This window comes from Mesorhizobium sp. M0195 (assembly GCF_040322115.1).
Classification (GTDB): Bacteria; Pseudomonadota; Alphaproteobacteria; order Rhizobiales; family Rhizobiaceae; genus Mesorhizobium.
The window spans coordinates 1-90,209 of the sequence record NZ_JAMYSV010000018.1; the positions used below are offsets into that span (position 1 = coordinate 1).

A 90,209-nucleotide genomic window follows, 5' to 3' on the forward strand; every position below is an offset into this window, starting at 1 on the left:
AATCGTCATATGTCGAAGCCCTCAAAGGCTCCGAACATCGTCCTTCACGCCGATCCCCGAAAGGTGCCGTCGGAACATCGCTTACCAATCGAATTCGAGCGAGCCATCTCTAGGTCGCAGGCATATATCCGCGCTCCACACTGCGTTGGTTGAGATCGGCAGCCAGACTGGCCAGCCACTCTGTGCGCAGGCGGATAGAGGTGAGTGTCGATCGCAAATTGCAGAAACGTTGCCAGCGGATAATTGCGCAGTCCGCGCGTCACGCGTACGGATCCATAAGCGCCAGCGCGCTTACATCCAGAAGCACACCAAACCCGACGATCTGCTCCAGCGCAACGTTGCGAGACAACGTGCGCAAGCTTTTGGCCGGTTCGGACTTTATGCGGCTGACCAGGGCATATCGATTGTAGACCGCCAAACCGACCATCGCGACGAATAGGCTGATCTTGAACAGGAGAACTCGACCGTAGCTATTGCGCGGATCGGGGAACGAGCCAAGCACTAGCCAAGTGTTCATGGCGCCCGTCAACAAAATGAGCGCAACCGCCACCATACCAAAGCGGGAGAAGCGCCACAGGACAGTTTCCACGCCTGCGACTTCGGATGGATGCCGCTGTGCTGCCGCGGTAAGCAGGCCGAGGGGCAGGAGGCCACCTATCCACGCCCCGGCGCTTGCAACATGGAGAGCTTGAGTCAGTGAGCCTAGAAGGCCCAACGCCGCCGCGTGGCCCTGCCAACCCTCGCAGGTCAGTAGCAAGAAAGCCGGCCCGACGATCAATTCGGGCCGCCCCGAGAAACTGATCACCAGGAGCAGGAGAACGAGCGAAAGGCGAACAAACCAAACAGTTCCGAAGTCGCTTTCCATGAGAACGCCGCGCAAGGTGTCAACCATACTCTCGCGTCCGGAGAGCCCGGCCGTAAAACACAGCAGCCAAATTGCCGCGAAGATTGCGGCCGCAAGTGCGAGGGCAGAATTGAGGTTACGGGGTAGAGGCGCAAGCGCGGGAGCCGCGGTTCTGTCTAGCGCATAGAAAGGGAAGAGTGCCGACCCGAATAGAATCATCACTGAGAGGAAGTAGACCCACCGGGCGAAGGCCAGAGTGCCATCAACGTCCATTTCTACGGTCTGACTTCAAATTTGAAATTGCCCTTCACCTTGTGCCCGTCTGCTGACAGCACGTGCCAATCAACTTGATAAACACCCGGCGCAAGGGACCTTGATACAGGTGCCACCATGTCCTTATCCTGCACCGCGATCTCCGTGGTGATCTTCGCACCATCCGGCCCCGACAGATCGACGCCCGAGAATCGAGCCTCAATGGGTTCGCTAAAGCGCAGTCGAATCTCAGTGGGCGGAGCGGCAATGGTGCTATTGATCTCTGGAGTAGCCTGGACCAATCGAGCATGCGCAAGCGCCTGGCCGGATAATGGCACGCTCCACAGCGCAAGTGTGGCGATCAGTCGGATAGTCCGGTTCAACGCGAACTCCTCCCGCGACGGACGGTCATCAAAGACAATGCACTTTCTGACGAGTATACGAATTTGTTGGTGTTGCAGGGCCGCCACTGTTCGAGCTGTCACGAAACTTTCCATTTGCCGGAAAAGTGATGGGAGATCAGGCCAACACGCTACCGACCGCCGAGACTCTCCATTGAAGGTCACGGACGCCGCAAGCGTCTGTAATTATCAGGACAAGCGCGGGCGAAACAAGCGTTGGCGCCCGCGTGACTCCATTTCAGCTATTTAACCGGGATCATGAGATGTGCGTAGGGAGTGCCCGCCCACATCACATAGGGCTTGGATGTGTCAGGCTTGGGGTCCGTCGGATAGCCCTGCATCATGTCCATGGCGTTGACGATCATCACATGCGGGCCGGTTTCTATCCAATTGTTGCCTTCCTCGGGCTTCGTCGCATAGGGATCGGTGTTGCTGCCATCGGTACCGCCGGACAGCATGTACATGAAGCCGACCTTGCCCTTGGGCGGTTCCTTCTTTTCCATCCATGCCATCGCCCATTCCATCGAGTTGGCATCGCCGCACATTGGGTCCGGGCCGGGCGTGGACGGGCTGTCCGGCATGCACCAGAAGCCGTTTTTGCCCTCGCGCAGGGTGCGCATGGCACCCTTCTCATCCGCGGCGTAGACCGCAGCGCCGCTTGCCACGGCAGGGGGTGCAGCAGATTCGGCGCTCTTGATCATCGCAGCGTCGTCGGCGGCTGCGCCTTGCATCGCAACCAAACTGCCTGCCGCCAAAAGGGCAGCGACCGTCAGAAGCCGTTTCATGGCCGTTCTCCGGTTTGAGTTGATCTTGTGCATGATGTCGGACGCACGGCTTTCCAGAGCCGTTTGTCGATGATCAAACACTAGCAGATTACATGCCTCCGGACAATTTATGTTTTAGCGGTGCCTAATGTCTTTGAGGGGCGTTATGGTCGGTCCCGTCCGTCCAGGCTCAGGGTGACGTCTCGCTTAGGCGCATTCAGAAAGCGATGGCTTGCATCTTTTGATCATGCAGCCGAGACGCGTTTCGCGAAGAGGTCTCCGGCGAACCTGCACGCCGCCTTGTGCATTGAGCTTACTTCTTGCGACACGGGCTCAGCCTCCGCACAAGCTTCCACTGAAAGGGGACACCGCGTCCTGAAGAAACAGCCGGAGGGCGGATTCGTCGGACTTGGGATTTCGCCCGTGGTCAACGGAGGGTTGCGCCGACGTTCGGTGGCAGGATCAGCCTCGGGGACAGACGCGAGAAGGAGTTGGGTATAAGGATGGCTCGGATTCCGGTAGACCTCTTCCGAGCTACCGCTTTCCCCCACCTTGCCGAGGTACATCACGTAGACGCGGCTCGCTGCCTGCCGGACAAGCGCGATGAAGAGGCAGGACACGCCGAGCTTCCCTCTAAGGTCGAGGAATAGGTTCATGACCTGCGCCCGTATCGACAAGTCTAGCGCGCTGACCGGTTCGTCGCAGATCAAAACCCGCGGCTCTACAGCCAGCGAGCGCGCTATCGCGATGCGTTGCCTCTGGCCGCCTGAGAGCTCACGGGTGAATCTGCCCCGGACCGTTGTCGCCAGACCGACCTGGTTGAGGAGTTCAGTGATCCTCGCCTCGCGTTCCGTCTGCGAACGCAAGCCTGCAATGATGAGGGCTTCGTTAATGGCTTCGCCCACAGTCTGGCGATCATTCAGGGACGCATAGGGGTCCTGGAACACGTACTGAACTGCCCGACGCGCTTCCCGCAGACGGCGACCACTCAAGGAGCCGAGGTCGACGCCATCAAAAACGACAGGTCCGGATTGGGGTTTTTCCAAGCCGACGATCGAACGACCGAGCGTGGACTTGCCGCAGCCAGACTCCCCCACCAAGCCGACGATCTCGCCTTGATTGAGGTGGATTGAGACGTCGTTTACCGCTTTGATCGTCTGGCCACGCTTGGCGGTTGGAAAGCTGGTGAAGCACACTGGTCAAGTGGACGTGTGCGTGCTCCGGAGATCTGCCATCGCGCGAAGTACTTTACCTCGATAAATTCGTCAGGTGCCCGGCCTTAAGCCCAACGTTGCAGCCCGTTCACCGAGCCGTGGCGCTGCCCTAACAAACTCGAACCCGGATGACTGCCGGCCTTGCCTGCTCAGGAGGTATGTTGCGGGAAAACTTTCCGCCTAGTGAAGCTTGCATGCGAACCGCTGTCCTGCATATGCTGTGTCAGACTGGAGGTGGGATATGCGCGCACCAGTTATTGTCGCTTTGGGATTGTCGGCATTGGTTGCCGCGAGTCCGGCCAAGGCTCACACGGACGGTCTAATCTATGGCGCGGATGTAGTGGCCTCGAAGTGCAATGACCCATCCGCTGAGTTTTGCGTCGGATTCCTGGCAGCGGTTTGGTCCCAACTCTACGCCACGGCGACCCATTGCGCACTGCCAGCGGTTAGCATGCGCGATTTGTCGGACATTTACCGCGTCTTTTTGTTGAAAAATCCCGACTTAAACGACGTTCCGGCTTCAATCGCGGTAACAAAAGCGTTTGAGGCCCATACTGGGTGTCCAGGCTGGCGTCCGCGTTCAGATGGAGAATAGCTGGAGGCCAAAAAGGGCTCGAACTGGCCGAACGTGTGGCAGATCCAGCAGAGCTAGCCCGCGATCGGCTCGTCATGTTGCTACGCCTGAAACCGCCATCGCTGCCGTTTGTACCAAGCCGGCAGTCGCTATTAATATTGAGATTGGACCTTTTGGACCCTTCATGGCTCGATAGGTCAGCTTCTCGAAAACGCATTGGGGCGCAGAAATACCCATCTTTCAAATGACCGGGCGGCGGCCGCTATCGGCCAGGTGACAAGAGGCAACGCCGCCATGCGGCACGGATCGCAGCATCGGTTCCTCGACCCCGCAGACATCGATCGCCACCGGACAGCGCGTGTTGAATCGACACCCCGGAGGCGGCGCGCTTGGGCTCGGCGGATCGCCGGCGAGGATGATCCGGCGGCGCCCGGCTTCGATGCGGGGATCGGGCGAAGGAACCGCCGACAGCAGCGCCTGGCTGTAGGGATGGGCCGGCTCGCGAAACAGCGGGCGGGTCACGCCGGCCTCCGCGATGCGGCCGAGATACATCACCGTCACGTCCGAGCAGACCTCGCGCACGATAGCCAGATCGTGCGCGACAATGACAATGGTCAGACCAAGCTGCTTCTGCAGCGACGTGAACAGGTTGACGATCTGCGCCCGGATCGAGACGTCGAGCGCACTGAGCGGTTCGTCGCAGACCAGTATGGACGGTTTCAGCGCAAGCGCGCGCGCAATCGAAACGCGCTGCCGCTGGCCGCCGGAGAGCGACCTTGGCAAACGGTCGAGCACCGTCTCAGGCAGAGCAACCAGATCCAGAAGCTCGGCAATGCGGCGCCGGCGCTCGACTGATGAACCGAAGCGATGGATCTGCAGCGGCTCCTCCAGTGTCTGGTAGACGGACTGGCGGCGGCTCATCGACCCCAACGGGTCCTGGAAGACGAACTGGACTTCGCGGCTGAACGACTTCCTGTCCGATTTCAGCCATTCGGCGCGATCCCTTCCCCCAATCAGGACGGTGCCTTCGCTCTCCTTCTGCAAACCGACGATGGTGCGCGCCAGCGTGGTCTTGCCGCAGCCGGACTCGCCGACGATGCCGTGGAACGCGCCCCGCGCGACCGTCAGGTCTATGCCGTCGACCGCCCGCACCGCGCCAGTGCCCGAACGGTTGGCGAAATGCACCTTCAATCCCTTGACCTCGATTGCCGCGGCATCAGACATGGACGGCGATCCCCTCTCGTTTCAGCACGACCGGGCAAGCCACGCGGTGCGGGCTTGTCGACGCGGATATCGTCTGCAGCGGCGGCCGGTGCTGCCGGCAACCGGCTTCGACCAGTTCGCAGCGCTCGGCAAACCGACAACCCGGTTCCAGCCGGATCTGGTTTGGTGGCAGGCCAGGTATCTCGCGGGTCGCCGCGCGCTCGTCGGCGCGAAAATCCGGCACCGATGCGAGCAGTCCGCGCGTATAGGGATGGACCGGCCGGGTCAGCACATCCATCGCCGTCCCCTCCTCTGCCACCTGGCCGGCGTAAAGCACGATGACGCGATCGGCGACGGAAGCGACCACGCCGATATCGTGCGTGATCAACACGACCGCGATGCCATCCTCGCGCTGGATCTGACGGATGAGCTCCAGGATTTGCGCCTGGACGGTGGCGTCCAGCGCCGTCGTAGGCTCGTCTGCGATCAGCACGCGCGGCCGGGCCGCCAGCGCCAGCGCGATCATCGCCCGCTGCAGCATGCCGCCCGACATTTCGTGAGGATAGCGGTTGTAGCGATCCTCGGGGTCCGGAATGCCTGAGCGCGCCAGAAGCGAAACCGCTTCCTTGCGCGCGGCCTCACGCGACAGGCCGGCGAAGCGGCGCGCCTGGCGCGCCAGTTGCGGGCCGATCTTCAGCATCGGGTTGAGCGCGCTCATCGGGTCCTGGAAAATCACGCCGAAATAGCGTCCGCGAAGATCCGACAATTGCCGGGAACCGATGCTGAGCAGTTCGCTTCCGTCGGCTCGCGCTGACCCTTTCATGTCCACGGTCACGCCCTCGGGCAGCAGGCCGAGCGGACCGAGCGTCATGACGGTCTTTCCCGAACCGCTTTCGCCGACGACCGCGACCGTTTCTCCGGGACGGACGTTGAACGACACCCCGTCCACCGCCCGCACCGAAACGGTGGTAGCGTAGAGGTCGATGACCAAATCTTCGATCGAATAGATCGGCTGAGCGTCGCTCATGCTGAAGTCGTTCCCGTTTCGACGGCGTTACGCTCGGCTTCTTCGCGAGCGCGCGCCCTTCGCCGTTTGCGCAACGTCGCGCCGCGAACAGGCCGCGGAACCTTTTGCAATGCGAAAGCTTCGCCCAGAAGATTGAAGCTGACCACGACCAGCGTCAGCGCCAGGCCGGGCAGCACGACGAGGCGCGGAACCTCCTCGATATAGCTCATGCCGTCGACCAGCATCTGGCCCCATTCCGGTGTCGGCGGCGCGACGCCAAGTCCGAGAAAGCTGAGCGTCGCGATGGCCAACACAAGCGCGCCGGCGTCGGCGCTTGCGTAGACCACGACGAGAGCAAGCACATGCGGCAGGATATGGCGGACAAAAATCCAGAGATGGCCGGCGCCCATCACGCGGGCCGCCTCGATATAGGGCTGTTGCAGCTCGGCGGTGACGACGGCGCGGCTCATGCGGGCATAGTTCGCCCACCACGCCAAGGTGAGCGCCGTGATCATCGACCAGTAGCCGGTGCCCAGAGTGCCGATCAGCGCCAGCGCGATCACCAAGCTCGGAAGCGCCAGCGCAATGTCGATGATGCTGATCAGGACAAGCTCGACACGGCCGCCGACATAGCCAGCGAAGGAGCCAATCGTCACGCCGATCGCCAGAGCGGCGACGAGCACGATGACCATCGCCACCAGGGAAATGCGCGCGCCACCGACGATGCGGCTCAAGACGTCACGGCCGAGATAGTCGGTGCCCAGCCAGTGGCTCCCGCTCACGCCCTCCAATGTCGCCGAATAGTCCTGCGTGCTGGGGTCATATGGCATGATTACCGGCGCGAAGATGCCGACCAGCACAAAGCCGATGACGGGAAGCAGCACCAGCCACGGCCAGTCCTTGATGTCCCTGATCGCGGAAATGTTCATCGCCTCATGCTCCCCGCGCCCGGCGCATTCGCGGATCCGCAACGATGCAAATCATGTCGACGATGAAATTGACCACGACGAAGAAGACGACAAACAGCAGCAGCACCGACTGCATGCCGATGAAGTCGCGGAAGCGTATCGCCTCGATGAAGAAGGCGCCGACGCCACGCAATGCAAACACCGTCTCGACGACGATCGATCCGATGATCATCAGCGTGAATTGGGCGCCGAATGTCGTCAGGAACGGAATGGCGATGTTGGGCAGCGCCTCGCGCAGCAGCACCTGCGTCCTGGTGTAGCCCTTGGCGAAGCCCGTCGTGGCAAACGGCCGCGACATCGCTTCCTGGAGGTTGACCCGAACGACGCGGCTCAGCACGGACGCCGGGAACAACGCGACTGTCACCCACGGCAGAAGCCACGAGGTGAGGCCGCCGGTGCCGAAGGTGGGTACCCAGCCCAGCGTGACCGAAAACACGATGACCAGCAGCGCCGCCACGAAGAAGTTCGGGGTCGATGCGCCGATCAGCGAAAATACGTGCAGGAACCTGTCTATCACGCCGCCATTGCTGACAGCGCCGGCGATGCCAAGCGTGATCGACAGGATGAAGGCGAGAACGCCGCCGCCGGCAAGCAGAGCTGCCGTCATCGGAATGCGGGCGGCAAACTCCGACGAGATCGGCTTTCCCGTTCGCAGCGATATGCCGAAATCGCCGGCCAGCGCGCTGGCCAGCCAGCGTCCATAGCGGATCGGCAGCGGGTCGTAGAGACCGAGCTCCTTGCCGATCTTGGTGATCATTTCGGCGTCCGCGCCGGGGCCTGCCGCACGCTCGGCAATCAGAGCCGCAACATTGCCCGGAGCCGCCGCAACCAGGGCGAATGTCAGCGCGGATGCCGCCAGAATCAAAAGGCAGGCAAGCAGCATCCGTCGCAGGATCGTGCTTTTCATCGTCAGGCCTCGCTTGGGCTCGAACTCTTCAGGCCTTCAGCGTTATCGCCTTGAACGGCAGATCATAGTCGGTCGCCGGAAGCGAGAAATTCTCCGCGCGCGGATTGTGGGCCCACAGTCGCTGGCTGACGACCAGCGGACAGATGGCGGTGTTGTCGTAGAGCCAGTCGTAGAGGGCCTGCATCTTCAGGTCGCGTTCGGCGCCGCTCGCCTCGAGCGCCGTCTTGACCACGCCGTCGAGCGCTTCGGAGACGTAGATCTTGCCGTCGGGACCGCTGTCGGCGGTCGAGACGAAAGCATTGCCCAGCGTGCCGTGCGGATCGTAGGGCGCTCCATAGGTGGTGAAGAAGGCCAGGTCATAGTCGAAGGCCGGACGCCGTTCATGCATGGTGGCATTGTCCACAGAGGAGACCTGGACCTGGAAACCGACCTCGGACAATTGACCCTGGATCATTTCGGCGATGCGCCGCGATCCCGGCAGAGACTCTTCGGAAACCAGAAAGTCGATGGTCAGAGGAGAGCCAGCCTTGGTCCAGGCACCGCCGCTGTCGACCCAGCCGCCATCCGCGAGGATTTTCTTGGCCGCCGCCACGTCGCGCACCGGCACGTCATGCCGTTTGCCCGACGAAGGCACGTTCGCCGGGAACAGATCGGCGGCCGGGTCGGCAAAGCCTTCGAACAGGACCTTGGCGATCGCCGCCCGGTCGACCGACGCATAAACGGCGTCACGGACGGCCTTGTCGGCGATGATCTTCGATTTCGGCGAATAGCCGAGCAGCATCGTCGCGGTGCCCGGCTCGGCTACGACCTTCATGCCGTCGCTTTCCAGCGCACGGGCGCGGCGCGGCGACAGCGTCGCCACCCAGTCGCCACCGATGACATCGAGGTCGCCTGAGCGCAGACCATTGGCGCGAGCGAGCTCATCTGGAACCACTTTCAATTCCATGCGGCTGAAGAGCGGCTTCTCGCCCCAGTATTTGTCGTTGCGAACGAGGCTGGTGCCACTCGAACCATACTTTTCGACGATCCACGGACCGGTGCCGATCGGCGCTGTCTGCTTGCCATCCTTGTCGACTGCCTTGGGCGACAGGAAACGAACTGGGCGGACGATGGTGAGTTCAAGCAATGCGGCCGGCACCGGCCGCTTCAGCTTGACCGTCAGTTTGTTCGGCCCGTCGGTGACGATGCTGTCGTAGGCATCGGAGACGCCAATCCAGGAGAAGTCACTCACCCCCATCCAGCGCTTGAGGTTCCATTCGGCTGCGGTGGAATCGAACGGCGTGCCGTCGCTGAAGGTCACGCCCTCACGCAGATCGAAGGCGATTGAAAGCTGATCGTCGGCGACGGCCCATTTGGTGGCAAGTCCCGGTTCAAGCGCGCCGTTCTGGCCGTAGTGGATCAGCGCATCGAAGACGATGGTGTAGGTGCTCAGCGTTGAAACATTCTGCAGTAGGTCGAGATCGCCGGTTTCCGCGGCGATGGCAATCTTCAGCGTTTCATGCGTTTCGGAAAAGGCGCTGCGTGGAAAGGCGGCGACGAAGGCGAGGCCAGCGGTGGAGGCGAGAAAATTGCGGCGGTCGAGAGTGATCATGTCAGTTCCCCATTTTTTGATTGATTTTGAATCATCCTAATTCGGATATGCGATATGTCTATACTTATTCGGTCTGCGTCGGCTCGAAAACAAGGTCAGAAGCGATGGTACAGATATGTTGCCACAAGCCGCTACATCCAACTCAGTGTCACCGCCGCGAGCGCTAGGTAGCGGCCAACCTTCGCAATCGTGACGATTGCGAGGAAGCTCCAGAATGGCTCCCGCAGCGCGCCCGCGACAATCGTCAGCGGATCGCCGACGAGTGGCAGCCAGCTCAACAGCAGCGACCATCGTCCATAGCGCCCGTACCATCGCGTCGCGCGCATCAGCGCGGAGGGCTTTACTGGGAACCATTTGCGGTCGCGAAAGCGCTCGATCCCCCGGCCGAGCCACCAGTTGACGATCGAGCCGAGCACATTGCCTGCGCTTGCGGAGGCGATGAGCAGAGCCGGAGCATAGCTTTCTGTCAGAAGCAGTCCCGCAACGGCTGCTTCCGATTGCATCGGCAGGATGGTCGCCGCCGCGAACGCGGTCAGAAATAGACCGCCATAGATGGCGAGCTCGCCAGGCATTTTGAGCGCTCAACTTGCTTTTGGCCATTTCGGATGCCGATCATCGACGACGTAGCCATGCGAATGCTCATAGCCCGCTTCCGACCATACCGCGTCGCCGATGTGCCGGTCGTCCTCAGGCAGATCGACATGCGTATGCACAAGCACGTCGGGATCGTGTTTCGGCCAGAGCCAGACCGCGGCAAGCAGGGCAGCGGCGCCAATGATGCCGAGCAGAATGAAGGTGAAAGGCAATCCCATTGCCGCACCGACGCGACCGGCAATGGGATAGGTAATCAACCAGCAGGCATGCGAAAGTGCGAATTGAGCGGCAAACAGAGCGGGCCGATCGACGGCATCGGCGGAACGCCTGATCAATCTGCCCGAAGGCGTCTGCGCCAGCGAATAGCCGAGCCCGAGCACGAACCAGAGCGCCAGTAGCAGATAGTAACTGCCGGCGAGAGGTCCCACCAGCACGCCCACGACCAGAATCGCAGCGCCCGAAAGCATCGCAACCCTGTCCGGGACGTTCTCGAGCAGCCGCGGCAGGGCAAGGGCTGCAATCATCGATCCACCGCCGAAGGCGGCGAGCGCCAACGCCGTGTCGCTTTGCGAAAGGCCGAACTGCGCCTGGACCAGGACGACCGTGTTGACGATAACCATGGCGCTTGCCGCAGCGACGGCAAGGTTAAGGGCCAGCAGGCCGCGCAATCGCGGCGTCGCCAGATAGATGCGGATTCCACGCGTCGTGCGTTCATAGATGCCACGCGGCTCCGAGGGTTGCGGGCTGGGCAGCACCACGGAGACGACCAGCGCCGCTGACGCCAGGAAGCCGACAACCGTACCGGCGAACAGGCTGTGAAAGCTGATCACGGAAAGCAGCGCCGCCGCCAGCATGGGACTGACGACGCTTTCCAGGTCGTAGGCCAATCGCGACAGCGACAAGGCCCGCGTATAGTCCTTTTCCTCGGGCAGCACGTCAGGGATTGAGGCCTGGAAGGTCGGGGTGAAGCCTGCTGACGCCGACTGCAGGATGAAGATGAGAAGATATATCTGCCAGACTTCGGTAACGAATGGCAGGAACACGGCGACCCCTGCCCTGATGAGGTCGAGCGAAACCAACATCGTACGGCGTGGCAGGCGCTCGGCGAACGCGGCGGCGACAGGCGCCACACCGACATAGGCGATCATCTTGATGGCGAGCGCCGTGCCGAGCACCGCGCCGGCATCGGCGCCGGCGAGATCAAACGCCAACAGCCCGAGCGCCACCGTGGCAAGGCCAGTGCCAATCAGGGCGATGACCTGGGCCAGGAAGAGATGACGGTAGGTGCGATTGGCCAGGACCTGAAGCATATTTTTGTCTTCTTGCAGCGGATGGCGGCTCGTCGAGCCAGGAATGTAACGCGAGCAGCCCGCCTGTCTCAGTGGTGGTGGCCTTCCGGCTCGACCATCTTGAACGGCAGCACCTGCTCGCGATCCTTCGCGGCCAGGATCAACCTTGCCTGGAACTCATGCGGCTCAGCAGGGGCGACGACGCTCTCAAGCCGATGATGGTTGTCAGCGACAGGCTCGAGGCGGAGCGTCTCCGGCCCGTTGGGGCGGTCGATGAACACCGTCGCCGTCAGATCATCGGCATGCCGATCGATAGTCAGCCGCATCCGCTCGCCGGCCGGCGTGTCGACGATTTCCAATGTCCCTTCAGCCAGATCGCAGGCGACCTTGAAGGGCTCCGGCGCATGATGGTGAGCATGAGAGGTTTCCGCGCCCTTGGCGGCCGGCCCGGTCGGGCTCACCAGGCGGACATTGGCTTCCGCCAACGCCGGCAAGTGGGCGAACAGCTCCTCTTTGAGGGCTTCGGTTACACCCAGCACGTCCTTGGCCGTCACCATGTCCGGAACGCTGATGGCGACATCGGCATGCAGACGATGGCCGATCCATCGCGCCTGCACGCTCTGGACGCGCTCGATGCCGGATACATGCTCGGCGGCATGATGGATTTCATCGACGATGCCGGGCTCGACGCCGTCGAGCATGCGGGTCAACACGGCTTTCGACGACTGCCAGACGATGGCAAAGATCGCCAGCGTGATCAACAGTCCGACGATCGGGTCCGCAAGCGGAAAGCCCAGCCATACGCCAATGGCGCCCAGGACAACCGCCAGACTGGTAAAGCCGTCGGTGCGCGCATGATAACCGTCGGCGACCAGTGCCGCGCTGTTGATCTCGCGGCCGACGCGGATACGGAACACGGCGACCGCCTCGTTGCCGATGAAACCGATCAGGCCGGCGATGGCGACCCAGCCAAGAAATGTGATGGGCTTCGGATTGATCAACCGGTCGATCGCCTCGTAGCCGGCAACGATGGCACTGAAGAGGATGATGAGAACGATGACGATCCCAGCCAGATCCTCGACCCGGCCCAGCCCGTAGGTGAACGTCTTGCTCGGTTTGCGGCGGGCCAGCACGAACGCGATCCACAGCGGAATGGCGGTGGCCGCGTCGCCGACATTGTGGATCGTATCAGCCAGCAGCGCCACGCTGCCGGAGAGGAACACGACCACGAGCTGGAGCACTGCCGTGATGGCCAGAACGACGAATGACCATTTGATCGCCCAGATGCCGCGCGTCGTCGTGGCGATCGTCGGATCGATGACGCCATGGGTGTGGCCATGGCCGCCATCACCGTGATCATGTCCGTGGCCGCCCATGCCATGCGTCATCGGGCCAAACCCAAACCAGTCGCGAACTTTGTCCATAATGTCGCTTCTCACAGGTACTTGGTGATATCTTTGAACTCGTCGATCGAACGGCGCTGCTCGCGCGCCAGCGGCCCGACGACGTCTTCAAGGCAATGGTTGAGATGATCCTGGATCAGGGTCTTCTTGGCTTGCGAGATGGCCTTCTCGACAGCATGAAGCTGCTGGGCGAGGTCGAGGCAGGGCCGGCCCGATTCGATCATTTCGATGACGCCCTTGAGGTGTCCGCCAGCCCGTTTCAGGCGCTTGACGATATCGGGATGGGTTTCATGGATGTGAGGTTGCTCGCTCATGTCTCAATACTATCCTCCTGGAGGGGATATGCAAGTCTCAAAGAGGCCTCGATTCTGGTGCATGCAACAACCATTCCTTAGGATTTTAGAGAATAATCGCCGTTCATGCCGAATCGGATCCACAGCACAGCCTTTTGTCTCGTCATCGCCTTGGCGGTGATGTTCGGCATGCTGCGTCCTTTCGGCTATTCGGCCTCGCACGATCCGATCGCGCTTGCGGCCGCCGCGCAGATCAAAGATCATGGCCACGCACACGATGATGGCGTTTCGGGCGAGCAGAGCTCTGACCATTTTCACGGGCACAATGCGGCAGACCACTCGCACGAGACGGCGAGTACGCCCGCCGACTTCGCACCGACCATTCCACAGCTCGAGCGGGGCTGGCTGAATTATCCGCCGACTTTCGTCGATCCGGACACGACATTCCGGCTGGAGCGACCGCCGAGACCATTCCTCGCCGCATGATCGCGGCCGCTAACGCGGCCACCCTCAACGACGAAGATTGGAAATCTTATGCAAGGACCCTTCGACCGGGGCCGGTCACGCTCGCGTCGCGCGCGTTGGCGACCCGCCCTGCCCCTGCTTATCGCTCTGCTGACCCTTCCGCTGCTGACCGGAGCAGGGTTTGCCCATGCCGTCGCCGCCGGCGACAAGGGCTATATCCAGGAAATTTCGGGCATCAACGTGCTGCCCTTCATCTATCTCGGCGCCAAGCACATGGTGACCGGATACGACCACATCCTGTTCCTTTTCGGCGTGATCTTCTTCCTCTACCGGATGAAGCATATAGGCATCTATGTCAGCCTGTTTGCGCTCGGTCACTCGACGACCATGCTGCTCGGCGTCTATTTCAACGTCGGCATCAACAGCTACATCATCGACGCGATCATCGGCCTGTCTGTGGTCTACAAGGCGCTCGACAATATGGGCGCTTTCCAGAGATGGCTCGGCTTCCAGCCGAACACCAAGGTCGCGACGCTGGTCTTCGGCTTCTTCCATGGTTTTGGCCTGTCGACGAAGATCATCGAATACAACATCTCACCTGACGGCTTGGTACCGAACCTGCTCGCCTTCAATGTCGGTGTCGAGATCGGCCAGTTGATGGCCCTCGGCGCCATCCTGATCGTGATGGGCTACTGGCGCCGGACACGAAGCTTCTGGCACCACGCCTATACCGCAAACGTCATCATGATGACGGCCGGGTTCCTGCTGATCGGATATCAGCTCACCGGCCTGTTCGTCGCAGCGTAAGGAACCGAAATCATGTATAACACAGACCTTCCCAGCCGCGCCGATTTGCCGACGTCAGCGCAGCTGAAGCGCTCCACCATGATTGCCGCGCTGACGGCGCTCGCCTTGCTCGTCACGGTCATCATGCCGTCCGAGTATGCGATCGATCCGACTGGAGCAGGCAGATTGCTCGGCCTCACCAGAATGGGCGAAATCAAGACACAGTTGGCAGCCGAGGCGGCAGCGGACGAAATGGCCAGCGCGAAGGCTTCGGCCGAGCGGATGACGCAAATGGTCCCTCCAGCCGAGTTGATGGCGCGCATGGACAGGATCGAGAATCTACTTGTTGCCATGACCGCCCAGCAACCGGCGTTGCCAGCATCGCAACCTGCCGCGCCGGACGATGTGACTGTCGGAGAAATCGCTCCTGCCATGCCGATCGAAGCAACTGCGCCGCAGGTCGCCGAAGCCCCCGCGCCGGCCCAAACCACCGGAAGACGAGATGAAATGTCCTTCACACTGACACCGGGCCAGGGCATCGAGGTCAAGCTTGTGATGCGGCAAGGCGCCAAGGCAAATTTCGCCTGGACCGTGGACGGTGGCGTCGTCAACTTCGACGCCCATGGCGATGGAGGCGGACAATCTGTCAGCTACGAAAAGGGCCGAAGCGTTCCTTCCGGCGAAGGCGTGATGGAAGCTGCCTTCGACGGGAACCACGGCTGGTTCTGGCGCAACCGCGGTGACAGCGATGTGACGCTGACCATCCAGACCGAAGGCGACTACATCGACATCAAGCGTCTGATCTAGCGCGATACAGGGTCGCCCGGCTCCACTCGAGAGTCGGGCGTCACACTTATCGGTCTGTTCCCACCGAAGAGCGCAGATGCGCGTCCAAGCTTTGCGCCCAGTCAGACGACACCGCTCGATAGCGGGGAAATGGCGTTGAATAGGCGTGGCCGGCTATCGAAAAAATTCACCAGACGTTCCCGAAACAGGATGACGGATCCACCAGGCAAGACAGTGTCACCGCCACGAAAACCATCATGATTGGTGCAAACTCAATGCCGCGACCGGAATGCTCTGGAGATCGCGAAGGTCATCACGAAAAGTGCAAGTGGGCATGAGGTCGGCACTTCTCTGACGCGGTTTCTACAAGCCGCCTCGTTCGTTTTGCCGGCCGGAGCCATGGCTGGTCGCCCCCTCCAGGATCGGCATCATGAGCGCGAACAGCTCTGCTTGCGAGGAAAGGCTGCATTTGCGGTAAAGCTGCTTGCGGAAGACCTTCACTGTTTGCGGGCTGACGCCGAGGTTTAAACCGATCGATGGCGAGGAGTGCCCCTGCAGAATGAGGAGCGCCACTTCGGCCTGACGTTTGCTTAACAGGACATCGTGGTGCTTCCGCATTGCCGCAATCAGGCTGTCGGTGATTGACATCGAACGCGGAGCGACCGTAGGCGGGGCTTCGGACGCAACCCAATGGGCACGCAGCAGCGACATGATTGCTGGCTCATGCGAGCGCAGGCAGTCCTCGGCCTTTTGCGTGAAGGCCTGGCCGGAAGAACCATCCTTGCCCATGGATATCGTGACGGTCGCGTTCTCCCCGATCGACAGCACGGCCGAGATTTCGTCGGTGATGCCGATCCGCCCGTAATACCACTTAAAGTAGCGGCTGCGGCGAAACTGGTCCGGTGCCACGTCGAGAAGACGATAAAGCCCCGGCGCGCCGCGTCGCAGATGAAAATGATAGATCGGGTCCAGCAGATAGGCCGCCGGCAGATATTGCTCGGCAAGATAGCGAAACACATCCGGGCCGTAGATCTTCTTGTAAAGCACGTTGGGGACAGCGGTGCCCGAGAAAACGATGACGATCACATTGTCGTAGCTGAGGCAGCGCCGCAGATACTCGGTAACAGCCGGATAGAACTCGCGCTTGCCGATCGCGTCGACGGCCAGCGCGAGACCTTCAAAAACAGACTTTGTCACCAATCATACCCCGATGGGGGTATATACCCCCAAGAAACGATGCCCGTAGTGTAAATCAAAAAAGAAAGGGGTACGAGAGAATTGTCCAGTTTGCCATTCAAGAGCGCACACAGGCCGGGATCGCGGCGCGGACTTTCGCCGCGATGAAACGTCCCGTCGATCATGGCGCCATGGCCGTTTCAGGCTACACGGTGCCCTGGCACACAGCGACTGGTACGCCTGTCGCGCTTCATGTCTCGTCGTCGCAGCCGGTGCGGGATGTGCGGATCGTGCGGCTCGACACGCCCTCGGCCGAGGTCGTCGAGTGGCCAGTCGAACCGACCGGAAATGCCGCGTCGCATCGCGACTTCGATCATGGGTCCTTCCCTAGGATCGCGGCGTCTGAACTGGCCAAGGCCACCGACATCAGCGGCGTTGCCTTCGAAGTGCATTTGACCCGCAATGACGGCGCCCGCGTGCTCTTCGAGTGCGGAAATTTGCGACTTGGGCTGCAGGACGGACGGCTGACATCGGGCCATGACGGCAAGCCGCAGGAAATCGGCGAGGCCTTGCCGGCAAACACCTGGCTGGCGGTTGAGATTTCGTCCGATGGCAGCGGGACAGTCCTGAAGATCGGCTCCGACGACCTGTTGTCGCCGTTTCGCCTGCATCGCCGATTCGATCTGCGCTGGTCTCTGTCCGGCGAGATGGTCTTCGGCGCCAGCGCGGCAAACGATGTCAGGTCGCTCAACGCCAAGTTCTCGGCAATCGCCCTGCAGACCGCGACCGGACGCATCGCCTGGACCTTCCCCACGTTGCTGCCGGGCGGTCCGATCGCCTCGACAGGCGGAGATGGCGTCCTCTTGCTGGAAACGGTCAACCAGCCGGCGTTCTGCATGACCTCACGCCGTTGGGATGGGTCGAGCTTCGACCCCCGGCTGGTGCCGTCGCATTACGATGCGGTGCATTGCCATGATGACGATATGGGCGCTTTGCAGTGGCCGGCCTCATACCGTTTGCAGGTCCCGGCCGAGGCGTCTGCCGGCGTCTATGCCTTCGAAATCGGCCATGACGGTGGATCGGAGCGCATCGTCTTCTTCGTCACGTCGGCTACACGCCGGGCACCGCTGCTGTTCCTGGTGCCGACGGCCACCTATCTCGCTTACGCCGATGAATTCCTGCCGGCGCATCTCTACGAATGGATGTGCGAGGATCGCGGCCATCGCTTCGCCATCGATAACAATCTGAAGTCGCTCTACGACTATCACAGCGACCTCAGCGGCGTGTCGATCTCTTCCTATAGGAAGCCGAAGGCGACGCTGCGCGACGACTACAATTATCCGCTGTGCGGCTGCCCGCACAATCTGCCGGTCGACCTGCATTTTCTGCGCTTCTGCCATAACAACGGCATCGCCTTCGATCTCATCACCGACCGCGACCTGCATGAGCGGTGCGTCGTGGGTTTGCAGGGCTACCAGGCGGTCATCACCGGAAGCCATCCCGAATACATGTCGGTCGAGATGGAGCATGCGCTGCGCCAGTTCGCGGCGGCGGGCGGCAGCATCGCCTATCTCGGCGGCAATGGTTTTGCCGGCAAGGTGGCGTTCCAGGACGATCTGATGGAACTGCGTCGATCGCCGCTCGAAGCGGGCCGCACCTGGGATGGGCCGATCGCCGAACAATCGCTGTCGATCACCAACCAGCCGGGCGGCCATCTCCGCGCCAGCGGACGCGGCGAATTCTCGCTGACCGGCGTCGCCATCTCGCTGATGGGTTTTGACAGCGCGCGGCCTTTCACCCGCACATCGCAAAGCTATGAAGCTTCGGCCGCATGGTTGTTCGACGGCGTCGCCAACGAGACGTTCGGCGATGAGGGCATCGTGCTGGGAGGCGCGGCCGGCTACGAAGTCGACGCCACCGACCCGCATCTCGGCACGTCGCCGGATACGATCGTCATTGCGCGTGCAACCGGCTTTCCGGACAGCTTCGTCCATGACGCGACGCGCTGGTACGAGGGCGGCGCGGAGGAACGCGCATCGCGGCGCTGCGCGGAGATGACACTGCGCCATCTGCCTTCAGGCGGTTTGATCTTTTGCGCGAGTTCGGTCGCCTGGTGCGGAGCCTTGCCGACCGGCGACGCCATGAACGACGTCGGCAGGATCACCAAGAATTTGCTGACGCATCTGGCGTCGGCAAAGAGCCGGGCGAACCCGGATCGACAGCAACAGAGCGGGAACCAACCCGCCGCCCAATCGGCTTTGACGGCATAGCGACAGTTCAACATCACACTTTGGGAACAAGGACCAAGACCATGGGATTGAGAAAACATTTCGTCGGGGCGGTCGCCCTGTTGGCGCTCGCCACCGCAATACCGTTCGCCGCACAGCCGGCAAGAGCACAAGACCTGCCGGTTGAACCGGGCGTGTTCAAGCTCGCGATATCGCCCTGGCTCGGCTACGGCATGTGGTACATCGCCCAAGAAAAAGGCTTCTTCAAAGCCAACGGCCTGGAAGGCGTCGAACTGACCAATTTCGTCGAAGACAAGGACATGGGCGCGGCGGTTGCCGCCGGCCAGGTCGACGGCGACAATGAATCCATCCAGCAGTTGCTGGCCAAGGTGCAGGCCGGCATTCCGATCAAGGGCGTGCTGTTGCTCGATGCCAGCACCAAGGCCGATGCCATCCTCGTCAACAGCGACATCAAGACGGTAGCCGATTTGAAAGGCAAACAGGTTGCCTTCGAGCGCGGCTCGACCAGCGATCTGCTGCTGAACTATGTGCTGCAGAAAAACGGCATGACCATCGACGACGTCAATGTCCTGCCGATGCCGGCTGCAAGCGCCGGCACCGCGATCATCTCAGGCACCGTTCCGGCGGCCGTGACCTATGAACCGTATATTTCGGCCGCGGTTGCCGCCGACAAGAACATCAAGGTGCTGGCCGAGGCCGGCGAGGCGCCGGGGTTGATTCAGCGACGTGCTCGCCGTTCCGGAAGAGACACTCAAGAAGAAGCCGGGCCAGGTACAGGCCATGCTGAAGAGCTGGGACCAGGCGCTGGAATATTATCGCGCCCACACCGAGGAAGGTCGGGCGATCATCGCCAAGGGCGTCGGCGCCGAGCCCGCCGACCTCGCGACTGCTTTTGATGGCGTGTCGTATTATTCGGTCAGCGAAAGCCAGGCGGCGCTCAACGGCGTGTTCAAGTCCGACACCTATCCCGGCATCGTCAAGGCGGCGATGGCGGCCAAGCTGATCGACAGGGACATTGCCTACGACGCGGCCATCGACTCGACCGTAGCACATTCCAAGTAGTCGCCCGCGAACCGGGAGGCAGGCTATCGCGGCTCTGCCTCCCCCATCGCAACGGCGGGAAGAAACCCAGACATGACCAGCACCGACGTTCAAGTCGCCTTGACGTTCGACTTCGATGGCTATTCGACATGGATCGGCAGCCATCGGGCGACGTCACCGAGCATGCTCTCGCGCGGCGAGTTCGATCCGATCGGCGCGCGCCGCATCCTGAAGGTGCTGGAGCAGGCCGGCATTCCGGCAACCTTCTTCGTGCCCGGCCATTCGGCGCTGGCCTTCCCGCCGGTCGTGCGCGCCTTTCGCGATGGCGGCCACGAGATCGGCCATCATGGCTGGGTTCATGAGAACCCGGTGCTGCTGACACGCGAGGAAGAGCGCACCGTCCTGCTGAGAGGCCTGGAGGCGCTGGATAAGGTCGCCGGTATCAGGCCATCCGGGTACCGCTCGCCGGCCTGGGACAACAGCCCGTCCACCGTCGAACTGCTGCTCGAACTCGGTTTCGAGTATGAAAGCTCGATGATGGGCAACGACCACGAGCCCTATTGGTGCCGGATCGGCGATGCGTGGTCGACATCGGAAGAATTCCGCTTCGGCCTGCCGGTCGACCTCGTCGAAATGCCTGTCGCCTGGCATCTCGATGACTTTCCGCAATTCGAGTTCCTGGCCACCGACAAGGGTTACCTTCCCGGCGGCCGCGCGCCGTCGGCGGTGCTGGAGATATGGAAGGGGGAGTTCGACTTCCTCTACCAGCGCATCGGCAGCGGCGTGATGGTGGTGACCATGCATCCGCAGATCATGGGTCGCGGCCACAGGCTGCTCATGCTCGAGGAGTTCATCCGCCATGTCGCCTCGCATGAGCGCGCCGGCTTCACGACATGCCAGGACTATGTGCGGCAGTGGCGAAAAGGGCGTTCGCCGTCCCTGCCAGCGGATGCCGGCGACAACAGGCTGGCCAGATGAAGACGGCAATCGTCACCGGCGCCGCCGGCGGGATCGGCACGGCGATCGCGACGCTGTTCGCGTCGACAGGTGCGACCGTGATAGCGCTCGACCGGTCGTTCACCGGCATGAGCGAACAGGCCACCGGTGCCGGCCAGATCCTGTCGGCCGCCTTCGATGTGGCAAGCGAGGCCGATTGGGTGAGGATTTCGGATATGGTTGCCAAGCGGTTCGACTCTATCGATGCGCTGGTCAACAACGCCGCCATTTTCAATCCGGTGCCGTTCCTGGAAGAAAGCGTCGCCGGTTTCCAGGCCGTCACCGACGTCAACCAGCTTGGCACGTTCCTCGGCATGCGCGCCGCCGCGGCGCTGATGCCGGCGCGAGGCGGCTCGATCGTCAACGTCTGCTCGACGGGTGGGTTGAGAGGCTTCAGCGGCGCCTTCGCCTATTCGACCTCGAAATGGGCGATCCGCGGCATGACCAAGGTCGCGGCACGCGAACTTGCCGGCCGCAATATCCGGGTCAACGCGATGCATCCGGGCCTGGTCGACACGCCGATGCTTGGCGAGAACACCGCCGAGAACCTGGCTGCGATGACCGCCACGGTGCCGCTCAACCGGTTGGCCAGTCCGCAGGAGATCGCGCATCTCGTGGCGTTCCTGGTGTCGCCCGGCAGCGAATACATCACCGGGTCGGAGTTCACGATCGACGGCGGGCAAACGATCTAGAGACTCAGGAAAAGAGCTAGCGATGGAAAAGCGATTTCAGGGAAAGACCGCCATGGTGACCGGCGCCGGCAACGGCATTGGTCTCGCTACAGCCAGGCGCCTGCAGGCCGAAGGCGCAGCGGTGCTTTCGGTCGACTGGAACGCGGATTATCTGGCGGACTGCGTGGAACCGAAACTGACGATCGATCTCGCCGATGACGATGCGCCGGCGCGGATCATAGCTGTCGCCAAGGCACAGTTCGGGACCGTCGACATTCTCATCAACAATGCCGGTGTCGCCGGTCCGAAGTCGCTTGCCGACAGCAGCGACGAACTGATCGACCATGTCATGGGGATCAACGTGCGCGCGGCGATGCGCCTGACCCGCGACATGCTTCCGCATCTGGCGCGGCCGGGCGGCTCTATCGTCAATGTCTGTTCGGTGTTCGGCGAGGTCGGCTTTCCCAACACGGCACCCTATGCCGCGTCCAAGGGCGCGCTGTCGCAACTGACGCGCCAGCTATCCGCCGACCTGTCGGCCGACGGAATCCGCGTCAACGGCGTGGCGCCCGGCGTCATCAACACGCCGATCGTCGCCGAACGCATCGCGTCGGACGCCTGGTACCGGCGCGCCATGATCGAAACCACACCGATCCGGCGTGTCGGCACGGCAGAGGATGTCGCCGGCGGCATCCTGTTCCTGTACGACCCGGACGCCCAGTTCATCACCGGCCACATCCTCAATATCGACGGCGGCTGGCTTGCCGCACGCGTCGCCCCTTGAGGGGCGTTTCGACAGCACGAAGGAAAGACAATGCCACCTGTTGCAATTCATGACCTGGCGCAAATGTCGTCCGAGGCGCGCACGCGCCTGCTCGAGCGGACCGAGGCCGACCTCACCGACACGATCCGCAAGGTCGAGCCGATCATTGCCGCCGTGCGGACCAGGGGCGACAATGCCCTGATCGAGCTTGCCGCCCGGTTTGACGGCGTGACGCTGGACCGTGCGGCTTTGAAGGTGTCCGCGAGCCAGATCGCCGTCGCCGAAAAGGAACTCGATCCCGAGATCGTCGCGGCGATCCGGCTCTCGGTGGCGCAGGTGAGGCGTTTCCACGAAGCGCAAATGCCCGACAATCTCTGGCTGAGCGAGGCAACCGAAGGCGCGCTGATCGGCGACCGCTGGACGTCGATCGATTCCGTCGCCTGCTACGTGCCGCGCGGCAAGGGTTTCTTCCCATCGAGCGCGATCATGACCGCGGTGCCAGCCAAGGTGGCCGGCGTGGCGCGGGTGGTGATCGTGACACCGCCCGGGCCGGACGGCACCGCCGACGCCGCCACGCGTTTCATCGCCTCGCTGATCGGCGTCGAGGACATCTATCTCTGCGGCGGCGCCCAGGCGGTGGCGGCGGTCGCTTATGGCACCGAGACCGTGCCGAAATGCGCAAAGATTGTCGGCCCCGGCAGTCCATGGGTCAGCGCGGCGCGCCAGCTTCTGTCGAACCGGATCGATCCGGGCAGCCCGGCCGGCCCGAGCGAATTGCTGGTCTATGCCGACAATTCGGTCCCCGCAGCACTCGCCGCATTGGAACTGACGGTTGAATCGGAACATGGCCCAGACTCCTCAGCCTTCGTCGTCACCACCGACCGGGCGCTGGCGGAAGCCATCGCCGCCGCGGTGCCCCAGTTCTGGGAGGCGATGGGAGACTATCGGGCGGGTTTTTCCCGCACCGTGCTGAACGGCAGGAACGGCGGCATCGTGCTGGCGCCTTCGATCGAAGCGGCGTTCGACTTCATCAACGACTATGCGGCAGAGCATCTGGCCGTGCTGTCGACATCGGCCTTCGAGCTGCTGCCAAGGATCAGGAACGCCGGTGAAATCCTGCTCGGCCCGCATTCGGCAATTCCGATTGCAAACTTCGTGCTTGGGCCGAGCCACGTCCTGCCGACCGGTGGCCGGGCCAACACGGCCTCACCGCTGTCTGTCTTCGATTTCATGAAACGCTCGTCGATAGCCTATCTTTCGCAAGCGGCCTATCAAAGGCTGGCGCCCGCTGCCCGCACCTTCGCTCGCTATGAGGGGTTTGTGGCGCACGCCAATTCGGTCTCGGAAATCCGTGACCTTATCCTGTCGAACAGCAGCTCTTCCTCCGGCTTGTGAGCGAGATGACGATGACCACGCAAACCGACCAAGCGGTCCCGAAACAGACCACGCAATATCGCAGCCAACGCAAATCGGTGCTGAGCATGGCCGCGGAAATTTCAGGTCCGACATACCTGCTCATCGCCATCTGCGCATTTCTCCTCTTCATCGCTGCGTGGTTTCTGGCAACCGGGCTTGGCATGGCAAAGCCAATCTTCCTGCCTTCGCCTTTGGCCGTGGTCGCCAAGCTCGCAAAACTGGCCGCTGATGGTACGCTGGCCAGCGATGTCGGCAACAGCGTCTACCGCATTATGGTCGGCTTCCTCATCGCGTCGGTGATGGCGCTGGCGACGGCCATCCTGATCGGCGCCTATCGCTTCTGGGAAGCGGCGATCGAGCCGTTCCTCGACTTTGTCCGCTACATGCCGGTCGTGGCGTTCGTTCCGCTGACCATCCTATGGAGCGGCACCGGGGATACCCAGAAATTCCTGATCATCTGGATCGGCACCTACTTCCAGCAGGCGCTTATGTTCAAGGACAACATCAAACGTGTTCCGTCGGACTTCGTCGGTTTTGGCCGGACTTTGGGCATGAGCGACTTCCGTGTCCTACTGCGCATTGTCGTGCCCTCGGCGATGCCGCAGATCTGGGACACGCTCCGCATCTCGCTGGGCTGGGCATGGACCTGGGTGACCCTGGCTGAACTCGTCGCCGCAAATTCAGGGCTCGGGTACCGCATCACGGTTGCCCAGCGGTACCTGCAAACCGACATGGCCATCGGATACATCCTGGTGCTTGGCATACTCGGCCTCGCGACCGACCAGGTCATGCGTTTCCTCGGCCGGCATTTCTTCAAATACGAGAGAAAGTCCTGACATGCAGTTGCATCCCAAGCTGAATATCTCGCATCTGCACAAGTCGTTCACGAACGGGCGCTCGACGATCAAGGTGCTCGACGACATCAACATCGAGGTCGGCGACAACGAGTTCGTCTCGCTGGTTGGCGCGTCGGGCTGCGGCAAGAGCACGCTGTTGTCGATCATCGCCGGCCTGCAGGATTACGAGCAGGGCGAAATGCTGGTCGATGGCAGTCCGATCAATGGGCCGGGCCGCGACCGTGGCGTCGTCTTCCAGTCCTACACCTTGCTGCCGTGGCTGACCGCGCTGCAGAATGTGGAGTTCGCGCTTCGCGAGACTGGACATGATGCTAAGGACATCGCCGAGGTTGCGCGCCAGCACCTGGATCTTGTGAGGCTTTCTCGCTTTGCCGACAGGTTTCCGAGCCAGCTTTCCGGTGGCATGAAGCAGCGGGTAGCCATTGCCCGCGCCCTGTCATATCGCCCGAAAATGCTGCTGATGGACGAGCCCTTCGGGGCGCTTGATGCGCTCACCCGTGGCCAGATGCAGGAGTTGCTGATGCAAATCTGGCAAGAGCATCGCTTGACCGTGATTTTCGTCACGCACGACGTCGAGGAAGCCGTCTACCTGTCCGATCGGATTTTCGTAATGGGTCTCAACCCCGGACGCATCAAGGAGTGCATTACGGTGCCTTCCATCCGCCCGAGGCCGACCGGAATACAACATGATCGCGACGTCCTGGAGCTTCAGGCGAGAGTGCTGAAGTCCATTCGAGAGGAAACCAGCCGCGTCGAATTTGAGTGAACGCTCTTGTTCGATCAGCGACAGTTGCGATCACTGCATGATCAGGGGATCGCGAGTGAAGGTTAGGAGATCCTTCTGGAACGACTTGAACTCCGGTAGGGTCTTGTCACCGTCGGCGAATTCGACATAAGCGCGGCCATTCAACAAATCGGTGCCGAGCGCCGCGCACCGCCGGCGGCTTGTCAGGCGTATTGGCCGATGCTGCAATCCACTCTTAAAATCCCTTGCGGCAAAGGCTGTCAAAATCCGCTTTTGCCATCTCAGCGATACCGAGCGCAGGAAGAATATCATTATCTCCCCTGAGATCACGACCATAAGCCGCAGAGAAGATGGAAATTCCAGATTCATGGAGAATCGCTGGATTTCCGCTGATCTTCCCCAACAATACGGTCGGCAGCAGTCCGAACGGAACATCCTCGAGAATGTAGCGGCTTTCAACAGTTGTTGGGCCAAAGCCGCCGCGACCTTGGCGATCCATCTCCTGGTTCATTTCCGAAACGGTGCCCTTGGGGACATGGAACGACAATGAAAAATGCTCTTCGACGGTGCGCACGGCTATGCCAAAATGGGCAGCGATCGCCAATCGTTCGGCGTCCAGAGCCTCGATAAAGCGGCCAACGGCGGGGGTGACGTTCCCCCCCTGGCTCCATTGCTCGGCCTTCTCCATACGTGTGAGGTTGAGAAGGGCAATTCCCAGATGGTTCTGTGGATTGAGGTTGCTGAGCGCGATCGCAAGCAGACCGTCGCGCTTGACGAAACGATCGCCGAACAAGGCCGTGCAAAGCTCGAACCCTTGGTCCAGCGCATTGAAAGGCAGCGTCGCGACATCAAGTTTCTGGCGAACGCTGGCAACATCCACATCAGTCGGTCCGCGCTGGCGACCGCTTACGAGCGTTGTGCCCCAAACGACGATCGGCAGGCTGACGTTGCGCTCCGCCAACTGCTTGGAGAGATACAGCGCTCCGAAGGAACTGTGAGAGCTGATGATGACCGGCAAACCCTCGCTCAGATAAGGTGTAGCAGCATCCATCACCATCTTGTGGCCGTTAGCCGGCAGCGCGATCATGACAGCGTCTGCATTGGCAATGGCATCCTTGCAATCCTTGGCAATGCGCACCAGTACCGTTGCCTCGATAGCCCCCGTAGACTTCAGCAATTCGCCGGCGGCCAGCGCCTTGGTGCGCTCTCCGGACGGCGACCAAAGCATAGGGTCGTGTCCCGCCTCCGCCAAATAGGCGGCAAGGCCGTAAGCAATCGCTCCGGCGCCCAGAATACTCACCCGCATAGTAATGCTCCTGTTGCGGTCATTGAGGCCCAAGACTGTTGCGGCCTTCAACCCGCCTGATGTGACGCTCGATCGCTGTTCGAGATGGCGCCGGCTAATCGGGGTCGGGGTAACGGCCTGCCGGCAGCTCGTGAGCAACCTCTCCGCCGCCTGTCCGGATTGCCGTGAGGTTATCCCAGGATCCCTGCTAGACTGCGATCAGTTGAACGAAGTCCGCTCAAGAGAGCTGCGAGAAGGCTATCCTTAGGTCCGCACCCTCAGCGCCTGCTCCAGCCTGTCGGCAATCTGGGTGACGATATAGGCAATCACCATGTAGATCACGACGGCAATCACGAAGGCTTCGAGGTAGTAGTAGTTCAGCGCGGCGGTCAATTGGGACTGGGCGAAGATATCGACAACCTCGATGGCGAATCCGAGAGAAAGCGCCTTCATGATGACCATCATCGAGGTGGTGAGATCAGGAATTGCCGTGAGAACCACCTGGGGAAACAGGATCCGTCGAAACAGTTGGCCATTTGTATAGCCCAGCGAATGGGCGGCGTCGGACTGACCGGTGTCGAAGGCGTTCAGGGCTCCCTTGATAATCTCCGATTGGAACGCAGCGATACAGCCTGTCACCGCAACAACAAGGATGACCCAGTTGGGTGTTTCGTGGGCGTTGAAGTTGATCCCGAGCAACGAGAGCAGGAACTGGAATGCAGGGGGCAGACCGAAATAGGCGAGGAAAATCACGATGACCATCGGAACGCCCTTAAAGACGATTTTGTAAGCCATGATGAGCTCTCGCAGCACCGGGACTCGTCTGTATTCGACGAGTGCAAAAATGCTGCCGACTATCGTCGACAAGACGAAAATCGTGAGCGCCATTCCAAGCGTTACAGGTACGGCGCCCAGAATTTCCTGCGTGTCCTGGAACAAAATATCGGTATCGAACATGGTTGAATACCCTTTAGGTCAGACGCTGGCGATGGCCGCGTTCTTGATCTGAGCCGTTGTCGTTGCCTCAGGTGCTTGCATCGGCGAGCGAAGCTCGAAGACGTGCACGATGAACCACGCGATCAGGCACATCAGCGCATAGATGACCGCCAGGACGAGGTATGTTTCGAACTGGTACTGGTTATAGTCGCGCTCCATGATCAAGTGCGCGGTCGCCATCACGTCGGCCGCCCCGATGTACATGACCAGCGCAACGTTGTGGATCAGGTAGATGATGGAGTTTCCATAGCCCGGCAATGCGAAGTGCACCGCCTGAGGACCCACGACGCGAGCGATCTTCTGGCGAAAGGTATATCCCAGACTGTCGGCCGCATCATGCTGGCCGCGATCGACGGCCAGGTATGCCGGCCGCATGACTTCCGACAGATAGCCGCCGTGGTAAAAGCTCAGTCCGACCATCGCAGCGATCGTCGGTGAGAAAAAATCTGCAGAGCCCAACAGGACCACCAATAAGGGAAGCCCGTAGAACGCTACGAACAACTGGAGGACGACAGGAACGCTGCGGGCATAGGACACGTAGAGGTCGGTCAGGTGGCTGACCACTGGTATCCTGCGAACCCGGAGTGTTGTCGCGACGAGCGCCAGGCAAAAGCCGACCAACATGGCCGTAAACGTGATGGCGAGCGTCAGCGGCAATGCCGAGAGCAACTCGGGAATCATAGCAGAAACGTCCACTTTGAAACAATCCTTCTTGCAATTCAGCCTTGCCGCTGACTAACAAATATCTACGCAGATGGTCGCGCTATTTCATATACTTGACGATTCCTTCACCGAACCACTTCTGCGATAGCTTTTCGATCGTGCCGTCGTCTTTCAATTCCTTGAGAACTTTGTTCACATCATCGGCCAAAACCTTGTTTTCATCCGAGTTGTGAATAAGCATATAGGTGTTGTTGCTGAAAACCGGCTCCGACGCCACGATGTCGAGCTTCTTTTCATCGATGACGGTCTGCTCACCCAGATTTGAAGGCAGGACCAGCGCGTCGAACTTGCCGTTCTGAACTTCGTCCAGTCGGTTCGGGTACGGAATTCCGGCACTCGATGCCGTGACATCAAGCTTGTATTGCGGATTTTCTTTTTGCCAATTCATAATAAACTTGTAGGTTCCGCCGCCGGCCGTGGTCGGAACGATCCTCTTGCCGACCAGGTCTTTCATTCCATTGATGCCGCTGCCTTTCTTGCTGTAGATCTTCATCAGGCTGGCGCCCATGGGGTTTTCCGGAATGAAGAACTGCTTGGCGCGCTCGGGCGACTTGTAGTAGCCACCGACCGCGATGTCGTACTTGCCTGTGGCCAGGCCAGTTTCCTGCGCGATATCAGAGACACCCTCCATTTCGAACTTGTACTGCGGCAACTTTGCGTTAATCGCCCGCAGCAGATCGGGTTCATAGCCTTGCGGCTCGACGCCGAGCGCGCCCCATGCCAGCGGCTTGGATTCGGCAGAGGTCGCGATCTTGATTGTCCGGACGGTCTGACCGTAACTGATCCCTGCTGTAGCAAGGGCAATTGCGACGCCGCCGACGACGGCAAGGGCATAACGACGGGAAAAACTGGATTTGATGGCAGACATTTCTTAGGTTCCCTTCTTGTTGAGCTATTGAAAAGCGAGTTCTGACTGCAGGAATTGAGCAAGTCGTGGGCTGGAAGGCGCATCGAAGATCTCAGCCGGACTGCCGTCGGCGGCAACCACGCCACGATCCATGAAGACGATCCGGTTTGAGATGTTCTTTGCGAATTGCATCTCGTGAGTCACAAGCAGCGAAGTGATCCCGGATGACGTGACGTCTTTGATCACCTTCAGAACTTCGCCGACGAGTTCAGGATCAAGCGATGATGTCGGTTCGTCGAAGAGCATCACATCCGGCCGAACCGCCAGCGCTCGTGCGATTCCAGTCCGCTGGAGCTGGCCGCCTGAAAGCTGGGACGGATAGCTGTCCCGCTTGTCGGAAAGGCCAACTCGTTCAAGCTCACTCAGCGCGATTTTACGCGCCTCGTCCGTGGATTTGCGCTGCACGACGACCAGCGGATCCATGACGTTCTGGAGGACGGTCATGTTCTTGAAGACGTTGAATTGCTGAAAGACCATCGCTGTCCGGAGCCGGATCGCCTGGACAGCTGCCTTGTCGGGGCGCTGGTAATCCATTCGAATCTGATCGAACGCGATGCTTCCAGATGCCGGCTTCACCAGGTAGTTGATGCACTTCAGCAGGGTGGTCTTGCCGGTGCCGCTGGGGCCGATGATTGACACCACGTCACCTCGCTTTACCGAGAGATTGACGCCGTTCAGGACCTGCGTGCTTCCGTAGGACAGTCTTATATCTTTGAGGTCGAGCATTGCTGGTTGGTGTCCTTCAGAGTGTGGGACGGAGTGCCTTGACCGCGTGCGTCATCATCACCCGCTCTCCGCATGGCCGAGAACGTGCATCAGCCGGTTTGCCCAGCCGAAGATCGATATGGCGTGGATCAGGTCGATGATCTCGCGGTCATCCATGCCGACTGATCGAAGCGCGGCGATATCGTCTGCTGTCGCTTCCGACGGTGCTGCCGACAGGCGGCGGGCAAAGCTGTAGATTGCCGCATCGCGTGGGCCGAGCGCTTCAGGTTTGTCGAGATACAGCGCGGTGACCACTTCGTCGCTCTTGGTCAGTTCCGCATGCCTGCGGGCGTGAACAACGGCACAGAATTTGCAGCCATTGACGATCGAGGCACCCAACGCGCCAAGTTCGCGGTCGGGACGGGCAAGCCCGCCCTCGACGTACATGATCGCGTTGAACAGAACCGTGCGGGCGAGATAGCTCTCTGGGTCATGCGCTAGGGTGCGCACATATTCCGAAACTTTCTTGGCCGAAGGCGTGACCTTCATCGCTTCAAGCTGTTCCGGCGTGGCCTCGGAAAGTTCGACCGGCGCGATGTACGGATGCCAATTCAATGGCTTTAGACGAACCGAGGAAATCATGTCGGCCTCATCAGGCGCAAGCCGGTCGCCACCCGTGTCTGGAAATTGACAAAAGCGATCAGCTCGGAGAGCGCGACGATCTGAGGATTGTTCAATCCAGCCTTGGCGAGAAGTGCGATATGACTCGCTTCCGCCTTTTTCGGCGTCAGGGTGATCAGGTCAACATGACGGACGATGGTCGCCAGGGATTCATTCAAATCTGTTTCTCCCTGGGCTAAGGCCAGAAGCTGCTCAGTCGGACCAAGCTGAGCCAGTTGCACATCATATTCGGCCATCAGGACCGGATCGGCGTTGAGGGCCGCCATGCGACGAGCCAGGGCAACCCTTAAATTCGGCGCCAGCCCCCGATCGTTTGCCGGTTGCAGGACCGAGAGGCGACATTCTTCCGCCCCTCGCACGAATTCGGGCCGAAACCGCCTTGCGGCGAAAAGGGCATCATCAGGTGAAAGACCGGCGGCCTTGTCCATCGCGTCGATCACAACGCGGCCTCCTTCTGCAGCAAGGGTGTTGAATCCACCCACTCATCGCCCAGAAGTTCCGGGGTGTCGTAGGCAATGAGATTGGCGAAGTGGGTTTCGACGTCTTCGGCAAACAGCGATGCGGCAATGCCGCGGACCAGGCGGTCGGCGCCGGCACTGACGGCCGGGATATCGCCGGAGACCTTGCCGTGGGTCAGCATGGCGGCGTCATTGAAGCAGTGGATATGCGCCAGCATTGGGCAGGAGCCGGGGACGCGTTCGCGAAACTCGAAGGCCGGACCGAGATCCGGCGCGTCCGACATGCCGGCACGAGCCGGCCCCATATCCGGCCTATATCGGCCATCCGACCAGGTACGGATATGTCGGGCGATCGCCGCAAATTCCGGGCGGCCGCTGAAGTCATTCGAAAAGCCGGTTGCCGCGATCAGGAAGTCGTAGCGCATCGGCCCCTGCGTGGTTTCCACCAGCAGGGTCCCTGCCTCTTCCTTCACCGCAACTATGCCGCAGTCGAGAAGGAACCGAGCATTCGAGTGGCGAGACACGCGAAGCGTCGACGAGCGCGGCGGCGGCGTCTGGGTCGAGGCAGTGTAGTCGAAGAACTTCCACTTCCAGGCATCGGGTAGGTGATAGATGCCGTGTACAACGCCTTGGCTGCCGATGCCGGTCAGCTTGTTGATGCGGGGCATTTCCTTGCGGCGGATCAACATGTCCACCGAGCCGGCGCCAGCCTCGAGCGCCGTCGCGGCATTGTCCATGGAAGAGGCACCGGCGCCGATGACAGCGACACGCTTACCTTTCAGCGCGTCGAAATCGATGTCGTCGGCAGAATGGGCCCAATAGGCGCGATCGATACCCTTGAGAAAATCGGGCACGGCAAAACCGCCGAGACCAGACCGGCCTGTGGCCAAAACGAGATGACGAGTGAGAACCCGGCCGGTTTCCGCGCCCTCGATATCGATCGCAATCAGATCTCCAACGGGTGCGAGTCCGGTCATGCGCACACTGTTGCGCACTGGCAGAGCAAGGATTTTGCGATACCAGACAAGGTAGTCCATCCACTGGCCCCTGGGGATCTTGTCCAGCGACTGCCAGGCTTCGACGCCCCATTGTGCCGTGAACCAGGCGCGGAACGTGAGCTGCGGCAGGCCGAGCGACGGACCGTGCAGGGTCTTCGGCGACCGGAGCGTTTGCATGCGGGCAAACGTTACCCACGGCCCTTCGAGCCCTGCCGGAGCCGCGTCATAGGCGACGACATTGGTTATCCCCGTCAGCACCAGCTTTGCCGTGGCAGCAAGTCCACACATGCCGGCGCCGATCACCACGACGTCACGGACAGGAACACCATCGTGCGAACGCGCGGGGACCCATGGTTTGGCAGGCAGTTCGAGGAAGTCGAGATCCTGCGCCAGCTGTGCTTCGAGCGCGGCAAGACCTGTCAAAATTGGCGCGGTGGGGGTATGCTTCATATTCCCGTTCCGTGATTTGTGCCGGATGCAGGATCGGTCACCAATTGGCCGGCCAAGGCCGGATCAAGTTTCTTGAAGCCGACGATCGATCGTTCAGCCACCGCTTCGACCGCCTCCATCAACGCCTGTGCGACTGGGCGAAGGGGACGTTTTGCGGCAGCCACAACGCCCCAATAAAAGAGAACGGTTACGTCGATCGGGCGAATGACGACCCCAGGCAGGGCCACGCCATAGGCCGTGAGGGGATCGATGACGGCCGCGACACCAGTATGGCGCACGATCTGCAACGCGCCATAGGCAGTGTTGGTCCGGATCACTGGGCCGGTGTCTATCCCCCGGGCAGCCAGTGCCTTGGCGACATGCAACTGGAAACGCAGCGGATTGAGCAAGGTAGCGACGCGACGACCGGCAAAAGCCGAAAGCGGTATGACATCAAGTTCAGCCAGCGGATCGTCCTCCCGCACGGCAGCAACATCAGGTGCCGAATAGAGCCGCAGGACATCCAAACCGGGCGTATCGAGCGGCAGGCTTGAAAACCCGATCTCGGCACGTCCGCTGCGCACTTCCTGGGCGACGATCGAGGGAAGAAACTGCCCGAGATGCGTCTCGTGCGGAAGCTCGACACCCTTGAGTTCAGCCATCGCCGTCGGGATCAAGCCAGTACCGATCGCTGACGTCGTGACGATCTGCAGGATCCGCCCCCTGCCGGCGGCGATCATCTTGGCCCGCGCTGCGAGTTCAGTGAAGGACATCAGCAGGCGCCGCGCTTCCTCCTCGAAGGCGACACCCTCTTCAGACAACTGCACCCGTCGACCGACCCGGTGCAGCAATTCGAAGCCAAGCTCGGCCTCGAGATCCTGAATGGTGCGTGTCACCGCGGGTTGGGAACGCCCGAGCATATCAGCCGCCTTGGTAATGCTGCCACTGGCAGCAACCGCAAGGAAGGTCTGAAGATCCCGGGTTTCCATCTTCGCCTACATACATATTCCGTATGATTAGCATCATCTCATCCATTTTTGACATATGTCAAGAAACGATTATTCAAAGGGGATGCGTTTCGACGAGAGCTGGTGATCGTGGCCGCATCCATAAGACGGGGTAGTCGAGCCGATGCTGGCAAGCTCAAAGGGTTCTGGCCGCTATCCCCATTCGTCAGGGCGCTGCTCGGCGCGACGCCGTGATCGTTACGCATCGTGGCGATGAGGCTGTCTGTGATTGAAATTGACCGCGAGGCGATGGCAAGCGGTGTCTCGGAAGCCCACCAATGGGCGCGCGGAAATGACCGATCATGCGATCGCAGGGCTTCCTAGGGCTTCTGCGAAAAAACCCGGCGGAATAACTGTTCTTGCCCATCAGATCGTGATGGTCACATTCTTACCGATGGGGGACCAACGGACATCTGATCGGTTATGCCGATCGGTGATGATACGGTCTTGAAAATTCGGCTGCGGCGATACTAATCGGGCACCGCCTTGGGCATATCACCGCCAGATACTGCGGTAATATACGGACCCTCTCGGGCTTCTCATTCCCAGAAGGAGTATTTCCCAAGTACGGCTCGATATACGAAGCCCGCCGATTATGTTCCACATCGAGAGTCTCCTCAGATATGTCAAACGAGAGTGCGATTCGAGTGTCGGCCACGGCCCTTTTTGACTGAGCATCGCCACAGCGCCGGTGACCACGGCGGCAAGCCCGAACAGAACAGGGACGCGACAAAAGTCAGGAAGACTGGGTCGTTGGACGGAATGGGGGATGCCCATCATGATTGTTGTAGTTTCGCTTTCCATGCGATCTGGCCATTCGACGCAGGATTTCAATGCAACAGGCACATGTCGCTATTGAATCCAGTATATCACAAACTGCTATCTGGCGACCAATGACTCGGGCCTGGCGTGCTATCGTGGTTAGGCGCCGCGCGGCGCGAACAGGATGACACCTGCAGCAAGAATGGCGATCGCGCCGCCAGTCAGGTCCCATGTGTCCGGCCGATGTCCTTCGGCCAGCCACAGCCAGAGCAGCGACGCCACGACGTAGATGCCGCCATAGGCGGCGTAGGCTCGACCCGCATAGTCACTCGGCACCAGCGTCAGCAAATAGGCGAACAGCACCAGAGAAGCCACACCCGGCACCAGCCACAGGATTGATTTTCCCTGCCGCAGCCACGCCCAAAAAGCAAAGCAGCCGGCGATCTCGGACAAGGCGGCGGCTGCGAACGTCAGGAAGGTACTGAACAAAACAGGCATGCCGGCCGAACTTGTCATATGCGCGTGGTGATGGCCACAAGCCAGTCCGGCAGAGCTCGTTCGAGGCCGATTTGTATCGTACGGTCGAAGCCGGACAGGGTCATGACACCGGCGACGACAAGCAGCGCGCCGAGAACCATTTTGATGCCGCTGGACGCGCCAAGCATCCGACCCCGCCAGCGGAGCAACGCTTCGCGAGACATCAAAGCGAGAGCCAGCAGCGGCAATGATGTGCCGATGCCGAATGCCAGCATGGTCAGCACCACCATGCCGAGATTTTCACCACGTGCGGCCATGATAGACGCCGCTCCGAGAGTTGGGCCGACGCAAGGCGTCCATACAGCGCCGAGCAAAATCCCGACGCCGAATTGACCAGAAATACCGGAGGTCGAGAAGCCACCGTAGCGGCTTTGCGTCCAGTTGCTGACCGGGCCGGCGGCCGTAGCAAATTGCGTCTGGAAACGCGGTATGAGCAGTACGGCGCCGACCAGTATCAGCAGTACGGCGGCAGCCGAGCGAAACACCGTCATGTCGACGCCGATTGATAAGCCGATGGTGGCAACGAACACGCCTATAGCGGTGAAAGATACAGCGACGCCTGCCGCCAGGGCGAGCGGTGCCAACCGATGTTCAGCCACCGCGCCGGTTAGAACGACTGGGAGCAAAGGCAGCACACAGGGCGAGAGGATCGACAGAACACCGGCAAGCAGGGCAAGCAGCATATTACAGCGCCTCGCGCAGCAGCGTTTCGATGACGGCCGAGTCCGTTTGACCGGTCTGGCGGTCAACCTCCTTGCCGCCTTTGTAGACGATCATGGTGCTTTGCATCTGGACACGGTAGCGGGCCAAAATCTCCTTTTGCGAATCGAAGTCGACATCGAACTTCTTCATGTTCTTGAAGTCCGGCGAGGCCAACAGCGCCGCCACGATCGGCTTTTGCGCCTGACAGGTTTCACACCACGGTGCCGTGACGTGGATCATCACAGGGCCGCCCGCCTTGAGCGCTTCGTCGAAGCCGGGAATGGTTTCGTCCCCGTTGTGGGCGAACGCCGGGCCGACAGCGGCAGCGATACCGGCAGTAGCCGAGAGCATCAGAAAGTGACGGCGTTGCATACTATGCAGTCTCCTTGAGGTTGGATGCAGCGAGTTCGGGGGCAAAGTGGTCGAACAAGAGGTCGGCCGCTTCGGCCGCTTGCTGTGGCGCGGTGATGGTGAGGACAACTCCGCGAGAATTGTTCTTCAGGTCAAATGTCAGGAATGCGCAGCAAGTTTGCTCCTTGCGCATCAAATCAGTGACCTCTTCCAGTGCTTCCGGCCCATAGGTGAGTTCGAGTGACAGCGGCGTGCGATCGGCGTTGCGCAATGACCGGCGCGCCAAGGCACGGATGCCGCCGACACGCTCCTTGAAGTCGGACGCGCCAAGGGTGCAGGCGATCGACAACGCATCGTTCTCGGCCGCGGAGGCGCAAGACGGGCCGCAGCCGCACTCGCCTTGCGCCATCAATGATTGAAACGTGGCGTTGGGCGCGGCCTTCCGGCGCGAGAGAAGATAAAGCCCGCCGGCGGCGACAACCACCAAAGCCAGGCCAAGCTGGCCGACCGATGCCAAGCCGACACCGCCGGCCGCGATGGCGGCGATAATCGGCGGCGCAATCAAGGGCGCACAGCAGGCCGCACAGGCTATCAGAATAAGGCCGGCGCCTGTGGTCGTCTTGTCAATGTTCATTGCGTATTTCTCCCTGTTGCCGGGCCGGCGTGGGTGGAAGCGGCCTGCCAGGCCAACACGGCCAGGATGACGACCGCAGCGTGAGCGAGGGCTGTCAGTGCTGCCACGCTCGCCACGCTTGCGTTGGCCCGAGCGAGCTGCAAGGAGACCTCGCGGCCATCGAGAATTGCCGCAGCACCCGCCAGCAGAATGGCAAGCAAGAGGGTCGCTTTGCCAAGTCTCAGAACGGCGACGGCGAGCAGGATGGAAACGCCGACGAACCCCCATACCAGCCAAGGGGTTTCGAGGTTGATGCCAAGGACCGTTGGCTCGGCGTGACTGCCGGGTTCGCCGACCTCGGCGCCGTCACCACCTTGTTTCGCAGTAGAACTCTCGGCCGCTTCATCATGGCCGCCCTGTTCCTGAGCCCCGGCTGCTTCGTCGTGCGCGTCCATGCTGGCGAGCTCCCGATGCCCGCTCCCTTCCATCAAGACGGCGACGGCGAAGAGAAGCGCCGAGATCGCCAGCATCGCCGACGTCCAACGGATGAGGGCGATACGATTTGCAAAAAAAACCATCAGCAAAATCTTCCTTTCGCATCAGTATGAAGATAGCGTACTCCTTCAAGTAACTTGAGGTTCAAGGAGTATCTTGCAATGAACCTTCACATCCGCGTGTTCACGATCGGCACGCTCGCCAAGGCCACCGGCGTCACAACGCCGACCATCCGCTACTACGAGGAGATCGGTTTGCTACCTCCCGCGCCACGCACGGCAGGAGGTCAGCGTACCTATGACGAAGACGATTTGGGCCGGCTGACGTTCATCAAGCAATGCCGAGACTTCGGCTTCGGTATCGATCAGGTGCGCGTACTGCTGGAGCTATCGATCAGCACCGACCGCGATTGCGCGGAAACGCGCGACATTGCACAGGTGCATCTTGACGAGGTACGCCAGAAGCTCGCCGAACTGCGCTTGCTCGAACGTCGCCTGGAGAGCTTTGTGACCCGTTGCAATGTCGCCTGTGCCGGCGGTCCCGGTCAGGATTGTGTGATTTTCAAGGATATGGCGGCGCCAGCCACAGCCGGCGGCTGCTGCGGTTGATGATCCAGGCATCCACGGAAACCGGTTAGCCGTGCTTCCAAATCTTCACGGCCGAAATCACCAGGATCGCTGCAAGGTCCGGCAGCAGGAATGGGCTCCGCACAACGTCAAGCAGCAGACCGCCGATGACGTGCCGACGATGGAGCCGGCCGCCATGACGAGCAAGAAGGTCTTGTTGCGGCAGAGGATGGAAAAGCTCTGGTCCCGACTATAGCGGGTGAACCCCACCAGCATGGTCGGCAGACTAACCGCGAGGGACAGGCTCCCAGCAGTTGGATACCGGCGCCGAACAGCAGCACCAAGGTGGGGATGAGAAGTCCGCCTCCTGCCACGCCAAGCAGAGACGCCACTACGCCGATAGCAAGGGCGGCAAGAGGATGCAGCGCCTCTGTCTCTGTCGAAATCACCAAACAACGGCACAGGCAGGGGAGGTGCTGTGCCGCGGTCGCAGTCGCCGCCGCACCTTACGTCAGTCGCGCCAGCTCCGGCCCGAAGTTTCTGGTGTTGAACCGCTTTGCCAGGGCGAAGGCGTCGTCGAGAGAATACAGAAATGTACCTGGGCGACTGGCGACCCAGCGTTCACCGGATGAGCGCGACGCGAAAAAGAAGATGAAGTGGCAAAACTTCGCCATCACATTGGCGGCGGACGTGCCGAAGACGTCCGCATCGGGCAGAACAAAGGAGACAACGGCTTTGTAGGGCTCGACGGATTCGATCCTGTCTGGCGTCACAACAAGCCGCACAACCTCGCCGCTTTCCGGATCGGGCGACATGACCCGCGCCGGGCGGCCGAGGATTTCGGGAATGAACAGACTGTCCCAGGCACACCACGTCGATAGAGTGCGACCGTCTACCTCGAAGGAATGATGCATCGGCGCTGTCGCCAGCCCGCCAAAGCCGAGTACGCGCCCCCGATCGTCAAAGTAGGCGAAAGGCTTGATCGAGTCTCGTTGGAGGAGCGCATAGGCCTCCGCGGTAGAGATCCCGAGCGCCCGGCCCAACTGCGCGGTATCGACCGCGCGACCCTTTGCAAGTTCGCGGTATAACGCGACTGCGGCGTGCTGTTCCTCTGGCGAGAAGTGCCGCAGATGGGGTTCCAAGCCCTGCCAGTACTCCTCCACCGTGGGGACCTTCGGCGTCACTGTCATGGTTCTTTCCGCTCGGCACTTGTGTGGGGATTCTAAATTCATTGCCTGATCTTTGCGAAGGCGTGTTCCCTTTATCCGGCGCAGCAGGACAGTTTCTTCACGTCCCTGTCGAACGCCTGCGCCGCGAGCTTCAGCCCCTCGACGGTAGTGAGGTAAGGGAAGATCGTTTCCGACAGGTCATCGATCGTAAGACCGCAGCGAATGGCCATTGCCGCCGTCTGGATGCTGTCGGCGCCCTCCGGCGCGAGAATATGCGCCCCCAGCAGCTTGCGGGTCGTCCCATCCGCGACGAGCTTGATCAGCCCTCTTGTATCGCGGGCCGCAAGCGCGCGCGGCACATTGTCAAGCGAGAGCACCGAGGTTCGCACAACGTGCCCGGCACCCCGGGCTTGCGCCTCGGTCAATCCGACGCTCGCAACCTGTGGATCGGTAAAAACCACGGCCGGCATCGCGGCGTTGTCATAGCGCAGGCTGTTGCTGTTCAGGGCATTCCTGGCCGCAAGTTTCGCGCCATAAGCAGCCATGTAGACGAACTGATCTTTGCCCGTCACGTCGCCCACCGCGTAGACGCCTGTCTTCGAGGTGCGCATGCGATCGTCGACGACGATTGCGCCGGAAGATGTCTGCACGACGGCCGCCTCGGAAAGTCCGAGGCCTTCGGTGTTCGGCGTTCGCCCCGTGGCTACGAGGATCCGTTCGGCAGTCAATACCTCTGGACGGCCGTTCCGGAGAATGGCGAGCGCCACTCCACCATCTTCGGTTTTGCGGATGGAATCATAGGTCAAGCCACCTATCACCGCGATGCCTTCATCCGCCAGATAGCCCGCGAGCGCCTGCCCGATCTCGGGCTCAGCCTCCGGCAGAAGGCGGCTGCGGAAGACAAGCGTCACCGCGACGCCAGCGCGTGCGAAGGTTTGGGCGAGTTCGGCCCCGATATAGCCGCCGCCGATGACAATCATAGTACGCGGCAGTCGGGTCAGGGCGAGCGCGGTTGTGCTGTCGAGGGACGGCACATCGGCGATCCCCGGAATCGACGGCAGCGCCGGGCGAGCGCCCGTCGCAATAATGATGCGCTCCGAGGCGAGGCGCTGCCCATCCACGTCGACGCCGCCGTGGACGAGCCTCGCCCGGCCCTCCCGGTAGACCACGTTGTTGTATTCCGGCAGGATGTCAGCGTATTTCGCCTGGCGCAGTCCTGCAACCAAAGCGTCCTTCTGGGCGACCTGCGCGGCCCAATCGACCACACGGGCGCCGCCTTCAATGCCAGCGAACCGGACCGGAGCGGCATTGGCGTGATGCACGGCTTCCGTGGCGCGGATCAGCGTTTTCGAGGGAACGCAGCCGACATTGACGCAGGTGCCGCCGATCGTACCGTGCCCGACGAGAGCCACTTGCGCACCCTGTTCTGCGGCCGTGATCGCGGCCGAGAAGCCAGCCGAGCCGGCGCCGACGACCACAAGGTCGTAACGGCCGTTTCCGTTGTTTGCGCTTGGCATGCAGCAGTCGCTCATGACTTCAACTTTCGTGAGTTATTGCCCGCCTCGCAGCAATCAGCGGCGGATGGAGAGGTGGAACGGTTGCGTCGATGGAGCCTGGCCCTGAGACATCGAAGCCACTTGGCGATCGACTGCAGCACGTCAGCCGTTCGTCTTTTTCGAAATGTCGGCCGGGTAACCCTGATCGGTGGTGGCCTTGATCAGCGCCTGGGGCGAGGTCTGCCCGTCGTCATACGTTACCGCAGCTGTTACGTCGGCCATTCCATCTGGCTGGCTGACCGAAACCGAGGACACCCCTTTTACATGCTCCAGCGTGCTCTTGACGATCGGACCGCACAACACGCAGCCGGCGTGGTGCACGTCGAGCGCGACCTTGGCCTCCGCTGCCTGAGCAGCGATCGGCGCGAACAACAGGCCAAGTCCGAAAACGGTGCCGAGGTAAGGTTTCATGGCTAGAATCCTTTCAGGTGAGGTCATGGTTAGGGTTCTCAGGAAACGAGGAAATATCGAACGGCGTAGGGGAAACCGACCGCCACGACGACCATTGCGCCTGCGGTCCAGAGGCCAATTTTCGCGATCCGATCCGAGCGCGGCGTGGCGCAGTAGCCGTCTGCGCAGGCGACCTTGGGCCTCCGGTAAACACGCCAGGCTCCGTAACCAATGAAGCCCAACGCAACCGCCGCGAAGATTGGCTGGTAGGGTTCAAGCGCGGTCAGATTGCCGATCCAAGCGCCACTGACACCAGCAAGGAACAGGCCGAACGGCACCACGCAGCAGCTTGCCGCGCCCAGCGCTGCCAGGATGCCGCCGACCGACAGCAGGGCCGCCCCATCAAAGCGGTTTCGCGTCGGTGCCATGTCCACGCTTGCCAGCACCGTTGCTTTGTCTCGAACTGTCATTGAAGCCGCTCCCGTAATTGGTCTATGGTGACCCTACTGTCTGTAGTGACTACAGGGTCAAGCGTGGACCGATCACGTGTTTGCGAGGGCAGCTATGAAGACGACCGAAGGGCTTTCCATTGGTGTTCTGTCAGAGCGCAGCGGCGTGAACATCGAGACGATCCGTTACTATGAGAAGATCGGCGTGATGCCGTCGCCCGCGCGCAGCGCCGGCGGCTACCGGGTCTACGGAACGGAACATGTGAGACGCCTGCATTTCGTCCGCCGAGGGCGGGAGCTTGGCTTCAGCCTCGATGAGCTGCGTGGCCTGCTTCATCTGGTCGATGGGCATACCTACACGTGCGGCGAGGTGCATGCGCTCACCGTCAAGCATCTCGCGGATATTCGTCAGAAGATCGCCGACCTGCGACGGCTGGAACGCGTGATGTCGGACATGGCTGCGCGATGCACGGCGGATCAGCTTCCGGAGTGTCCGATCATCGATGCTCTGTTCGAGATGCGGCCAGTACGCGGGCGAACGCTCAATCGCAGGTCTCGTGCCGTTAAAGGCGCCTCGCCAGCATAAATCATGCTGTGGCCTCCGCCGTACAGCCATCGTCTGGTAATTCCGCTAGCATCTGGCCATGTACGGAATACGACCTTTTTTCCTTACATCGGCATGGCCTGAGTAAAGACTGAAGTTAGTAGGCCAATATTCGTCGTAAAACCCTGTACGGAATACTAAAACGCATGTTCCGTTCGAACCTGGCGGCCATTTTATCGAAAGCCTGTGCCAGGCGCCCCGCCGTCTGACTAAAAGTCACACATGCTCCAACTGCCTACACGCAGCGCCAGACATATGAGCGTCCTATTCTTTGGGCCGATTGCGGAGTGGCAGCTTTCTGGCTTCGTAGACAGATATCAGACAGTTAGTACCAGGGTCGTGAACTGACCCTAAGTCACTCAAGGCAAGCGCGGCCGAAAATACGGATCCGTTCTGGGGCAAGGTCGTCATCAAGGTCAGATAGCAAATCTCTCCTCGTGGAAACGCAAGACGGCCAAGCTCTCTGTACTTGGGTCCGCTACCTGGGCCGGCCAGGGTCAGCGCCTCGGTTTATCGAGTCAATTCTCAGGCGACCGAAACCTCTCATGGCATCCGTTGCAGATTTTCCTGATCCGCTCGAAAGAAGCGGCGAGCGCGGGCTTGTCGCCGAGGGTCGCTGTCGCAACAAAAGTCTCGGTCGCGTTATGCAGCCCCTGCATTGCCTCGTGGAAAGCCTCCGGCTTTTCCCAAATTGCCGGCAAGGCATTGCTGTGACGATCGATGCTGCCGGGCGGAAACAAGGTCGTGGTTCGGTGGCAATTGTCGTGGAGAGCACCGGCATGCTGAACAATGGCCGCCGCATCGAACGGCGCCCTGCCCGCGAGCATCTCTCCGATGGCCTTCACTCGCGGCCCATGTTCTTCATCGCCGTCATGCGTTCGGCGATGATACCCGTCGCCCCCTTGTGTGCCAGCGCCGCACCCGCAATGAGCATGGCTGCTAACGCAATGGCCGCGAGCTTGAACATTCAAATCTCCCGTCCACGACGGGACCCGCCGCTGCGCTAAGCGGCAGGTCTTATTCGATTACTTGACCGGAATCATCAGGTGCGCATAGGGGGTGTCGGGGAACATGACATATGGCTGCGTCTGGTCCGGCTCGTGGGGATACAAGGCCATAATGTCCGGTGCGTTCATGACCATGACATGGGGACCGTCATGTAGCCATTCGGCCCCTTCCGCCGGCTTAGTTGCAAAGGGGTCGGTATTGCTGGCCGCATCGCCCCCCTTTAGCATGTAGGCGAAAGCGACCTTGCCTTTCGGCGGCTCGCTCTTTGACATGATCGCGTGCATCCACGCCATCCCGTTCTCATCTGTGCACATCGGATCGTCGGCGGGAGTTCCAGGGTCGTCCGGGATGCATGTGAAGCCGTTCGTGCCCTTTCTTATCGTCTTCATCTCCCAATTCACGACGGCGGCGTTTTTGCCGACAGCCTCCGGTGCTGCCGTAATCGCATTCTCAATCAACTGCTCATCGCTTTTATCAGCCGCAGGTGCGGGGAATGCCCAAGCGGCGGCGAGAGCTGCCAAAAACACGGGGCTTGAATGGATGCGCATTTCCTCCTCCTTAGCGAGCGCAGATTTTGCCGGCGCGTCGCAACGAGCACAGCTCCCGCTCTTTGGAGTTGGCTGCTGCCCTAGGATCTGGGCGCGCCGAAGACATAAGATACTCCTAATATTACGTTGGGTCACCTAGGGATGTGACGCCGGTCCGCCTGACGAGGGCCGCCCGTCAGGCGGCCGGCCGAATGTTTTGGTTCACCCTGAAGAGGTTGTTCGGGTCGTATGTCTTCTTCAGCGTAGCCAGGCGCTCGTAGTTGTCACCATAGGCCGCCTTGAGCCTTGCATCGCCCTCGTCATCCATCATGAAGTTCAGGTAGGCGCCACCCAGATCGAACGGATGCACCGCCTCCCAATAGGCCTTGGTCCAGCGCGTCACCGGCCCCGCTTTCTGTGGGTCCGGGTCGATCCCTGGGATAACCATCGACCAGGTCGTGCCCAGGAACCAAGGAAACTCGATGCTCGCAGCGGAGACGCAACAGCGCTTTATTGGCTCAACGCCGTCGGAGACGCGCAATTGATCGCAGACCACCAACCTGGCAACAGACGGCTGGGGTGGATACGGCGGCGATCCTCGTGGTCGAACTGGCAACTGGTAGCGGTAAACGGCCAGGCAAAAGACTGATCGGCGGGTCTATCGCAGGAACGAAAATGGAAGAGAAGCAGAACTTGCGTGTGCATTTTTTGCACACAACGTCGCATAACTATCTGATTTTACTTATCTATCTGCCCCATCCATCATCGGGGCCACGGCAACTTTGTGGCGTAACATATTCATTTTTCTAGTTTCTCTGTCTCAATCCGTCCGACACTCCGTTCGAATGACAGAGCAATTTGGCAAGAGATACAACACCTAACTAACGCGATATACGATTTTGCCGCCGCAACTGAAAGCAAATTGGCATGTCACAATGTCACTGTACGCACCAGTTAGATGCCTGCCGTGGAACGATGCACCGCCGGCGGCATACCAGTCAGCCAAGGCGAAGCGTGTGCGGGCGATCTGCCACGCGTTCGACATGCCGCCGCGCCGCCGCCTCGTCCGGCTTGCGCGACCGGATTGCATCCATGATTTCGGTCATTCGGCGATCGCCGGCTTTCAGGACCCGACTTCCGGCGATGTCTTGCTGGAAGGAAAATCACTGCTTGCAGTGCCTTCGCACAAGCGCAACATCGGCATGGTGTTCCAACGCTACACGCTGTTTCCGCATCTGACGGTGGCCGAAAACGTCGCTTTTCCGCTGCGGGTTCGCCGCCGGCCGGACGCCGAGGTGAAGAAAAAAAAGGTCGCCGACATGCTGGCCCTGGCGCGGCTCGAAAGCTTTGCCGGGCGCTTACCCGGTGCGCTGTCGGGCGGCCAGCAGCAGCGCGTCGCGCTGGCCCGGGCGCTGGCCTACGATCCTCCGATCCTGTTGATGGACGAGCCATTGTCGGCGCTCGACAAGAAGCTGCGCGAGGAAATCCAGGGCGAAATCCGCCGCATCCATCGCCAGAGCGGCATCACTATTCTCTACGTCACCCACGATCAGGAAGAGGCGCTGCATCTGTCGGACCGAATCGCCCTGTTCAAGGATGGCCGCATCGAGCAGACCGGCACCGGCGAGGATCTCTATCTCGGGCCGGCGACCGATTTCGTTGCCGGCTTCATCGGCAATTCGAATTTCCTCGCTGCCGAACATCTCGGCACCACCAACGGCACGACAACGATCCGCATGACAGACGGTTCGGTCATATCCGGCGTCAGGGCCAACGGCACGTTCGGCAAAGGCCAGAAGACCAGGCTGATGATCCGGCCCGAAGCCTTTAGCATGGAGCGGAGCCCGGCGAGCGCGGAACTGAATGTCGAGATCGTCGACATCGCATTTTACGGCGAGCGCCGGCGGATCGTCGCGCGCATCGCCGCTGGACAGGAGGTTGACATCAGGCCGACCTCCGCCGCCATGCAATCGCGTGTCGCCCTGCACCCGGCAGGTCTTTTTCGATCCGGCTGCTGCATTCCTGTTTCCGGCCTGACTAAGCCGCGATGGATCGCCGCCCTTCAACGCTTCGCAGCGATGGAAGCGTGCTTGGGAGCAAGCCGCGGTTAGGCCCATCATCAGCTTCGGTCGGCAAGCGCGCAACGTGATCGACGCTGCAGTCGGCTGATTGGATGGCGGGCGCAACTCCTGTATCCATTGACAGTCGTCATGCTCGGTTGGAAGATGAAGAAGGTCAGCGGCGATAGCCATACGGGAAGGCAATGGTCCAACCGCCAGATACCGGACACCATCCTGGCAGCGTCGTCGCGGTCATCGTCATTTGTTTGATCATCGTTGCTTTGTTCTTCATAGGCTTCAGATACTCAAGGCCGGGCCAGGGTACTCTCGTTATTCCTGGCGGTACGCAGCAGCAACCGTGAGTCCGCCCCATGGCGCCCGCTGATGTGGAGCCGTTCTCGGGCTGCCAAAAGTAGCCGGCGGGACTGGGGGACGCAGCAGAATGGTCCGGCGCTTCGCAGCCGGTCCTTTGCTTCCCGACACGGCTTTCCTTTCCCACCTAAACAACCAAGCCTGGCCGGCGTGGTATCGACCATGCTGGGAGATGACGAGCCCTCATCCACCAGGCACTAGACGGCCCTGATCAGCCGGAGCAAAGAAAGCGCTTCGAAAAAGGTCCCTTTGCGAAAGGCGAGATAGGTCGGCTCTTCGACACCATGGAACCGGCGCTTGAAGGCCGCCTGCCCCTGCAGGTTGAAGCGGGTGCGATTGACCCACGGCGATTCATAGGCACGCTGGAAGGCGCGCCGCCAGAAATCGCTTTCGGCAAACCCGCTAGGTCCGATTTCGACAAGCGGCGACAGGCCGAGGGTGACCACGGAAACACCTTCGTCGCGAAAGCGGTCGACCGCGAATTTGGTCAGGCCGATCTCGGCATGCGCCGAGGCATCGATGTGCTTGCGCTTGAACGAGGTGGTGTAGCCGATGACCTTGCCGTCGCTGAACAGCGGATCGAAATCCAGCAAGGCCACCAGTTCTCCATCCGGACCGTGCAGGACGAAACGGCGCATATCGACGCCAAGGTGATCGGCAAAAGGCCTGTTGAGAAACCTCATCTCCCAGCGCTTGACGATGCGGTCGGCCCGCCAATTCTGGGAGAGCCTGGCAATCTCGTCGAGGAAGACGGTCCCGTTGTCCTCCGCGAAGGAAAACCCCTTCCTCAAGAGCCAGCGTTCGGAATAACGCACTGTCTCATTGCGCTTTCCGGAAAAGTCGTGGCCGGGCAGGACAAGCCTGGTGTCGACGCCGAGGCGGTTGACCTGATAGCCAAGTCCGGCAAGCACGCGCGCCGTCTGTTCGCCGATCTGCACGAACCACGGGCTGCCGGCAACCTCGATGAAACGTTCGATATAGTCGCGCCGATCGGCCGGGGCAGCCATTGGATCGCCGAGCGCGAAGTGATGTCGCGTTTTGGTTCCGTAAGCGATGTAGCCCTGGGCATCGCCGAAGTAGTGAAGCCCCTTCTGCACGGCGGTCGAATAGGCAAGGGAAAAATCACCATGGCGACGGACCAGCGCCAGGCGCTCGACATGGTTCAGCCGCAGCCGCGGTATTTTAGGCCCGCGGTTTTCCAGGAAACGATCTAGGCGTCTTCGCAGTGACGACATGGTCGACTTTCGCGTGCCGGCTAGGCCGACGAAAGAGCTGACGGACCCCAAACCGATCATATTGCCGCGAGCTGATCCTTATCTCAGCGCGTCATGCTTCCCCAGCCGGAACCGCCAGATTCCTAGGCGCAATCTGCCCCGGTCCCGCCCCGAGGCGGCACCACGCGTTGTTGCCGACGCCGATGCCACTTCGGAAGCGCCCAGGTCACCTGCCAAACACAATGCTCTTATCGAACTGCGCTCTGAGAAGATTCTGCCTGATCGGAAGCCAGGAACTCGTCGCGTTCTGCTATCCACAAGTCGGCATAGTCGACATTCTGCCACTCGGCAAACCACGGGCCGCCGCTCGTATAGTGGACCGCCTTAGGTGTGCCGACAGCAGGCTTTTCGTTCCAGCCTTCGAGCCAATTCCACTCTACTGGCAATAAACCCAAATCTTTGTCGGCAACCCACTGCATTCGGTGAAGATAGGCGCCACTTTCCTGATTCACGACCTCTGGCGTGAGCGATTTGACCGAAGGATGCGCGCAATTGAACAGCATCAGCGACGACCAGTTTTTCCGAGGATAGGATGTCTGGACCACGCCATCCATCTTGGTTGTGGCCTTCGGCGTATAGTCATGCTGGACGCAATAGACCGCCTTGTCCGAGTCCGTATATTTCAGCAGGCCTGCGACGTCACCAAGCCACAGGAAATCGCAATCACAAAACAGGGCCCAACCCGTGTAGTCGGCGAGAAAAGGCGTGAGGAAGCGCGTGTAGGTGAACTCCGTCGAGGCGAGTGGATCTTTTTCCCGCCAATACAGCCTACGGGCACGCATCTCGTCTTGTTTGATCGGAATGACGGAGACAGGCGCCGACGCATGTTTGAGCAGCGAGTGTCGCGCGACGTCGTACGCGATCGGCTCACGGCTGTCCCATCCGATAAATACCCTAAACGCATCAGTCATATTCACTACCCTGGCTTTCGATTTTAACGGTCGTACACTAACTAGTTGGCGATGGCTCGGCAACAATTGCGGTCAACCGAGCCGGTTTCTCACAGATTTGTCCTGGCCTCAGCCTTGCTTTTCTGGGTGGACCTGGCCTCGCATTCCCAATGCGACACGCGCCCATTTCTGATAGGTGTAGCTGGCCGAATACGCGGCCACCATCGCACCAATGGAACCGTCCAGAAATCCCAGCCGGAAAATATAGCTGCGCACATAGGCCCAGACGGAACGCAAAACTGCCTTGCCTATCGAGCTTTTTTTGCCCTCGGCAAGCAGCTGCGCGGCGGATGCTTCTGCGTACCGGCCGATCTTGTCGTGGGCATCTGCCAGGTCGGTGATCGAGTCGTGCTCGATCGGCTGGGACAATCGCCCGACCTTTCCGTTCAGCACTACTTTCTCGTGCACGGTGTCGTCGCTGAAGCGCCCGGAGCGGCGACGGAAGAGCCTGAGCACCAGATCGGGCGACCAGCCACTATGGCGGACAATGTGCCCGCAAAAGCGCGATCTTCTCGGTATTTCGAAGCCGTCATAGGCTTTTGGGTCGGCGATTGCGGCCCTGATTTCCGTGCCGAGCGGCGCCTCCACCCACTCATCGGCATCCAGCGAGAGGATCCAATCCCCCGTTGCCGCGGCCAGCGCACGGTTTTTTTGCGCGCCGAAACCGGGCCAATCAAGGGTCATCAAAACCTTGGCCCCCAAGTCACCGGCAATCTCCCTGGTGCTGTCGCTGCTGTCATTGTCAAGAACGATGATTTCGTCTGCAAAATCCACCGAGCGAAGGCAGCGCGCGATGGACGCCTCCTCGTTGCGGGTGATGATAATGACCGAGAGCGCCGGCACGGTCAGAAGGTTCCGGCATCAAAGCTGCCACTGTCATTCGAATGCATCTGCAGCATCGGCTCCCGGCCCGTTAGCACATTGAGGGTACTAATTCAACAAAGTCGAAAATCATTTCAGATCAAGGCTTTCATACAGCGCCATCATTCGCTTGATCATGACATTGAAATCATAGTGTTCGGCCGCCGCTCTCACCCGGGTTCCGGTTTCAGGTCGTGACGCCAACTGCAGCGCGTGGGCGAGCGCTGCTGCGAGGTCACTTTCGCTGGCCGCATCGCAAACGAGCGTCGGCTCGAACCGCTCGACAAGCTCGCGCGCTCCACAGCCGGTGCTTACCACGACGGGCAAGCCGCTCGCCATCGCTTCGATGACCACTGTGCCGAAAGGATCATAGATGGAAGGCAGCACGGCAATATCGGCCGCGCCGTACCACGGCAGCATGTCTTTCTGTGGCCCCAGCATCTTGAGCCGTGCGCCGAGACCGAGCCTGTTACCGGCCTGCCTGAAGGCGTTGGCGCGCGAATCATGGCCGATGACCCACAATTCCGGCTCGCCATAGAGCCTGGCGACAGCCTTCATCAGTGCAAGCAGTCCTTTTCGCGCAAAGCCCGAGCCGACAAACAGGACGACCGGCCTGTTTTCGTCGACGTCGAGCCGCGCGCGGACCCCGGCCCGATGCTGTTGGCGCAGTTGCGGATTGAAGCGGTCGAGGTCCACCCCGTTGGGAATATGGTGCACATTTTCGGCCGGATAATCATAGTGACGGACAATGTCCTCGGCGACCATCTTCGAAATCGCTATGACAGCTTTGAGCCGTGGGCTGGCATAGGTTGCGCGCTCGAGGCGCAGCGTCTGGCGGTGAAAGGGGCTCAGCGCCATTGCCGCCCTGCCGAGCCGCGTCTCGAAACGCCGCCGTTCGGCAAGATAGGCGGCATGAACGCCCTCCCCGGCCCGGAAAACATCGCAGCACGGGAGGCGATCGTTGCTCTGCACCAGCGCCGGTGGCATCTCGGCGATCTTGCGGCAGGCGGCTTGAGCAAAGGACGCCGCCCGCAGCGAACGCGGAAAGCGGCGGCCGGCGCAATGGATGAATTCTATGCCTTCATAGCGCGGCCAGTCGCCGGAGAGCACGGCCACCGGCCGCTGACGCGCGGCAAATGCAGCCATGATGTTTTCCAGCATGATCTCGCCGCCGCCAAAGGGCGCATAACGCTGGCGCACGAACAGGATCGGCCTGTCGAATTGATTTTCGATGCCACGAATGCCGGCGTGCATGGGGTCTGGGCTCCGGCCTTGTTGCCATCTAACGATGTCTATAGAGGCCAGCGCGCATCGGCAACAGTTGGAAAGCTCAGTCGCGGAACTCAGAACAGGCCTGTGTCCATTGTCCGCGACTGCTTGCGATTTGCCTGACGGTGCTGCATGTAGAAATTAACAGCAAACAGCGGATCAGCGCCAGCTCCAGCCGGGTAGTGACCGCTATGAGGGGGAATCGACGGCTTGAGCAAAGCAACCTGGCCCGCCATTGTCCGCCGGACGATTACCGACACCGCCATATATCGGCTGAGACACACCTTCGGAAGGCGGGCAGAAGTGTCATCGCTGCGGCCGATAACGCCCCTCAAAGTGAATGACCTGCCTTTGATCCTCGTCATCCGCAACGAGGCGGACAGGCTACGCCCGTTCCTGAAGCACTATCGCGAGCTCGGCGTCACCAGATTCGCCGTCCTTGATGATCGCTCGACCGACGGAACAGCTGAGCTTCTGGCCGAGCAGCCAGATGTCGATCTATTCAGCTCGCCGCTCACCTATTCTCAGTCGGACCTGGGAAACCTTTGGCGGCAGCGTCTTGTGCAGATTTATGGTCAGCCTCGCTGGTATCTGACCGTCGATGCGGACGAATATCTTGTTTATGACGGCATGGATCAGAATCCGCTCGGCGCGATGGCCGCCTGGCTCAAGCGGCGCGGAATGACACGCCTGCTGGCGCCGATGATCGACATGTATCCGAGCGGAAACATCTGGGACGTACCCTTCGATCCCATCGTGCCCCCATGGCAGGTTGCGGACCATTTCGACGGCAGCGGCTATGAGGTGACGAGGAGCCCCCGGCATCTCAAGATCACAGGCGGCCCGAGGACCCGGCTTTTCGCCAGGCAGCACAAGTTGACCAAGTTTCCTCTGATATATGTTGATCGCCAGACGATTTTTACGTCGATTCACGCACCGCTGCCCTACTGGCGAAACTATATAAAGGGATTGGCCGGCCTGCTTCATTTCAAGTTCTTCGCCGATTTCAACGACAAGGCGCAGGTCGCGGTGGCGGAAGGTCAGTATTGGAACGGCGCTTCCAAATATCGCCAGTATCATGAGGTCTCGAGCGGTAAAGCCGCTCTCAGCGCGATGAGCGAACAGTCAATGCTGTACGAAGGCGCTCACAGCCTGTTCAAAACGGGTTTGATCGACAAAATTGATTGGTAGACGGCACTCCAGCAGATGCCGAACCAACATCATGCATAACCGAACGCTTTCATCAGCTGGGCACCTCGTCCTTGTACCAAGTCCTGTAACTCGGCGTTTCCAAGTTCGGAGCGCCATCTCCCGCTCCCGTCATAGATCGGCTGATTGACCTGTTGGTTTCGGAGCACCTCGTGTGGCGTCTCGACGCTGGCGTCGGTCGGCTTGAACCATTGCTGCGGGTTCTTGTGGTAGTCGAGGAGATCCGGGCTGAAGGTCACATCAAGAAAGCCGCATATCTGCTCGACGACTTTGGCCGGATTCTCGACCAGATCCTCATAGCGATAGATCAGCACATCCGGCTTTCCCCGTTCCGCGAGAACCAGCGCATTGTCGTTGATCCAGCGGTCGAGAGCCTCCTGTGGGTCGTCAAGTCGTTTGGTCAGCGACGCCACGACGTCGCGCCCATCTCGCACCGGCATGATGAAACGCGCGCCGGGTACGAGCCGGCGAATGCGGGCCACACGGCGGATATGCCGCGGTGTCTTTTCAAGCAGCACTTTCTTTCCAGCCTCGCGCGCCGCCCGCTTCAGTTTCCAGAAGCGGAACATGGCCAGTGGCGTCCACTTGAAGAAAATGTTGGTTTCCTGAAGCGGCAGGTAGACGTCAGGATGCGACGCAAGGATCGTCGCAATCAACGTCGTCCCGCTATGGCCGCAGCCGCAAATGAATCCGGTCCGCATCACCATGTCGGCAATGCCCCCTAACCCAAGGCGACCCGGGCGCGGTTATCGACGCGAGCGTAGCACAAGCCGTTCGTGCTAAAGACCTTGTCCAGCTTCTCCCAATATTCGAACTTGGCTAACTGCTCGTCACAATAGGCCACGTCGTTCTCGGAAAGATATTCGCCGTAACCGCCTATCTTACCCTTGCGCACCTTGAAGCTTTCGGGATCATTCGCATCGCGCGGCTGTAATATCTTGCCGTATCGATCGGACAGATCACCGGTCGATTCACTCACTTTCATCTTGTCGAAGGTTCGGTTGTTCGCCACGTCGACAAGCGTCTGATCGTCAGCCTGCTGGTTCAGGAATCCAAGGATCGCGCGAAGGACACCAGCCGTATCCCGATGCATATCTTCATATTGAAGATACCGGATTTCGCGCATCCGGGGCATGGCCGCGAACCAATGCAGATTGAATCTGATGATCTTTTCAATCCCATGATTGTCGCTTCTGATAAAATCACTGAACGATCCGGCTGGAAGCATGTGGCGCTTCTGAACCTGAAAGTACCCTGAGACCACCGTATCTCTTGGATCGCGAACAAGCATTATTGTTCTTCTCTTCTTGTATCGAGATTTATTCTCCTTGAGGCTCGATTTTGGTCGAAGTAACTTGTGGTCGGTTCCGTCGTGAATGTATTGAACTTCAACTCCGAGATCGTCCAGCATGACACGCAGCCACGTGCGCCCTGATTTTGGAAAGGATACGATAAGAGGAAGAGGCGGCGCTTTGGCCTGGAAAAATTTTAGAAAGGACATGGGAGAGACCTCCTTTAGATTATCAGAGCTGGCGCCCGAACCGCTGCAGGCCAGACCAACCCCATTACTGGGCGCCTAAGCCTACGGCTGATTCGAACACAAGGCAGAAATGCCGGCAAGAATTGCGATCCTCTGCGGGGCGAATTGGCCTTTACTATATCCCGGTTCGGAATGCCTTATGTTTTTTGGCCTGTTGCGACGAGTGTTCGACACGGGCGCTCCATTCCGCGATCCGTCGGCCGAACGCTTAATGCGGATCGCGTCGATGCGTATTCAGTGACGCGCTTTCGGACGACATGCATTAGCCACTCACTTTTGTGATCCATGGCGCCAGGATGGCCTCGGCCTCGCTCATCACCACGGACCAGGGGCGTTCCCGTTTCGAGACCAGCACGGCCGATGGATAGTAGGGCGTGCGGTCGCCCTCGACCGGCCAGGAGCGCTTGAAGCCGTCGCCCAGAATGAAAACCGAGGGGATGCCGAGCGCGCCCGCCAGATGCGCTCCGGTATTGCTGATGGTCACCACGGCGTCCATCGCGGCAACCTGCGCGGCGAAAAGGTCCATGTCGACGAGCTGATCGACCGATCTGTCATAAAGAATGCGCTCCGGCTCACCGTCGGTCAGGATCTTCAGATCGGTCTCGATCTGGCCGTACTGCAGCGAGACGAACCGGAGGTCCCGGCGGCCGATCAGGTTTCGCCAGGCGGCAAGCGGCGGCAGGTCTTTGCCGGGATTGGAGCTGCCCCATGCGATACCGACCAACGGCCGCCCTTCCTTCCGGTAGCGGGCGCGAAGTTCAGCGACCCGGGCCGGATCCGGCTTAAGCGGCACGAAATGCTCGCGGATCGTCGCCTCGTCGGTCTCGAAAACGGCAGTCAGATGCTGGACGCCGGCGAAGGCCTGCGCCTCGGCATAGACGGCCTTGCCGCCAGCACCGACCGGCCACACATCGGCAGTTGGAAAAGTGCGCTGAAAGAGCGGTACCAGGCGGCGCTCGACGAGGACGATCGAACGGGCGGCGCGCGCCAGGGCACAGCCGACGGAGCTGGCATGATGGATCGCGGTGGCCAGACCCTGCTTTTCGGTTTCCATCAGATCGATCAGCAGTGTCTGGCCAGAAATATCCTGGCCCAGCCACTCGCCATCGACGCGGCCGTTGACGATGTGGCGTCGTGCAATCCTGAGTTCGGCGGCTGCGCCATAGGCGCCCATCCGCATCAGCGCCTTGCTGAGCTCGTCGATCAGGTGGACCTCGCCCCTCGATTTCGCAATGGATCCAAGAGCCAGGGCTTTCGGCAGTGCCGCCGGCCAATCGCGGGACTCGACGCTTCGCCGATAATCCGCCATCTGATCGGCAATGTCGCCGTCACGCCAGCGAAGGAAGAGCTGCCGCCGGTGACGTCGGAACCAGACCTTGTATTTGTAGCCTGCAAGCGCGACAGCGCGGCGCAACCGGCCGAGAAGTAGGCTACCTTCCATCGCCAGCTCCGCCGATGATTTGCATGACCCGTCCGCCTGCTTCCTGCACTGCCGACGCCCAGGTTCGGCCGCCTTTTCGGACCAGTCGAACGCTCGGATATGCGGCGACGGTCTCGCCGAAGGCAGGCCAGGACAGTCGAAACCCGTCGTCGAGCATGACAACCGTCGGCACGCCGAGCGCTCCGGCCAGGTTGGCGCCGGTATTGCTGACCGTCACCACTGCGTCGAGCGCCGCGATTTGGGCGGCAAAGCGGTCCATGTCCGTCAACTGGTCGACGGAAGCGTCATGGATGATGCGGCCCGGCGCGTGGCGCTCGAACTCGGAGAGAGCCGGCCCGACATCGCCATATTGCAAGCTGACGAGGCGCCCCGGCAGGCTGCCGAACAGCGTCCGCCAATCGTCCAGAGCCGGCAGATCCTTGCTCTTGTTCAGGCTTCCCCAGGCAAATCCGATCAGCGGACCTGGGCCGCCATCGAGATAGGTGCCGCGCAGCTCGGCAACCAGTCGGCGGTCCGGCTCCAGCGGAACGAAGGGCGCGCGTGCCGCCGGGTCGTCCGGCCAGAAATGCTTTGCGAGTGTCTCGAAACCGGCAACGACATCGGCGTCCACTGCCGCCATGTCCTCTTCCCCTTCAATCCTAACATCGAGCGCAGGATATGTTCTGCGATAAAGCGGTGCCAGTCGCGGCTCGACGAAGACGATGCATCGACCGGCAGCCGCGACGACTGGACCAAGCAGCGACGCGAACTGGAAAAAGATCGCCAGGTCGCCTTCGCGACGATCGACGAGAAGCGTGCGACCCGCAAGATCACTGCCATCCCAATCGGGTCTGCCGCGCTGCTTGCTCGCCGCCATCAACTGCCAGATGCGATTTCCGCCGTCGAGACGCCTCAGTCCGCGCCCCGCTTTCTTGATCAGGCCGAGATCGCCAAGCTGCTCACCAAGCGCGCCAAGCGCCAGTGCATGGTCGCGAGCAGTTTGCCAGTCACCACGCTGCACGCTTTCCTCCATCAGCCTCATATGCCTTTCGGCACTTTCGTCGGCGTGGCGCGAGGGACGTCTAAGAAGTTCCTTTGCCCGCTCGAGAACCTTCTGCAACCGCTTGCCGGCGGCGCCTTGCGGGCGCAGATCGGCGGTTTTTGCTTTCTGAAGGATGGTTCGTCTGTTCTGCACGGCGATGTTCTATCGTCCTCGGGGAGCGTCGGAAAGCGCCGTCAGGATCGATGAGAGCCGCCGGCCGGCCTCGTCGAGCACCAGCGACCAAGTGCGCCCCTCCTTGCGAATGACAATGCCCTTCGGATACCAGGGTGTCCGGTCGCCGGTCACCGGCCATGCCGTCTGAAAATTATCGTCGATGAGGAAAACAGTCGGCACGCCAAGGGCTCCGGCAAGATGGGCCGCCGTATTGCTGATCGTCACGACAGCATCGAGTGCGGCGACCTGTGCCGCGAAACCGTCCATGTCGACCATCTGGTCGACGCCGTCGTCAAAGATCAGACGCGCGTCATTGCCGTTGCGAAGGCGCCGCAACGCCGGCTTGATCTGTCCGTACTGGAGCGAAACGAAGGTCGCTTGTGTCTGGGCGATGAACCGTGCCCATTCAGGAAAATCAGGCACGTCCTTGGTGTGGGATTTGCTGCCCCAGGAGAGGCCGACCAGCGGCAGATCCGTCATCGCCCGATAGCACTTGCGGAATGTCTCGACGTGTTCAGGATCTGCCCGCAGCGGCACGAAGTCGGCAGCAAGCTTTTCGGCATCGCGTCCGAACACCCAGGCGAGATCTTCGAAAGTCGCACGTTTGTTGGCGACCACATCCCGCTGCGCCGGGACCACGGTCGCCTTCGGGAACGTTCGCTGCAGAATTGGTACCAGGCGCGGCTCGACCCGGATTGTTGCGCTTTGCGCATAGGCAGCGGCAGCGCCGGCCAGTCGCGCGTGGCGGATAACCCGGCCAAGGCTGCGCGGGTCATCCTCCACAAGGTCGATCAGCAGTGTATCCGATCCGAGATTCTCGCCGGTCCACTCGTTCGCGCTTTTCCCTTTCCGCAGCCGGCGAGCGGAAAGCCGAAGCTCAGCTGCCCGCGCAAAGTTGCCAAGCCGTTCGAATGCCTGGCCCGCCTTCTGCATCAGCTCCGGGTCGCGATTATGATCGGCCGCGACAGCTATCTCATTGGTACCGGCTTCAAGGCCTTTCCAGTCCCTGCGAACGATCAGGGCCTCAACCTTGGCTTGCAGCTCAAGAATGGACCGCGGCTGCTTGGGGCCGGAAAACAACCTGCGCACCGCCTTTTTGTACCGGCGCACCTGAAGGCCCAGTCCACCAATCACATACCGAACATAGGAACCGTGATAAAAGCTGGTCATCGGCCCTCAGCGCAATATGCTCTGCCGCAGCTTTTTGCCGCTTTCGACCATCGGATCGGGCGCCTCCAGGTGGAATATCGAACGATATATCTCGCTGTGCTTGGCAAGCTGGTCATGCGTTCCAGCATCGACAAGCTGTCCGGCGTCAAACACGAGAATACGATCGGCCGCCTTAATTGTAGACAGCCTGTGCGCAATGCAGATCACTGTGCGCTGAAATGTGTTGTCGAAGGCTGCCTCCATGACTGCCCGTTCGTTTTCACCGTCAAGCGCCGATGTCGCTTCATCATAGACGATTACCGCAGCATTCTTGAGCAGGGCGCGTGCGATGGCGACGCGCTGTTTCTGCCCGCCCGACAGATTAGTGCCGCTCGGCCCGACAAGCGTGTCGAGCCCGTTTTCGAGCGCCGAAGCAAAGCTGGTGACCCGGGCGAGGTTCGCAGCGGACTCGATTTCCTGATCCGTGGCGCTCGGGCGGCCGTCGCGAATGTTGTCGCGGATCGAGCCTTCGAACAGGAAGACGTCCTGTGACACCAGTGCGATATTGTCGCGAACGTCGGCCAGGCTGATCTTCGAAATGTCCTTTCCGTCGATCAGGATCCTGCCCTTGTCCGGCTCCATCAGGCGCAGGATCAGATTGACGATGGTGGTCTTGCCGGCGCCGGAGCGGCCGACGATCGCCAGCTTCTCACGAGGTCGCACGTCGAAGGAAACACCCTCGAGCGCGGGGCTGTTGCCGTCATAGGAAAAGGCCACATCTTCAAAGCGGATACCACCATCGACGTCGGCCAGGCGCTCGCCCGCGATTGCACGTCGCCGCTGCTCGGGCGTGTCGATCAAATCATACATCTGTTCGACGGCGACCATTTGCTTCTGGATGTCGACATTGACCCGGGCCAACCGCTTGGCAGGCTCATAGGCAAGCAGGAACGCGGTAATAAAGGCCATGAATTCGCCGGGCGTCTTGCCGTTGCCGAGGGTCTGCCAGCTGGCGTACATAACGAAAAGCCCGATGATCACGCCGCCGCCGGTCTCCATCAATGGGCTCATCAATGCTGACGTCCGGTTGATCTGGATGCCACGTCTTTCCATCTTGCGGACGGCCTTTGCAAAGCTGGCAACCGCCTTGTCCTCGAGCTGGAAGGATTTGATGGTGCGGATGCCTTCGACGGCTTCCGTGCCGATCGACTGGACCTGTGCGGCCAATTCCGTCTCGCCCCTCGCCAGCGCCTTGAGCTTCCTGGTTATCGCGCCGACTGATAGGAACAGCATCGGCAGAACCGCCACGGATATCAGCGACATCACCGGGTCCTGCTTGACCATGACGCTGGCCAACGCAATCAGTGTCAGCAGATCAGAGACGGCGCTGCTCGTGAGGGTGAGAATAACGGTCGCCCCGGCGCGCGCGTTGAACATGATTTTGGAGATAAATTTTGCCGGATGCTGGTTCGCGAAACGGCTGATGTCGAAATACACCATTCGGGAAAATTGACGGTTTTGAAGGTCTGAAACGATAGCCCGGCGAATCTTCCCCGTGGTGATGGTCTGGCAGTAGGCAGCTATGCCCTTGACCAGGAAAATGCCGATGATGAGGACGCTGATACCCGATACAGCGGCAGCGTCTCGCTCGACATAGATGGTGTTGATCATGACTTTCATGATCCAGGCCGCTGCCCCGGTCGCCGCAGCAGCAGCGATCGAGCACAGCAAACCTGTCACATACAGCATCTTGTGCGGCGGCAGATTTTCGCCAATCAGACGCTTGATCAGCGGATATGCTGGGCCCGTTGACACTCGTTTCTTTGCAATCATCTCGTCGCCGCCCGTTGCGATCCCGTCCGGTCTTTGTGTTGTCTTGAAGCGCGAAACGGTTTCGATCACCTGTCTGTGGCTTCGTTCCCGACCGCAGTCAATGCCGAACCGGATCCTTGCACGTCATCGGCTTACGACCGTCGGTTCCTCGCATACGAGCATAGCGGACCCAGCCACGCGGCTCTTGCGCCATTCGCCGTCGGCCGCGCTATGCCCGGTCAGTGTTTCGCGAGGACCATGAGATGGCTTCCAAGAGGCGACGTGTGATTGCTTTTGATTGAAAAGCCCACATCCGAAAGCACCGCGATCATCTCTCTATCCTTGCCAGGAGGAACGCGGGCAACGATCGTTTGAGCACGCCTGGCGATATCGCACAGCACGCGTCGCGCCTTGTCCGCGCCGAGGCTCCACTGCATGTGATGGTAGACCGCCAGCAGCATGACGATGTCATACTGCGGTTGGAGAACATTTTGCAGCTTCCGGCTGCCAAGATCGAGACAATCGAACCGGCTTTGAACCGGACAACCCAGGAAGATCATCCTGGCCGTCTCGATATGCGGCTTGAGAATGTCGATCCCATGGATCGAACTCGGTCCTAGCTTGGATATCTCATAGGCGACAACACCCATGTTGCAGCCAACATCGAGAATGGACTTCCCGGCGTAGTCGACCTCTGCTGAGAATAGGCCGTCCAGTCGGTCGTCCCACGTTCCCTTGAATCTCTTTTGCTTATTTGACCACCACAAATCATTGTTCTCCAAAAGCGGCGCCGGACTGGTTTCCTTGACGGAGGACGACTGTGCGCTGGGCCTTGCCCCGGACCAGTTGCTGGCGCGCAAACGACACTGTCCAGAACGTCCTGTAAACGTAACCGCGGAAGAAAGGAACTCCTGATCACAGCATCCTGCGAAGACGTTTCGGGAAGCTGACGAACACCAGCCCGACAGATCGACACATCGGTTGGAAACCGCAATGTCGCTTGGCGCCCCCTACCCGGGCCTGCCCTCGAGTTCCTGAAACGTACGCCCTTTCGGCAAGGCAAGCCATGTTTGTTCTTGCTTTGTGCCGGCAGCTATGCTACTAATTTGCCTATGGTGCTGATTTGCACCAACGACCGTCTTGCCGCGAGATGCGGTTTTTCAGCCAGGCTCGATCAAAGCTCGCCCGCATTGCCGGGCTTTTTGGCCAACAAGGTCGAGCGCCGGCCTTTTCGGCAGCTTCCGAGAAGGGAAATCGGAAAAGCAGCTTCCGGTTCTCGTCGCAGATTTCGAAGGAAAGGCCTGTCAGAACTGGGCCGCCGCTGAGCAGACCCTCGGCCAGGATTTCCTTGGCCGAAGCCATGGCGTTGTCCTGGGCGGCAGACAGGCCATCCAGCTCCCCCTCGAAATTTTCCGTCAAACGGCCGTCATTGTTTCGGAAATGAAAGAAATATCTCGCATGCCTGCTCCGGCTGGTTGGTTATGTCGTCGCGAGCGGTCTCAGAAACAGCGTTGGATTCGTACAGGACAGCACTGTACGATTTTGACATCGGGATTCATGGCATTCAGGCCTTCATGCGTCAGGTCGATCGAACAGCACCCCCAGCCCATGTTCGAACGCACATGCCGCAATCATGTCGTCCAGGGCTTTTCCGGAGACCGGGCAATTCGGCATGACAGCCATGATCGCGATCTCAGCCGCTGCGGTAGAAACCTCATCGTGGCGCCTCTTCCTGGTTTCGATATATTGCTCGATCAGAATTTTCAGGCGCCGCGCTGCAATCTCGTCGACGACCATCGTTCTCCCTCGATTCGGCACAATGTCCGTCTTCCGGGTGAAAGGTCCGCTGCCATTGGGTAGCAGCGGACCACTCGGCTGGGTGACCCAATAGCCCGAGGCGGGGGTCTCGGACCGTCACACAATAGCTTCGAGAGGCCACTCGTTCCACAGAACGCTGCCGTTGGTAATATTCGTACACTGAACATTGCCGCAGGCAGTCGGCGACTGTGCGATTTTTCGGCCAAGCTGCCGTCGCCGGATACCGGATCAGCTCCGGCTTTGATAGCTGTAGATGCCTGCGCCGATCGCGACCGCTCCTACGGTGATCAGAATCGATGGCACCCCCATCAACGTCGCGACGATCCCCCAGACGATGGCGACGGCGATTGCGCCGGCAGTTCCCAGGACCAGTCTAAGCCGTTTCGACATTATCCATTCCCCCAAAAAATGCATCTTTGGCCCTTCCGGTCGAAATACCGCAATGCGGCACCATTGTCTGCGCTTCGTCCAACTTTCTATGCCCGCCCCTGAGCCCGACCGCTGAGGCGTAAGCGATCCGTATGCGGCCCGTTGCAAACACCCACTCGACAGCGAGGAAGCTTTGGGCGCGAGCCCGAGAAGCGAGGCGTCAGAAAGCGAGGTATCTATGCAAAATTTTCGGAATTTACTCCGGTTCTCGATCATGGCCATGGCGGCCACGACAACCGCAATAGTCATCACGGGCCTTACGCCTAAGACAACCGAAGCGACTTTGATTTGCCATAGGTTGGTCTGCCAGAAGGCGAGCAATGAACCCAGTGCCTTCGGCACCAAAAATCAGCGTAAATCCACCTGCGAAAATGTAAGCGAGGGCGCTAACAACCATCCCTCCCCGCACAATGTCAACAAGGGGCCCATCGGCAGCTCAAGCGGCAGCGGTTCGAGCGGACAAGCAGTTCGAGTGGCCGCAGCGGCTCGAGCGGCAGCAGCGGATCAAGCGGCAGCGGTGCTTCGAGCGGCGGCAATGACGGCAGTAGCGGGTCCAGCAGCGGCAACGATGGGACAAGCAGCAGCGCCGCAAGCGGCTCCAGCGGTTCGAGCGGCGGCAGCAGCGGATCGACGGCGGCGGATCGACCAGCGGAACAGGCGGTACCAGCGGCGGTGGCCACTCTACTTGACCCATGCCGGCGACCTGGCGGCCGCCAACGGCAATCAATCCTCATAACAACGGGAGTAGTAGCTTGACGCTCCAACCGAAATCGGCGACCGCGCCCCTCACCGGCCCCGCAGGATTGCTTGGTCTTGCGCTGGCTGTCGCGATGCTCGTCGACAGAAGCTGGCCTGTGCATTTGCAGGCCATGAACGCGTCTGTTCGCAAAAGCGCGTCGGTCGCCGATCGGGCGCTCCGGCTGAATGCCACCCGTGATCTGACGGTCTGCGGCAGTTGGCGCGCCTATCGCCTCAGCGCGTGATCGCGATGCCGATCCTCGCCGCTCATCGGCAACGGCCGATCGCCCTCGAGCAGGCGGGTGATCCGTGCGAAGCCGGTAAAAGCCTTTCGCGCTTCCTCGGCCGACATCCGGCCGGCCATGGCAGCAGCGCAGCAATTCACGGCGCACTGGTAAACCGGCCCGCGACGCCCGGCCGGCCATTTTCGCAAGAATGCCATTGCTTCGGCAACGCTGTCGATCTCCTCCACGGGCTGTCCCTGTCCACGCAAAATCCGCACAGGTGAAAAGAATTGCAAACGGTCCATCGTTCCTCCCCGTCGACCGGTTGCGTGCGATCGAACCCCACTAAACTCGCGAACCGGGCTTTGGTTCCCGGCAAAGAGGGCTTGGCTTGGAAAATGTTGGCCGGACCAGACGAGCAGCGGTGGAAACGCCCGGCAGCCCCTATCGGATGACATCTTGCCCCAATTGGATGACATCTTGCTATGGTACGGGAACGTTAGCGCGGCTGATGCATTTCGATGCCACGAACAGTCTTGTTTGAGGGAAATGCCAAAACATGAGAATAGCCCATGTGGCGCCGCTCCATGAATCCGTGCCACCCCGGTTCTATGGAGGGACGGAGCGCATCGTCTCCTATCTGACCGAGGGATTGGTCGAGCTTGGCCATGACGTGACCCTGTTCGCCAGCGGCGATACCAAGACATCGGCGAAATTGGTGGCGTGTCGCGAGCGCGCGCTCCGTCTCGATCCGCGCCCGCACAAATCCGAAACCGCGGCGCATCTCGCGATGCTCGCCGAGGTGAGGAACCGGGCGCAACAGTTCGACATCATCCATTTCCATCTCAGCCACTTCCTGCATTTTCCTTTCTTCGAACACATACCTGACCGCACGGTGACGACACCGCATGGCAGGCTCGACTATGTCGACCTGGCCCCGGCCTACGAACGTTTTCCGCGCTTTCCGATGATCTCGATTTCGCGCAGCCAGAGAACCGGGCTACCCACGGCCAATTGGCTGGCGACCATCCATCACGGGCTGCCGATCAATATCTACGAGCCGACTTTCGAGACGGATGCGGACGAGCCGTATCTGGCCTTTCTGGGCCGGCTGTCGCGCGACAAGCGGCCGGACCGTGCCATTGAGATCGCCTTGCGCTCCGGGCTGAAACTGAAGGTTGCGGCAAAGATCGGCGACGACGACCGCGCTTTTTTTCACGACACGGTCGAGCCGCTGATCGACGGCGACCGTGTCGACTACATCGGCGAGATCGAAGAGGACAGAAAAGCGGAATTCCTCGGCAAGGCGGCCGGCCTGCTGTTTCCGATCGATTGGCCGGAGCCGTTCGGTCTTGCCGCGATAGAGGCTATGGCCTGCGGCACGCCGGTGATCGCCTGGAAATGCGGTGCCCTGCCGGAGATCATCGACCACGGCGTGACCGGTTTCCTTGTCGATTCAGTCGATGCTGCTGTCGCCTCGATACCGGAATTGCTGCGCCTCGACAGGCGACAGGTGAGAGCCGTATTCGAAAACCGTTTTTCTGCCACGAGAATGGCCCACGACTATGTGACTGCCTATGCGCGCCTGATCGGCACTCCCGGTGAAGCGAGAGCGTCCTGATCGGCGTCATTGTGGACGTTGGAAACGAAACGACAGAGCTTGTGACGTATGAATCAACTCGACGAGCGTAAGCTTGATCCCGCTGTAGCCCTTGCCTCGCTCGACGAGGTTGCGCCCCGGGAGCCGCACCGACTGTTCGCCCTCAAGCAAGGCGACTGCTTCGCGGTGGCCGACGCTTATGGCGACATCCGCGGCGCCGGCGACGGCTTTTTCCGAGACGACACGCGTGTGCTTTCGGAATTCCGGCTGACGATCGGTGGCCGGCAAATGTCGCTGCTGGGCGCATCGCTCAGCCAGGACAATGTGCTTTTCACCTCGAACCTGACCAATCTGCCGATCCAGAGTGTCGGTGGCCGCGACATTCCGCAGGGCGCGATCCACATAGAACGCGTCAGGCTGCTTTGGCAGGACCGGCTGTTCGAGCGCATCACACTTTCCAACTACAGCCAGGAATCGTCGGCCATTCGGGTTTCGTTGCATTTCGCAGCAGATTTCCGCGACATGTTCGAGGTGCGCGGTTCGACCCGGCTCAAGCGCGGAATAGCCCACGCCGCCGAGACCAGTCCGACATCCGTGGTGCTTCGATATGACGGGCTGGACCAGCTCGTGCGCCTGTCGGCGATCTCGTTCTCGCAGGCGCCGGACAATTTGACCGCCAGCCGCGCGGATTTCCTGGTTGCGGTGACGAAGCGCAGCAGCGAGGTCCTCTATATCGAGGTCGGCCCCGAGGTGGCGGAGACACCCGACCGTGACCGTTTTCGGGCTGCCGCCGCCCGCGCTCGCTTCGGCATGCGCGCCAAACGCCGCCACGGCGCGACAGTGCACAGCTCCGGCCGCGTCTTCAACGACTGGATCGAACGCGCGCGCGCAGACGTGGCGTTGCTGACCACCGAGCTTGCAACCGGACCTTACCCCTATGCCGGCATACCCTGGTTCTCGACGGCGTTTGGCCGTGACGGGGTGATTTCCGCACTGCAGATGCTGTGGTTGAATCCTGGGCTGGCGCGCGGCGTACTTGCCTTTCTCGCCCAGCATCAGGCAACCGAAACGTCGCCGTTCAGCGATTCGCAGCCGGGCAAGATCATGCACGAGACCCGCAAGGGCGAGATGGCGGCGCTGCGGGAGCTCCCGTTCGGCCGCTACTACGGCGGTGTCGATACCACGCCGCTCTACATTCATCTCGCTTGCGCCTATGCGGATCGTACCGGCGACATGGCGTTCGTCGACAGCCTGTGGCCATCGCTTTGTGCAGCGGCCGAATGGACGGAAGAGACAAGCCGCGCGACCGGCTTCGTTACCTACCAGCGCGGCGCCGAGACCGGCCTCGCCAACCAGGGCTGGAAGGACAGTTTCGATTCCGTCTTCCATGCCGATGGCCGCATGCCCAAGGGGCCGATCGCCCTGGTCGAGGTGCAAGGCTACGTCTTTGCTGCGTTCCGTGGGCTGGCAGCGCTCGCCCGCCGCCGCGGCGAGGACGACAAGGCCGATCATTGGGAGGAACGCGCCGAAACCATGCGCGCCGCGGTGGAACGCCATTTCTGGATGGACGATCTCAATTTCTATGCACTGGCGATCGATGGTGCAGGCGAGCTCTGCAAGGTACGGACGTCGAATGCCGGCCATCTTCTCTATGTCGGGCTGCCCGAGCCGGAACGGGCGCAGATGGTCGCCGATCAGCTGCTCTCCGCGTCGTTCCACTCTGGTTGGGGAGTGAGGACGCTGGCCGACGATGCGATATTCTTCAACCCGATGTCCTACCACAATGGTTCGATCTGGCCGCACGACACCGCCATGTGCGGTGCCGGCCTGGCACGTTACGGCGTGCGCGACAGCGTGGTCCGACTGATGAGCGGCACGTTCGAATCGGCTGTCCATTTCAACATGCGGCTGCCGGAACTGTTCTGCGGCTTTACCCGGTCGCCGGGCGAAGCGCCGATCGCCTATCCCGTCGCGTGCCTGCCGCAGGCCTGGTCGGCGGGATCGGCCTTCATGCTGATGCAGGCCTGCCTTGGCCTCGAAATCGACGGCTGGAAGAGCGAAATCCGGGTCACCCGCCCAAGGCTGCCGATCGGCATCGACACGCTGACATTGCGGCATCTGGGTGTCGGCTCGACGGTGGTCGACCTCACATTCCAGCGTGTCGGCGACCGGGTCGTCGCCTTTCTCGCCGATCGGTATGAGGGGATGGTGCCGCTCATCGTGCGCACTTGATACCCGCCGCGCTGCGGCGCATCGAAATGATGCCCGGCATTGCAATCGTCCGGAACCGATAGCCTCTTTGTGCGTTGCAAAAATGGGCAGCGGGGGATGCTGTCGTCGTCACACGGCAGCGAACCAGAAAAACAAATAGAAACGGCTATCGGCCGGCCGGAGGCGAGATCACATTCCATGTCAGATTATCCTGTAAACCTGCTCTGGGTTTTGCTGATTGCAAGTTTTGGCTTTTCCGCTTTTGCCATTCTCCTATCGATATCCCGCCAGCGCCGCGGCCGCGCAACGGCGGCCGCATACACGCCGAGCGAGGATGTCGCGTCGGAAGCGGCACGCAAGGTGCTGCGCGAGTTCGAAAAGAACGGTCAATCGGCCGATGCGGCACTCGTCACGTGGTCGCCCGACACTTTGCGCAAGATCCTGGCCGACGACCTGCCGGACGCACAGGTCATCGTGGTGTCCAACCGCGAACCCTACATCCACAACATCAAGGATGACGGCGTGCAACTTTTAGTGCCGGCCAGCGGGCTGGTTTCGGCACTCGAGCCCATCACCCGCGCCTGTGCCGGCACCTGGATCGCCTATGGCGGCGGCACGGCAGACCGCCTCACCGTCGACAAGGACGACCGGGTGCAGGTGCCGCCAGGCAATCCGTCCTACACGCTGCGCAGGGTTTGGCTGACGGAGGAGGAATATCAGGGCTATTATCTGGGTTTCGCCAATGAGGGGCTATGGCCGCTTTGCCATATCGCCTTCACCCGCCCCGTGTTTCGCGCCTCGGACTGGGACGCCTACGAGGCCGTCAACCGCAAATTCGCCGATACGGTGGTTGCCGAAGCCCGCAACGAACGGCCGATCGTGCTGGTGCAGGACTACCATTTTGCGCTGCTGCCGCGCATGATTCGCCAGCGCCTGCCGGACGCGATAGTCATCACCTTCTGGCATATCCCCTGGCCCAATTCGGAAGTGTTTAGCATCTGTCCGTGGCGTGAGCGGATCCTGGAGGGACTGCTCGGCAGTTCGATCATCGGCTTTCATACCCAATTCCATGCCAACAACTTCACCGAAAGTGTCGACCGCTTTCTGGAGAGCCGGATAGAACGGGCAGACGCGGCAATCTCCTATGGTGGGCAGACCACATTGGTCCACGCTTATCCCATTTCCATAGAATGGCCGGCCCAATTGCTGGCAAAACTGCCGTCTGTCGAGGAGTGCCGCGCCCGTGTCCGCGACAGATTCGGCCTGTCAGCGGATACCAAACTGTGCATCGGAGTCGAGCGCCTCGACTACACGAAAGGCATTCTCGATCGCTTCCATGCCTTGGACGAATTGTTCACGAAATATCCCGAATGGATAGGCAAGGTGGTTTTCCTGCAGATCGCGGCGCCGAGCCGGGGGACATTGCCCGCCTACCAGCAACTCCACGACGAATGCCGCCGCTATGCCGACGAGCTCAACCGACGCTATGGCAGCGAGACATACAGTCCTATCCTGATGGTCGCCGAACATCATCGGCAGGAGCAGGTCTACGAGGTCTATCGCGCCGCCGACATCTGCATGGTCACCAGCCTGCATGACGGCATGAACCTTGTCGCCAAGGAATTCGTCGCAGCGCGCGACGACGAACAAGGCGTGCTTTTGCTCAGCACCTTCGCCGGTGCCTCGCGCGAACTGCTGGAAGCACTGATCGTTAACCCCTACGATGCGGCCATGATGAGCGAGGCGCTGTTGCAGGCGCTGACGATGACGCCGGAAGAGCAGCGCGAACGTTTGCGGCCGATGCGCGAGATGGTCCGCGACAACAATGTCTACCGCTGGGCCGGCAGCATGCTGCTGGACGCCGCGCGCCTGCGCAAACGCGGCGATCTCGACAGGGTGACCGGAACCGGCGAGCGCCCGCCATTGAACACCAACAACGTCATCTCGATGTTCGAGCGGGCACGGAAGGCAGCATCGTGAAAAGCTTTGAACAACCGCCGGCTTTGAACCTGCCGCTAGGGCAATGGGCGCTCTTCCTCGACATCGACGGAACCTTGCTGGAACACGCTGCCCATCCCGACGCGGTGTTTGTCGGCGAGGAATTGCGCAATCTGCTTGGACGCATCGAGCGGGGGCTGGATGGTGCGGTCGCTTTCATCACCGGCCGATCGATCCCCGCCGTGGACAAGCTGTTCCATCCGCTGAAGCTGCGGATCGCCGGACTGTATGGGCTGGAGCACCGGCTGACGCCGACCGGTCCGATCGATACCGCCGACGCGCCGGCCGACATCGCCGCCCTTGCCGACGAGATCGAGGCCGAACTGGGCAGCGGCAAGGTCTATGTCGAGCGCAAGGGGCCGGTCCTTGCCGTTCATACAAGAGCAGCACCGCAACTGCTTGCGCCCGCAATCCAGCTCGTCGAACAGGCATTGGCCCGGCTTCCGAAGGGTTATCGGGTGCTTCCGGGAAACGCCGGCGTCGAGCTCATGCCCCTGGAAGCCGTCAAAGGTGCAGCCATCCGGCGTTTTATGGACATTCCGCCCTTTGTCGGCCGGCGGCCGATATTCCTCGGAGACGATACATCGGACGAACACGGTTTCGAGGCGATCAATGAAATTGGCGGCATCTCCATCCGCGTGAAGCCGAACGGGCCGACAGCCGCAAACTATGCCCTCGACGACGTGACCGGCGCAATAGCCTGGCTCAAGGCCAGTTTCGAGACGTCGGCGGTCTCCGGTGCTCTACCGGCCGACAAGCACGCAGAGACCGAATCAAGGGCGAAGATCAACATCGCAGCCACGGCATCGTCCGGCCGATAGCGCGTTTCTCATTGAATGTCTTTAAGGCCAAAGCCGGCAAATCGTCTGCTTGCCGGTTCCCCTGCGTCAGGCTTAACCTGCCGCCATGCGTGGAGGCGCGTGCCATAACAAGGGGAGGACATAGCAATGACCATACAAGGCGCATCACCGGACCTGTACAATGACGATCTCGCCCCGGCGAAGGTTCGAAACTGGGGACCGTTCTCGATCTTCAACGTCTGGACGTCGGATGTCCACAGCCTGTGGGGCTACTATCTGGCGGCCAGCCTGTTCCTGTTTTGCGGCGGCTTCGTCAACTTCATCATCGCCATCGGTATCGGTTCGCTGATCATCTATGCATTGATGAACATGGTCGGCTATGCCGGCGTGAAGACCGGGGTGCCCTACCCTGTCCTGGCGCGTGCCTCCTTCGGCATCTGGGGCGCCAACATACCGGCGCTGGTGCGCGCCATAGTCGCCTGCTTTTGGTACGGCGCGCAGACGGCGGCTGCCTCAGGCGCGATCGTAGCTCTGCTGATCCGCTCGCAATGGTTCGCCGACTTCAACCAGAGCACACATTTCCTCGGCCACTCCGGGCTCGAGGTGATCTGCTTCGCCGTCATCTGGGCGCTGCAGCTCCTGATCATCCAGAAGGGCATGGAAACGGTGCGCCGCTTCCAGGATTGGGCCGGACCGGCGGTGTGGGTGATGATGCTGATCCTGGCCATCTATCTTTGCATCAAGGCAGGCACCTTCGCCTTCACCAGCGACATTCCGATGGATGTGCTGCTGGAAAAGACGAAGGACGCGGGCGTGCCGGGCACGCCGGGCTCCTGGACCTCGCTGTTTGCGGTGGCGGCGATCTGGGTGACCTATTTCTCTGCGCTCTATCTCAACTTCTGCGATTTCGCCCGCTATGCACCGGACAAGGCATCGCTGCGCAAGGGCAACATCTGGGGCCTGCCGGTCAATCTCATCCTGTTCTCGCTTGTCGCCGGCGTCACCACGATCGCCGCCTTCGACGTTTATGGCGAAGTGCTGCTGCATCCCGACCAGATCTCGGCGAAGTTCGACAGCTGGTTCCTGGCGGCGCTCGCAGCGCTGACTTTTGCGGTGGCGACGCTCGGCATCAATGTGGTGGCGAACTTCGTGTCGCCGGCCTTCGACTTCTCCAACGTCTTTCCACGCCAGATCGACTTCAAGAAGGGCGGTTACATCGCGGCGTTGATAGCGCTTGTGCTTTATCCTTTTGCGCCCTGGGAAGGCAGTGCTGCCTCCTTCGTCAACATCATTGGCGCGACGATGGGGCCGATCTTCGGCGTGATGATGGTCGATTATTACCTGATCCGGAAGGGCGAGGTCGACGTCGAGGCGCTCTACAGGGAGAATGGCGAATTCCGCTTCCAGGGCGGCTGGCACGTCAATGCCTTCATCGCCGCCGGCATCGGCGCGGTCTTCTCCTCGATCCTGCCAAACTTCACCGGTTTGCTGCCGTCATGGTGGGGCGTCTATGGCTGGTTCTTCGGCGTGGCAATTGCCGGCGTCATCTATTACGTGCTGCGCACGATGGCACTCGGTGCCGGAGCCAGGATAGCCAAGGCTTGAGCGATTCGGGGCGGCGCAAGCCGCCCGTTCATTCTGCGACCATCTCGGCCAGGCGGCGTACGGTGTTCCAGTTGCGCGAGGTGCCGATGCCCAGGCGTTTGTGACTGACCGCTGCAAGCAGCCGCGAACTCGGCGTCTCGCGCGAAAAGACGATCCAGATGTCGCCGCCGACAATCCGCAGCTTCTCGCCCTCGCCGGCATAGGCCTCAAGCGCCGCGGCGGCCTCGTCGCGAACGGGCGCCCGCATCACGCGCACCGCCACCTGGTCCGCGGCCTCAGCCGATTCGGCTGGGAACGGATTGCCGGCCGCCAGCCTCAGCCAGCCGTCGGCGCGGCGCACGACGATGTCGACGTGGCGGCCGAAAGTCTTTGCAAACGCCGCCTCCAGCCGCTGCTCCAACGCCGCAAGTTCTGTTTCTTGCGCCTCGAAAACAAGATTGCCGGTCGCCACCAGCGTGCGCGGGTTATTCAGGCCCAGGTCTTCGGCCATCGCCTTCAGATCGGACATGGCGACCCGCCGCCCCTCGCCCAGAACAACGCTGTAGAGCAGCGCGACGTAAGTTTGCATGGGCGGCTAGTCTAGACCAGACGCGACTGCTCTACCGCCGCCTCGATGAAGCTGGCAAACAGCGGGTGTGGATCGAGCGGCCGGCTTTTCAGCTCGGGATGGTACTGCACGCCGATGAACCAGGGGTGGTCTGGATATTCGACCGTTTCCGGCAGCACGCCGTCCGGCGACATGCCGGCAAACACCAGGCCGCAATTCTCGAGCCGCTCCTTGTAGTCGACATTGACCTCGTAGCGGTGACGATGGCGTTCGGAAATCTGGGTATCGCCATAGATCTCAGCGATCTTCGATCCCTTGGCGAGGTCGGCCTGGTAGGCACCGAGCCGCATGGTCCCGCCAAGGTCGCCGGTTTCCCTGCGCTTTTCCAGCATGTTGCCCTTCAGCCATTCGGTCATCAAGCCGACGACCGGCTCCTCGGTCGGGCCGAACTCGGTCGATGATGCGTGCTCGACGCCGGCCAGCGAACGCGCCGCCTCGATGCAGGCCATCTGCATGCCGAAGCAGATGCCGAAATACGGCACCTTGCGCTCGCGCGCGAACTTCGCCGCCAGGATCTTACCCTCCGAGCCGCGCTCGCCAAAACCGCCGGGGACGAGAATGCCATGGACCTTCTCCAGCCACGGCGCCGGGTCTTCCTTCTCGAATATCTCGCTTTCGATCCAGTCGAGCTTGACCTTCACCCGGTTGGCGAGGCCGCCATGCGACAGCGCCTCGATCAGCGATTTGTAGGCGTCCTTGAGGCCTGTATATTTGCCGACGACGGCAATGGTCACTTCGCCTTCCGGATTGTGGATGCGGTTGGACACCGCTTGCCAGCGTTCCATGCGCGGCTTCGGCGCCGGATCGATGCCGAAGGCGGCCAGCACTTCCGAGTCGAGCCCTTCATTGTGATAGGCCATCGGCACGTCGTAGATGTGCGGGACGTCGAGCGCCTGGATGACGGCGCTTTCGCGGACATTGCAGAACAGCGACAGCTTTCTGCGCTCTTCCTTGGGGATCGGCCGGTCGGCGCGGACCAGCAGTATGTCGGGTGCAATGCCGATGCCGCGCAACTCCTTGACCGAATGCTGCGTCGGCTTGGTCTTCAGTTCGCCTGCCGTCGGAATGTAAGGCATTAAGGTCAGGTGGACGTAGACGGCGTTGTTGCGCGGCAGGTCGTTGCCGAGCTGGCGGATCGCCTCCAGGAACGGCATCGCTTCGATGTCGCCGACGGTGCCGCCGATCTCGCACAGCACGAAATCGTAATCGTCATTGCCGTTGAGGACGAAGTTCTTGATCTCGTCGGTGACGTGCGGAATGACCTGCACGGTGGCGCCGAGATAGTCGCCGCGCCGCTCGCGCTCGATGATGTTCTTATAGATGCGGCCGGTGGTGATGTTGTCTTGCTGGTTGGCCGAGCGGCCGGTGAAGCGCTCATAATGGCCAAGATCGAGATCGGTCTCGGCCCCGTCATCGGTCACGAAGACTTCGCCGTGCTGATAGGGCGACATCGTGCCGGGATCGACATTGAGATAGGGATCGAGCTTTTTGATGCGTGCGCGATAGCCCCGCGCCTGCAAGAGAGCCCCAAGGGCCGCCGCAGCAATGCCTTTTCCAAGTGAGGAAACCACGCCGCCTGTGATGAATACATATCGCGCCATGGGAGTCATCGCTTAACGCGGCCGAATTGATTCCGCCAGAGAAAAAACCGCCGCGAAGGCTTTTTCCCAAGAAGGCGCTCTGGTCGTTGGCGTATCAAAACAAAAGGGCCGGCGAGGCCGGCCCTTTTGGCACGATCTGTCAAAGCGTCAGATGATGACGACTTTGGTGCCTACTTTCACCCGGCGGTAAAGGTCCATGACGTGCTCGTTGATCATGCGGAAGCAGCCATTGGAGGCGCTGGTTCCGATCGACTGCGGCGCGATGGTGCCGTGAATGCGCAGGTGGGTATCCTTCTTGCCGTCGTAAAGATAGATGGCGCGCGCACCGAGCGGATTGTCGCCGCCGCCGGGCATGCCGTCCTTGTACTGGCCATAGTGCTTGGGTTCGCGCTTTTGCATATCCAGCGTCGGAATCCAGCGCGGCCATTCCTGCTTGTCGCCGACGGCAACCGTACCCTTGAACTGCAGGCCTTCCCGGCCGACCGCGATGGCATAACGGCGGGCGGTTGACGATGATTCGACGAGGTAGAGACGGCGAGCGCTGGTATCGATGACGATGGTGCCCGGGTTGTAGCCAGTGAATTCGACCTCCTGCGGCACGAATTCCGGCTTGACCTTGAACTGCCGCTTGGCCTGCTTCCTTTCGAGCGCGGCGTCGAGCGCGCGTGTTTCCGGAAGCAGCGACATTGACGACGAAGATGTGCCGCCGAACAGTCCCGCGAACAGCCCGACGCTCTGCGGCTTCTGCCCCACCGGTTCGCTGCGCAATTCGCCGTTGTTGCCGGTCAGGGCAACGTTCATAGCCTCGGCCGGGATCGGCTCGGCCGACTGGATCGGCGCAATGGGCGCAATCGGTTCGATGATGTTGAGGGTCTTCTTCTTCTTGGCTGGCGTAGCGTCAGCCACCTTCGCCGCCGCGAGCGGCTGGCTCTTCTTGGCAAGGAATGCCTGCCGTTCCGCATCGGCTTTGGCTTTCGCCGCCTCCCGCATCGCCAGCTTCCTGGCTTCGAGTGCCTTGGCGCGAGCGGCTTCCTTGTCGGCTGCGATCTTGGCTTCGATCTTGCGGATCTGCGCAAGGTCGTCCGGCGTCGGATCTTTCTTCTTCTTGAGGAGCTTCAATTGCGCCGCATCGCTTTTGGCAGCGACGTTGACGACGTCGGTTGTTGCTGCGGCTTTATGGGCCGAGTTTGCCATCGGCATGGCCGCGTAAGCGGGCGCACCTAGGCTGAGCACGGCACAAAGGCCGGCAAAAATGAAGCTGCGAAGCTGCATGGGGAAGATCCGATCGTTCAATGCTTGTTGCCCACGGCGTCGCCCGGCGCCCCCCAAGGACGCCGAGAATGCCGCGTGCAACCTATAATCGATTAGCCGGAAGCGCCTCAAGCGCGCGGTGCGGTCGAATCTTCGTGATCGTGCGGCATTTGCCGCGACTGTGTTCAAACGACAACAGATCGCGGCATAAGATGCCCTATTACTGGTTGGGGACCTGCGGCGTGGCCGGCGCGGTGGCGCCGTTTGTCGCTGGCGGCGTCGCCGGAGCAGTTGCCGGCGGCGTCGTTGCCGCGCCATTGCCGGACGGCGGGGTCGGCGCCGTGGTGCCCCAAGGCGGCGTCGGCGTCGTGGTTCCGGGCAATTGGTTGAGTACGCCCTTGCCTGCCCCGTCCGAGGTCGCCGGCACGCGATCGAGAATGTCGATCGGCTTCTCGCCATAGCGCGCTACGATCGACAGTGTCAGCGACGTGACGAAGAAAGCCGCGGCCAGGATCGCCGTCGCCCGCGTCAGCGCATTGGCGGCGCCACGCGCGGTCATGAAGCCCGATCCGCCGCCGATGCCGAGGCCGCCGCCTTCGGAGCGCTGCAGCAGCACCACGCCGACAAGCGCGAGCACGACCATGAGGTGGACGACGATCAGTACGGTTTCCATAATTTATCCTGGCAAGGCCTGGTGCGGCCGCTGATTTGGAGGCGGCTCAATACAATGCTTTGACGGCATTTCCAAGCCCGTGGCCGGAATATGGGAAGCAATGCGTCCTTTGCAACGATTTCGGCGCCGGCCGTCCGCTCAAATGCAGCAAGCAGCCTTGTATCAAGCGATGTTTCGATAGGCTTCCGCGATGCCGAGGAAGTCCGCCGCCTTTAGGCTGGCGCCGCCGACCAGCGCGCCATCGACATTCCTGACGCCTAGCAACTCGACGGCGTTGGACGGCTTGACCGAGCCGCCGTAGAGAATGCGCATCTTGGCCGCCGTATTGCCGAGCTTCCGGGCCAGTTCTTCGCGGATATGCGCATGCGCCTCGGCGACGTCGGCGGCGGTCGGGGTCAAGCCGGTGCCGATCGCCCATACCGGCTCATAGGCAATGACGGTGTTGGAAGCCGTGGCGTTTGGCGGGACCGAGCCAGCGACCTGGCGCGACAGCACGTCGAGCGTGGCTCCTGCTTCGCGTTCGGCTCTTGTCTCACCAATGCAGATGATGGCCACCAGCCCGGCACGCCATGCGGCGGAGGCCTTGGCCTGCACTAAGGCATCGTCCTCCTTGCGATCGGCGCGGCATTCGGAATGGCCGACAATGACATGGCTGGCTCCTGCATCCTTCAGCATCTCGGCCGAAATGCAGCCGGTATAGGCGCCGCTTTCCTCGGTGTGGCAATCCTCTCCGCCGGCCCGCACCGGTGTGCGCGACAGAATCTCGGCGGCGTGCGCAAGTAAGGTCGCCGGCACGCAGAGCACCGCTTCGGTCTCGGCGTCGAGCCCGCTCATGAAGCCGTTGCCGATCATCCTGAGCTCGTTGAGCGAGGCGCTGGTACCGTTCATTTTCCAGTTGCCGGCGACGAGCGGGCGGATTCCAGGCGTCATGGGATTGTTTCTCCGGGCAATTTCCAGCTGGCCCTCACTATCAAAATCAGGCCACAAAGCAATCGACAGTGAGCAGGAAGGGCGCTATTGCGCTTGTTTCAGACTCGGCGCATGCGAAATGCGCAAAAATCGGAAGTACTCATGCTTGGTATGTTGAGAAGTGCGGCGGGGACCTGGGTCGCGAAACTGCTGCTGTCATTGTTGGTGTTGAGCTTCGCCGTCTGGGGTATCTCGGGACGGCTGATGGGCGGTCTTGCCGGCCATGACGCCGTGATCACGGCCGGAGGCACCAAGGTCTCTATCAACGAATACCGCCTCGCCTACGATCGCCAGCTCAGCGTCATGTCGCAGCAATTCGGCCAGCGCATCAGCCGTGAGCAGGCGACGGCGCTCGGCATCGACAACCAGGTGCTGGCGCAACTCGTATCGGGTGCCGTCCTCGACGAGCAGGCCCGCAAGCTCGGCCTCGGCCTGTCCAAGGACCGGCTCGCCGAACTGACGCGTGAAGACCCGGCGTTCAAAGGGCCTGCCGGAACCTTCGACAGGAGAACGTTCGAGTACCTGCTTCGGCAGATCGGCATGCGGCCGGAAGACTATTTGAAGAACCGCGCCCAGGTCGCGGTCCGCCAGCAGATCGTCGAGGCGGTTTCGGACGGCCTCAAGGCCCCTGATACATTCTTCAAGGCAGTCGCGCTCTATCGCGGCGAAGATCGCACCATCGACTACCTGACCTTGCCGAAATCGCTTGTCGAGCCGATAGAAGCGCCGTCCGACAGCGCGCTTTCAGCCTATTTCGAGGAAAACAAGAAAACCTACGCCGCTCCCGAATACCGCAAGTTCTCCTATGTCAGGCTCGAGCCGGAAGACATCATGGATTTGAGCGCGGTGACCGACCAACAGGTCAGCGACGACTACAACAAGAACAAGGCGCGCTACACCACGCCGGAGATGCGCACCATCGAGCAGCTTGTATTCAAGACGCCTGATGCCGCAAAGGCGGCGCTCGATTCGCTCAGGACCGGCGCGACCTTCGACAAGATCGTCGCTGCCGAGGGCAAGACCCCGGCCGACACGCTGCTCGGCACGCTGGCCAAGGACAAGATCGCTGACAAGGCGGTCGCCGACGCTGCCTTCAAGCTCAACGTCAATGAGGTCAGCCCGGTCGTACAAGGCGCATTTGGTCCCGTTCTGCTGCGCGTCACCGAGATCAAGCCGGAAGTGGTGAAGCCGCTGGCCGAAGTATCCGAGCAGATCCGCAAGGACCTGGCACTGGGCGAGGCAAGCCGCATCTTGCTGGACGTGCACGACAATTACGAGGATACGCGCGCCTCGGGCAGTTCGCTCGCCGAGGCAGCCGCCAAATTGAAGCTGAAGGTCGTCACCATCGACGCCATCGACCGCACCGGCCAACGGCCGGATGGAAGCATCGTCAAAGACCTGCCGGAATCGCCGGCGCTCATCAAGGCGGTGTTCGAATCCGAACCCGGAACCGACAATGAAGCTCTCACCACCGCCGATAACGGCTTCGTCTTCTACGACGTGAGCGCGATCACGCCGGCCCGTGACCGCACATTGGACGAAGTCCGCCAGAAGGTCGTGGCCGACTGGACCGCGGCGGAGACCACCAAACGGCTCACCGCAAAAGCGCAAGAGCTCGAGAAGCGTCTCAAGGCCGGCGCCACGCTCGAGGTGATCGCCGGTGAGCTCAAGCTCGAAAAACAGACCAAGCGCGGCGTCAAGCGCGATGCTGACGACGTCGATTTCGGCAAGGAAGGGGCCGCCGCGATGTTCGGCGTCGGCGAAGGCGGCACCGGGCTGATCCCCTCGCCCACCGGCGACGGACAGATCCTGTTCAAGGTTGCCGAGGTATTCGAGCCCGCCGGGGCCGACGCCAGCTCAGTACCCCAGGACGCACAGAAATCCTTCACATCCGGCATGTCCGACGACCTGCTCGACCAGTTGGTAGCGCAGTTGCAGACGCAATATGACGTCCGCATCGATCAGACGGCCGTAACCCAAGCCCTGGCCAGATGAGCGCACTGAAGATCCACATCGCCAAGGTCGCCGCCGGCAGCGCTCTTTCTTTCGAGGAGGCGCGCGAGGCCTTCGACATTATCATGTCGGGCGATGCTACTCCGGGCCAGATAGGCGGCTTCCTGATGGCATTGCGCGTGCGCGGCGAGACCGTCAGCGAGATCGCCGGCGCCGTCGCCACCATGCGCGCCAAGATGCTGCGCGTCGAAGCCCCCGAGGGCGCTATCGACATTGTCGGCACCGGCGGCGACAATTCGCACAGCGTCAACATTTCGACCGCATCCGCCTTCGTCATCGCCGGCAGTGGCGTGCCCGTCGCCAAGCACGGCAATCGCGGACTGTCCTCGCTGACCGGCGCCGCCGATGTGCTGATCGCATTGGGCGTCAAGATCGACATCCCTCCAGAGACGATCGGCCGCTGCATTCACGAGACCGGCGTTGGCTTCATGTTCGCGCCGGCGCATCACCCGGCGATGAAGCATGTCGGCCCGACCCGGGTCGAGCTCGGCACCCGCACCATCTTCAACCTGCTGGGCCCGCTTTCCAATCCAGCCAGTGTCAGACGGCAGATGGTCGGCGTGTTCCTGCCCGAATGGATCATGCCGGTGGCAGAAACGTTGAAGGAGCTTGGCGCCGACCACGCCTGGGTCGTCCATGGCGACGGCTATGACGAGATCACCACCACCGGCGAGACGCAGGTCGCCGAATTGGCCGGCGGCGAGATACGCAGCTTTGTGCTGACCCCGGAAGCAGTCGGGCTGACGCGTCACACCAAGGACGAGTTGCGCGGCGGCGACGCCGCCCACAACGCCCAGGCACTGCGCGACATGCTGGGCGGCGCCGCTGGCGCCTTTCGCGATACGGTGCTGATGAATGCCGGCGCCGGGCTGGTGGTAGCCGGCAAGGCGACGACGCTTGCCGACGGCATGGTAACGGCGGCGCAGGCCATCGACAGCGGCCGCGCGCTGAAAGTGCTCGACAGGCTGGTCGAGATTTCGAACGGTTAAAACCATGTCCGACATCCTGCGCAAGATCGAGGCTTACAAGCGCGACGAGATCGCGGCGGCCAAGGCACGCGTGCCATTGGCCGAGATCAAGGCACGGGCGACGCATGCCGACGCGCCGCGCGGCTTTCTTTCCGCCCTTGAAGCAACGCGCAAATCCGGCGGGTTTGCGCTGATTGCCGAAATCAAGAAAGCTAGCCCATCCAAAGGCCTGATCCGCGCCGATTTCGATCCGCCGGCGCTGGCCAGGGCCTATGCGAAAGCCGGTGCCGCCTGCCTTTCGGTGCTGACCGACACACCCTCTTTCCAAGGCGCGCCCGAATTCCTCACCGCTGCGCGCGCTGCCGTCGAGTTGCCTACCTTACGCAAGGATTTCCTGTTCGACCCCTATCAGGTCTACGAGGCCAGGGCATGGGGCGCCGATGCCATCCTGATCATTATGGCCAGCGTCGACGACGCGTTGGCAAGAGAACTCGAAGCGACAGCTTTCGGGCTCGGCATGGACGCGCTGGTCGAAGTGCATGATGAGGCGGAAATGGAACGTGCGCTGCGGCTGTCGTCGCGGCTGATCGGCATCAACAATCGCAATCTCCGGACTTTCGAAACCAGCCTCGAGACCTCGGAACGGCTGGTACCGATGGTGCCGGGCGGCCGCCTTCTAGTCAGTGAGAGCGGAATCTTTTCGCATGACGATTGCCGCCGGCTGGAGCGGAGCGGCATCGCTACTTTCCTGGTCGGCGAGAGCCTGATGCGTCAACAGGACGTGGCTGCGGCAACGCGCCTGCTGTTGACGGGCAAGGCGCCGGCAGAGGCGGTCTGAGATGGCGGCCGCCCTCACCCATCTTGGCGCGCAGGGCGAAGCCAACATGGTCGATGTCGGCGACAAGGCTGAGACGGTGCGCACGGCAGTCGCGGAAGGTTTTGTCGCGATGCGGCCCGAGACGCTGGACGTGATCCTCGCCGGCGACGCCAAGAAGGGCGACGTGCTGGGCACCGCGCGCATTGCCGGCATCATGGCGGCCAAGAAGACGCATGAGCTGATCCCGCTTTGCCATCCGCTGCTGCTGACCAGGATATCTGTCGATATCGAGCCGGACGTCGCACTGCCCGGCCTGAAGGTGACGGCATTGACCCGCGTCACTGGCAAGACCGGCGTTGAAATGGAGGCCTTGAGTGCCGTCTCGGTCGCTTGCCTGACCATCTACGACATGGCCAAGGCGGTCGACCGCGCCATGGTCATCTCCGGCATCAGGCTGGTTGAAAAGACCGGCGGTAAATCCGGCGACTACAAGATCACCGGGGCCACCGAGGCAGGCCGCTAATGGCGCTGGTCCCAGTTGCCGAGGCGCTCGAGCGCCTGCTGGACGGAGCAGTTGCGCTGCCGGGCGAACGTGTCGCGCTGCTGGATGCCGCCGACCGCGTGCTGGCGGAGCCGGTTGTGGCGCTCCGCACCCAGCCGCCGTTCAACGCCTCCGCCATGGACGGCTATGCCGTGCGGGCGGCTGACATCGCGTCCCTACCCGCAAGGCTTTCGGTGATCGGCATAGCGCCGGCCGGACGCGACTTTGCCGGAACGGTGCAGCAGCGGCAGGCCGTGCGCATCTTTACCGGCGCGCCGCTTCCCGAAGGCACCGACACTATCGTCATCCAGGAGAACGTCCGCGACCTCGGCGGCGGCAGCGTCGAAGTGACAGAGCCGACGGCGCAGGGGCGCAACATCCGCCGCCTTGGGCTCGATTTCGCCAAGGGCGATGTCCTGCTGCCCAAAGGCCGCCTGCTCGATTCGGCCGCCTTGTCGCTGGCGGCATCGGCCAATCACCCCGAGGTCGGCGTGGTCAAACGGCCGCTGGTCGCCATCATCGCCACCGGCGACGAATTGCTGCCGCCGGGCAGCGAGCTTGGCCCCGACCAGATCATCTCCTCTAACGCCTATGGTGTCGCTGCCGCCGCACAGTCGGTCGGTGCGCGGGCGCTCGACCTCGGTATCGCGCCGGACCGCAGGGAGGCGATCGCGGCATTGGTTGAAAAGGCCGTGAAGGCTGGCGCGAACGTCATCGTCACGCTGGGCGGTGCCTCGGTCGGCGACCACGACTTCGTCCATGACGTGCTGACCGGGCAAGGCATGACGCTCGATTTCTGGAAGATCGCCATGCGACCGGGCAAGCCGCTGATGTTCGGGCGGCTGGGCGACATTCGCTGCATCGGCCTGCCCGGCAACCCCGTGGCGAGCCTGGTCTGCGCTCAGCTCTTCCTGAAGCCGCTGCTGGCGCGGCTCGGCGGCCGCGCCTTTCAGCAGGATATCCGCCGGGCACGGCTCGGTGCTGCCATGCCGGCCAACGATCTCAGGCAAGATTATGTGCGGGCTGTTGTCACAGACGACGCCGGTGCGCTCGTGGCGACGCCGTTCGGCATCCAGGACTCCTCGATGCTGAAAATGCTGGCCGATGCCAACGGGCTGATCGTCCGCGCGCCGTTCGCGCCTGCTGCGGCGGCGGGCTCCCCCTGCGACGTGCTGATGCTACGCTGAACCTGCCTCACTCCGAGGTCAAGGTCCGGGTCAGCGGATGGTCTGGATCGGCCAAACCGTCGATGATGTTGAAATGATGCCGGTCGGGCTCGACCACGGAGCTGGTCGCGGCACCCAGGCCGATCCAGATGTTGGCCAGCAACGCGCTCTGGCGCAGGAATTCGGCGCGCTCGCCGCCGCCGGCCCAGCAGGTCAGGCGGGCCTTTTCCATCGGGCGCAGCAGCACCGGACTTTCGGCCTGCGCCTCGGCCTCATCGATCGCCAGCGTCTCGTTCATGCCGGTGCGCATGATCGGGCGCAAATCATGCACCCCCGAGATCGACACCACGTGACGAACGCGCCGGACCACTTCGGGCGCCAGCGGCGTTGTCCTGGTAACCATCCGGCTAACAAGATGGCCGCCGGCCGAGTGCCCGGTCAGCATCAGCGGCCCTGCGACCATCGCCGCCGCCTTGCCTATCGCCGCGCCGACTTCCTTGACGATGCTGCCAATGCGTATCTGCGGACAGAGCGTGTAGGACGGCATGGCAACTGCATAGCCGCGATCAACAGCGCCCGCGGCAAGATGTGACCAGAAACTCTTGTCGAATGCCATCCAGTAGCCGCCATGGACGAACACCACGACCCCCTTCGGCTTGGTGGCCGGCAGGAAAAGATCGAACCGGTTGCGTGGGTTATCGCCATAGGCCAGGTCGAGCCGCGCCCTGCCCTCGGTCGAAAGCGCCTCGCGGAAAACCTGCGCGGGCTCGACCCAGGCCGCCGGCCAGCGATCGCTGCCGGCTATGTTGGCGCCGTTGGCATAGGCGTTGTCCCAATCGGCAATATGACGTTCGAACACCCTGCGCCCTCCCTGGCAATATGGCCTTGCAACCTAGCCGCGAGCATCGCGCGGCGCATCATCGCCAGCCTCACGATTCCAGCTCTCGCATCAATCTCAAGTGACAGCCGCCTTGATGGCGAAGCGCGCATCCTTCCACGCACCGGTGCGCAGGATGTCCTCAAGCACTTCGACGGCCTGCCAGACATCGGCATAGCCGACATAGAGCGGGGTGAAGCCGAAGCGCATGGTCGATGGCGCGCGAAAATCGCCGATCACACCACGTTCGATCAGCGCGCGCATGATCTGGTAGCCATGCTCATGCATGAATGAAATCTGGCTGCCGCGTTTTTCCCCATCGCGCGTGCTTTCGAGCGTGAGGCCGTAAGTGCCGCACTTTGCCTCGACAAGCTCGATGAACAGATCGGCCAGTGCGATGCTCTTCTTGCGCACCGCAGTCATGTCGACATCGTCCCAGATGTCGAGCGCGCCCTTCAGCGTGCGCATCGAAAGGATCGGCTGGGTGCCGCACAGAAACCGGCGGATGCCGGTGCCGGCCGCATAGCCTGGCTCGAAGGCGAAGGGTCGTGCATGGCCCCACCAGCCGGTGAGCGGCTGCTGGATGTCGGAAAGATGCCGCTCAGCCGCATAGATGAAGGCAGGCGCGCCCGGGCCGCCATTCAGATATTTATAGGTGCAGCCAACGGCAAAATCGGCGTTTGCTTTGTCGAGCTCGACTGGCATCGCGCCAGCGGTGTGGCAGAGATCCCAGACGATCATCGCCCCGGCTTCCTGGGCCGTGCGCGTCAGAGCCGGCATGTCGCGCAGTTCGCCCGATTTGTAGTTGACGTGATTGACCAGCACCACGGCGGTGCGATCGTCGATCAGCTCCTCGATGGTCGGCGCGTCGACCCCCGAGAGGCGCAGCAGCGCATCTTTTCGCGTCGAAACCACACCCTCAGCCATGTAGAGGTCTGTCGGAAAACTATCTCCCTCGGCGACGATGGCCTGCCGCTCCGGTCGCATGGCCATGGCCGCGTGCAGCAGCTTGTAGATGTTGACCGACGTCGTGTCGCAGACCACCGTCTGGCCGACCGCGGCACCGATCAGGCGCCCGAGCTGGTCGCCAAGTTCAAGCGGCATGTTGAACCAGCGGGCCGTGTTCCATGCGCGGATGAGATCATGCGACCATTCTTCGGTCGCGGCCTTGCGCAATTCATCGAAGGCGGCACGTGAAGCAGCTCCTAGCGAATTGCCGTCGAGATAGATCACTCCTTGCGGCAACACAAAGCGGTCGCGCATCGCGCGCAGCGGATCCGCGGCATCCATCGCCTTTACGGCCACGAGATCGGGAATTCCCGTCATGATTTGCCTGCTCCCTCAAAAAAATCCAACGCAACGCCGGACACGCATCAACTGTTCTTCCATTACCGGGTAGCGCGTAGCAAGGCTCCACCGGCGAGAAGCAGCCTGACCAGGCGGTGGAAACCTGGAGTTAGCCCGAGGTTGGCGTTTTGAGTTCGTTTCGTTCACGGTGCATTGACCAAACAGCACCAGTCGATACGGGTTCAATTCCGTGCCCTTTGCCGACCGACGGCCGATGCCAGTGCCGCCTTCAAGGAGGCCAGAACGGCGCAAACGAAAGCAGAATCAAGGGGATGAGGCTCGCGGCGGTGAAAATACGGTACGCCGGTAGGGGACGTCGTTTGTTTCCCGAGCCTTAACGCATTCATTAAACTTTAAACAGTTGCGGAACACAACTGGAACAGATAGTGTCTGTTCTGGGTTTGTTTTCTGATTCTGTTGGGGGTCGCTATGCTGACACGCAAACAACACGAACTGCTTATGTTCATCCACGAAAGGTTGAAGGAAAGCGGTATCCCACCTTCCTTCGACGAGATGAAGGAAGCGCTCGACCTGGCTTCCAAATCCGGAATCCACCGACTGATTACGGCGCTGGAGGAGCGCGGCTTCATTCGCCGTTTGCCCAACCGGGCCCGTGCGCTGGAGGTACTACGCCTGCCTGACTCGATCGCCCCCGGCCTCAATGCGGCACGCAAGTTCTCGCCGAGTGTCATCCAGGGCAGTCTTGGGCAAGGTGCCCCTCGGCAGGGCAAGCCCACATCGTCGCGCGTCCCTGCAGCCGGCAATGACGACGATGTCGTCGCCGCCGTTTCGATCCCGGTAATGGGCCGCATCGCCGCTGGTGTGCCGATCGATGCTATCCAGCACCAGACGCATTCGATTTCGGTGCCGCCGGATATGATCATGGGCGGCGAGCATTATGCGCTCGAGGTCAAAGGCGATTCGATGATCGAGGCTGGCATTTTCGACGGCGACACGGTGATCATCCGCAACGCCGATACGGCGAGCCCCGGTGAGATCGTGGTGGCCTTGGTCGACGAGGAGGAAGCGACGCTGAAGCGGTTCCGCCGCAAGGGCGCCTCGATCGCCCTGGAGGCCGCCAATCCGGCCTACGAGACGCGCATCTTCGGACCAGACAGGGTCAAGGTGCAGGGCAAGCTCGTTGGGCTGATCCGCCGCTACTGAGTTGCGCCCTTGGTGCCGGCTTTTGGATTGTCGGCTCTGCGGTATGGCGGCAGGCCGCGCGCCGCGCGTGAAAATTTCCGCTGCACGTGCCAGGGCCGGTATGATTTTTCGACGGCGAAGCGGATTTCGGCGCGTGTTGCCGCTTGTGGATCGAAATAGACGGCCGCACTTCCCGCGCGCGCCAGTTGCCGTTTGGTGACGACGAGGACCAGCCGGTCGTAGTAGCAGGGATTATGGGCGGTGGCGTCGTCGATGACGATCAAGCTGGCGAAGGCGCAGGCTGGCCGTGCGGTATCGCGGTCCTTGGCTTGCGCAATGATCGCGCCGGATGGATGCCTGGCGAGGCAGAGACCGTCCGTGCAAATGAACGGCATGCCCGGCGGTAGGTCGGCCGGATCGGCAATGTCGAATTGCGGATCGTTCTTTCCAGGTGTTTCCGGCGCGACGATAGCCTCTGATGTGAGCGCGCGTTTCCAGTTGTCGATCGTGAACTCATTCGGGCGTGCCCGGTTGACGGCGAGCTCACCGCTGCCGATCGGCAGCGCGACCAGCCGTGCGTCCTCCGAGATCAATACGTCGGGTACGCGCGTCTGCGTTGTCGTTAGCAAGCCGGCGAGCGCAAAAGGAAGTGCCGCGAGCCGCAACCAGGTCGTCGCCATGCTGGCAATGACGAGGGCGATCGTCACCAAAAGGACAGATCTCAGCGAAATCAGTCCGACCGCATCGATCGGCGAGCGCTCGGAGATCCACCCGGACAGGGCGATCATCGCCGTCAGCCCTTTGCCCATCACGTATAGGAAAGGCCCATCCGCGCCGAACGGCATCGCCAGCGCACTGAGGACGGCGAAGGGCATGACGACCAGTGAGACGATGGGCATGATGGCCAGATTGGCGAACAGGCTGAGCGGCGCCACGCGCTGGAAATGCCATATGGCGAAAAGCGCCGTGGCGCTCCCTGCAATGATCGAGGTCATCGCCAGGCCGCCCATGCCCAGCAGGACCTTTCGCGTGGCGAGGCGTAGCGGCGACCGCCGCGGCGGCGGCGTGGTGGCCCTGCCGGCGCGGTAGTCGGACCAGCCGGCATAGGCGCCGACAAGGGCCGCCGTCGCGGCGAAGGACATCTGGAAGCTCGGACCGACCACCTCGTGCGGCGACACCACGATGACCGCGATGGCCGAGATCGCCAGGTTGCGCATGGTGAGCGCGGCCCGGTCGAACAGCACGGCGATAAGCATCACCGCCAGCATGATGAAGCTGCGTTCGGCCGCTACCACAATGCCGGAAAAGACGAGGTAGGCCGCAATCGAAAAAAGCGCGGCGGCTGCGGCATATTTCTTGACCGGCCGTCGCGATGAGAAGTCGGGAAACAGCGCAAAGGCGCCGCGTAGCAGCGCCATGATGGTGCCGGCGACCAACGCCATATGCAGCCCCGAGATGGAGATGATGTGGTAGATGCCTGTACGCCGCATCGCTTCGTTGATCTCCTCGGGAATGCCGGCGCGCACGCCAACGATCAGCGCAGCAGCAATCTCGCCCTCGGCGCCGCCGATGCGGCTGCGGATATGGTCGGCGATGGATTCGCGCGCGTCTTCGATCGCGGAAGAAAGCCGCGCGGCAAGCGGCATGCTGCCCGAAGCCACGACTTTCGGATTGCCGAGAAAGAAGCCGCTGCCGCCGATACCGGCGAAATAGCTGTCGAAGGAGAAATCATAGCTGTCGGGCCGCACCGGGCCGGTCGGCGGCAGCAGCCGCACATAGCCGGTGATCTCGGAACCAGCGGCCAGCTCAGCCGGTATCTTCATCGCCGAAATGCGGACCCGTTCCGGCATGTAGCGCAGCGTCGGCCTGGCGGTTGAGATCACATCGATTGTCAGTCTGATGCGGCCGCTCGCCATGGGCTCGTACGATACGACACGACCCGTCAGCCGCGTCGAGATTTCGGAACCGAGCATATGCGTCCCGACACGCCAGGTCTCGAACTTGGCGGCAAGCACGCCAAGCGCGCAGAGCAGCGCCACCATGAAGCACAGGCGGGTCCTGGGCCATGACCGCGAGATGACGGCACAAAGGGCCGCGAGGAGCACGATTGCGATCGGCTGCGGAAAGGCCGGCTCCACCGACAGCGCGAAATATACGACCACCCCGCATGCGAGGAACACCGGCACCAGCAGGAAGGCGACGCCACGGTCGAGTTCCAGGCCGGCTGCCGAGGTTACGCTGTTGCGGATGCGGGATGGTGACGGGAGGCGGAAACGCCGGCGTAGGCGCACGATGGGCTCGGACGCAGGCACCGGAACCGTTGCTGGGTCGCTGGCCGGCAGCGACGGAGCATCGAAGCGCGGAGCGGGCAGCAATGCCGATACCGGCAGGGCAGGCGGGGGAGCGGCAAACAGCAAGCGTTCGCTGACGCCGCTACCAGCGTCCTCGCCCTCGCCCGCACCACGGCCTCGCACAGCCATCGGGTCTGCCTCTTGCGCCCTCGACCTCCTATGCTACATGAACGCGCAACGCGCGAAAGTCCGCAAACCCACTTCCTTGGCCCGCCTGAGAGTTCCATGCCCGATAAGGTCGTCACCCGTTTTGCCCCCTCGCCCACCGGTTATCTGCATATTGGCGGCGCGCGCACGGCGCTGTTCAACTGGCTGTATGCCAAGCACACAGGCGGCACGATGCTGCTGCGCATCGAAGACACCGACCGCGAGCGCTCCACCGATGCGGCAACCGCAGCCATTCTCGACGGGCTTTCCTGGCTTGGCCTGACATGGGACGGTGAGCCGGTGTCGCAGTTCGAGCGTGCGCCGCGCCATCGCGAGGTGGCCGAGGAGCTCGTTCGCATGGGCAAGGCCTATTATTGTTATGCGACGCCTGCCGAGCTGGAAGCAATGCGCGAGAGCGCACGGGCCAAGGGGCTGCCTCCCCGCTATGACGGACGCTGGCGCGACCGCGACCCGTCGGAGGCGCCGCCCGGCGCCAAGGGGGCGATCCGCATCAAGGCGCCGACAGACGGCGAGACGGTGGTGCATGACCGCGTCCAGGGCGACGTGCGTTTTCCCAACAAGGATCTCGACGATTTCATTATTCTGCGCTCGGACGGCAATCCGACCTACATGCATGCCGTCGTCGTCGACGATCACGACATGGGCATCACCCACATCATCCGCGGCGACGATCATTTGACCAACGCCGCACGCCAGACCGTAATCTACCAGGCCATGGGCTGGGAGGTGCCGTCGATGTCGCATATCCCGCTGATCCACGGTGCCGACGGCGCCAAGCTGTCGAAGCGGCACGGTGCGCTTGGCGTCGAGGCCTATCGCGCCATGGGCTACCTGCCGGAGGCGCTGCTCAACTATCTGGCGAGGCTTGGCTGGAGCCACGGCGACGATGAGATCATGTCGATTGCCGACATGATCGCATGGTTCGACATTGGCGATGTCAACAAGGGCGCCGCCCGTTTCGACTTCGCCAAACTCGAGGCGCTCAACGGCGTGCATATGCGCCGGATGAACGACGCGGCGCTGCTCGACACCTTCATCGCCACTCTGCCCTATCTCGAAGGCGGCCCGGCAATCGCCGCCCGCCTCGACGACAGACGCAAGGCGCAACTGCTTGCCGCTTTGCCCGGCCTGAAGGAGCGCGCCAAGACGCTGGTCGAACTTGTTGAAGGGGCTGCATTCCTGTTCGTCGAGCGGCCGCTGCCGGTCGACGAGAAGGCGGCGGCGCTGCTCAGCGGTGAGGCGCGCGCGATCCTGCGAGGCGCTCATGCGGCACTGGCCACGGTTTCGGACTGGTCTGCCGCCTCGGCTGAAGTCGCGATCCGCGACTACGCGCAGGCCGGCGGCCATAAACTCGGCGCCGTGGCCCAACCTTTGCGCGCCGCGCTCACCGGCAAAAGTACCTCGCCAGGTGTCTTTGATGTGCTTGCCGTGCTGGGCCGCGAGGAAAGCCTGGCGCGGATCGCTGATCAAATCGATTAGCGAACTGGCCTAAGAAGATTGGCATTGAAAGGTGTGTTTCGCAGTGCAACATTGGGCCTTGGCCTAATCTGGCGCGCAGATACAATTGCGGGCGCAAATGTGCATATTCCGATGCTTTTGACGTGTTGGGTTCAGATATTTTGCCTTTGCCGGCCTGAGGAAACAAAAAGGAGTTTGCTATGACCGAACCTGCGACGAAAATGGAATTTGGCGGCAAAACCCAGGCATCGACGGCAAAGCTGGAGCTCGGCGGCAAAACCCATGAATTCAAGATCCGAAGTGGTTCGGTAGGACCTGACGTCATCGACATCGGTTCGCTCTACAATACCGCCGGCGTCTTTACCTATGATCCCGGCTTTACGTCGACGGCGAGCTGCGAATCGGAAATCACCTTCATCGATGGCGATGCCGGCATTCTTTTGCACCGCGGCTACCCGATCGACCAACTGGCCGAGCACGGCGACTTCCTCGAAGTCTGCTATCTCTTGCTCTATGGTGAATTACCGACCAAGGCGCAGAAGGACGATTTCGACTACCGGGTGACGCGCCACACCATGGTACATGAGCAGATGTCGCGCTTTTTCACCGGCTTCCGCCGTGATGCGCATCCGATGGCGGTGATGTGCGGCGTGGTCGGCGCGCTGTCGGCCTTCTATCACGATTCCACCGACATCTCGGATCCGTATCAACGCATGGTCGCCTCAATGCGGCTGATCGCCAAGATGCCGACAATCGCGGCGATGGCGTACAAATACCACATCGGCCAGCCGTTCATTTATCCGAAGAACGAGCTGAATTTCGCAGCCAACTTCCTGCATATGTGCTTCGCCGTGCCTTGCGAGGAATACAAGATCAATCCGGTGCTGGCGCGCGCGATGGAGCGCATCTTCATCCTGCACGCCGATCACGAACAGAACGCCTCGACTTCGACCGTCCGCCTGGCCGGCTCGTCGGGCGCCAATCCCTTTGCCTGTATCGCTGCCGGCATCGCCTGCCTGTGGGGTCCCGCACATGGCGGCGCCAACGAGGCAGCGCTGAACATGCTGGGCGAGATCGGCCATGTCGATCACATCCCGGAATTCATTGCGCGCGCCAAGGATAAGAACGATCCGTTCCGATTGATGGGCTTTGGCCACCGCGTTTACAAGAACTACGATCCGCGTGCCAAGATCATGCAGAAAACGGCGCACGAAGTCCTGGGCGAGCTCGGCATCAAGGACGATCCGCTGCTCGACATCGCCATGGAGTTGGAAAAGATCGCGCTGACCGATTCCTATTTCATCGAGAAGAAGCTCTACCCTAACGTCGATTTTTATTCCGGCATCACCCTTAAGGCGCTGGGCTTCCCCACCACCATGTTCACCGTACTGTTCGCGGTCGCCCGCACCGTCGGCTGGATCGCGCAGTGGAAGGAGATGATCGAGGATCCGCATCAGAAGATCGGTCGCCCACGCCAGCTCTATACTGGCGCGCCGGAACGGGATTACGTGCCGATCGCGAAGCGGTGAAGATAGCGAGTAGCGAGTAGCGAGTAGCGAGTAGCGAGTAGTAGCTGAAGCAGCTTGGCCGTTACCGCCAGCACCATTTCCTACTCGCTATTCACTATTCACCACTTCCTCACCATACCCATCACCAGCCCCGCAGCAATCTCGCCTGACGGCTTGGCGGTTGCCACACGCCCGGCAATGTCGGCAAAACCGTGCTTCTGCCAGGTGCGGTAAGCGGTATCGGAGAACAGCGCTTCCAGTTGCCGCGCCAGATAATGCGGCCGCACATATTGATTGTAGTGTTCCGGCACAATCGGCCGGTCGGCAATGAGATTGGGCAAGGCTGCGCTCCATACTTTGATCAGCGGCTGCGCCATGCGCATGACCGGATCGAGCCGGTAGCAGGAGATCATCGGCACACTTGCCAGTGCAAGTTCCAGCGATACCGTCCCCGACGCGATCAGCGCCGCATCCGCCTTGCCGAAGGCCTGCCATTTGCGTTCGGCATCAAGGATGATCTCCGGCTTCTCGTCCCAGCTCGCAACCGAGGTCCTGACCAGATCGGCGACGTGCGGGACCGTCGGCAACAGCAGGCGCAAGCGGTGCCCGCGCGCCCGCAGGATCGACACCGTCTCGCCGAACGGCCCGACCAGGCGTCGCACCTCGCCGCGACGCGAACCGGGCAATACGAGCAACGTTTTGACGTGATCTGCGGACAAGTCACGCGGCTGCGCCTGCGCCCTGGCGGCACTGACTATGCCCGGATCGTGTGCAAGGCGATGCCCGACATAGGTCCCGGGCGGCCCGCCCAGGCGAGCGAGTTCCTTCACCTCGAACGGCAGAATGCAAAGAATGTGATCGACATACGGTTTCATCGCCGCCGCCCTGCCCGGCCGCCAAGCCCACACGCTCGGGCAGACATAGTGGACGATCGGGATAGTCGGATCGGCCGCACGCACCTTTTTGGCGACGCGTAGCGAGAAATCCGGACTGTCGATGGTGATAAGGCAATCGGGCTTTTCAC

90 protein-coding genes and 2 pseudogenes are annotated in these 90,209 nt (G+C 61.3%); 30 read left to right on the plus strand and 62 right to left on the minus strand.

Translation table 11 applies throughout. The features are described from left to right. Nucleotides 1–259 precede the first annotated feature (259 nt). The 13 genes from copD to NKJ12_RS25575 form a co-directional block, all read right to left on the minus strand. On the minus strand, nucleotides 260–1,117 hold the full coding sequence (gene copD, locus NKJ12_RS25515; protein ID WP_352705830.1) for a copper homeostasis membrane protein CopD: 858 nt from the start codon (nucleotides 1,115–1,117) through the stop codon (nucleotides 260–262). Between the two features lie 2 nt (nucleotides 1,118–1,119). Continuing rightward, a complete protein-coding gene (gene copC, locus NKJ12_RS25520; RefSeq protein WP_352705833.1) occupies nucleotides 1,120–1,581 on the minus strand; it encodes a copper homeostasis periplasmic binding protein CopC in 462 nt (153 codons plus the stop codon). 158 nt (nucleotides 1,582–1,739) lie between these two features. Continuing rightward, the gene (locus NKJ12_RS25525) at nucleotides 1,740–2,282 is read right to left on the minus strand and encodes a hypothetical protein (protein ID WP_352705835.1); all 543 of its coding nucleotides are present in this window, start codon (nucleotides 2,280–2,282) and stop codon (nucleotides 1,740–1,742) included. A 224-nt stretch (nucleotides 2,283–2,506) separates the two neighbouring features. Further along, nucleotides 2,507–3,457: an ABC transporter ATP-binding protein gene (locus NKJ12_RS25530; protein ID WP_352705838.1), complete on the minus strand. Its 951-nt coding sequence runs from the start codon at nucleotides 3,455–3,457 to the stop codon at nucleotides 2,507–2,509. Nucleotides 3,458–4,289: 832 nt separating this feature from the next. Beyond that, complete coding sequence (locus NKJ12_RS25535) at nucleotides 4,290–5,273, minus strand: oligopeptide/dipeptide ABC transporter ATP-binding protein (protein ID WP_352705840.1); 984 nt, start codon at nucleotides 5,271–5,273, stop codon at nucleotides 4,290–4,292. Further along, nucleotides 5,266–6,279: an ABC transporter ATP-binding protein gene (locus NKJ12_RS25540; protein ID WP_352705842.1), complete on the minus strand. Its 1,014-nt coding sequence runs from the start codon at nucleotides 6,277–6,279 to the stop codon at nucleotides 5,266–5,268. The genes NKJ12_RS25535 and NKJ12_RS25540 overlap by 8 nt, the downstream gene beginning before the upstream one ends. Further along, entirely contained in the window at nucleotides 6,276–7,187 is a 912-nt protein-coding gene (locus tag NKJ12_RS25545) for an ABC transporter permease (RefSeq protein ID WP_352705844.1), read from the minus strand. Before NKJ12_RS25545 ends, NKJ12_RS25540 begins: the two co-directional genes overlap by 4 nt. A gap of 4 nt (nucleotides 7,188–7,191) precedes the next feature. Then, a complete protein-coding gene (locus tag NKJ12_RS25550; RefSeq protein ID WP_352705846.1) occupies nucleotides 7,192–8,133 on the minus strand; it encodes an ABC transporter permease in 942 nt (313 codons plus the stop codon). Nucleotides 8,134–8,161: 28 nt separating this feature from the next. Continuing rightward, nucleotides 8,162–9,724 (minus strand): ABC transporter substrate-binding protein, encoded by a 1,563-nt coding sequence (locus NKJ12_RS25555; RefSeq protein WP_352705848.1) that lies wholly within the window; start codon nucleotides 9,722–9,724, stop codon nucleotides 8,162–8,164. Nucleotides 9,725–9,855: 131 nt separating this feature from the next. Continuing rightward, complete coding sequence (locus NKJ12_RS25560; protein ID WP_352705850.1) at nucleotides 9,856–10,296, minus strand: YqaA family protein; 441 nt, start codon at nucleotides 10,294–10,296, stop codon at nucleotides 9,856–9,858. 9 nt (nucleotides 10,297–10,305) lie between these two features. Continuing rightward, nucleotides 10,306–11,628 (minus strand): MFS transporter, encoded by a 1,323-nt coding sequence (locus NKJ12_RS25565; protein ID WP_352705853.1) that lies wholly within the window; start codon nucleotides 11,626–11,628, stop codon nucleotides 10,306–10,308. A 68-nt stretch (nucleotides 11,629–11,696) separates the two neighbouring features. After that, on the minus strand, nucleotides 11,697–13,031 hold the full coding sequence (locus tag NKJ12_RS25570) for a cation diffusion facilitator family transporter (RefSeq protein WP_502905737.1): 1,335 nt from the start codon (nucleotides 13,029–13,031) through the stop codon (nucleotides 11,697–11,699). Between the two features lie 11 nt (nucleotides 13,032–13,042). Continuing rightward, nucleotides 13,043–13,324, minus strand: a complete 282-nt coding sequence (locus NKJ12_RS25575; RefSeq protein WP_352705856.1) for a metal-sensing transcriptional repressor — start codon at nucleotides 13,322–13,324, stop codon at nucleotides 13,043–13,045. Nucleotides 13,325–13,429: 105 nt separating this feature from the next. Between NKJ12_RS25575 and NKJ12_RS25580 the strand changes: the two genes are divergently transcribed. The 3 genes from NKJ12_RS25580 to NKJ12_RS25590 are packed head-to-tail and all read left to right on the plus strand — an operon-like array spanning nucleotide 13,430 to nucleotide 15,361. Beyond that, nucleotides 13,430–13,789, plus strand: a complete 360-nt coding sequence (locus NKJ12_RS25580) for a hypothetical protein (protein WP_352705858.1) — start codon at nucleotides 13,430–13,432, stop codon at nucleotides 13,787–13,789. Nucleotides 13,790–13,837: 48 nt separating this feature from the next. After that, a complete protein-coding gene (locus tag NKJ12_RS25585) occupies nucleotides 13,838–14,575 on the plus strand; it encodes a HupE/UreJ family protein (RefSeq protein ID WP_352705860.1) in 738 nt (245 codons plus the stop codon). 12 nt (nucleotides 14,576–14,587) lie between these two features. Then, nucleotides 14,588–15,361: a hypothetical protein gene (locus NKJ12_RS25590; RefSeq protein ID WP_352705862.1), complete on the plus strand. Its 774-nt coding sequence runs from the start codon at nucleotides 14,588–14,590 to the stop codon at nucleotides 15,359–15,361. 342 nt (nucleotides 15,362–15,703) lie between these two features. Here the strand turns inward: NKJ12_RS25590 and NKJ12_RS25595 are convergent, their stop codons facing one another. Then, nucleotides 15,704–16,426, minus strand: a complete 723-nt coding sequence (locus NKJ12_RS25595) for a helix-turn-helix transcriptional regulator (RefSeq protein ID WP_352705864.1) — start codon at nucleotides 16,424–16,426, stop codon at nucleotides 15,704–15,706. Between the two features lie 254 nt (nucleotides 16,427–16,680). Here NKJ12_RS25595 and NKJ12_RS25600 point away from each other — a divergent pair, with 254 nt between their 5' ends. From NKJ12_RS25600 to NKJ12_RS25640, 9 genes are all read left to right on the plus strand, one after another. Beyond that, nucleotides 16,681–18,786: a N,N-dimethylformamidase beta subunit family domain-containing protein gene (locus NKJ12_RS25600; RefSeq protein WP_352705866.1), complete on the plus strand. Its 2,106-nt coding sequence runs from the start codon at nucleotides 16,681–16,683 to the stop codon at nucleotides 18,784–18,786. Between the two features lie 41 nt (nucleotides 18,787–18,827). Beyond that, a complete protein-coding gene (locus NKJ12_RS25605; protein ID WP_352705868.1) occupies nucleotides 18,828–19,661 on the plus strand; it encodes an ABC transporter substrate-binding protein in 834 nt (277 codons plus the stop codon). A gap of 4 nt (nucleotides 19,662–19,665) precedes the next feature. After that, nucleotides 19,666–19,827 (plus strand): hypothetical protein, encoded by a 162-nt coding sequence (locus tag NKJ12_RS25610; protein WP_352705870.1) that lies wholly within the window; start codon nucleotides 19,666–19,668, stop codon nucleotides 19,825–19,827. Nucleotides 19,828–19,899: 72 nt separating this feature from the next. Then, a complete protein-coding gene (locus NKJ12_RS25615; protein WP_352705871.1) occupies nucleotides 19,900–20,784 on the plus strand; it encodes a polysaccharide deacetylase family protein in 885 nt (294 codons plus the stop codon). Beyond that, on the plus strand, nucleotides 20,781–21,494 hold the full coding sequence (locus tag NKJ12_RS25620) for an SDR family NAD(P)-dependent oxidoreductase (RefSeq protein ID WP_352705873.1): 714 nt from the start codon (nucleotides 20,781–20,783) through the stop codon (nucleotides 21,492–21,494). Before NKJ12_RS25615 ends, NKJ12_RS25620 begins: the two co-directional genes overlap by 4 nt. 22 nt (nucleotides 21,495–21,516) lie before the next feature. Beyond that, entirely contained in the window at nucleotides 21,517–22,257 is a 741-nt protein-coding gene (locus tag NKJ12_RS25625) for an SDR family NAD(P)-dependent oxidoreductase (protein WP_352705875.1), read from the plus strand. A 30-nt stretch (nucleotides 22,258–22,287) separates the two neighbouring features. Beyond that, a complete protein-coding gene (gene hisD / locus NKJ12_RS25630; protein WP_352705877.1) occupies nucleotides 22,288–23,631 on the plus strand; it encodes a histidinol dehydrogenase in 1,344 nt (447 codons plus the stop codon). Between the two features lie 86 nt (nucleotides 23,632–23,717). Beyond that, nucleotides 23,718–24,488: an ABC transporter permease gene (locus NKJ12_RS25635; RefSeq protein ID WP_352705983.1), complete on the plus strand. Its 771-nt coding sequence runs from the start codon at nucleotides 23,718–23,720 to the stop codon at nucleotides 24,486–24,488. A gap of 1 nt (nucleotide 24,489) precedes the next feature. Then, complete coding sequence (locus tag NKJ12_RS25640) at nucleotides 24,490–25,275, plus strand: ABC transporter ATP-binding protein (RefSeq protein WP_352705879.1); 786 nt, start codon at nucleotides 24,490–24,492, stop codon at nucleotides 25,273–25,275. 214 nt (nucleotides 25,276–25,489) lie between these two features. On the opposite strand, the gene NKJ12_RS25645 is transcribed toward NKJ12_RS25640, so the two are convergent. The 14 genes from NKJ12_RS25645 to NKJ12_RS25710 all read right to left on the minus strand — a co-directional run bounded on the left by NKJ12_RS25645 (nucleotide 25,490) and on the right by NKJ12_RS25710 (nucleotide 36,938). After that, nucleotides 25,490–26,560, minus strand: coding sequence for an NAD/NADP octopine/nopaline dehydrogenase family protein (locus NKJ12_RS25645; protein ID WP_352705880.1), 1,071 nt, complete (start codon nucleotides 26,558–26,560; stop codon nucleotides 25,490–25,492). Nucleotides 26,561–26,803: 243 nt separating this feature from the next. Then, nucleotides 26,804–27,496 (minus strand): amino acid ABC transporter permease, encoded by a 693-nt coding sequence (locus tag NKJ12_RS25650; protein ID WP_352705883.1) that lies wholly within the window; start codon nucleotides 27,494–27,496, stop codon nucleotides 26,804–26,806. Between the two features lie 18 nt (nucleotides 27,497–27,514). After that, nucleotides 27,515–28,231, minus strand: a complete 717-nt coding sequence (locus tag NKJ12_RS25655) for an amino acid ABC transporter permease (RefSeq protein ID WP_352705885.1) — start codon at nucleotides 28,229–28,231, stop codon at nucleotides 27,515–27,517. 67 nt (nucleotides 28,232–28,298) lie between these two features. Further along, entirely contained in the window at nucleotides 28,299–29,126 is an 828-nt protein-coding gene (locus NKJ12_RS25660) for a transporter substrate-binding domain-containing protein (RefSeq protein WP_352705887.1), read from the minus strand. Between the two features lie 24 nt (nucleotides 29,127–29,150). Continuing rightward, nucleotides 29,151–29,891 (minus strand): amino acid ABC transporter ATP-binding protein, encoded by a 741-nt coding sequence (locus tag NKJ12_RS25665; RefSeq protein WP_352705889.1) that lies wholly within the window; start codon nucleotides 29,889–29,891, stop codon nucleotides 29,151–29,153. Nucleotides 29,892–29,948: 57 nt separating this feature from the next. Further along, the gene (locus NKJ12_RS25670) at nucleotides 29,949–30,512 is read right to left on the minus strand and encodes a peroxidase-related enzyme (RefSeq protein WP_352705892.1); all 564 of its coding nucleotides are present in this window, start codon (nucleotides 30,510–30,512) and stop codon (nucleotides 29,949–29,951) included. Further along, the gene (locus NKJ12_RS25675) at nucleotides 30,509–30,991 is read right to left on the minus strand and encodes a CMD domain-containing protein (RefSeq protein ID WP_352705894.1); all 483 of its coding nucleotides are present in this window, start codon (nucleotides 30,989–30,991) and stop codon (nucleotides 30,509–30,511) included. Before NKJ12_RS25675 ends, NKJ12_RS25670 begins: the two co-directional genes overlap by 4 nt. Further along, nucleotides 30,988–32,457, minus strand: coding sequence for an NAD(P)-binding domain-containing protein (locus NKJ12_RS25680; protein WP_352705896.1), 1,470 nt, complete (start codon nucleotides 32,455–32,457; stop codon nucleotides 30,988–30,990). The genes NKJ12_RS25675 and NKJ12_RS25680 overlap by 4 nt, the downstream gene beginning before the upstream one ends. Continuing rightward, complete coding sequence (locus NKJ12_RS25685; RefSeq protein WP_352705898.1) at nucleotides 32,454–33,425, minus strand: LysR family transcriptional regulator; 972 nt, start codon at nucleotides 33,423–33,425, stop codon at nucleotides 32,454–32,456. Before NKJ12_RS25685 ends, NKJ12_RS25680 begins: the two co-directional genes overlap by 4 nt. A 939-nt stretch (nucleotides 33,426–34,364) precedes the next feature. Next, entirely contained in the window at nucleotides 34,365–34,703 is a 339-nt protein-coding gene (locus NKJ12_RS25690; RefSeq protein WP_352705901.1) for a YnfA family protein, read from the minus strand. 14 nt (nucleotides 34,704–34,717) lie between these two features. Next, nucleotides 34,718–35,425, minus strand: coding sequence for a cytochrome c biogenesis CcdA family protein (locus tag NKJ12_RS25695; protein WP_352705903.1), 708 nt, complete (start codon nucleotides 35,423–35,425; stop codon nucleotides 34,718–34,720). A 1-nt stretch (nucleotide 35,426) separates the two neighbouring features. Further along, entirely contained in the window at nucleotides 35,427–35,816 is a 390-nt protein-coding gene (locus tag NKJ12_RS25700; RefSeq protein WP_352705905.1) for a thioredoxin family protein, read from the minus strand. A gap of 1 nt (nucleotide 35,817) precedes the next feature. Continuing rightward, nucleotides 35,818–36,429: a hypothetical protein gene (locus NKJ12_RS25705; RefSeq protein WP_352705908.1), complete on the minus strand. Its 612-nt coding sequence runs from the start codon at nucleotides 36,427–36,429 to the stop codon at nucleotides 35,818–35,820. Continuing rightward, entirely contained in the window at nucleotides 36,426–36,938 is a 513-nt protein-coding gene (locus NKJ12_RS25710; protein ID WP_352705910.1) for a hypothetical protein, read from the minus strand. Before NKJ12_RS25710 ends, NKJ12_RS25705 begins: the two co-directional genes overlap by 4 nt. 126 nt (nucleotides 36,939–37,064) lie before the next feature. Between NKJ12_RS25710 and NKJ12_RS25715 the strand changes: the two genes are divergently transcribed. Next, nucleotides 37,065–37,511, plus strand: a complete 447-nt coding sequence (locus NKJ12_RS25715) for a MerR family transcriptional regulator (RefSeq protein WP_352705912.1) — start codon at nucleotides 37,065–37,067, stop codon at nucleotides 37,509–37,511. A 25-nt stretch (nucleotides 37,512–37,536) separates the two neighbouring features. On the opposite strand, the pseudogene NKJ12_RS25720 reads toward NKJ12_RS25715, so the two are convergent. The 5 genes and pseudogenes from NKJ12_RS25720 to NKJ12_RS25740 form a co-directional block, all read right to left on the minus strand. Then, nucleotides 37,537–37,885: pseudogene (locus NKJ12_RS25720) on the minus strand (TSUP family transporter); the annotation flags it as partial. A 90-nt stretch (nucleotides 37,886–37,975) separates the two neighbouring features. After that, on the minus strand, nucleotides 37,976–38,659 hold the full coding sequence (merB, locus tag NKJ12_RS25725) for an organomercurial lyase (protein WP_352705914.1): 684 nt from the start codon (nucleotides 38,657–38,659) through the stop codon (nucleotides 37,976–37,978). A gap of 71 nt (nucleotides 38,660–38,730) precedes the next feature. After that, complete coding sequence (merA, locus tag NKJ12_RS25730) at nucleotides 38,731–40,170, minus strand: mercury(II) reductase (protein WP_352705916.1); 1,440 nt, start codon at nucleotides 40,168–40,170, stop codon at nucleotides 38,731–38,733. 126 nt (nucleotides 40,171–40,296) lie between these two features. Next, nucleotides 40,297–40,605 (minus strand): heavy-metal-associated domain-containing protein, encoded by a 309-nt coding sequence (locus tag NKJ12_RS25735; RefSeq protein ID WP_352705917.1) that lies wholly within the window; start codon nucleotides 40,603–40,605, stop codon nucleotides 40,297–40,299. A gap of 38 nt (nucleotides 40,606–40,643) precedes the next feature. Beyond that, complete coding sequence (locus tag NKJ12_RS25740; protein ID WP_352705985.1) at nucleotides 40,644–41,012, minus strand: mercuric transporter MerT family protein; 369 nt, start codon at nucleotides 41,010–41,012, stop codon at nucleotides 40,644–40,646. A gap of 136 nt (nucleotides 41,013–41,148) precedes the next feature. Here NKJ12_RS25740 and NKJ12_RS25745 point away from each other — a divergent pair, with 136 nt between their 5' ends. Beyond that, the gene (locus tag NKJ12_RS25745) at nucleotides 41,149–41,619 is read left to right on the plus strand and encodes a MerR family transcriptional regulator (RefSeq protein ID WP_352664876.1); all 471 of its coding nucleotides are present in this window, start codon (nucleotides 41,149–41,151) and stop codon (nucleotides 41,617–41,619) included. Nucleotides 41,620–42,155: 536 nt separating this feature from the next. Here NKJ12_RS25745 and NKJ12_RS25750 read toward each other — a convergent pair. The 4 genes from NKJ12_RS25750 to NKJ12_RS25765 form a co-directional block, all read right to left on the minus strand. Further along, nucleotides 42,156–42,482, minus strand: a complete 327-nt coding sequence (locus tag NKJ12_RS25750; protein ID WP_352705919.1) for a c-type cytochrome — start codon at nucleotides 42,480–42,482, stop codon at nucleotides 42,156–42,158. Further along, nucleotides 42,479–42,604 carry a hypothetical protein gene (locus NKJ12_RS25755; RefSeq protein ID WP_352705922.1) on the minus strand — a complete coding sequence of 42 codons (126 nt, stop codon included), beginning with the start codon at nucleotides 42,602–42,604 and terminating at the stop codon, nucleotides 42,479–42,481. The genes NKJ12_RS25750 and NKJ12_RS25755 overlap by 4 nt, the downstream gene beginning before the upstream one ends. Before the next feature lie 58 nt (nucleotides 42,605–42,662). Next, a complete protein-coding gene (locus tag NKJ12_RS25760) occupies nucleotides 42,663–43,193 on the minus strand; it encodes a hypothetical protein (protein ID WP_352705924.1) in 531 nt (176 codons plus the stop codon). A 175-nt stretch (nucleotides 43,194–43,368) separates the two neighbouring features. Then, nucleotides 43,369–43,713, minus strand: coding sequence for a BBE domain-containing protein (locus tag NKJ12_RS25765; protein WP_352705926.1), 345 nt, complete (start codon nucleotides 43,711–43,713; stop codon nucleotides 43,369–43,371). A gap of 394 nt (nucleotides 43,714–44,107) precedes the next feature. Between NKJ12_RS25765 and NKJ12_RS25770 the strand changes: the two genes are divergently transcribed. Beyond that, the gene (locus tag NKJ12_RS25770; RefSeq protein ID WP_352705928.1) at nucleotides 44,108–45,283 is read left to right on the plus strand and encodes an ABC transporter ATP-binding protein; all 1,176 of its coding nucleotides are present in this window, start codon (nucleotides 44,108–44,110) and stop codon (nucleotides 45,281–45,283) included. A 518-nt stretch (nucleotides 45,284–45,801) separates the two neighbouring features. On the opposite strand, the gene NKJ12_RS25775 is transcribed toward NKJ12_RS25770, so the two are convergent. The 4 genes from NKJ12_RS25775 to NKJ12_RS25790 all read right to left on the minus strand — a co-directional run bounded on the left by NKJ12_RS25775 (nucleotide 45,802) and on the right by NKJ12_RS25790 (nucleotide 49,943). Beyond that, nucleotides 45,802–46,839 (minus strand): phosphatidylglycerol lysyltransferase domain-containing protein, encoded by a 1,038-nt coding sequence (locus NKJ12_RS25775; protein ID WP_352705930.1) that lies wholly within the window; start codon nucleotides 46,837–46,839, stop codon nucleotides 45,802–45,804. A 227-nt stretch (nucleotides 46,840–47,066) separates the two neighbouring features. Beyond that, on the minus strand, nucleotides 47,067–47,789 hold the full coding sequence (locus NKJ12_RS25780) for a glycosyltransferase (RefSeq protein WP_352705933.1): 723 nt from the start codon (nucleotides 47,787–47,789) through the stop codon (nucleotides 47,067–47,069). Between the two features lie 108 nt (nucleotides 47,790–47,897). After that, complete coding sequence (locus NKJ12_RS25785) at nucleotides 47,898–48,671, minus strand: glycosyltransferase family 2 protein (protein WP_352688364.1); 774 nt, start codon at nucleotides 48,669–48,671, stop codon at nucleotides 47,898–47,900. A 108-nt stretch (nucleotides 48,672–48,779) separates the two neighbouring features. Continuing rightward, the gene (locus NKJ12_RS25790; protein ID WP_352688362.1) at nucleotides 48,780–49,943 is read right to left on the minus strand and encodes a glycosyltransferase family 4 protein; all 1,164 of its coding nucleotides are present in this window, start codon (nucleotides 49,941–49,943) and stop codon (nucleotides 48,780–48,782) included. Between the two features lie 225 nt (nucleotides 49,944–50,168). On the opposite strand from NKJ12_RS25790, the gene NKJ12_RS25795 reads away from it, so the two are divergent. Next, entirely contained in the window at nucleotides 50,169–51,149 is a 981-nt protein-coding gene (locus NKJ12_RS25795) for a glycosyltransferase family 2 protein (RefSeq protein WP_352688360.1), read from the plus strand. 29 nt (nucleotides 51,150–51,178) lie between these two features. On the opposite strand, the gene NKJ12_RS25800 is transcribed toward NKJ12_RS25795, so the two are convergent. From NKJ12_RS25800 to NKJ12_RS25845, 11 genes and pseudogenes are all read right to left on the minus strand, one after another. After that, entirely contained in the window at nucleotides 51,179–51,868 is a 690-nt protein-coding gene (locus NKJ12_RS25800) for a sulfotransferase family protein (protein WP_352688358.1), read from the minus strand. Nucleotides 51,869–51,888: 20 nt separating this feature from the next. Continuing rightward, nucleotides 51,889–52,668, minus strand: coding sequence for a sulfotransferase domain-containing protein (locus tag NKJ12_RS25805; RefSeq protein ID WP_352688356.1), 780 nt, complete (start codon nucleotides 52,666–52,668; stop codon nucleotides 51,889–51,891). Nucleotides 52,669–52,969: 301 nt separating this feature from the next. Then, nucleotides 52,970–54,148, minus strand: a complete 1,179-nt coding sequence (locus NKJ12_RS25810; RefSeq protein WP_352705935.1) for a glycosyltransferase family 9 protein — start codon at nucleotides 54,146–54,148, stop codon at nucleotides 52,970–52,972. Then, the gene (locus NKJ12_RS25815; protein WP_352507294.1) at nucleotides 54,138–55,322 is read right to left on the minus strand and encodes a glycosyltransferase family 9 protein; all 1,185 of its coding nucleotides are present in this window, start codon (nucleotides 55,320–55,322) and stop codon (nucleotides 54,138–54,140) included. The genes NKJ12_RS25810 and NKJ12_RS25815 overlap by 11 nt, the downstream gene beginning before the upstream one ends. 9 nt (nucleotides 55,323–55,331) lie before the next feature. Continuing rightward, nucleotides 55,332–56,513, minus strand: coding sequence for a glycosyltransferase family 9 protein (locus NKJ12_RS25820; RefSeq protein WP_352705937.1), 1,182 nt, complete (start codon nucleotides 56,511–56,513; stop codon nucleotides 55,332–55,334). A 6-nt stretch (nucleotides 56,514–56,519) separates the two neighbouring features. Beyond that, a complete protein-coding gene (locus NKJ12_RS25825) occupies nucleotides 56,520–58,232 on the minus strand; it encodes an ABC transporter ATP-binding protein (protein ID WP_352705939.1) in 1,713 nt (570 codons plus the stop codon). 311 nt (nucleotides 58,233–58,543) lie between these two features. Further along, entirely contained in the window at nucleotides 58,544–59,164 is a 621-nt protein-coding gene (locus NKJ12_RS25830; protein WP_352705942.1) for a class I SAM-dependent methyltransferase, read from the minus strand. A gap of 250 nt (nucleotides 59,165–59,414) precedes the next feature. Further along, nucleotides 59,415–59,747 (minus strand): annotated as a pseudogene (locus NKJ12_RS32315) (DUF6894 family protein); the annotation flags it as partial. Between the two features lie 129 nt (nucleotides 59,748–59,876). Continuing rightward, complete coding sequence (locus NKJ12_RS25835; protein WP_254817282.1) at nucleotides 59,877–60,101, minus strand: hypothetical protein; 225 nt, start codon at nucleotides 60,099–60,101, stop codon at nucleotides 59,877–59,879. Between the two features lie 249 nt (nucleotides 60,102–60,350). Beyond that, nucleotides 60,351–60,512, minus strand: coding sequence for a hypothetical protein (locus NKJ12_RS25840; protein WP_352507299.1), 162 nt, complete (start codon nucleotides 60,510–60,512; stop codon nucleotides 60,351–60,353). 452 nt (nucleotides 60,513–60,964) lie between these two features. Continuing rightward, nucleotides 60,965–61,231 carry a hypothetical protein gene (locus NKJ12_RS25845; RefSeq protein ID WP_352705944.1) on the minus strand — a complete coding sequence of 89 codons (267 nt, stop codon included), beginning with the start codon at nucleotides 61,229–61,231 and terminating at the stop codon, nucleotides 60,965–60,967. Nucleotides 61,232–61,303: 72 nt separating this feature from the next. Between NKJ12_RS25845 and NKJ12_RS25850 the strand changes: the two genes are divergently transcribed. Next, nucleotides 61,304–61,534: a hypothetical protein gene (locus NKJ12_RS25850; protein WP_352507301.1), complete on the plus strand. Its 231-nt coding sequence runs from the start codon at nucleotides 61,304–61,306 to the stop codon at nucleotides 61,532–61,534. On the opposite strand, the gene NKJ12_RS25855 is transcribed toward NKJ12_RS25850, so the two are convergent. After that, entirely contained in the window at nucleotides 61,516–61,818 is a 303-nt protein-coding gene (locus NKJ12_RS25855; RefSeq protein ID WP_254817285.1) for a DUF982 domain-containing protein, read from the minus strand. The genes NKJ12_RS25850 and NKJ12_RS25855 overlap by 19 nt on opposite strands. A gap of 254 nt (nucleotides 61,819–62,072) precedes the next feature. Here NKJ12_RS25855 and NKJ12_RS25860 point away from each other — a divergent pair, with 254 nt between their 5' ends. The 5 genes from NKJ12_RS25860 (at nucleotide 62,073) to NKJ12_RS25880 (ending at nucleotide 69,727) form a co-directional block, all read left to right on the plus strand. Beyond that, nucleotides 62,073–63,134 (plus strand): glycosyltransferase family 4 protein, encoded by a 1,062-nt coding sequence (locus NKJ12_RS25860; protein WP_352507303.1) that lies wholly within the window; start codon nucleotides 62,073–62,075, stop codon nucleotides 63,132–63,134. A gap of 48 nt (nucleotides 63,135–63,182) precedes the next feature. Further along, complete coding sequence (locus tag NKJ12_RS25865) at nucleotides 63,183–65,345, plus strand: amylo-alpha-1,6-glucosidase (RefSeq protein WP_352478897.1); 2,163 nt, start codon at nucleotides 63,183–63,185, stop codon at nucleotides 65,343–65,345. A gap of 177 nt (nucleotides 65,346–65,522) precedes the next feature. Then, the gene (locus NKJ12_RS25870) at nucleotides 65,523–67,304 is read left to right on the plus strand and encodes an alpha,alpha-trehalose-phosphate synthase (UDP-forming) (protein ID WP_352705948.1); all 1,782 of its coding nucleotides are present in this window, start codon (nucleotides 65,523–65,525) and stop codon (nucleotides 67,302–67,304) included. Further along, complete coding sequence (otsB, locus tag NKJ12_RS25875; protein ID WP_352705950.1) at nucleotides 67,301–68,143, plus strand: trehalose-phosphatase; 843 nt, start codon at nucleotides 67,301–67,303, stop codon at nucleotides 68,141–68,143. Before NKJ12_RS25870 ends, otsB begins: the two co-directional genes overlap by 4 nt. Before the next feature lie 126 nt (nucleotides 68,144–68,269). After that, nucleotides 68,270–69,727, plus strand: a complete 1,458-nt coding sequence (locus NKJ12_RS25880; RefSeq protein ID WP_352705952.1) for an NCS1 family nucleobase:cation symporter-1 — start codon at nucleotides 68,270–68,272, stop codon at nucleotides 69,725–69,727. A gap of 28 nt (nucleotides 69,728–69,755) precedes the next feature. Here NKJ12_RS25880 and NKJ12_RS25885 read toward each other — a convergent pair whose 3' ends face one another. The 5 genes from NKJ12_RS25885 to tpiA form a co-directional block, all read right to left on the minus strand. Beyond that, nucleotides 69,756–70,295, minus strand: a complete 540-nt coding sequence (locus NKJ12_RS25885; RefSeq protein ID WP_352705954.1) for a DUF1697 domain-containing protein — start codon at nucleotides 70,293–70,295, stop codon at nucleotides 69,756–69,758. A gap of 11 nt (nucleotides 70,296–70,306) precedes the next feature. Then, the gene (gene pyrG, locus NKJ12_RS25890) at nucleotides 70,307–71,935 is read right to left on the minus strand and encodes a CTP synthase (protein ID WP_254817292.1); all 1,629 of its coding nucleotides are present in this window, start codon (nucleotides 71,933–71,935) and stop codon (nucleotides 70,307–70,309) included. A 147-nt stretch (nucleotides 71,936–72,082) separates the two neighbouring features. Next, nucleotides 72,083–73,207, minus strand: coding sequence for a L,D-transpeptidase (locus tag NKJ12_RS25895; protein WP_352705956.1), 1,125 nt, complete (start codon nucleotides 73,205–73,207; stop codon nucleotides 72,083–72,085). A 199-nt stretch (nucleotides 73,208–73,406) separates the two neighbouring features. Then, entirely contained in the window at nucleotides 73,407–73,859 is a 453-nt protein-coding gene (secG, locus tag NKJ12_RS25900; protein WP_352705958.1) for a preprotein translocase subunit SecG, read from the minus strand. Nucleotides 73,860–74,021: 162 nt separating this feature from the next. Continuing rightward, nucleotides 74,022–74,789, minus strand: a complete 768-nt coding sequence (gene tpiA, locus NKJ12_RS25905) for a triose-phosphate isomerase (protein ID WP_352507308.1) — start codon at nucleotides 74,787–74,789, stop codon at nucleotides 74,022–74,024. Between the two features lie 141 nt (nucleotides 74,790–74,930). On the opposite strand from tpiA, the gene NKJ12_RS25910 reads away from it, so the two are divergent. From NKJ12_RS25910 to NKJ12_RS25930, 5 genes are read left to right on the plus strand one after another with little or no spacing between them, the layout of a single operon-like run. Beyond that, entirely contained in the window at nucleotides 74,931–76,823 is a 1,893-nt protein-coding gene (locus tag NKJ12_RS25910; protein WP_352705960.1) for a SurA N-terminal domain-containing protein, read from the plus strand. Then, nucleotides 76,820–77,830: an anthranilate phosphoribosyltransferase gene (trpD, locus tag NKJ12_RS25915; RefSeq protein WP_352705963.1), complete on the plus strand. Its 1,011-nt coding sequence runs from the start codon at nucleotides 76,820–76,822 to the stop codon at nucleotides 77,828–77,830. Before NKJ12_RS25910 ends, trpD begins: the two co-directional genes overlap by 4 nt. 4 nt (nucleotides 77,831–77,834) lie before the next feature. Continuing rightward, nucleotides 77,835–78,647 (plus strand): indole-3-glycerol phosphate synthase TrpC, encoded by an 813-nt coding sequence (trpC, locus tag NKJ12_RS25920; RefSeq protein ID WP_352705965.1) that lies wholly within the window; start codon nucleotides 77,835–77,837, stop codon nucleotides 78,645–78,647. 1 nt (nucleotide 78,648) lies between these two features. Further along, nucleotides 78,649–79,149 (plus strand): cyclic pyranopterin monophosphate synthase MoaC, encoded by a 501-nt coding sequence (gene moaC, locus NKJ12_RS25925; RefSeq protein WP_352645656.1) that lies wholly within the window; start codon nucleotides 78,649–78,651, stop codon nucleotides 79,147–79,149. Next, entirely contained in the window at nucleotides 79,149–80,354 is a 1,206-nt protein-coding gene (locus NKJ12_RS25930) for a molybdopterin molybdotransferase MoeA (protein WP_352705968.1), read from the plus strand. Before moaC ends, NKJ12_RS25930 begins: the two co-directional genes overlap by 1 nt. Before the next feature lie 7 nt (nucleotides 80,355–80,361). On the opposite strand, the gene NKJ12_RS25935 is transcribed toward NKJ12_RS25930, so the two are convergent. Next, the gene (locus NKJ12_RS25935) at nucleotides 80,362–81,192 is read right to left on the minus strand and encodes a hormone-sensitive lipase (RefSeq protein ID WP_352688332.1); all 831 of its coding nucleotides are present in this window, start codon (nucleotides 81,190–81,192) and stop codon (nucleotides 80,362–80,364) included. Between the two features lie 96 nt (nucleotides 81,193–81,288). Then, on the minus strand, nucleotides 81,289–82,536 hold the full coding sequence (gene kynU, locus NKJ12_RS25940) for a kynureninase (protein WP_352705970.1): 1,248 nt from the start codon (nucleotides 82,534–82,536) through the stop codon (nucleotides 81,289–81,291). Nucleotides 82,537–82,986: 450 nt separating this feature from the next. Between kynU and lexA the strand changes: the two genes are divergently transcribed. Further along, entirely contained in the window at nucleotides 82,987–83,721 is a 735-nt protein-coding gene (gene lexA / locus NKJ12_RS25945; protein ID WP_023674949.1) for a transcriptional repressor LexA, read from the plus strand. Here the strand turns inward: lexA and NKJ12_RS25950 are convergent. Beyond that, entirely contained in the window at nucleotides 83,715–86,180 is a 2,466-nt protein-coding gene (locus NKJ12_RS25950; protein WP_352705973.1) for a ComEC/Rec2 family competence protein, read from the minus strand. The genes lexA and NKJ12_RS25950 overlap by 7 nt on opposite strands. A 96-nt stretch (nucleotides 86,181–86,276) precedes the next feature. Between NKJ12_RS25950 and gltX the strand changes: the two genes are divergently transcribed. Both gltX and gltA read left to right on the plus strand, forming a co-directional pair. After that, nucleotides 86,277–87,698: a glutamate--tRNA ligase gene (gene gltX / locus NKJ12_RS25955; protein ID WP_352705976.1), complete on the plus strand. Its 1,422-nt coding sequence runs from the start codon at nucleotides 86,277–86,279 to the stop codon at nucleotides 87,696–87,698. Between the two features lie 179 nt (nucleotides 87,699–87,877). Next, complete coding sequence (gene gltA / locus NKJ12_RS25960; RefSeq protein ID WP_254817305.1) at nucleotides 87,878–89,206, plus strand: citrate synthase; 1,329 nt, start codon at nucleotides 87,878–87,880, stop codon at nucleotides 89,204–89,206. A 98-nt stretch (nucleotides 89,207–89,304) separates the two neighbouring features. On the opposite strand, the gene NKJ12_RS25965 is transcribed toward gltA, so the two are convergent. Beyond that, on the minus strand, nucleotides 89,305–90,209 hold a 905-nt coding region (locus NKJ12_RS25965; RefSeq protein ID WP_352705978.1), incomplete at its 5' end, for a lipid-A-disaccharide synthase.

Coding starts and splice junctions, on each gene's coding strand:
- NKJ12_RS25865 (WP_352478897.1), top strand. CDS start 63,183: ATGAATCAACTCGACGAGCGTAAGCTTGATCCCGCTGTAGCCCTTGCC.
- NKJ12_RS25625 (WP_352705875.1), top strand. CDS start 21,517: ATGGAAAAGCGATTTCAGGGAAAGACCGCCATGGTGACCGGCGCCGGC.
- NKJ12_RS25895 (WP_352705956.1), bottom strand. CDS start 73,207: ATGCAGCTTCGCAGCTTCATTTTTGCCGGCCTTTGTGCCGTGCTCAGC.
- NKJ12_RS25820 (WP_352705937.1), bottom strand. CDS start 56,513: ATGACCAGCTTTTATCACGGTTCCTATGTTCGGTATGTGATTGGTGGA.
- trpC (WP_352705965.1), top strand. CDS start 77,835: ATGTCCGACATCCTGCGCAAGATCGAGGCTTACAAGCGCGACGAGATC.
- NKJ12_RS25665 (WP_352705889.1), bottom strand. CDS start 29,891: ATGCTCGACCTCAAAGATATAAGACTGTCCTACGGAAGCACGCAGGTC.
- NKJ12_RS25695 (WP_352705903.1), bottom strand. CDS start 35,425: ATGCTGCTTGCCCTGCTTGCCGGTGTTCTGTCGATCCTCTCGCCCTGT.
- NKJ12_RS25685 (WP_352705898.1), bottom strand. CDS start 33,425: ATGGAAACCCGGGATCTTCAGACCTTCCTTGCGGTTGCTGCCAGTGGC.
- NKJ12_RS25680 (WP_352705896.1), bottom strand. CDS start 32,457: ATGAAGCATACCCCCACCGCGCCAATTTTGACAGGTCTTGCCGCGCTC.
- NKJ12_RS25650 (WP_352705883.1), bottom strand. CDS start 27,496: ATGTTCGATACCGATATTTTGTTCCAGGACACGCAGGAAATTCTGGGC.
- NKJ12_RS25615 (WP_352705871.1), top strand. CDS start 19,900: ATGACCAGCACCGACGTTCAAGTCGCCTTGACGTTCGACTTCGATGGC.
- NKJ12_RS25550 (WP_352705846.1), bottom strand. CDS start 8,133: ATGAAAAGCACGATCCTGCGACGGATGCTGCTTGCCTGCCTTTTGATT.
- NKJ12_RS25700 (WP_352705905.1), bottom strand. CDS start 35,816: ATGCAACGCCGTCACTTTCTGATGCTCTCGGCTACTGCCGGTATCGCT.
- NKJ12_RS25910 (WP_352705960.1), top strand. CDS start 74,931: ATGCTTGGTATGTTGAGAAGTGCGGCGGGGACCTGGGTCGCGAAACTG.
- kynU (WP_352705970.1), bottom strand. CDS start 82,536: ATGACGGGAATTCCCGATCTCGTGGCCGTAAAGGCGATGGATGCCGCG.
- NKJ12_RS25835 (WP_254817282.1), bottom strand. CDS start 60,101: ATGGTCGTCGACGAGATTGCAGCGCGGCGCCTGAAAATTCTGATCGAG.
- lexA (WP_023674949.1), top strand. CDS start 82,987: ATGCTGACACGCAAACAACACGAACTGCTTATGTTCATCCACGAAAGG.
- NKJ12_RS25580 (WP_352705858.1), top strand. CDS start 13,430: ATGCCGAATCGGATCCACAGCACAGCCTTTTGTCTCGTCATCGCCTTG.
- NKJ12_RS25715 (WP_352705912.1), top strand. CDS start 37,065: ATGAACCTTCACATCCGCGTGTTCACGATCGGCACGCTCGCCAAGGCC.
- NKJ12_RS25585 (WP_352705860.1), top strand. CDS start 13,838: ATGCAAGGACCCTTCGACCGGGGCCGGTCACGCTCGCGTCGCGCGCGT.
- NKJ12_RS25660 (WP_352705887.1), bottom strand. CDS start 29,126: ATGTCTGCCATCAAATCCAGTTTTTCCCGTCGTTATGCCCTTGCCGTC.
- NKJ12_RS25690 (WP_352705901.1), bottom strand. CDS start 34,703: ATGCCTGTTTTGTTCAGTACCTTCCTGACGTTCGCAGCCGCCGCCTTG.
- NKJ12_RS25770 (WP_352705928.1), top strand. CDS start 44,108: ATGTCACTGTACGCACCAGTTAGATGCCTGCCGTGGAACGATGCACCG.
- NKJ12_RS25860 (WP_352507303.1), top strand. CDS start 62,073: ATGAGAATAGCCCATGTGGCGCCGCTCCATGAATCCGTGCCACCCCGG.
- NKJ12_RS25540 (WP_352705842.1), bottom strand. CDS start 6,279: ATGAGCGACGCTCAGCCGATCTATTCGATCGAAGATTTGGTCATCGAC.
- NKJ12_RS25590 (WP_352705862.1), top strand. CDS start 14,588: ATGTATAACACAGACCTTCCCAGCCGCGCCGATTTGCCGACGTCAGCG.
- moaC (WP_352645656.1), top strand. CDS start 78,649: ATGGCGGCCGCCCTCACCCATCTTGGCGCGCAGGGCGAAGCCAACATG.
- secG (WP_352705958.1), bottom strand. CDS start 73,859: ATGGAAACCGTACTGATCGTCGTCCACCTCATGGTCGTGCTCGCGCTT.
- NKJ12_RS25740 (WP_352705985.1), bottom strand. CDS start 41,012: ATGGCACCGACGCGAAACCGCTTTGATGGGGCGGCCCTGCTGTCGGTC.
- NKJ12_RS25810 (WP_352705935.1), bottom strand. CDS start 54,148: ATGGAAGGTAGCCTACTTCTCGGCCGGTTGCGCCGCGCTGTCGCGCTT.
- NKJ12_RS25620 (WP_352705873.1), top strand. CDS start 20,781: ATGAAGACGGCAATCGTCACCGGCGCCGCCGGCGGGATCGGCACGGCG.
- NKJ12_RS25775 (WP_352705930.1), bottom strand. CDS start 46,839: ATGTCGTCACTGCGAAGACGCCTAGATCGTTTCCTGGAAAACCGCGGG.
- NKJ12_RS25760 (WP_352705924.1), bottom strand. CDS start 43,193: ATGCGCATCCATTCAAGCCCCGTGTTTTTGGCAGCTCTCGCCGCCGCT.
- NKJ12_RS25950 (WP_352705973.1), bottom strand. CDS start 86,180: ATGGCTGTGCGAGGCCGTGGTGCGGGCGAGGGCGAGGACGCTGGTAGC.
- NKJ12_RS25710 (WP_352705910.1), bottom strand. CDS start 36,938: ATGCTGGCGATCTCGGCGCTTCTCTTCGCCGTCGCCGTCTTGATGGAA.
- NKJ12_RS25645 (WP_352705880.1), bottom strand. CDS start 26,560: ATGCGGGTGAGTATTCTGGGCGCCGGAGCGATTGCTTACGGCCTTGCC.
- trpD (WP_352705963.1), top strand. CDS start 76,820: ATGAGCGCACTGAAGATCCACATCGCCAAGGTCGCCGCCGGCAGCGCT.
- NKJ12_RS25535 (WP_352705840.1), bottom strand. CDS start 5,273: ATGTCTGATGCCGCGGCAATCGAGGTCAAGGGATTGAAGGTGCATTTC.
- NKJ12_RS25600 (WP_352705866.1), top strand. CDS start 16,681: ATGAAACGTCCCGTCGATCATGGCGCCATGGCCGTTTCAGGCTACACG.
- NKJ12_RS25560 (WP_352705850.1), bottom strand. CDS start 10,296: ATGCCTGGCGAGCTCGCCATCTATGGCGGTCTATTTCTGACCGCGTTC.
- NKJ12_RS25575 (WP_352705856.1), bottom strand. CDS start 13,324: ATGAGCGAGCAACCTCACATCCATGAAACCCATCCCGATATCGTCAAG.
- NKJ12_RS25840 (WP_352507299.1), bottom strand. CDS start 60,512: ATGTCGAAACGGCTTAGACTGGTCCTGGGAACTGCCGGCGCAATCGCC.
- NKJ12_RS25635 (WP_352705983.1), top strand. CDS start 23,718: ATGGCCGCGGAAATTTCAGGTCCGACATACCTGCTCATCGCCATCTGC.
- NKJ12_RS25870 (WP_352705948.1), top strand. CDS start 65,523: ATGTCAGATTATCCTGTAAACCTGCTCTGGGTTTTGCTGATTGCAAGT.
- tpiA (WP_352507308.1), bottom strand. CDS start 74,789: ATGACGCCTGGAATCCGCCCGCTCGTCGCCGGCAACTGGAAAATGAAC.
- copD (WP_352705830.1), bottom strand. CDS start 1,117: ATGGACGTTGATGGCACTCTGGCCTTCGCCCGGTGGGTCTACTTCCTC.
- NKJ12_RS25930 (WP_352705968.1), top strand. CDS start 79,149: ATGGCGCTGGTCCCAGTTGCCGAGGCGCTCGAGCGCCTGCTGGACGGA.
- NKJ12_RS25735 (WP_352705917.1), bottom strand. CDS start 40,605: ATGAAACCTTACCTCGGCACCGTTTTCGGACTTGGCCTGTTGTTCGCG.
- NKJ12_RS25800 (WP_352688358.1), bottom strand. CDS start 51,868: ATGCGGACCGGATTCATTTGCGGCTGCGGCCATAGCGGGACGACGTTG.
- hisD (WP_352705877.1), top strand. CDS start 22,288: ATGCCACCTGTTGCAATTCATGACCTGGCGCAAATGTCGTCCGAGGCG.
- NKJ12_RS25525 (WP_352705835.1), bottom strand. CDS start 2,282: ATGAAACGGCTTCTGACGGTCGCTGCCCTTTTGGCGGCAGGCAGTTTG.
- NKJ12_RS25755 (WP_352705922.1), bottom strand. CDS start 42,604: ATGTTCAAGCTCGCGGCCATTGCGTTAGCAGCCATGCTCATTGCGGGT.
- NKJ12_RS25885 (WP_352705954.1), bottom strand. CDS start 70,295: ATGCAAACTTACGTCGCGCTGCTCTACAGCGTTGTTCTGGGCGAGGGG.
- NKJ12_RS25545 (WP_352705844.1), bottom strand. CDS start 7,187: ATGAACATTTCCGCGATCAGGGACATCAAGGACTGGCCGTGGCTGGTG.
- merB (WP_352705914.1), bottom strand. CDS start 38,659: ATGACAGTGACGCCGAAGGTCCCCACGGTGGAGGAGTACTGGCAGGGC.
- NKJ12_RS25670 (WP_352705892.1), bottom strand. CDS start 30,512: ATGATTTCCTCGGTTCGTCTAAAGCCATTGAATTGGCATCCGTACATC.
- NKJ12_RS25565 (WP_352705853.1), bottom strand. CDS start 11,628: ATGCTTCAGGTCCTGGCCAATCGCACCTACCGTCATCTCTTCCTGGCC.
- gltA (WP_254817305.1), top strand. CDS start 87,878: ATGACCGAACCTGCGACGAAAATGGAATTTGGCGGCAAAACCCAGGCA.
- NKJ12_RS25790 (WP_352688362.1), bottom strand. CDS start 49,943: ATGCACGCCGGCATTCGTGGCATCGAAAATCAATTCGACAGGCCGATC.
- pyrG (WP_254817292.1), bottom strand. CDS start 71,935: ATGGCGCGATATGTATTCATCACAGGCGGCGTGGTTTCCTCACTTGGA.
- NKJ12_RS25640 (WP_352705879.1), top strand. CDS start 24,490: ATGCAGTTGCATCCCAAGCTGAATATCTCGCATCTGCACAAGTCGTTC.
- NKJ12_RS25855 (WP_254817285.1), bottom strand. CDS start 61,818: ATGGACCGTTTGCAATTCTTTTCACCTGTGCGGATTTTGCGTGGACAG.
- NKJ12_RS25805 (WP_352688356.1), bottom strand. CDS start 52,668: ATGTCCTTTCTAAAATTTTTCCAGGCCAAAGCGCCGCCTCTTCCTCTT.
- NKJ12_RS25570 (WP_502905737.1), bottom strand. CDS start 13,031: ATGGACAAAGTTCGCGACTGGTTTGGGTTTGGCCCGATGACGCATGGC.
- NKJ12_RS25745 (WP_352664876.1), top strand. CDS start 41,149: ATGAAGACGACCGAAGGGCTTTCCATTGGTGTTCTGTCAGAGCGCAGC.
- merA (WP_352705916.1), bottom strand. CDS start 40,170: ATGAGCGACTGCTGCATGCCAAGCGCAAACAACGGAAACGGCCGTTAC.
- NKJ12_RS25780 (WP_352705933.1), bottom strand. CDS start 47,789: ATGACTGATGCGTTTAGGGTATTTATCGGATGGGACAGCCGTGAGCCG.
- NKJ12_RS25605 (WP_352705868.1), top strand. CDS start 18,828: ATGGGATTGAGAAAACATTTCGTCGGGGCGGTCGCCCTGTTGGCGCTC.
- NKJ12_RS25555 (WP_352705848.1), bottom strand. CDS start 9,724: ATGATCACTCTCGACCGCCGCAATTTTCTCGCCTCCACCGCTGGCCTC.
- NKJ12_RS25705 (WP_352705908.1), bottom strand. CDS start 36,429: ATGAACATTGACAAGACGACCACAGGCGCCGGCCTTATTCTGATAGCC.
- NKJ12_RS25880 (WP_352705952.1), top strand. CDS start 68,270: ATGACCATACAAGGCGCATCACCGGACCTGTACAATGACGATCTCGCC.
- gltX (WP_352705976.1), top strand. CDS start 86,277: ATGCCCGATAAGGTCGTCACCCGTTTTGCCCCCTCGCCCACCGGTTAT.